Genomic DNA, 113,661 nt, shown 5'->3' with positions numbered 1-113,661 from the left:
GTGCTTTTGGTCTTGCGCTGCAAAGTCATGCGAGCAGGAGCGGCAACCTCGTCACCACCGTGCTGTTTCTTCAAGTGTGCCAGCAGAGTCTGCTTTTCAGACTCGCTAACCATGTCGTCGGCCTTGCTCTTGCTGATACCGGCATCGACAAATTGCTGGAGAAGACGATCAACCGGTGTGTCGATGTCAGTGGCAAGTTGTTTGACTGATACTTCTGCCATTCATTTTCCTCCGTTTGATCTTACTTAAGACTGCTCTTCTCCGAACCAACAGATATTGCGAGCAGCCATAATGAGCTCACCAGCCTTCTCGGCAGTCAGCCCTTCAATACCAGCAAGGTCATCAATGCCTTGCTCAGCCAAATCTTCCAGGGTACCAACACCACGACCGGCCATAGCGTAAGCCAGTTCGCGACTCAGACCGTTCAGATTGAGCAGGTCTTCAGACGGCTCGACGCCATCGAAGGACTCCTCTTTGGCCAGCGCCTTGGTGGTCAGTGCATCTTTGGCACGCTTGCGCAGCTCTTCGACCATGTCTTCATCCAGACCGTCGATAGCCAGCAGTTCATTGACCGGTACGAAGGCGATCTCTTCCAGAGTGGAGAAACCCTCTTCCATCAGCAGGCCGGCGAAATCGTCGTCGATATCCAGAGTGCTGGTGAACAGGTTCATGATGCGGTCGTTTTCGGCCTGGTGCTTGGCACGCATGTCCTCGACGGTCATCACGTTCAGCTCCCAACCGGTCAGCTGGGAAGCCAGACGCACGTTCTGGCCGTTGCGACCGATGGCCTGAGCCAGGTTGGCGGCTTCCACGGCGATATCCATGGTGTGGTTGTCTTCATCAACGATGATGGAGGCCACATCGGCAGGCGCCATGGCATTGATCACATACTGGGCGGGGTTGTCATCGTACAGCACGATGTCGGCACGCTCACCGCTCAACTCGGCGGAGACGGCCTGAACACGGGCACCACGCATACCGATACAGGCACCGATCGGGTCGATACGACGATCGTTGGTCTTCACCGCGATCTTGGCACGGGAACCCGGATCACGGGCCGCGCCCATGATTTCGATCATCTCTTCACCGATTTCCGGTACTTCGATGCGGAACAGCTCTTTCAGGAAGTCAGGGCTGGAGCGGCTGACGAACAGCTGGGAACCACGCGCTTCCGGACGTACTGCATACAGCAGGCCGCGAACGCGGTCACCCGGACGGAAGGTTTCACGCGGCAGCATGTCGTCGCGGAAGATGACGGCCTCGGCATTGCTGCCCAGATCCAGGATCACGTTGTCGCGGTTGCTCTTCTTGACCACACCGCTGATGATGGTGCCTTCTTTGTCCTTGAACTGGTCAACGACTTGTGAACGCTCGGCTTCGCGCACTTTCTGCACGATAACCTGCTTGGCAGTCTGGGTAGTAATACGGTCGAAGGTGACAGAATCGATCTGGTCTTCAACGTACTCACCGATCTGGATCTCCGGCTGCTCGATTTGGGCTGCTTCCAGAGTGATCTCGGCATAAGGGTTCTCCATTGCGGCTTGATCCGCAATCACCACCCAACGGCGATAGGTGTCGTAGTCACCGGTCTTGCGATCGATTTCAACGCGCACTTCAATCTCGCCTTCATATTTCTTCTTGGTCGCAGTCGCCAGCGCAGTCTCCAGAGCCTGGAAGATCTTCTCGCGGGGTACAGCTTTCTCGTTGGATACTGCGTCAACGACCAGCAAAATCTCTTTATTCATATCCGATAGCCTCGTTAACCAAAGTTCGGCACAATGTTCGCTTTTTGGATATTGGTGAAAGCCAACACTTCGTCCTTACCATCTACCGTCAGAGTGATCATGTCGCCCTGCACGGCTTTGATTACGCCTTTGAACTTGCGGCGGTTGTTTGTTGCCATCCGAAGCGTTACCGCCGCCTCTTGGCCAACGTATTTTTCGAACTGGGCAACCTTGAACAGGGGGCGATCCAGACCCGGGGAAGATACCTCGAGGTAATACTCCTCGGTGATAGGATCTTCTACGTCCATAATGGCGCCAACCTGATGGCTGACCTCAGCACAGTTCTCAACGGTCACGCCCTGCTCGCCGTCGATATAGACGCGCAAGGTGGAGTGTTTACCCGCGCGGATAAACTCAATACCCCAAAGTTCAAAACCCAAGGCAACGACCGGAGCCTCGAGCAGATCGGTCAAACGTTGTTCCAACGTAGCCAAAGTCACCCTCCGAAAAACAAAAAAAGGGCATAAAGCCCAGATAGATATCGATTCAGAGTAAATCGCACATAACAAAAAGCCCCGATGTCAAATCGGGGCTTGGCGCTTTACCCTGATTGTCGCCTCGCAGCGACCGCCTTCCTGAGCGTAGGAAATGCGTGAAATTTGGTTGCGGGGGCCGGATTTGAACCGACGACCTTCGGGTTATGAGCCCGACGAGCTACCATGCTGCTCCACCCCGCGTCCGAAATCGTGCGAGATTATAGCCACTTCATTCTTTCTATACAAGACTGACTTGGCTATAACATCCCGGTTACCCGGGTCACTGCTTAATTGGTGCCGTGGGCGGGACTCGAACCCGCACACCCTAGAGCACTACCCCCTCAAGATAGCGTGTCTACCAATTCCACCACCACGGCAAAACTCTTACTCGGGAACGTCAGTATCTTTCTTCACTGGCGCTTTGGTCTGCTCAACCTGTTGGGTTTGTTGCAGATTTTCCCATTCACTGCCCTGTTTTACCTTGTTGCTGGACATAGAGCCAAGCACCAAGCTAATTACAAAAAACAGAGTAGCCAAAATCGCTGTTGTTCGGGTCAGGAAGCTGCCTGAACCACTGGAGCCGAATACTGTGTTCGATGCCCCTGCGCCGAAGGAGGCGCCCATATCAGCCCCTTTACCTTGCTGAATCATCACCAGACCAATCAGAGCCAGTGAAACCAGCAGATAAACGACCAAAAGAATCTCGTACATTTAACTTGCACCCTTTGCCGCTTCAACAATTCCTAAAAACGCATCGCTATCGAGACTCGCTCTACCTATCAAACCGCCATCTACGTCGGGTTGGGCAAACAAATCTCTCGCATTGGTCGGCGTCACGCTCCCACCATAGATGATTCTGATCTTCTCACCTATTACCGGAGTATCCTCCGCCAAGCGACCACGAATAAAGGAATGAACCTCTTGTGCCTGCTCGGGTGTGGCGCATTTACCTGTACCTACAGCCCAAATCGGCTCGTAGGCGATGATAGCATTATCGAAAGCCATCGCGCCATTTTTCTCTATGACGATATCCAGCTCTTCTGCGATCACCTCGAAGGTTCTTCTCGCTTGCCTTGCTGCACCTGACTCACCCAAACAGAGGATGGGAATCAGACCTGCCGCTCTGGCTGCCGCAAACTTCTCTGCGACAATAAAGCTGGTCTCACCAAAGAGACGCCTGCGCTCGGAGTGCCCTACCAATACGTATCGACACCCTGCCTCGACCAGCATCTCACACGACACCTCACCCGTGTAAGCGCCCGTCTCGTGCTGGCTCACATTCTGAGCCCCCAACCTTATCATCTTCTGCTCATTGAGCATTGAAGCGGTAAAGTCGAGATGCACATGGGATGGACATAGAACAACATCTACGTCATCATCAACACCTTTCAGGCACTGACTCGTAAACTGCTCTAACTGCGACCTACTACCGTGCAACTTCCAGTTGGCTGCTACAAACGGCTTGCGATGTCCCATCGGCAACTCCCTTGCGAAAGCGGGGCTGATAATATCCAGAGGATTGTCAGCTGACAAGTGCTATTTTCATTTTTTTGAATCGATTGAACAAGATACAACCAGGGCGGCTAAAAAGCCGCCCTGGACGCTCATTAAAACGCCGATTCGACCTGATCGGCAATGCGCTGAGCCATATCACGCACCTGTTGCTCGTGCTCCCCTTCCACCATGACCCGGATCAGCGGTTCGGTACCTGATTTACGCAACAACACTCGGCCACGACCGCCCAGCTCATGTTCAACCTTGGCGACCTCCTGCTTGACTGCTTCTGCAGCCAGCGGATCCTTGCCTTCGGCAAAGCGAACATTCACCAGTACTTGCGGGAACTTGCTCATGCCGGAGCGCAACTTGGCCAGCGGCATCTCGGCACTGCGCATGGCAGTGAGCACCTGCAGGGCGGCCACAATGCCATCACCCGTGGTGGTCTGATCAAGACAGATGATGTGGCCGGAGTTCTCGCCACCGATACGCCAGCCCTTCTCTTCCATCATCTCCAGCACGTAGCGGTCGCCCACCTTGGCACGGGCAAACGGGATACCCAGGGTTTGCAACGCCAGTTCCAGACCCATGTTGGCCATCAGGGTGCCGACGACACCGCCCTTGAGACGACCGTTGCGCAAGGCGTCCCGTGCGATGATATAGAGGATCTCGTCACCGTCGATCAGATAGCCGGTGTGATCCACCATGATCAGGCGATCACCGTCACCATCGAATGCCACGCCGAGATCCGCCTTGTACTCCAGCACCTTGGCAACCAGTGCCTCGGGCGCAGTCGAGCCAACGCCATCGTTGATATTGAGACCATCCGGAGAGCAGCCCATGGTGATCACTTCGGCCCCCAATTCGCGGAACACAGAAGGCGCGATATGGTAGGTTGCGCCGTGACCACAATCGACCACCATCTTCAATCCGTCCAGATTCATGTTGGAAGGGAAGGTGCTCTTGCAAAACTCGATATAGCGGCCCGCGGCATCATCAATACGCACGGCTTTGCCAAGCTCGGCTGATTCGACGCACTTGAGCTCGTGATCAAGCTCGGCTTCGATAGCCATCTCGACATCATCTGGCAGTTTGGTACCGTCAGCGGAGAAGAATTTGATGCCGTTGTCATAGAAGGGATTGTGCGAGGCGCTGATAACGATGCCGGCCTCGGCACGGAAGGTGCGAGTCAGGTAGGCTACTGCCGGAGTGGGCATTGGGCCCATCAGTATGGCTTTGAGACCGGCGGCAGAGAGCCCCGCTTCCAGCGCTGATTCCAGCATATAGCCAGAAATTCGGGTATCTTTGCCAATCAGCACCTTTTTGGTGCCCTTCTTGGAGAGCACCTTGCCCGCGGCCCAGCCCAGCTTCATTACAAAATCAGGAGTAATGGGATATTCGCCAACTTTGCCGCGCACACCATCTGTGCCGAAATACTTTCTTGCCATAGTCTGTTCTCTTTTTTATCTGGAAATGAAATCTTGTCCCGTCATGGCCTGCCAGCCAACCCGCAACGCATCCATGGTCTCCCGCACATCGTGAACCCTGATAATCCTGGCTCCGTGCTGCATGCCGATAAGGGCACAAGCCAGACTGCCAGCCAGACGTTCACCCACAGGGCGGTTCAGCAGGTTGCCTATCATAGACTTTCGCGACATTCCCACCAAGAGCGGAAGACCATAGTCAAGCAACTCTCGCTGGGCGGCCAGCAGCTGATAGTTGTGTGCCAGCGTCTTGCCAAAACCGTAGCCCGGATCCAGCAGCAGCTGCTCACGGGCTATTCCTGCGGCCAGGCTAGCTGCGATCCGTTCGTCAAAGAAGACTTTCACCTCCCCGACCAGGTCATCATAGTGCGGCTCGACCTGCATGGTTCTCGGCTGCCCCTGCATATGCATCAGGCAAACCGGAACGCGCGCTTCAGCGGCAGCATCAAGCGCTCCCGGCTCCAGCAGCGCCCTCACATCGTTGATCAAATGAGCCCCAGCCTTGCAGCCTTCTCTCATTACTACCGCCTTGGAGGTGTCAAGCGAGAGCATCACATCACATTCGCTCACCAGTCGTTCAACAACCGGGATAACCCTGTCCAGCTCCTCCTGCTCACTCACATCCGGCGCTCCCGGACGGGTTGACTCGCCGCCGATATCGATAAGGGTCGCCCCATCCGCCACCATTTGACGGGCATGGGCCACAGCCCGTTCAATCTGGTTGAAATGGCCGCCATCGGAGAAGGAGTCGGGAGTCACATTGAGGATCCCCATCACATGGGGACGTTCGAGAGAGAGGCTAAGCCCCTTGCTAATCAGCTGCATCTTCACTTCCATTCGCAAAATAAAAACCCCGGGCAAGCCCGGGGTTTTCAACAACAGGATTTATTTAGCCGGGATGTCGTTGGCCTTGTCGATATTGGCATCCGCAGCCGGAGCACTCTCGTCCGCAGCTGCCTGCTTGGGCTCGGCTGCAACAGTTGATCCGCCTTGTGGCGTATCTCCGTGCTCGTCGTGCCAGTTGCTCGGGGCACGAACCTCGCGACGAGCCATCAGATCATCGATCTGCTTGGCATCGATGGTTTCGTACTTCATCAGCGCATCTTTCATGCTGTGCAGTACATCCATGTTATCCAGCAGGATCTGCTTGGCGCGGTCGTAGTTGCGATCAATGACCTGCTTCACTTCGGCATCGATGATACGAGCCGTGTCGTCGGACATGTGCTTGGCCTTGGCCATGCTGCGACCGAGGAACACCTCGCCATCTTCTTCCGCATAAAGCATCGGGCCGAGACGCTCGGACATACCCCACTGGGTCACCATCTTGCGGGCGATGTCGGTAGCTCGCTCGATATCGTTGGACGCACCGGTCGATACCTTCTCGGCACCGTAAATCAGCTCTTCCGCCAGACGACCGCCATACAGGCTGGAGATCATGGACTCCAGATGCTGCTTGGAGTGGCTCCAGCGATCCTGCTCAGGCAGGTACATGGTCACACCCAGCGCACGGCCGCGCGGAATGATGGAAACCTTGTAGACAGGGTCATGATCCGGCACCACGCGACCGATAATGGCGTGACCAGCTTCGTGATAGGCCGTCATCTCCTTCTCGGACTCTTTCATCACCATGGAGCGGCGTTCTGCGCCCATCATGATCTTGTCCTTCGCCTTCTCAAACTCTGCCATGGAGACCACACGGCGGCTCTCGCGAGCAGAGAAGAGCGCAGCTTCGTTGACCAGGTTGGCCAGATCAGCACCGGAGAAGCCGGGAGTACCACGGGCAATCAGCGCCGGGTTGACATCATCAGCCAACGGAACCTTGCGCATGTGCACTTTCAGGATCTGTTCGCGACCACGAACATCTGGCAGACCAACCACAACCTGACGGTCGAAACGGCCCGGACGCAGCAGTGCAGGATCCAGTACGTCAGGACGGTTGGTGGCGGCGATGACGATGATGCCTTCATTGCCTTCAAAGCCATCCATCTCGACCAGCATCTGGTTAAGAGTCTGCTCACGCTCATCGTGACCACCGCCCAGACCGGCGCCACGCTGGCGACCGACGGCGTCGATTTCATCGATGAAGATGATGCAGGGGGAGGATTTCTTGGCCTGCTCGAACATGTCGCGTACCCGGGAGGCACCGACACCCACGAACATCTCCACGAAATCGGAACCCGAGATGGTGAAGAAAGGCACCTTGGCCTCACCCGCAATGGCCTTGGCCAGCAGGGTTTTACCGGTACCGGGAGGGCCTACCAGCAGTACGCCGGTCGGGATCTTGCCACCCAGTTTCTGGAATTTGCTCGGGTCGCGCAGATAGTCGACCAGCTCCTTCACCTCTTCCTTGGCTTCATCGCAACCTGCAACATCGGCAAAGGTAGTCTTGATCTGATCTTCACTCATCAGGCGAGCCTTGCTCTTGCCAAACGACATGGCACCTTTGCCACCGCCGCCCTGCATCTGACGCATGAAGAAGACCCAGACACCGATCAGCAGCAGCATCGGGAACCAGGAGATGAAGATTGAGGTCAGCAAAGACGGCTCTTCCGGCTTCTCGCCCATCACTTTGACGTTGTGATTGAGCATGTCGTTGAGGAGCTGGGGATCCGGCGCCGGAATGATGGTGGTGAAACGCTCACCAGTACGCTTGACGCCATTAATGACCTTACCGTCCATCCGCACTTCACGGATCTGCTCTTGGGTCACCTCTTTAACGAAGCTGGAATAGTCCAGCTGGCGACTTGAGGTATCGCTGGGGCTGAAGCTATTGAACACCGACATCAACACGACGGCGATGACCAGCCACAGGATTAAATTTTTCGCCATGTCACTCAAATCAGTAACCTCGCAGACTGACAGTTAACGATGAAGGTTAGGGTACTACAGTTTAAAACCGGTAGCCACAATGTAGACTTCCCGTGAACGAGCGCGGGACGAGTCTGGTTTACGAATCTTGACAGTGGTAAAAAGTTGACGCATTTCATTGAGATAGGCATCAAACCCCTCTCCCTGAAACACTTTCACCACGAAACTGCCGTCACCGCGCAATACCTGATTGCACATGTCCAGCGCCAGTTCGACCAGATACATGGAACGGGCCTGATCCACCTGCTGGGTACCGCTCATGTTAGGCGCCATGTCGGACATGACGACATCTACCTTGTCCGGGCCGACCCGTTCCAGCAGCGCGCCCAGTACAGCTTCCTCCCGAAAGTCGCCCTGAAGGAAATCGACACCGGCGATGGAATCCATCGGCAGAATATCGCAGGCGATCACCCGCCCCTTGTCACCGACCTGATCGATGGCGAACTGGGACCAGCCACCGGGGGCCGCCCCCAGATCCACCACCGTCATGCCCGGCTTGAGCAGTTTGTCCTTGCCCTGGATCTCGTCGATCTTGAACACGGCACGGGATCTCAGTCCCAACTTCTGGGCTTTTTTGACGTATTGATCGTCAAAATGCTCTTTTAACCAGCGGGTTGAACTGGGGGAATGTTTTTTCTGGGTCATGATAATCGACTTTAAAAAACCACAAGGGTTATTAGTATTAAGGGCTAAGTGGGGGTAGAATACGCCCCTTTCAACCCTGACTTATGAAGAAATTGCGATGATTCTCAACAACAAACAGAAACAGTACCTCAAGGGCCTTGCCCACAGCCTCAAACCTGTCGTCCTGCTGGGTCAGCATGGTCTGACCGAAGGCGTACTGGCCGAGATCGATCTGGCACTGAACCATCACGAGCTGATCAAGGTTAAGGTTGCGTCTGAAGATCGTGAGATGAAACAACTGGTTATGGATGCCATCGTCCGTGAAACCGGTTCAGTCAAAGTACAGAGCATGGGCCATGTGCTGACCATTTATCGTCAGGCTAACGAACCCAAGATCCAGCTGCCCCGCAAATAAAAGGAAAGAGCGCTGCTCTTTCCTTCTTCCACTTCTTCCCGAGTCGCTTGCCAAAGTAGTCGCCAACCCCTTAACCTGCGATGAATACTTCCGGACACGCGCTATGGCTCACCATCAAATTCTAACCGACGATGAGCTGGCCATGCTGCGGGACTTGGGGAGCAATCAGGAGAGTCATCTCCTGAGTGGTCACCTCGACGGCCCCATGCTTGGCTTGCTGCAAAAAGCCGATAACCTCGTACTCGAAGCCCGCTTCGCAGGACACCAGTTACGCTTTCCCCTCACCTTTACCCAAAGAGAAGATGGCTTTATCGAGCCACGTCTATCTGCTCCGGTGATCAGGGAGCTGGGGTTTGCCCGTCCTCGCGCCTGGCGACTCAGCCAGAAAGCGCGGTTGCATACCGAGCAAGGGCACTATCAGGTGCTCAGCCTCTCCCTCAACGGGCTCATCGTCGAGAACATGCCTCTCGGCATGGTGGCGGATACACAGCTCAACGGCGAACTCTGTCTCGATGAGGAAGAACCTCTGCCACTGCAGGGACGATTGGTCAGGTTAATCAAATCCAACCCGGCCAGCACCACCTGGGCGATCAGCTTCCAGATGAGCGAAAGCGACATAGAGCGCCTGCGCCACTGGTTGTTTCAACGTCATCAGGATGCCTTTACCGAGGCCTATCAGGCCGGGTAAAGAGAAACAGGGGAGCACCCGCTCCCCTGTCCCATCAAATACTGCAGCGCTTAGAGATAAGCGACTTCCAGCACTTCGTACTCCACGTCACCAGCCGGAGTCTTGACGATGGCCACATCGTCAACTTCCTTGCCGATCAGGGCACGGGCAATCGGTGAATTGACGGAGATAAGGTTCTGTTTGATGTCGGCCTCATCATCACCCACGATGCGGTAGACAACCTCTTCCTCTGTCTCGCTCTTGAGCAGGGTCACGGTCGCGCCAAAAATGATGCGGCCATTGTTGGTCATCTTGGTGACATCGATCACCTGGGCATTGGAGAGCTTGGCTTCAATCTCCTGAATGCGGCCTTCACAGAACCCCTGCTGCTCGCGGGCAGCATGGTATTCGGCGTTTTCCTTCAAATCACCGTGCTCACGGGCATCGGCAATCGCTTCGATAATCTGGGGACGCAGCTCGGTCTTGAGATATTCGAGCTCTTCGCGCAGCTTCTCAGCACCGCGAACAGTCATCGGAGTATGGTTCATAGTCGAAACCTGGGTTGCTTGAAAATAGAAGCTGCGGCGATCAGCAAGAAAGCCGCAGCAGTCGGTTCGGATGAGGCATCTTAATATGAAGCCGGCACAAAATCCATGTCAGCTCCCTGATGCAGATCTCGCTTTGCGACTCATCATCACTCTGCTTTCGGCACCGAGATGGGTGACGAGACAGTGGGCTTGCCCTGCATGATGGAGATCTCCACGCGCCGGTTCGCCCGCCGGTTCTCCGGGGTATTGTTGGGCAGCAGCGGCTGGGAATCTGCCATCCCCTGCACCACCAGCCGCCCCTGATCAAAACCGGGCACCTTGATCATCTGGTGAGCGACCGCTACCGCACGCTGGGTTGAAAGCTCCCAGTTTGACTGGAACAACTCGTCATGGGTTGCCACGTTATCGGTGTGGCCAGAGATGGTGATCTCCCCCGGCACATCCTTGAGCAACTCGGCAACTTTACGGATAACAGGCCAGAATTGAGGCTGCAGAAAAGCCGATCCGGCAGGAAATGACGCCTTCTCCCGGATCCTGATGATGATCTGCTGACCCAGCGCCTCAATTTCAATCGCCCCATCCTGGATCTGGGACTTCATCTGTTCGGCGAGCGCTTTGGCCAGCTCATTGGATTGTTGCTGCGCCTGGTGCGCATCCTGAGCCGTATCACCACCGGTCTGCTTGCCATCGGTTTTGTCCTGCCCGCCAGCCTGATCCGACTCGCCGGGCAGAAACTCCAGCTCGGTCTGGGTCATGTCGATTGTCTGCTGCATGATGGTATCGATAGGGGTCGGCTCCGGCCGGCCCGGTCGAAACTCCTGGGCAATCACCGAGGTCCCCTTGGGAATATCCTTCACTTCCAGAATATTCTGCACGCCGAATGCCTTCTCCATGGAGCCGGCAATCTGCTTGAACTTCTGTACATCCATCTCGGCAAACGAGAGCAGCAGCACGAAGAAGCACATCAATAGCGACATCAGATCGGCGAAAGTCCCCATGTAACCGGGCAACCCCGGTGGCGGACATTTGCATTTGGACATAAAGCCCCCTACTCCGCGCCGTTATTGCGTTTGGATTGATGCAAATAGTTCTGCAACATGGTCTGGATCACCCGCGGATTCTGTCCATCCTGAATCCCCATGATGGCATCGAGGATCAATGTGCGGCAGAGCCGCTCCTCGCCACTGCGCAGCTCCAGCTTGTCGGCAATGGGAATCGCTATCATGTTGGCCTCGATAGCGCCATACAGGGTCGTGAGCAATGCCACCGCCATGGCCGGGCCGATGGACTTGGGATCGCTCATGTTTGCCAGCATGGCCACCAGCCCCACCAGCGTACCTATCATGCCCATGGCCGGGCCGAGATCCCCCAGAGTACGGAACACCTTGATGGCGATAACATGACGCTCGGAGGTCAGCTCGATATCCTTCTCCAGCACGCCACGCACCACATCGGCATCGTGACCATCCACCAACATATCGATCCCTTTTTTCATAAAGGGATTGGGGATTTCCGCCGCTTCCAGCGCCAGAAAGCCCCCCTTGCGGGATGCATCGGCCAGCTCAACCGCCTTGGTAATGAGATCTTCCAGCTTGTCGCCCTTGTACATAAAAGCTTTGCCGGCCACCTTGAACGCCATCAGGAACTGGCCAAGGTTGAACTTCATCATGGCGATAAAGATGGAGCCCAGAATGGTGATATAGACAGAGGGCATGTCCACATACATGGTGACGGGGCCACCCAGCAGCATGCCGTATATCACCACACCGAAGCCCAGCACTATGCCTATCAGACTACCTAGATCCACGTCCTACTCCTGTCACCTGTGCTGATGCACTATTATACGCCGTTGAATTTTCTGCTATTGCGGCCCCGGCGGCAAGTTTCCATCCGAAGGGGGAGACAGCTCATTATCGACCGATTTGTCGAGAGTTTGCGGCTCTGGCGTTTTCAGCCTCCCCCCGCTGGGCGGTCGATGTTAATATAAGCCGTTTTTTTCAATCCCCGAGGATGGACATGGCCAGTAAAAAAATCGACCGTCTGAGTTTTGATGCCACTCTGGAAGAGCTGGAAACCATCGTTCATCAGCTGGAGCAAGGTTCCCTCCCGCTGGAAGAGGCGCTCAAGCAATTCGAGCAAGGAGTCCATCTGGTGCGTGCCGGCCAGCAGAAGCTGGAACAGGCAGAACAGAAGATCCAGATCCTGCTGAGCAAAGCCGATGGCAGTGACCAGCTTGCCCCCTTCCAGCCAGAACAAGGAGAAGAGTGAGTGGCGCTGGACCATTTTTCCCGTCTGCATCGTCAGCGTATTGACGACTGTCTGTCAGCACAACTTGAATCCTTGCCCGCCATGGCGCCGCGCCTGCGCGATGCCATGAAATATGGCTTGCTGCTGGGCGGCAAGCGGGTTCGTCCTTTTCTGGTCTACGCCGTCGGCGAGATGCTGGGGGTAAAGAGCGAACTGCTCGATGGCCCGGCCGCTGCGGTGGAGTGCATCCACGCCTACTCGCTGCTGCACGACGATCTGCCCGCCATGGATGACGACGATTTGCGTCGCGGCCAGCCGACCGTTCACAAGGCCTTTGATGAAGGCACCGCGATTCTGGCGGGTGATGCCCTGCAGACGCTGGCGTTCTCCATTCTGGCCGATCACCCCATGCCAGAGACACTGCTGACCAACCGGGTGCGCATGCTGAGCACCCTCGCCCGTGCTTCCGGTTATCTCGGTATGTGCGGCGGTCAGGCGCTGGATCTGCAAGCGGAAGGTCGCCGGATCACGCTCGCCGAGCTGGAGCAGGTACACCGCCACAAGACGGGGGCACTCATCGAGTGTGCCGTCACTCTTGGCGCCCTGTGCAAGGAGAATGTGGACGAAGCGACCCTGACGGCGCTGCAAACCTATGCCTCCGCCATCGGCCTCGCCTTCCAGGTGCAGGATGACATCCTCGACATCACAGGAGACACCGCCACCCTGGGCAAACCGCAAGGCTCCGATCTGGCGCTGGAGAAGAGTACCTATCCGGCCCTGCTTGGACTCGAAAACGCCCGTGAGCTGGCTCGCGAACTGCACGGTAAAGCCTTAACAGCCCTGCAATCCTTGCCCTACAATACCGACATTCTGGAAGCGTTCGCCGATTACATCATCGAGCGAACCCACTAAACGCTGGATAACAGTTAAAAAATGAGCGTTGATATTAGCAATTTCCCCAACCTGGCCCTCGCGGACACCCCGATAGAGCTGCGTTCCCTGCCCAAAGAGCGGCTACCGGTGCTGTGCAACGAGCTGCGCGAATATCTGCTGCGCTCTGTCAGCCGCTCCAGCGGACACTTTGCCTCCGGGCTCGGCACGGTCGAACTGACCGTGGCCCTGCACTACGTCTACAACACCCCGTTCGATCGGCTGATCTGGGACGTGGGCCATCAGGCCTATCCCCACAAGATCCTGACCGGACGCCGTGACCAGATCCACACCATCCGACAGAAGGACGGTCTGCACCCCTTCCCCTGGCGTGGCGAGAGCGAGTACGACGTGCTCTCCGTCGGCCACTCCAGCACCTCCATCGGTGCCGCACTCGGTATGGCGGTTGCCGCCGAGAGTGAAGGGCTGGGTCGCAAGGTCGTTGCGGTGATCGGTGATGGCGCCATCACAGCGGGGATGGCTTTTGAAGCGCTCAACCACGCCGGCGATGTCCATAAAGACATGCTGGTGATCCTCAACGACAACGAGATGTCCATCTCAGAGAATGTCGGCGCGCTCAACAACCATCTGGCCCGGGTCATGTCCGGCAAGCTCTACACCACCATCCGCGAAGGCGGCAAGAAGGTGCTGGCCGGTCTGCCACCGGTCAAGGAGCTGGCCAAGCGAGCCGAAGAGCACCTCAAGGGGATGGTGGTGCCCGGCACCCTGTTCGAGGAGTTCGGCTTCAACTACATCGGCCCCATCGACGGTCACGATATCGAGGCTCTGGTCGAGACCCTGCGCAACATGCGCAATCTCAAGGGGCCGCAGCTGCTGCACGTCAAGACCAAGAAGGGCAAGGGCTACGAGCCGGCAGAGAAAGACCCCATTGGTTATCACGCCGTGCCCAAGTTCAATCCGGACGAGTGCGCCCTGCCCAAGGCGAGTGGTGCCAAGCCCACCTTCTCCGCCATCTTCGGCCAGTGGCTGTGTGACATGGCGGCCAAAGACGAAAAGCTGGTCGGCATCACCCCTGCCATGCGCGAAGGCTCCGGGCTGGTGAAATTCAGCCAGCAGTATCCGGATCGCTACTTCGATGTGGCTATTGCTGAACAACATGCGGTCACTTTTGCTGCCGGTCTTGCCATCGCCGACAAGAAACCGGTGGTTGCCATCTATTCGAGCTTCCTGCAACGGGCCTATGATCAGGTGATCCACGACGTAGCGCTGCAGGAACTGCCGGTGCTGTTCGCCATCGACCGGGCCGGTCTGGTGGGCGCCGATGGCCCGACCCATCAGGGCGCGTTCGACATCAGCTTCCTGCGCACCGTGCCCAACATGGTGATCATGACCCCCTCCGACGAGAACGAATGCCGTCAGATGCTCTATACCGGCTATCGCCATCAGGGGCCTGCCGCGGTGCGCTACCCACGTGGCAGCAGCCTGAGCGATACCCCCATCTCGCAGGAGATGCAGGCGCTGGAGATTGGCAAGGGACGCATCATTCGAGAGGGCAAAGGCACCGCCATTCTGGCGTTTGGCACTCTGCTGCAACACGCCAAAGCGGCGGCCGAAGCGCTCGATGCCACCCTGGTGGACATGCGCTTCGTCAAACCGATGGATGAGGCGCTGGTGCTGTCGCTGGCGGCCAGCCACGATCAGTTCGTCACCATCGAAGACAATGCCATCATGGGCGGCGCCGGTTCGGCGGTGAACGAGCTGCTGATGCGCAATAAGCAGTGCAAGCCGGTGCTCAACCTCGGCCTGCCGGATCGCTTCGTGGAACAGGGTACCCAGCAGGAGATCTATGCCCTGCTCGGTCTGGACGATGCTGGCATCCAGCGCAGTATCGAAAGCTGGCTGCAAGCCTGATAACGTTCAAAGCTATCAATAAAAGAAGGGCGCCTCATTGGCGCCCTTTTTATTCTTCATAATCTAGAACCTGTTCAAGGACTGTCGCGAGAAGGCTGTCAACAAGGTAAAGAGCAGCGCAGGAACCGGAGTGTATGTGAATACATGAGGATTCCGAGCAGCACATGAGCCTTGATCACGGCCTCGCAGTAAGTTCTTGCTCAGGTTATCAACCTTTGTAGATCTTGGGGTTAAACACATCCCGCAACCAGTCACCCAGCAGGTTGATGACCAGCACCAGCACCACCAGACAGATACCCGGGAAAGCGGTGATCCACCAGGAGCCGGAGAAGATGTAGTTGAAGCCGACGCTGATAAGCGAACCGAGCGAGGGCTGATCAACCGGCATCCCCAGACCGAGGAAGGAGAGTGCCGCCTCACTCATGATGGCGTTGGCCACCTGCACGGTGGAGATAACCAGAATGGGCGACAGGCAGTTGGGCAAAATGTGGCGGAACATGATGCGCGGAGCGCGGAACCCCATCACCTTGGCCGCCTCCACATACTCCTTCTTCTTCTCCGCCAGCACCGAGGCGCGCACGGTACGGGCGTACTGCGGCCACTCGGCGATCCCGATGATCACCACCAGCATCACGATGGCAAAGCGCGAGTAGAACTCGGAGCCAAAGGTCGCCTGAAAGATGGCGGAGATGATGATCGCCACCATCATGGTGGAGAACGACAGCTGCACGTCGGCAAAGCGCATCAAGAGGTTATCGATACGACCGCCAAAGTAGCCGGCGATCAAACCGATGACGATCCCCAGCACCAGCTGCAGCCCCACCGCAAACAGACCGATGGTGAGGGAGATACGGGCACCATAGAGGATGGTGCTCCAGATATCCCGCCCCTGGTTGTCGGTGCCGAGCCAGAAGCGCTCTTCGCCGCCATCCAGCCATGAAGGAGGCAGTTCGGCATCCATCAGGTCGAAGCTGGTCTGGTCATAGACGTTGTGCGGGGCGATCCAGGGGGCCAGCAAGGCAGCCACCACGAACACCACGAACACCGCAAAGCTGAACATGGCTACCTTGTCCCGCAGGAAGTAGTAGACGATGTCGGAGTTCTTGAAACGTGCCCAACGGCTTGGGCTTGCAGTTACAGCGTTACTCATGCTTACCCCTTGGCAGTCAGGTTAACGGTCGGGTTGATCAACCCGTAGAGCAGGTCGACCAGAGTATTGGTCACCACGAAGATCAAGCCCACGAAGATGACGTAGGCGGTGATCAGCGGGGTATCGACCCGGTGGATCGCCTCGAGGAACAGGAAACCGGTCCCCGGCCACTGGAACACGCTCTCGGTCAGGATGGTGTAGGCCACCATGGTGCCGATCTGCACACCACCGACGGTAATGACCGGCAGCATGGTGTTCTTCAGGGCGTGCTGGTAGTAGACCTTGTTGTTGTCCAACCCCTTGGCACGAGCGAACTTGACGTACTCGGAGGAGAGCTGCTCCAGCATTTCGGAGCGCACCAGCCGGATAAACAGCGGCAGCATGATGGAAGAGAGCGACACCGCCGGCAGGATCAGGTGTTTGATACCGTCCCAGGTGAAGAATCCCGACTCCCAACCCAGCAGGTTGCGGGTCTCGCCGCGACCATAGGCCGGCAGCCAGCCCAGCTGGATGGAGAAGAGATACATCAGCATGATGGCGGTCAGGAACACCGGGATCGAAATGCCGATACTGCTCCCCGCCATGATGATCTTGGTGGGAATGCTGCGCGGCCGGATCGCCGAATAGACACCAAGTGGAATGGAGACCACGACGATGATGAGCGCGGCGGCAAAGACCAGCTCAAGGGTAGCTACCAGCTTGTCGAGGATCACCTCAAGAGCCGGTCGCTTGAAAAAGTAGGAAGTACCCAGATCCCCGTGCACCGCATTTTTCAAAAAGCGGCTGTATTTGACGAGGAAGGGATCGTTGAGGCCCATCTTCTCGCGCAATTCGTGGCGCTGGGCTTCGGAGACGGATTGTCCCACCAGCTCGCGCAACGGATCCCCCAGGTTGTCCTGGATGGAGAAGGCGACCAGGCTGATGACGAACATCACTATCACGGCCTGATAGAACCGTTTCAGCAGGAATGTAAACATGCTTGTCCTTCTACGTGGCCTGTGTCGTGGCACAGGCTTCTGTTAGCAGGCGGAGTGGCCAGCTGACCACTCCGCCCCGTCCTTCCTTGTGACGTTCGCTTACTTGCCGACCACCAGATCGCCGAAGTAAGGGAAGTTCATCACGTTGACCACCGGCTTGATGTCGACGTTCTTCTTGGCGCCATAGGCCAGATCTTCCCAGTGCAGCGGCACATAAGCTGCATCCTCGATCACCATGGCTTCCACCTTCTTCAGCATCTCGGCACGCTTGGCCGGATCTGTCTCGGCGTTGGCCTGCTCGACCAGCTTGTCAGCCTCTGCGTTGGCATAGCCGGCGCAGTTGTACTGACCCATACCGGTCTTGGCATCCTTGGTGAAGGTCAGGAACTCGAAGAAGTTCGCGGTATCTTCAGTGTCGGAGTGCCAGCCAATCATCTGCATGTCGGCGGCGCACTTGTCAAACTCCGGCCAGTACTGGGCCACCGGCATGGTCTTCAGATCCACCTTGATGTTGATCTTGGCCAGCATGGCGGAGACAGCCTGGGCAATCTTGACGTCGTTGACGTAACGGGCAGCCGGGGCGATGAAGGTCATCTTGAAGCCCTTCTCCTGACCGGCTTCTTTCATCAGCTGCTTGGCTTTGGCCAGATCATACTGGGGCACCAGTGCTTCGTTGTGACCGGCATAGCCTTTCGGGCTCAGCTGGCCGGCAGGGGTACCGAAGCCCTTGTTGATCTTCTCGACGATACCCACCTGGTTGATGGCGTAGTTGATCGCCTGGCGCACGCGCTTGTCTTTCAGCGCCGGGTTGGTGTTCTGGTTCAGCTCGATGATGATGGCGCGGGTACCGGACAGGGTGACCAGCTGGGAGTCCTTGCCATTCTTCACCCGCTCCAGATCGTTCGGCGCAACCGGGTAGATCACATCCACGTCACCACCCAGCAGAGCGGCTACGCGGGTCGCGTCTTCCTTGATCGGCACCACGGTCAGGTTCTCGACGTTACCCTTGGAGGCCTTGTCCCAGTAGTTGGGGTTGCGGGCATAATCGAGCTTCACGCCCTGCTCGCGGAACTTGACGGTGAACGGGCCGGTACCGGAGACGTGGGTAGAGGCGTAGGAGTCGCCGTTCTTGACGATCTCGGCCTTGTCTTTGCCCGCTTCGGTCTTGCCGGTATAGAACTTGGAGTCCATCGGGAAGATGTAGGTGACGGTCTGCAGGATCAGCGGGAAGGGCTTCGCGGTGATCAGATCGACGGTGTAGTCATCTACCTTCTTCACTTCGACGATGGGGTCGAAGATCGCCTTGAAGTCGACAGAGGACTTCAGACGGTTGACGGTCCATACCACGTCATCGGCGGTAAAGTCGTTACCGGAGTGGAACTTGACCCCTTTGCGCAGGTGGAAGCGGACGGTCTTGTCGTCAACACGCTCATACTTCTCGGCCAGACGCGGCTCGAATTTCAGATCCTGGGTGTAACGCATCAGGGGATCGAATACCAGGTGCGACATCTCCAGGGTCTGACCGGAGAGCTGCTCCTGCGGATCCAGCGAGGTGGCATCGGAGGCGACACCTACCTTGATATCAGCAGCAGAGACGCTGAAGGCGAAACCGGCGGCAAACAGCGCCAGGGCAATCTTGGAAAATCCTTTCTTCATCTTTTTCTCCATGCTTTTGGCTTTTTTATTAACGAACAACGGGTTTGAGCGACCATCCGGCGCACCGGCGCTCTCCTAGCTTGCGATTTCCAGCCCCTCGCGGGACATTCCCTTGAACTCCGGCATGAGGGAGATCAGCTTGCGGCTGTACTCATGCTCGGCATTGGTAAAGAGTTTCTCGGTCTCGGCCACCTCCACCAGATGACCGTGCTGCATCACCCCGATGCGATCGCACATCTGGCGGATCACCGGCAGATCGTGGCTGATGAACAGCATGGTGAGCTTGAGCTCCTGCTGCAGATCCTTGAGCAAATTGAGGATCTGGGCCTGTACCGACACATCCAGCGCCGAGGTCGGCTCGTCGCAGATGAGGAAACGGGGGCGGGTCGCCAATGCGCGGGCAATAGAGATGCGCTGACGCTGACCACCGGAGAACTCGTGGGGATACTTGACCCCGGCACCGCGGCCAAGACCGACGTGATCCAGCAGATCCCCGACAATCCCCTCGATCTGGCTCTCGCTGCTCGCCAGCTGATGGAAGCGGATCGGCTCGGCGATGATGTCGCGCACCTTCATCCGCGGGTTCATCGACGAATAGGGGTTCTGGAACACCATCTGCATCTGACGACGCAGGGGGCGGCGCTCGCGCTCGCTCTTGAGGGCAGTCAGATCGATCCCCTCAAAGACGATTTTGCCGGTATCAGGCGGATAGAGACCGGTGATGGCGCGGGCAATGGTCGATTTACCTGAGCCCGACTCCCCCACCAGACCGAAGGTTTCACCCTCGAAGATCTCGAAGCTGATGTTGTTGCAGGCACGCACATACTGGCGGCGGCTCGGGAAGATGGAGTCCTTGGTGACAAACTTCAGATCGACGTTCTCCACCCGCAGCAGCGCCCCTTCATAGGCACGCTCGTCCTGACTCTGACCGAGCCAATGGGTCTTTAGGTCGATATTGGCATCCGGCGCACTGGCATCCTCGATATAGGAGACCAGCGGGAAGCGCACCAGCTTCACATCCGAGCGGGGCACCGCCGAGATGAGGCTGCGGGTATAGGGGTGATTGGGGCTGCCCAGCACCTGTTCGGTGCGGCCAAACTCCACCAGATCGCCGCGATACATCACCGCCACCTTGTCGGTGACGTTGGAGACCACGCCCATGTCGTGGGTCACCAGCATGCAGCCCACCTGACGCTCCTTGCAGAGGGTGCGGATAAGCTGGAGGATCTGATCCTGGATGGAGACGTCCAACGCCGTGGTCGGCTCGTCGGCGATGATGAGTTCAGGATCGCCGGAGAGGGCGATGGCAATGACCACCCGCTGGCGCATGCCACCGGAGAACTGGTGCGGATACTGCTTGATGCGCAGCTCCGGGCTCGGGATACCGACCGCCTTCATCAGATCCAGAGCCTTGGCAAAAGCCGCCTCGCGTGACAAATCAGTGTTGGCCAGAATGGTCTCGACCAGCTGATGCTCAACGGTGAACAGCGGGTTGAGGGAGGTCATCGGATCCTGAAAGATAAAGCCGATGCGTGAACCACGGATGGCCCGCATCTCGTTCTGGCTCTTGCCGGAGATAAGCTCGCCATTGAGGTAGATGTCGCCACGGGCGATGCGACCGGGCGGGCTCAGGAGATCGATGACGGCGTTGCCGATGGTGGATTTGCCGGCACCGGACTCACCCACGACGCCGACAATCTCCCCTTTTTCGATGGAGAAAGAGAGATCCTTCACTGCGGCCAGTACCCCGTAGCGGGAGGGATACTCGATCCGCAAGTTCTTTACTTCGAGCAAGGACATGTTTACCTCTGCGGGGGACATCCGTCCCAAATAATTCGTCCATAAATCGGCCGCAGATGCCGGTGCTGCTCAGGGCAATTAATGCTCAATCCGTGTAGCAGTTAAACCAGCGATCCGGGCGGGTTTTTTGCATTTTTTTGGAATAACCCGCGAGTAAATTAGACGGTTTGCCCACGGGTGTAAATGATTGAGTTATACAATTCCGCAATGTTTTGCGCAGATAACCACCATTTCCATAGCGAAAAATGATGACTATAGTCACAAAAACGGCCCGCATATCCATATACCTACCGCTAGCATTACTTTAATTTCAACAAGAACGCAACAAGCAGCATTTATCACTATTCTCCATTCACGGTAAGGCCCCGAATGAGTAGTGAATATTTATGTGAAATGGATGATATACGGCAGCATATGCCGATGAATGAAAATTAGGCAGATATAAATCGGGGAGTGCTGTAACAGTCACTCCCCGGGAGAGGGCAATCAAGCGAGCCAGGCGGCCAGTAATTGCATACAAATGAGGGCGAACAGAGCGGCAATCAGATCGTCCAGCATGATGCCGAGGCCACCGTGGATACGGCGATCAAACCAGGAGATGGGCCAGGGTTTGAGCACATCGAACAGGCGAAACAGCAGAAAGCCCGCCAGTACCCACTCCCAACCGGCCGGCGCCGCTATCATGGTGACGCCAAAGCCGATCACCTCGTCCCAGACGATGGCGCCGTGATCCGGCATGCCGATGGCATCGGTGGCGCTCTGGCAGATGCGGATACCGATCAGGAATCCCACCACCAGCAGGGCGATAAACCAGGAGGTCGGCAAACCGCTCACCAGCAGGTAGAGCGGGATGGCAGCGATCGTCCCCATGGTACCCGGCGCTTTGGGGGAGAGACCGGAGCCAAAGCCCACCGCCAGAAAGTGGAGCGGATTCTTCAGATCCAGTCGTTTCAGCTCGGGCTTTATCATGAACAGACTCATGCGAAGTGATCCCACCCTTTCAGTTGCAGCTCGACCGGCTGCTCGCCACGCAGGTACTCGATGCCCGGTTCACCCGCCACGATGCGGCCGATGCGGGTGAACCTGACCCCGCTGTGGGCCAGCGCGGTATCGAGCGCGCCGTGATGCTCCTGCGGTACGGTGAAGCAGAGCTCGTAGTCATCGCCGCCGGCCAGCGCCAGCTGCCACGCATCCTGCTCGCTCACCGCATCCTGCAGCACCGGCGAGAGCGGCAGCAGATCGAGATCGATCTGGGCTCGCACGCAGGACGCCTTGAGGATATGGCCGAGATCCGATGCCAGCCCGTCAGAGAGATCCAGCGCACTGCCCGCCAGTCCGCGCAGCGCCTGTCCGGCCAGAATACGGGGATGGGGATGGTCGAGGCGCGGCAGCACGGCCGCCAGCTGGTTCTCGTTGAGGGTGCGTTTGCCCAGCAGGTGGGAGAGCGCCAGGGCGGCATCTCCCAGAGTGCCAGTCACATAGATACCGTCACCGGCTTTGGCACCGCTGCGCATCAGGGCGCGACCGGCAGGCACCGATCCCTTGACCGACACCGTGATGGAGAGCGGCCCGCGGGTCATGTCTCCGCCCACCAGCGCCACGTTGTAGTACTCGGCAAGCTCCAGGAACCCTTCGGCAAAGCCGGCGACCCAGCTCTCGTTGATGGCCGGCAGCGTCAGCGCCAGCGAGACCCAGCGCGGTTCGGCCCCCATGGCGGCGAGATCGGAGAGATTGACCGCCAGCGCCTTGTAGCCGAGATCGACCGGATCCATGTCGGGGAAGAAGTGCACGCCGCTGACCAGGGTATCCGTGCTCACCGCCAGCTGGGTGTCGGGGGGCAGGGTCAGCAGGGCGCAGTCATCTCCAGGGCCCATCACCACGTCCTTGCGAGCGTGGGGGACCTTGAAGTACTTATCAATCAGCTCGAATTCACCCATACAGTAAAAAGCCAGCGATAAGCTGGCTCCTCTATTAGATGCTGATGAACGCAGCTATCAGCGCTTGTCCAGCGACTTGATTACCTTGTCCAGTACACCGTTGACAAACTTGTGGCTGTCATCGGCAGCAAAAGCTTTGGCCAGCTCGATCGCTTCGTTGATGACCACACGCGGCGGCACATCATCACGACGGGTCAGCTCATAGGTCGCCAGACGCAGGATCGCCTTGTCCACCATGTCCACTTCTTCCAGCGGACGGGAGAGGAAAGGTGCGAAGACCTTGTCCAGCTCGTTGCAGTGGAGCGATACCCCGAACAGCAGATCGCGGAAGTAGTTCAGGTCTACACCCTTGGTGTCCTGATCGATCTTGAACTGCTCTTCGATGTCACCCACGTTGGCCTTGGTCATCTGCCACTGGTAGATGGCCTGGGTGGCGCAATGACGGGCTTTACGGCGCTCAGACGGTTTCAATGCATTTCTCCTCGTTACACGTCCAGTTCTTTCAGGACGTTGATCATTTCAAGCGCTGCCAGTGCAGCCTCTGCACCCTTGTTACCCGCCTTGGTACCTGCACGCTCGATGGCTTGTTCAATATTTTCGGTAGTCAGCACGCCGAAGGCGACGGGGATTTCATACTCCATCATCACCTGGGCCATGCCTTTGCTGTTCTCGTTTGCCACCAGATCGAAGTGGTAGGTGCCGCCACGGATGACAGTACCGACCGCCACGATGGCGTCATATTTGCCGCTCTTGGCCAGCTTCTTGATAACCAGCGGCATTTCAACTGCGCCCGGTACTTTCACCAGAGTCAGATTGCTGTCCTGCACTTGACCTTGACGCTTCAGGACGTCTACTGCACCACTCACCAAGCTGTCGTTGATGAAGCTGTTGAAACGGGCAACGACAATGGCAACGCGCGCCTCGGGAGCGGCAATGTTTCCTTCGATAACCTTCATTGGAAATCCTGTATCTGTGAAAGCAAAAGGGCCGGAGTCAAAAGTGCGCACATTCTAGCACAACAGACCCACGACAAAAACCATGGCCGCAACGAGCGGCCATGATCGCCAATTCAACGGGCCGGCGTGGTCATGCGCCGGCATACTCCACGGCTTGCCGAGGACGGATAACGGCCTCTGCAAGCCGCAGCTATGGCTGTTATTCGCCTATGTATTCAACTACTTCCAGACCGAAACCGCCGAGGGCATGGTACTTCTTCGGCGAGCTCAGCAGGCGCATCTTGCTTACGCCAAGGGCCTTGAGGATCTGGGAGCCGACGCCCACCCGACGCGAAGTACCCTGCCACTTGGCTCCTTCCGGCGCCAACCCCTTGTCGGCGGCTTCAAAACCCTTGACCCGGGCCAGCAGCTCGGCGCCGTGGGCTTCCGCCCCCAGGATCACCAGCACCCCGCCCTCGTCAGCGATACGGGCCATGGATTTGGGCAGCGGCCAGCTGCGGGCAGCGTGGCGATCGGTCAGCAGCAGATCGCTCAGCACATCGTGCAGATGGACGCGAACCAGCGTCGGCTGATCGGCCTGTACCTCACCCTTTTTCAGGGCAAAGTGCACCTGATTGTCGATGGTGTCGCGGAAGGTGATGAGGTCAAACTCGCCAAACTCGGTGGGCAGCTTGCACTCGGCCACCTTCTCGACCGTGGTCTCGTGCTGGTTGCGGTACTCGATAAGGTCGGCGATGGTGCCGAGCTTGATGCCGTGCTCCTCGGCGAAGATCTCCAGGTCAGGACGGCGCGCCATGGTGCCATCTTCATTGAGGATCTCGACGATGACGGCGGCAGGCTCGAAACCGGCCAGACGGGCCAGATCGCAGCCGGCTTCAGTGTGGCCGGCACGGGTCAGCACGCCGCCATCCTGCGCCATCAGCGGGAAGATGTGGCCCGGCTGCACCAGATCAGCCGCCTTGGCATTGGCCGCCACAGCCGCCTGCACGGTCACTGCGCGATCAGCGGCGGAGATACCAGTGGTCACCCCTTCTGCCGCCTCGATGGAGACGGTGAAGGCGGTGGAGAACTGGGCATTGTTGCGATCCACCATCAGCGGCAGCGCCAATTGCTTGCAGCGATCCCGGGTCAGGGTCAGGCAGATGAGGCCACGGCCGTAGCGGGCCATGAAGTTGATATCCTCCGGACGGACACAGGAGGCGGCCATGATGAGGTCCCCTTCGTTCTCCCTGTCTTCGTCATCCATCAGGATCACCATCTTGCCAGCCTTGATGTCGGCAATGATTTCCTGGGTTGTGCTCAGCGCCATGGGCTACTCCATCTGTCTATTTGGGGATTGAGCCCGCAGGCTCAACGGGAATGCGAGATATGCTGCTCTAGATTGGGGCGCATGGCCCCATTTCAATCGGAGCGGGATCACAGAAAATCGTTTTGGTCGGGGCCAACACCCCGACCATCAGAGAAAACCGGCCTTGGCCAGCTTGTCCAGAGTCAGGGTGGAGGCGCTGCTCTCCTGACTCTTGCCCATCATCAATCGCTCCAGATAACGGGCGATCTGATCGACCTCGAGGTTGACCTTGTGACCCGGCTTCCAGCTGGCGATGGTGGTCTCCTGCGCGGTGTGGGGCACGATCGTCAGGCGGAACAGGTCGCCCTGTACCGCGTTGACGGTGAGGCTGATGCCATCCACCGCAATGGAACCTTTCTCGGCGATGTAGCGGGAGAGCTCGCCCGGCGCCTTGATCCAGTACTCGATGGCGCGGCCGCTGCTGGAGACGCTTTTCACCTCCCCTACCCCGTCCACGTGGCCGGAGACCAGATGGCCGCCGAGACGGGAGGTGGGCATCAGCGCCTTCTCGAGGTTGACCCGATCGCCCACTCTGGCGGCGGCAAAGCCGGTACGGGAGAGGGTTTCCAGCGACACATCGGCGGTATAGCTCTTGTCGCCCAGCGCCACGACGGTGAGGCAGACGCCGTTGGTTGCGATGGAGTCGCCCAGCTTGACGTCGCTAAAATCCAGGCCCGGGGCGTGCACGGTGAGGGCCATGTCCTCCCCCTGACGACGCAGTTCGGCCAGGGTCCCCACCGCTTCGATAATTCCGGTAAACATGCAGATCACCTTGCTGATGACGGGGGCAGCAGCTGCCCCCTTGAACATTGAAAGATCAGGCTATTTTGGCGGTAATGCGAATATCCGGCCCCACCATGCGCACATCCTTGATGGCGAGCTTGGGCGCCTGGAACAGCCGGGTCAGGCCGGGCAGATGGAACAGGCCGCGCCCCTCGTCGCCCATCAGTTTGGGCGCCTGATAGAGCACCAGCTCATCCACCAGCCCTTTTTCCAGCAGAGCGCCGCACAGCCGCGGCCCCGCCTCAACCAGCACCGAGTTGACGTTCTGCTTGGCCAGCAGCATGAAGAGGCTGACCAGATCCAGCTTGCCATCCAGCAGCGGCAGCTCCAGCTGCTGCACCCACGCGGGCCACTCGCCGGACGCCTTGTGACGGGCCAGCAGCACCGGGCTCTCGCTCTGGAACAGCGGCAAGTCGGGAGTGAGGCGGTTTTGCGAATCGACGATGACTCGCAGCGGCTGGCGCAGGGTCTCTTTGGGATAACTCGCCTTGACCGAGGGGGGCAGCTCGTCCCAGCGCACGGTCAGGGAGGCGCCATCGGCCAGCACGGTTTCGGCGCTGGAGAGCACCGCATCGTGGCGGGCCCGCAGTCGCTGCACGTCACGGCGCGCATCCGGGGAGGTGATCCACTGGCTCTCGCCGCTCGCCATGGCGGTGCGGCCATCGAGACTGGCCCCCAGCTTGACGGTCACCCGCGGGAAGGCGGTCCGCATCCGCTTGAAAAAGCCCGGGTTGAGCGCTTCGGCTTCGCTTGCCAGCAGGCCGAAATCGGTCTTGATGCCCGCTTCGGAGAGCATCCGCAGGCCGCGCCCACCCACCTGGGGATTGGGATCGACCATGGCCGCTACCACCCGGGCCACCCCGGCGTTGATCAGCGCCTCGGCGCAGGGGGGAGTACGACCGTGGTGAGAGCAGGGTTCGAGGGTCACATAGGCGGTGGCGCCACGGGCGTTGTCACCGGCGGCGCGCAGGGCGTAGACCTCGGCATGGGGCTCGCCCGCCTTCTGATGCCACCCTTCACCAACCACCACGCCATCTTTCACCAGCACGGCGCCGACGCAGGGGTTGGGGGCCGTAGTGTAACGGCCGCGGCGGGCCAGCTCGAGGGCCCGACTCATCCATTGGTAATCATCTTGACTAAACATCCGGGCTCCTGTTTCCAGCAACGTATCCCGCGTGGTGCAGCAATCTGATGAGTTGCGTTCTTTTATCTCTTGCCGCTCACCAGCTTATCGCCAACAACATCGGGCAGATCGGCCATGGCATTTCCCGCCATGACGGCAGGCGCCGACTCGCAGGTTGCGGTCGCACGCCCTCAAATTTTTTCACCAGCGAAACAATGCTCAGCCTGGATGTTTCACTGGCGTAACAGTCCACTTGCCAGCCGGCAGCCAGCGTGGCGGCACCGGCCGGTCATGCCCCCTCCGATCCGGGAGGGGTTCGCAGCCGTTACTTCTCCAGCTTGGCGATCTCTTCACCAAACTCGCGGATATCTTCAAAGCTGCGATAGACGGAGGCAAAGCGGATATAAGCCACCTTGTCCAATCCCTTGAGCTCGTCCATCACCAGATTGCCCACCAGCTGGGAGGCAACTTCCCGCTCGCCGGTGGCGCGCAGGCGTGACTTGATGTGGTTGACCGCCTTTTCGATGGCCTCCATGCTCACCGGACGCTTCTCCAGCGCCCGCAGGATACCGGCCCGCAGCTTGTCCTCGTTGAACGGCTCGCGCGAGCCGTTGGACTTGATGACGCGGGGCATCACCAGCTCGGCCATCTCGAAAGTAGTGAAACGCTCATGACAGAGCAGGCATTCGCGACGGCGGCGCACCTGATGGCCTTCGGCCACCAGACGGGAATCGATCACCTTGGTATCAACGGCACTACAGAAAGGGCAATGCATCTGACCTCCGGCGTTAACAAAACGGGGCACCCGCCAACAGCTGCGGGTGTTAGGTCGGCCAGTGTAGCACGGCCATCCAACCGCGGTAAAAAGCGCAAAAACGTGATTTTCCCAGTCGTTATCGCCAAGGAGGCGGCTCAGTCGTCATAAGGCAGGCTATCGGGATCACAATCCTGATAATCGGGAGCGGGATCGACCACAAACCGCACCGCATCGATATGGCTGTGGCCCAGCAGCAATGCCTTGCCGATCCTGTGCATGCCATCCATCACCCGACCGGCGCTGTCGAGAATGATCGGATAGGCGAGATCCGCCGCCATGATGAGCTGGCAGTGCTCGACCACGCTGCGCACCGTGGGACTGGCGCTGCCATGGCCATACCAGTGATCGCGATCGAGCTCGGCAATCTCGCTCAATGCCACGGCCTGCAGCGGCAGATCACGGCTCAGTCGTACCAGCCGCCGTACATCCCACGCCAGCAGCCCCTGCTCACTGGCACGGAAGTGATACTGGGCGCGGATTGCCAGCCGAAGCTGCGCCTCCAGCGCCTTGTCCCGCTCTGTGCAGGAGTATGCCTCTTCGCTCTGCATCTTCTCTTCGCGGTTCAATCTCATCCCTCCCCTGTTGCCCAACACCATAAAAAACAATGCCACCCGAGGGTGGCATTGGTCTCAAACCGGATGGTCTGACTTATCAGCCATAGACCGGGAAGCGGCGGCAGATATCCAGCACCTTCTCGCGTACGGTGGCCAGCACGGCATCGTTGTCGTGGTTGTCCAGTACGTCGCAGATCCAGTGGGTCAGCTCGATGGACTCGGCTTCCTTGAAACCGCGGCGGGTGATGGCCGGAGTACCGATCCGCACACCGGAGGTGACGAACGGGGAGCGCGGGTCGTTGGGCACGGAGTTCTTGTTGACGGTGATGTTGGCTTTGCCCAGCGCAGCGTCAGCATCCTTACCGGTCAGCTCGCGGCCGATCAGATCAACCAGCATCAGGTGGTTGTCGGTACCGCCGGAGACGATCTTGTAACCGCGCTCGATGAAGGTGGCAGCCATCGCCTTGGCGTTTTTCACGACCTGAGCCTGATAGGTCTTGAACTCCGGCTCCAGCGCCTCTTTGAAGGCAACGGCTTTGCCGGCGATGACGTGCATCAGCGGGCCACCCTGACCACCCGGGAAGACGGCGGAGTTGAGCTTCTTGTAGAGCTCCTCGTCGTCAGCGGCGGAGAGGATCAGACCACCGCGCGGACCAGCCAGGGTCTTGTGGGTGGTGGAGGTGACCACGTGCGCGTGGGGCACCGGGTTCGGGTAGACGCCAGCCGCGATGAGGCCTGCCACGTGAGCCATGTCAACAAACAGGTAGGCACCGACCTTGTCGGCGATTTCGCGCATGCGGGCCCAGTCAACGATGCCGGAGTAGGCGGAGAAGCCACCGATCATCATCTTCGGCTTGTGCTCGACAGCCTGACGCTCCATGTCGTCGTAGTCGATCTTGCCGGACTCATCGATACCGTAAGGAATGATGTTGTACAGCTTGCCGGAGAAGTTGACCGGAGAGCCGTGGGTCAGGTGACCGCCGTGGGCCAGGTTCATGCCCAGCACGGTGTCACCCGGCTGCAGCAGGGCCATGTAGACGGCGCTGTTGGCCTGGGAGCCGGAGTGCGGCTGCACGTTGGCGTAGGTGGCACCGAACAGCTCTTTGGCGCGCTCGATAGCCAGGGTTTCAACCACATCCACATACTCGCAACCACCGTAGTAACGCTTGGAGGGGTAACCTTCGGCGTACTTGTTGGTCAGCTGGGAGCCCTGGGCTTCCATGACACGGGGGCTGGTGTAGTTCTCGGACGCAATCAGCTCGATATGCTCTTCCTGACGACGGGTTTCGTCTGTGATGGCCTGCCACAATTGCGGATCATAATTGGCGATGGTCATGTCACGTTTCAACATCCGTTTCTCTCCTGAAAATCGTTTGCGCGATAGGTGAAGTGGGCCCGCGCATTGTAACGTGAGCTGGATCAAAGAGACAGTCCAACCACCTAAAAAAATGTTGAATTTATGTTATAAAAATCAGGAGCGCCTGCCCGCTCCGGCCTGCAATCGTGACTCAAAAAGTCTCATTCAACCCTGCTCTTTGACTGGGCAAAACCCGAAGGGGATCACAACGATCCCGTTAGCCTTCCGGTAACATCTTCATTCGAAACAAATTTCATCATGATGGAGCTGATTGCAGCCATGCATCCGAGGGGCTGCACCTAACCGGAGGAATTGAAGATGGACCATCTGCTCACCTTTCTGATCCTGGCGATCTTTTTTGTGTTTTACTGGGTCTACTACACCAGCCAGCGCAAGCATATCCCCACCAGCGCGTGGGAGGAGCTCCCGACCAGGATGGAGTATCTGGCGATCCACCCGGAGGCGGTCGATGGCGACATCATCTTCTGTCACCACTGCGGCCATCACGAATTGATGGAAGTGGGGCTGGTACATCTGGCAGATTATCGCCGCGAATGGGTCTGCGCCAAGTGCAAGCAGGTGCTCTTTCGCGATGACGATCCCCACTCTCTCTGATGTGCCAAATGGCACAAGGAACAGATAATGAAACAGTTACACGCCAGCTGCCTCTGTGGTGCCATCCACCTCACCCTGCCTGACCAGTTCGACTACATGGGCAACTGCCACTGCTCGGAGTGCCGCAAGTTTTCCGGCTCCGACTATGCCTCCGTCGGCGGACTGGATGGCAGCAAGGTCACCGTCACACAGGGCGAGGAGGCGCTGACACGCTACCGCAAATCGGCCGAAACCACCCTCGCCTTCTGCCGTAATTGCGGATCCAGCCTTTTTAGCGAAAAGCAGAGCAGCGGCAAGATCAACCTGCGGCTGGGGATCCTCGACGATGTGCCGACCCAGAGCCCCAACTTCCACATTTTTGTCGGCTCCAAAGCGCCCTGGCATCAGATTGGCGATGATTGTCCGCAGTTCGAGACCCGCCCCTGAACAGAACCGCCAGCCTGCACCCTCTGTGCCCGGCTGGCTGGAGTCACCGAAACCACCCCATGAAGTTTCCTTTATTTTTAAAGTCGTTAGAATCGGGGGCCATCAAGGCTCCCGATTGCCATCCACGGAGGAAAAATGCAGGACTTTATGGCTACCAGCGAACGCCGGGCCGAACTCTACTGGTGGTTCTCCACCCTGTTCGCCGCTGAACTCAGTGATGAGCAGATCGCCGAATATGACACCTATGATGTGCGAAGCTTCCTGAAAAGCCTCTCGACCCTGGATCCGATGCGCGAAGCCGTGGCCGAACTCAATGATGCCATCGCCCGCCTGCTGGTGCGCCCGGCTCGCCAACAGGAACTCGCCGCCGACTTCGCCGGGCTGTTTCTGGTGGATCCCAAGCAGGGTGCCCTGCCCTACGAGTCTCTCTACCGTGGCGAGGCCAAGTTGCTGATGCAAGCCCCGATGGCCGAGATGCAGGCCCGCCTCGATCGCCTCGGCATCAATGTCAGCGACAAATACAAAGTGCCTGCCGACCATCTCGCCATCGAGCTGGATCTGATGGGCAATCTCATCATCCGCGCGGCAGAAGCGAAGAGTGCAGCCGAGCGGGAAAACTGGCTCGACGAACAGGAAGAGCTGCTGCACGGCCACCTGCTGGGCTGGTTCGACAAGTTCGAGAGTGCCTGTCGCGCCGCCGACCAGTTTGGCTTTTACGGCGCCAGTGCCCGTCTGCTGGGGGTCTTCCTCAAGATGGATGCCAACTACCTGACTCTGGTCAAGCCGGCCCAGGCCAGCTAAGCCGATGAAAACAGCCCTGCTTCTCATTGCATGTTGGCTGTTGGCCCTGATCCCGCAGGATCAGGGCATTACCCCTCTCGTGGCCCTGCTGTTCAATCCAGATCGCGAGCTCTACGGTACTGCCCAGCTCACCGGCTTTGCCGGCATCCTGCTGACCCTCTACCTCTCCAACCTCGGCGTCGAAGTGGTGCTGCGCCGCCGCTTCCAGATCGCTGGCATGCTGGCCCTGCAGGCCGCCTGGATTGACTTCATCCAGAGCAGCGGCAGCAGTGCCCACTGGCTGCAACTCTATGCGCTGGCCCTGCCCTTCCACCTGCTAGGCTGGCTGGTGTTTGTGCGCGGCGTTCAGGCCTTTGGCCGCCAGAAGGGATAAACCTTTTTCTTTCAATAACCTGCCTCTATTTCTATCAATCCCCTTGCTCGTTGTATGGCTGTAACTATCTCGCCTGGCTCCCCGTCAGAGAGTTCGTGCCATACTCAAAGACGATCTTAATGACGGATAAGTCAATGCCGGGGCCATCATGGACAGAAAACCTCTCAGCAACGATACCGATGCTCTCATGACACAGCTCTCCGATCACTCGGTACTGGAGCAGCTCATGGGCACTGCACCGCTGGGCATCGGCGTGTTCGATCGGGAGTTTCGCTATCGCAAGGTCAATCAGGTGCTGGCTGACATCAATGGCAAAACCATCGAGGAGCATCAGGGCAAACACCTGCGGGAGGTTGTTCCGAAACTGGCACCGACTCTGGAACCCATGTTTCAGCAGATCATGCGCAGCGGCATTCCCTACGTCGATATCGCCATTACCGGCCAGACTGCAGCTCACGACAGCAACTATCGTCGCTGGCAGGCCACTTACAGCCCGATGCGCGATGAGCAAGGAGAGCTGAGCGGCATTCTCGCCATTGTGCGTGACATCACCGAGCAGTATGAAACCGAGCAGCGGCTGCAACTGGCGATGCGAGCAGCCCAGATAGGAGTGTGGGAGTGGCATGTAGAGGAAGATCGCATGCTGTTCGACGGTCAGATAGAGCCTCTGCTCGGTATTCCGGCCAACCGCTTTCGCGGGGGTTTGCAGACATTTGTCGACTGTTTTGAACCGGAATCTGCGCGCCAGCTCAAGTCGGCCCTGCTGGGGCGGGAGCCCATCCACCTCACTCTGAGTTATCTAACCCCTCTGCAGGAGCGTCACTGGGTCGATATTCATGCCGACCATGTGCCCGCCACCGAGTCGGTCGGTCAGCGAGTAATGGGCGTGATCCACAATGCCACTGCCCGTCGTCGCCAGGAGGAGCGGCTTCATCAGGCCAACGTGGTGTTCGATACCACGGCTGAGGGGATCATCATCCTCGACAGCGAACAGCGTATCATCTCGGTCAACCCGGCCTTTACCATGCTGACCCAGTATGATGCCGAGGAAGTGACGGGACGAACGCCAGACATCATCATGCACCCAAGGCGCTACATGGAGCATGACTATCCCTGGCATAACCTGCGTCCCGGCAACCACGCCTGGCATGGCGAGATGGTCTGCCTGCGCAAGGATGGCAGCTACTTCTCCTCCTGGCAGCAGATCAGCGCCGTCTACGACAGTTTCAACAACACGACGCATTATGTGATTGCCCTCTCCGACATCAGTGCTATCCGCAAGGTAGAGGCCGAACTGAACCACCTTGCCTATCACGATACGCTGACCGAACTTGGCAACCGCCATCTGCTGCAAGAGCGGCTGGCCCTTGAACTCAAAACAGCGCAACTCAATCACACTCGCCTCGGGCTGCTTTTCATCGATCTTGATGGCTTCAAGCTGATAAACGATAGCTTGGGCCATGGGGTCGGCGATCAACTGCTCAAGCGGCTGGCCGAACGGATCAATGGCTGCCTTCAGCAAAACGATCTGGCGACCCGACTGGGGGGTGATGAATTTCTGGTGCTCATTCCCTATCTGGAACATCCCGACGAGCTGTCTGCTCTGGCCAATACGCTGCTCGCCGTGCTGCGCGAGCCGGTAGAGCTGGATCATGAACTGGTCGCCATTTCAGCCAGTATCGGCATTGCCATGTATCCGGATCATGCCGAAACCCCGGAAAATCTGGTCAGCGCGGCAGACAGCGCCATGTATGAAGCCAAAAGCCAGGGGCGCAACGGTTATCAGTTTTACACCCCGAGCATGGCGGCGCGGGCCCGTGAACGGATGCAGATTGAACAGGGGTTGCTCAAAGCGATGGAGCTGGAACAGCTCTGTATCTTCTATCAACCCATGACCGATCTGAACGATGGTCACCTGAGTGGTCTGGAGGCCCTGCTACGCTGGCAACACCCGAATGAAGGGATGATCAACCCGGCCCGTTTTATTCCGGTTGCAGAGGAGTGCGGCCTCATCGAAAAAATTGGCGAGTGGGTGATGCGCCATGCCTGCGAGCAAGGCCAGGCTTGGCTGGCCGCCGGCCTGCCAGTCCCCCGGATGTCGGTCAACGTATCAGTGCGGGAGATGCGCTCTCCCGGCTATGTGGAGCGGGTAGCGGCAATTCTGAGCGAAACGGGATTTCCGCCACAGCGGCTGGAGATCGAGGTAACAGAGAGCATTATCCAGCGGGTCGAACAGAGTCTGGATCTCTTCACCCGCCTGAAAAGCCTCGGCGTGCAGATTGCCATCGACGACTTTGGTACGGGCTTCTCGTCACTGAGTTTGCTGAAAACCCTGCCCATCGATCGCATCAAGATCGACCGGGCTTTCGTACAGGCCTTGCCGGAGGACAAAAATAGCCGGGAACTCTGCCGCACCATCATCAATCTGGCCGACAGCCTGGATATGGAGGTCACCGCCGAGGGGATCGAGACGCGGGCCCAGTATACCTTCCTGCAATCACTCAACTGCGGCGAGGGACAGGGCTATCTGTTCAGCAAACCGCTGCACGTCAACCATATGGGTGATCACCTGCATCAGCGCATGCACTCATAGTGGCAGACAGTCATTATCACCAACCGGGAGGCATCCGCCTCCTGGCTGCCAACCGGATTACCACTCAATCTGCAAGCGGGACTCCCAACCATCATCACGGTCATTGAGCATGCGTGTCAGCGGTGATTCGCCAGCATAACGGGGGGCAGGTTCACTGAAGGTGAGTCTGGTGCCGGGATCTTTGGCCTGCCATGCATGACCAAGCTGATCGGCCACCCGATCCCGCAGCGCAGGTGAAGCCTCCTGATGGGTGATCTCGAACTCTTTCAGTGGTTCGCCAGCAGGAACTGGCGCATCAAACTGCCAGAGGGATGCACAGAGCAACAGGGAAAACATGACGACCTCCAATTAATCAACCAGCCCCTTTTTACCGACGCGTCGATTAATTGTCATCGACTTCCCTGTAACCAAATATTGCCGTCTATCCAAAAGTCTAATTGCCCCCACCCGCCAAAGGTATAAGTTGTTACTTAATCATTAAAAGAATGTATTCAAAGGAGTGAGTGATGAGCGAGAGCAAGGTCTACCCGGTCAAACCCCATATCAGCAACAGTGCCCTGCTCGACAAGGGCGACTACGACGCCATGTATCAGGCCTCCGTCGAGGATCCCGATACCTTCTGGGGTGAACAGGGCAAAATCCTCGACTGGATAAAACCCTACACCAGGGTCAAAAACACCTCCTACGATCCGGGCCATGTCTCCATCAAATGGTTTGAAGATGGCCAGCTCAACGTCTCCGCCAACTGCCTCGATCGCCACTTGGCAGAGCGTGGCGACAAGGTCGCCATCATCTGGGAAGGGGACAATCCGGCCGAAGATCGCAAACTCACCTACCGCGAGCTGCACGCCGAAGTGTGCAAGTTTGCCAACGTCTTGAAAGCCCAAGGGGTCCATCGCGGTGACGTGGTCTGCCTCTATATGCCCATGGTGCCCGAGGCCGCCATCGCCATGCTGGCCTGTACCCGCATCGGCGCGGTACACAGCATCGTCTTTGGCGGCTTCTCGCCGGAAGCGCTGGCCGGCCGCATCATCGACTCCGGCTCCCGCATCGTCATCACCGCTGACGAGGGGCTGCGCGGTGGTCGCGCCGTGCCGCTCAAAAAAAATGTGGACGAAGCGCTTACCAACCCGGATACCCAGGTCAGCAAGGTGATCGTGCTCAAGCGCACCGGTGGCAATGTTGCCTGGCACAACCATCGCGATGTGTGGTGGCACGAAGCGACCGCCGCCGTCAGCAGTGACTGCCCGCCGGAGGCGATGAACGCCGAAGATCCGCTCTTTATCCTCTATACCTCCGGCTCAACCGGCAAACCCAAGGGGGTGCTGCATACCACCGGCGGTTATCTGGTCTATGCCACTCTCACCTTCAAATATGTGTTCGACTATCACGAAGAGGACATCTACTGGTGTACCGCCGATGTGGGCTGGGTCACCGGTCACTCCTATCTGGTCTACGGGCCGCTTGCCAACGGTGCCACCACCATCATGTTCGAAGGGGTGCCCAACTACCCGGCGACCAACCGCATGAGTCAGGTGGTGGACAAACACCAGGTTACCATTCTCTATACTGCCCCGACCGCCATCCGCGCCCTGATGGCCAAAGGCACCGAGGCCGTGACCGGCACCTCGCGCCAGAGCCTGCGCATCATGGGCTCGGTAGGTGAGCCCATCAACCCGGAAGCCTGGGAGTGGTACTACCGCACCATAGGCGATGAGCGCTGCCCCATCGTCGATACCTGGTGGCAGACCGAAACCGGCGGCATCCTGATCACCCCGCTACCCGGTGTGACCGACCTCAAGCCGGGTTCAGCCACCAAGCCATTCTTCGGCGTACAGCCGGCGCTGCTCGACAATATGGGCGAGCCGCTGGAAGGAGCCACCGAGGGCAATCTGGTGATCACCGACTCCTGGCCGGGTCAGATGCGCACCGTGTTCGGTGATCACGAGCGCTTCGAGCAGACCTACTTCTCCACCTTCCCCGGCCGCTACTTCACTGGCGACGGTGCCCGTCGCGATGCCGATGGCTACTACTGGATCACCGGACGGGTGGATGATGTACTGAACGTCTCCGGCCATCGCATGGGTACCGCCGAAATCGAATCGGCGCTGGTTGCCCATCCCAAGATCGCCGAAGCGGCGGTGGTGGGGGTGCCGCACGAGATCAAGGGTCAGGGTATCTATGCCTATGTCACCCTGATTGCCGGCGAGGAGCCGAGCCGCGAGCTGCATAAAGAGGTAAAGGAGTGGGTACGCAAGGAGATCGGCGCCATCGCTACCCCGGACGTGATCCACTGGGCCGAGGGGCTGCCAAAAACCCGTTCCGGCAAGATCATGCGGCGAATCCTGCGCAAGATCGCCACCGGCGAGACCGACAGTCTGGGGGATATCTCCACCTTGGCGGATCCGGGAGTGGTGGACAAGCTGATCCGCGAGAAGTCGGAAGCGGCCTGATCCCTCTGCCAACTCACTTGCAAAGCCGGCCTTGTGCCGGCTTTGTTGTTTTCGGAACTGTGCAAACAGCCTGCATCACCGGAACCTCGCTCCCGGCGCGAGAAAGCTCAATAAATAGGCAGATGTAGAGATTAGACCAGTAAAATGCTGCTAATTTTCACGAAATCAATATAATTGCGAAATCTGTGTGCCAGGGCACACCGATTTGCGCAGAAAATGGCTAGATTTCTGGTAGTCCACAAGATAGCTGATAGATAGCAGCATTATCATCGAGGATGTACTCAATATGTCGCAAAATCACCGCATTCTCCTGCTCAACGGACCGAATCTGAATCTGCTGGGCAAGCGGGAACCGGGTATCTACGGCAGCAAGACGCTTGATGAGATCGTCGCCGATCTGACGCTCAACGCCAGCGAACTCGGTGTAACTCTGGAACATCTGCAATCCAACGCCGAACACGAATTGATCAGCCGCATCCATCAGGCCATGGGCCAGGTGGATTTTATCATCATCAATCCGGCCGCCTTCACCCACACCAGCGTCGCCATCCGCGATGCACTGCTGGGTGTCGCCATCCCCTTTATCGAAGTGCACCTGTCAAACGTCCATGCCAGGGAGCCGTTCCGTCATCACTCCTATCTGTCTGATGTCGCCAAAGGGGTCATTTGTGGTCTGGGGGCCGATGGCTACCAATTCGCTTTAACCGCGGCCGTGCGCCATCTGCGCGCGGCTTGATAATCACTGATCAGATAAAGAAGAAAGAGAATGCTAATGGATATCCGCAAAATCAAGAAGCTGATTGAACTGGTTGAAGAGTCCGGCATCGCCGAACTGGAGATCTCCGAAGGTGAAGAGTCCGTTCGCATCAGCCGCAACTTCGCAGGTCAGGTTACTGCCGCACCGCAGATGATCATGCCGCAGGCTGCTGCTCCGGTTGCCGCCCCTGTTGCTGCTGCTCCGGCTGCCGCTGCACCGGCCGCAGATGCCACCCCGAGCGGTCACCTGATGCGCTCCCCGATGGTCGGCTCCTTCTACCGCTCCTCCAGCCCGGATGCCAAGCCGTTCGCGGAAGTGGGTCAGCAAGTCAATGTCGGCGACACCCTGTGCATCGTCGAAGCCATGAAAATGATGAACCAAATCGAGTCTGACAAGGCCGGTGTGATCAAAGCGATCCTGGTTGAAAATGGTCAGGCCGTCGAATTCGACGAGCCGCTGTTCATCATCGAATAAGGGATATCGCCACCCATGTTGGATAAAGTAGTCATCGCCAACCGCGGTGAAATTGCCCTGCGGATCCTGCGCGCCTGTAAAGAGCTCGGGATCAAGACAGTGGCCGTTCACTCCACCGCCGACCGGGAGCTCATCCATGTGCTGCTGGCCGACGAATCCATCTGTATCGGCAAGCCGGCCAGTACTGACTCCTACCTCAACGTGCCGGCGATCATCGCTGCGGCCGAGGTAACCGGTGCCGTTGCCATCCACCCGGGTTACGGCTTCCTCTCCGAGAACGCCGACTTCGCCGACATGGTCGAGAAGTCCGGTTTCGTCTTCATCGGCCCGCGCGCCGAGACCATTCGCCTGATGGGTGACAAGGTCTCCGCCATCGAGGCGATGAAGAAGGCTGGTGTACCTTGCGTACCGGGCTCTGACGGCCCCGTCGACAACGACGCCAAACGCAATGCAGCCATTGCCAAGCGCATCGGCTATCCGGTGATCATCAAGGCCGCCGGTGGCGGTGGTGGTCGCGGCATGCGCGTAGTACGCAACGAAGCGGAACTGGCGGGCGCCATCGCGCTGACCAAATCCGAAGCGGGCCAGTTCTTCAAAAACGACATGGTCTACATGGAGAAGTACCTGGAGAATCCGCGCCACATCGAGATCCAGGTGCTGGCTGACGGTCAGGGCAATGCCATCTATCTGGGTGAGCGCGACTGCTCCATGCAGCGACGTCACCAGAAAGTGGTGGAAGAGGCACCGGCTCCGGGCATCACCGCCGAGATGCGCAAGTTCATCGGCGAGCGCTGCGTACGCGCCTGTATCGAGATCGGTTACCGCGGTGCGGGCACCTTCGAGTTCCTCTACGAAAACGGCGAGTTCTACTTCATCGAGATGAACACCCGTATCCAGGTGGAGCATCCGGTGACCGAGATGGTCACTGGTGTCGATCTGATCAAGGAGCAGCTGCGCATCGCCGCTGGCCAGCCCCTGTCGATCACCCAGCAGGATATCCGCATCCATGGCCACGCCATCGAGTGCCGGATCAACGCCGAAGACCCGGCTACTTTCATGCCCTCTCCGGGCCTGATCAAGAGTTTCCACGTTCCGGGTGGTCTGGGCGTGCGTTGGGACTCCCACATCTATGCCGGCTACAAGGTTCCGCCCCACTACGATTCGATGATCGGCAAGCTGATCTGCTACGGCGAGAATCGTGACATCGCCATCGCCCGCATGCGCCATGCGCTGGACGAACTGGTGGTCGAGGGCATCAAGACCAACGTGCCGCTGCAAAAAGAGATCATGAAAGACGAAAACTTCCAGCACGGTGGTACCAATATCCACTACCTGCACAAGAAGCTGGGTCTGTAAAATCTCGCAGGCAGAACAATCACTTCCGGCCGGATAGCAGCCCGCTGCTTATCCGCAATCCAGCCGGGAGGCGGCTTCGCAAGAAGCCTCTGCTGAAAAAGGGCCATGGCGACATGGCCCTTTTTTGTTATCCTTGCGCCCCTCAAATTTGTCGGAGGCCAAGGTGAACCGTTTCGCTCTCGCCCGCCGGGAAGCCGCTTTTTGTCTGCTGCTGACCCTGCTCTACTTCTTTGCCTGGTATGGCACCGCCTATTTCATCCCAGTCCATCTGGAGCTGTGGGACATCCCGCTCTGGTTCCTGCTCAGCTGCATGGTGATGCCACTCATCTTCATCATCCTCTGCGCCCTGATGGTCAATCGCCTCTTCGTGGATATCCCGCTCGATACCCACGCCAGCCCGCAGAAGGAGCCCACCCGTGAATCTTGAGTTGATGCTGCCGCTCTTCATCTATCTGGTGCTGGTGCTGGGGGTCGGTTTCTGGGCCAGCCGCCACCGCGCCGGCGGCAACTTCGTGCAGGAGTACTTCATCGGCAACCGCAGCATGGGTGGGCTGGTGCTGGCGATGACCCTGGTGGCGACCTACACCTCGGCTTCCTCGTTCATCGGCGGGCCGGGCGCGGCCTACAAGATTGGCCTGGGCTGGGTGTTGCTGGCGATGATCCAGCTGCCCACCGTCTGGCTGACTCTGGGGGTATTGGGCAAGAAGTTCGCCATCATCGCCCGCCGGGTCAATGCGGTGACCATCAACGACATGCTGTGGGCCCGCTACCAGAGCAAGGCGGTGGTGGTGCTAGGCTCGGTCACCATCATCCTCGCCTTTATCGCCACTATGGTGGTGCAGTTTATCGGTGGCGCCCGTCTGCTGGAGACCGCCACCGGTCTCTCCTACCAGCAGGGGCTGATGCTGTTTGCCAGCTGCGTGCTGCTCTACACCATCATCGGCGGTTTTCGCGCCGTGGTGATGACCGATGCCCTGCAGGGGATCATCATGCTGATCGGCACCGGTGCGCTGCTGGCGGGGATTCTGGTCGCTGGTGATGGTCTGCCAAACCTTATCCACCAGCTCAAGGTGATCGATCCTAAACTGGTGAGCCCACAGGGGGCCGGCGACATGCTGACCCAGCCCTTCATGCTGAGTTTCTGGATCCTGGTCTGTGTCGGAGTGGTAGGGCTGCCCCACTCGGCGCTGCGCTGCTTTGGCTATCGCGACAGCAAGGCGCTCCATCGCGGCATTCTGATCGGTACGGTGGTGAGTGCTCTGCTGATGTTCGGCATGCATCTGGCCGGCGCTCTGGGGCGCGCCATCCTGCCCGGCATGGACAGTCCGGACAAGATCATGCCCTCCCTGATGATGGAAGTGCTGCCTCCCTGGCTGGCCGGGGTCTTTCTGGCGGCGCCGATGGCGGCCATCATGTCCACCATCGACTCCCAACTTATCCAGGCCTCTGCCACTCTGGTCAAGGATCTCTACCTCAACTATCTCAATCCGAAACAGGAGAAGCTGGAGGTGCGCATTCCGCGCCTCTCCCTGCTCTGTACCCTGATCCTCGGCACCCTGGTGCTGCTCGCGGCACTGCAACCGCCCGAGATGATCATCTGGCTCAACCTGCTCGCCTTTGGTGGCTTGCAGGCGGTATTCCTCTGGCCGCTGGTGCTCGGCCTCTACTGGTCGCGGGCCAACGGCCCCGGCGCACTGGCCAGCATGGTCAGCGGCATCGTCAGTTATGGGGTTCTGAGTCAGTGGGAGATCAAGCTGGCCGGCCTGCACGCCATCGTGCCGAGCCTCGCGCTGGCACTGGTGATTTTCGTGGTGGTCAGCCTGTTCACCGCCCCCCCCACGCGGGAAGTAAGAGCCCTTTTCGAGTAGCAATAACAAAAAGATAAATAAAGGGTTCCAAAACTATCCCCAAATGGGTGGTTTCCGGTTAAACTGTGCGCCAAGTCACAAAAGATTGCCGCAGTATGCCCGTTAAAGCCACTCGACAACTGATTACCCACTCCCTGCAGCGGCTCGGTTATGCCTTGCTGCTGCCGGTCTCCATCCTGCCGATGGCGGCCCTCATCTATCGGCTGGGGCAGCCGGATGTACTGGATCTGGCGGTACTCTCCCTCACCGGGCAGGCGATCTTCAGCCAGATGCCGCTTATCTATGCGGTGGCCATCGCCTTTGGTCTGAGCCGGCAAGAGCTGGGCGGACAAACGCTGGCGGGAGCGGTCAACTTTCTGCTGCTCAGCACGGCGTTCAACACGCTGGCGCCCAACCTGCACGCCGATATGATCTGCGGTCTGCTGGCGGGGCTTACCACCGCGATTGTCTACCCCTGGGTGCATCAGCAAAAGCTGCCCGGCTGGCTGCAGATGGCCAGAGGGGAGTTTCCCAGCGTGCTGGCTTCGGCGCTGGTCTGCCTGCTGCTCGCGATTCCCCTCTCGCTACTCTGGCCACCGCTGGAGCGCGGCTTGACCCTACTCACCTCGGATCTGCTCACCACCCCCTTCGGCGCCTTCTGTTTTGGCACCCTCAACCGTCTGCTCATTCCGCTCGGCCTGCATCAGGTGCTGGGCAGCGTGGTAGGCCTTGGCGAGAGCAACCTGCAGGCACTGGCTGCCGCCCAGCCGCTGCACGAGGGGTATATGGCCGGCCTCTACCCCATCATCATGTTCGGCCTGCCGGGCGCCTGCTTCGCCATCTGGCTGCACCGCCAGCGGATGCAACGGCTGCCGCAGGGGGGCTTGCTGCTTACTCTGGCGCTCACCTCGGCACTGGTGGGGATCACCGAGCCCATCGAGTTTCTGTTCGCCTTCACCGCCCCCTGGCTGTTTCTGGCTCACGCCCTGATGACGGGGCTCTCGCTCGCCGTTTGCAGCGCGCTCGGCATCAAGGTGGGCAGCTACTTCTCCGCCGGCCTGCTGGATCTGGTATTGAGCTATCAGGCGGGGGAGCACAGTTTCTGGATCATTCCGGTCGGTATCCTGTTCTTCGTCGCCTACACCCTGCTCTTTTATCAGCTGCTGGAGCGCGCCCCCCTCAGCATGCCGAGCAAGCCCATCGCCAAGGAGCACCCGCGCCTTGCGAGCGTGGTACCCACCGACCCGCAGATGCTGGCGATCCAGTACCTCAAGGTATTGGGCGGCATGGACAACCTGCAGGCGATGAGCGTCTGTCTGACCCGTCTAAGCCTGCGAGTGCGCGACATCAGCCGGGTCGATCAATCCCGCTTGCTGGAGCTGGGCTGCCTCTCCTGGATCGTGCTCAACGACCACCAGCTGGTACTGGTGCTGGGTCCCAGCGCAGGGCTTATCGAGGGGCAGATCCGCATGCTGGCAGAGCGCCAGTCAGTGCCGCTTGGTCTCAAGCCCAATCAGGAGTCGGCCAGCCAGAGCAGCTGGTAACAACTCAGGCAAACGGCAGCCGTTCGGCCACAAAGTCCATCAGGGTTCGCAAGGCGGGAGCAAGATGCTCCCGGCTCGGATAGATGAGATAGAAGGGGTTGGGCGGCACGGCGAGCTCCGGCAGCACCTTCTGCAAACGGCCACTCGCCAGATCCCCCTCGCAGACATGATGGGGCAGCAAGGCAATCCCCCCTTCGTTGATCGCCAACTCCCGCAGCGCCAGCAGGCTGTTGCTGATGCAGGCTCCCTGCGGCCGCCAGCCTCCCTCCTGCAGCGGCCAGAGCGGCAGCGCCGAATGCACCAGACAGGCGTATCGTCCCAGATCGCTCAATTGCTGCGGCATGCCGTGGGCCGCCAGATAGGCGGGTGCCGCCACCAGATGGCGCGGCACCTGACCGATACGCCGGCAGATCAGGCTGGAGTCTTTCAGCGGCGCTGCCCTCAGCGCCAGATCGTAACCCTCGCCCACCAGATCAAGCTGTTCATCGCTCAGGGTCAGCTCCAGTACCACCTCGGGGTAAAGCGCACGAAACTCGGCCAGGATCCGGCCAAGCAGCAGGGTACCGGTCGCCTCGGGGGCGGTGATCCGCACCCGACCTGCCGGGGCCGAGCGCAACCTTGCCATCGCCAGATTGGCGCTGCGAGCCAGCGTCAGCAGCCCCTGACAATGCTCCACATAGACCTCCCCCTGCGGGGTCAGGCTCAACCTGCGGGTGGTGCGCTGCAGCAACCGCACGCCGAGCTGAGCTTCGAGTCGCGAGATCTTCTGGCTTACCGACGATTTCGGCATCCCCATCAGCTCGGCCGCCCGGGTAAAGCTCCCCTGCTCCACCACGGTGGCAAACAGTCCCATCAACTCCAGATCGACATTGTTCATATATTCAAACAGTCTTTACCAATTACCCATCTTAATCAGGATAATTAACCAGACTAGAGTGAGTGGCAATCCCGAACACACCGATTTGAAAGGAACAACCATGAAAGCCATTGCCCTGACTCACTATCTGCCGAGCGACCATCCCGACTGCTTTATCGCCGCCGAGCTGCCCGACCCCACGCCGGGCCCGCGGGATCTGCTGGTGCGGGTCAACGCCACCTCTATCAATCCGGTCGACACCAAGGTGCGCGCCCCCAAAGCCAAGGTCGAAAACAGTCCGCGCGTGCTGGGTTGGGATGCGGTCGGTGAAGTGATCGCCACCGGCAGCGAAGTCACCCTGTTCAAAACGGGCGACCGGGTCTGGTATGCCGGCGACATCAGCCGCCCCGGCAGCAACAGCGCCCTGCAACTGGTGGATGAGCGCATCGCCGCCCTCGCCCCTGCCAGTCTGAGCGACGTGGAGGCAGCCGCTCTGCCGCTGACCGCCATCACCGCCTGGGAGACCCTGTTCGACCGCTTTGGCCTCACCCGCGAGAGCCGTGGCAAGCTGCTGATCATTGGCGGCGCCGGTGGCGTGGGTTCCATCGCCATCCAGCTGGCTCGCCAGCTCACCGGTATGGAGGTGATAGCTACCGCTTCCCGCCCCGAAACCCGTGAGTGGTGCCTCGAGATGGGCGCCCATCAGGTAGTGAACCATCACAAGCTGCAGGAGGAGTTGACCGCCCTTGGCATTACTCAGGTCGATGCCATCTTCTGCACCAATGCCACCGCCGAGCACTGGGCAACCATGGCGGGGTTGATCCGCCCGTTTGGCCATATCTGCACCATCGCCGAGTCCAAAGAGCCCTGGGATCTCTCCCTGCTCAAGAGCAAGAGCGTGACCTTCAGCCAGGAGTTCATGTTCACCCGATCCCTGTTCCAGACCTCGGACATGATCGAACAGCACAAGCTGCTGACACAGGTTGCCACTCTGGTTGATCAGGGCGTACTGCAGAGCACCCTGACCAAAACCCTGCCAGCCCTGACCCCGACCTCACTGGCACAGGCCCATGCCGAGGTAGAGGCAGGCCGCATGGTGGGCAAGCTGGTGATCGACATGAGCGGCTTCTCCCGCTAATCCCTTGTGGGTAATTGCTGCACCATAGTGGTGTGAACTCACCAGTGCCACGCCCCAACAGGGGACGCAGCAACCAGAGAGCCAGACAATCACCACGCAGAACCTCCATAAAAGCCCCATAAAAGAGGGCCATCCCACCGGGATGGCCCTAAATACCTGAACATTGGGGTAACAATCACACACATATCCTTCAGCAGGACATCAGACTTTTGCAGCTGACGTGCCAACTATGCCGGTTGCCTTGCAACTTCCCATCTTTGAGCCAAAAAAATGCCACCTGACGGTGGCAGTGAAAAATGACGGAACTTGAGCAAAGCGTTCGGCGAAAACCGGTCATCTTCGCCGCTACAGAGCAATACAGAAACCGTGCCAATTCGGCAAAGTCTCCTCATGACACCGCCATCGCCCGCTCCGTACGGGCAAACCACGACAGCACACGCCCATGATGATAGAATCGCGCGGTTTCACATTTATGAAGAGTCGACGCCATGCCCTGGATACAAATTCGAATCAACGCCACTGCCAAGACCGCAGACAAGATGAGCAACATGCTGCTGGGGCGTGGTGCCCAGGCGGTGACCTTTATGGATGCCAAGGATGTGCCCGTCTATGAACCCATGCCCGGTGAAACCCCGCTCTGGGGCGAGACCGAAGTAATGGGTCTGTTCGATGCCGAAACCGATCCGGCCCCCACCATCGCCTTCTTCCAGCAGATCTTCGGCGAAAACGTCGGCTACAAGGTCGAGCAGCTGGAAGACAAGGATTGGGTGCGCGAGTGGATGGATCACTTCCACCCCATGCAGTTTGGCGAGCGCCTCTGGATCTGCCCGAGCTGGCGCGATGTACCGAACCCCGATGCGGTCAACGTGATGCTGGATCCGGGTCTGGCCTTCGGTACCGGTACCCACCCCACCACAGCGCTCTGCCTGCAGTGGCTGGACGGGCTGGATCTGGCCGGTAAAACCGTGGTCGACTTTGGCTGCGGCTCCGGCATCCTCGGCATCGCCGCCCTGAAACTGGGTGCTGCCCGCGTTATCGGTATCGATATCGACCCGCAGGCGATTCAGGCCAGCCGCGACAACGCCGCGCGCAACGGCGTTGCCGACCAGATCGAACTCTATCTCCCGGCCGACCAGCCGCAAGATGTCGAAGCGGACGTGGTAGTCGCCAACATTCTGGCCGGCCCGCTGCGCGAACTGGCGCCGCTGATCGCCGGCCACGGCAAAGCGGGCAGCCTGATGGCCCTCTCCGGCGTGCTGGAAAGCCAGGCTCCAGAGCTGGAAACCATCTACGGCCAGTGGTTCGAGATGGACCCGACCGCCGTCAAGGAGGAGTGGTGCCGCCTCTCCGGCCGCAAGCACGGCTAAGCGTCAGCTTTGGCGACAACCTCATACCATCAGGGCTCCCGTTCGGGGGCCCTGATTCTTTCCGGCAAACCATTCTCACCAGGTCCCCACTCTGGGAAGCTCTTCACGCTTCATTGCTCCACAACGCTTTACCATCTCCTATCCAACCGTAAGGAGGCTCCATGAACGAATATCAGAAGATGATCAGCAGCCAGCCCTATAACTGCATCGACCCAGAATTGATAGCGATACGGCGCGAGGCGGCGGCACGCTACCGCCGTTTCAATCGGGCAGAGGAAGAGGATGCACAGCGGGCACTGTTGCAGGAGCTGGTCGGCGAGCTGGCAGAGGGAGCCTTTATCTGTCCGCCCCTCTACTGCACCTATGGCCGCCACATCCACCTTGGCAAAAACAGCTACATCAACATGGGCGCCACCCTGCTGGACAACGCCCCCATCCGTATCGGGGCCGACGTGATGATCGGGCCAAACGTGCAGATCTATACCGCGGCCCACTCACTGGAGGCCGATGAACGGGTACAAGGGGTCGAGACGGCGCTGCCCATCACCATAGAAGACCGGGTCTGGATCGGTGGTGGGGCCATCCTGCTACCCGGGGTCACCATAGGACGGGAGGCAATTGTCGGTGCAGGAGCCGTGGTCACCAAAGATGTGCCGGCAGGCGCCAGAGTGGCGGGCAATCCAGCCAGGATCCTGCCAGCCAAGAGAGTGGAACGAGCCAGTTGATGCATCACTGCAACCATGCTCTGCCCGTGTCAGCGGGCTCATAACCCCATAAAAAATAAAGCCCAATGTCACGAAGACGTTGGGCTGTTTAAAAAGGTGCTACGGAATTGCGACTCTCATCGCAGAAAAATTAGAAGGAGTGCCCTTCTAAACTGGCAAGAGGGATATTAATAGACGCGAAAACGTTTTACATAGCGAAATACACCAGGATTGAGAGGTGTATCTCACTATTTAAATAATTACCTGCTACGCTTCGCCGACCCCCTTGGAGCCGTTTATTTTCTCCCACCACTCTGGTTACTATTCACGGTTAAACAAAAAGCCCCTACACTGAGGGGCTTTCTCTTTTTGACTATTTACCGAGCAACCTAGAAGTGGCGGACAAACTGCTCGATAGGCAGTTCACGCAGCTTGCGCGCTTCCAGCATGGGGGTGCCGAGGTAGAGGAAGCCCACCAGCTGATCTTCCGCCGCCAGTCCCAGCCCCTTGTTGATCTGCTCGTCGAAGATGAACCAGCCGGAGCGCCAGATGCCGTTGAAACCCTGCGCCTGTGCCGCCATCTGCATCGCCATCACGGCGCAACCGGCAGAAAGCTCCTGCTCCAGCTTCGGCACTTTGGGGTGCTCCTGATAACGGGTTGCCACCGCGATGACCAGCGGTGCCCGCAGCGGCGCCTCGCTGCACTTCTTGATGCTCTCTTCATCCTCGCCACGGGCACGGGCCGCCTCGGCCAGCAGCTTGCCCAGCCGCTCGCGGCCTTCCCCTTCAAACAGAATGAACTGCCAGGGAGTCAGGGTGCCGTGATCCGGCGCGCGCAGCCCCGCCTTCAAAATATTGTCGAGTACCTCGCCAGCAGGAGCGGGATCGGCGAGACGGCCACAGGAGTGGCGGTTGAGCAGCAGGGTGAGGGCATCCATGGGCAATTCCTTCTTGGGCAATGATGGCGCTACCTTAGCACAGCGCCGAATGAAGAAAACCCCTGAGGCTCAGGGGTTTATCTCATTCATGATGGCGGGGAGAGATTAGATGACCGCCGCCAGTTCGGCGCCCTGTCGGATCGCCCGCTTGGCATCCAGCTCGGCAGCCACGTCGGCACCGCCGATGATATGCACTGGCTTGCCAGCGGCCTGCAGACCGGCCTGCAGCTCCTTGAGGGGCTCTTGTCCGGCGCAGATGATCACCTGATCCACCGGCAGACACTGCTGCTTGTCACCCACCTGGATATGAAGCCCGTCGTCATCGATGCGCAGGTACTGCACGCCGGAGAGCATCTGCACCTTGCGGTTCTTGAGCACGGTACGGTGGATCCAGCCGGTGGTCTTGCCAAGGCCGTCGCCGACCTTGCTCTCCTTGCGCTGGAGCAGCCAGATCTGGCGCTCTGGCGCATCGATTTCAGGGGTGGTGAGGCCACCGCGCTCGCCGAGATGCTTGTCGATGCCCCACTCCTTGAGCCAGTGATCACGGTGCCCCTCGGCATCCATCTCCACCTTCTTCTCGACCAGATACTCAGCTACATCGAAACCGATGCCGCCAGCGCCGATCACCGCCACCTTCTGGCCGACCGGTTTGTGATCCCGCAATACATCGAGGTAGTTCAATACCTTGGGATGCTCGATCCCCGGAATATTGGGGGTGCGCGGACGAATACCGGTAGCGAGGATTACCTCGTCAAAACCGCCGCCGAGCAGGCTCTCGGCACTCTGGCGCTGGCCCAGATATAGCTCGACGCCGCACTTCTCCAGCCGCTTGGCGAAATAGCGCAGGGTTTCGTGAAACTCCTCCTTGCCCGGGATCTGCTTGGCGAAGTTGAACTGGCCGCCAATCTCGCTCGCCTGATCGAACAGGCTCACCTGATGACCTCGCTCGGCAGCGTAGCAGGCAAAGGCCAGCCCGGCGGGGCCAGCCCCCACCACCGCCAGCTTCTTGGGCTGTGGCACGCGGCCAAACGTCAATTCGGTCTCGAAACAGGCACGAGGATTGACCAGACAGGAGGCGCGCTTCTGCTTGAAGACGTGGTCGAGGCAGGCCTGATTGCAGGCGATGCAGGTGTTGATCTCGTCCGCCCGGTCCTCGGCGGCCTTGATGACAAATTCAGGATCAGCCAGGAAGGGGCGCGCCATGGAGACCATGTCCGCCTCGCCGCCAGCCAGAATCCGCTCTGCCACCTCCGGGGTGTTAATCCGGTTGGTAGTGATAAGCGGCACCTTGAGATGCTTTTTCAGCTCGGCGGTCACCCAGCTGAAGGCGCCACGCGGCACGCTGGTGGCGATGGTGGGAATACGCGCCTCGTGCCAGCCGATACCGGTGTTGATGAGGGTCACCCCCACCGCTTCCAGCGCTTTGCCAAGGGCAATCACCTCTTCCAGAGTCGACCCCTGCTCCACCAGATCCAGCATGGAGAGGCGGAAGATAATGATGAAGTCAGTGCCGACCCGCTCGCGGATAGCGCGGACAATTTCCACCGGGAAGCGCATCCGCTTCTCGAAGCTGCCACCCCAGCCATCGCTGCGCTGGTTGGTGCGCTCGCAGATGAACTGGTTGATGAGATAGCCTTCCGAACCCATCACCTCGACCCCGTCATAACCGGCCGCCTTGGCCAGCGCTGCGGTGGCAGCGAAGTCGCGGATGGTGCCGCGGATCTGCCGCTCGCTCATGGCGCGCGGCTTGAAGGGGGAGATGGGCGCCTTGAGGGAGCTTGGCGCCAGACTGAACGGATGGTAGGCGTAACGACCGGCATGGAGGATCTGCAGCGCTATCTTGCCCCCCTCCCGATGCACGGCACTGGTCACCTTCTTGTGCTTGCTTACCTGCCAGGGAAAGCTCAGCTGGGAGCCGTGAGGCACCAGCCGTCCACGCAGGTTGGGGGCAATGCCGCCGGTGACGATAAGACCGACGCCACCGCGGGCGCGCTCGGCATAGAAGGCGGCCAGCTTGTCAAAACCGCCTTTCTCCTCTTCTAGGCCAGTGTGCATGGAGCCCATCAAGACGCGGTTGCGCAGCTGGGTGAAGCCGAGATCGAGCGGGGTCAGCAGGGTTGGGTAACGACTCACGACGCCTCCAGTTAATTTTTTGTTATCAAACTGCAACTAGAGTAAAGAATCGAAAATGCTTTTTCAAACAATTGTTTGGATGATTTTTCAGCGAACAGCCGTGCCCTGAACGAAGTTAAGCGGTAACTCTTTGCAGGAAATGGCAATTGGGGGGCCAACTGGTTAATAATGAGCCCTCTTTAACCCATTAACAGGGCGATAACTCGACTATGTCTATCTTCAAAGGTCTGGGTTGGCTGTTCCGCACGCTGTGGCGCCTGCTCAATTTCACCCGGCTGATGCTGGTCAATCTGCTGTTTCTCGCACTGGTGCTGGTCATCGTCTACAGCGTTGGCCGGAAAGAGGCACCGGAGACGCCCATCGAAGGCGCTCTGACCCTCAACCTCAACGGTGTGCTGGTGGAACAGCGCAGCACGACCGATCCCACCTCGCAACTGCTGCGCCAGATGGACAACAGCGACGAGCAGCCGAGCGAGATCCTCCTCTCCGACCTGCTGTGGGCCATTCGCAGCGCCAAGGATGACGATCGTATCAAGGCGCTGGTGATCAAGCCGCAAGGGTTGCAGGGCACCAGCTTCTCCAAGCTGCAGGAGGTGACTGCCGCCATCGACGAGTTCAAGGAGAGCGGCAAACCGGTTATCGCCATGGCCGACTTCTACAGCCAGGGCCAATACCTGCTGGCCGCTCATGCCGATCACGTGCTGCTCAACCAGAGCGGCGCCGTGGTGATCGAGGGGCTCGGCGTCTACCAGACCTACTTCAAGTCGGCGCTGGAGAAGCTCAACATCACCCCGCATGTGTTCAAGGTCGGCACCTACAAATCCTTCGTCGAGCCCTATACCCGCGACGAGATGTCCCCCGAGAGCAAGGAGGCGAACCAGCGCTGGCTGGATCAGCTGTGGCAATCCTATGTGGCCGATGTAGCCGAACAGCGGGAGATCGAACCGGATGCCGTGGCACCGGGCAAGGATCGCTTCCTCGAGCTGCTGCGCAAGGCCGGTGGTAACGCCGCCAACTACGCCCTCGACAACGGGCTGGTGGATCAGCTGGCGACCCGCGACGAGATGACCCAGGCGGTCATCAAGGAAGTGGGCGAGAGCGACGACCATGGCTGGAAAGGGGTTGGCCTGAAAGAGTATCTGGCCGCCATCCCGGATCAGTATCCCCAGAGCGGCAAGGATGAAGTGGGTCTGGTGGTCGCCAGCGGCGCCATCATGGATGGCGTCCAGCCTGCCGGCACCATCGGCGGCGATACCCTCTCCGACCTGCTGGCCGATGCTCGCCGCGATGACAAGGTGAAAGCCGTGGTACTGCGGGTCGACAGCCCGGGCGGCAGCGCCTTCGCCGCCGAGCAGATCCGCGCCGAGCTGCTGGCCCTGAAACAGGCTGGCAAGCCGGTGGTGGTCTCCATGGGCAGCTACGCCGCCTCCGGTGGCTACTGGATCTCTGCCGATGCGGACAAGATCTTCGCCTCCCCGACCACCCTCACCGGCTCCATCGGGGTGTTCGGCATGTTCGCCACCATCGACAAGGCGCTCTCCCAGTACGGCGTGCACACTGACGGCGTCGGCACCACCGATTATGTCGGCGTCGGCCTGACCCGCGCCTTGCCGGAACACGTCGGTCAGGCGATCCAGCTGAACGTCGAGGATACCTACCAGCGCTTCGTCGCTCTGGTGAGCAAGGGCCGCGGCCTGAGCCCGGAAGAGGCGGAGAAAGCGGCTGAAGGTCGGGTCTGGACTGGCGAGGATGCCAAGGAGCTCGGTCTGGTGGATGAGTTCGGCAACCTCAATGACGCCATCAAGGCGGCGGCCGAGCTGGCCAACCTCAAGGAGTGGCAGGTCACCCCCATCGAGCAGGAGGAGTCCACCAAGGACAAATTCCTGCGCCAGCTGTTTGACAGCAGCGACCGCGTGCTCGCCCCGCAGCTGCAGAGCTGGCTGCCGGCCGGCTTTGGCAAGGCGCTGAGCGAGGTGAACCGCTCTCTCGACCCGCTCACCCGCTTCAACGACCCGCAAGGCACTTACGCCTTCTGCCCGGTCTGCATGCCATAAGATGCAGCAAACCAAGCAATAAAAAACGGCGACCATCTGGTCGCCGTTTTCGTTGCCTGCCTTGCCAGTGCGCTTGGCGCTGGCTGCATGCTCAATCAGGGATTGAGACGGGTCGGCAGGCCGGTACGCTGCTCCAGCACCTGCTTGACCACGTTGGAGTCAGACTCGGCGTGGGCGATGAAGCGGGTGATGGCCGGGGTCATCGGGAGCGGCACGGAGGCGGTGGAGTTGAACTCCTCCTCGTTGCGCGACAGCGGCTCGTGCACTTCCATGTAGCGACCGCCATCCGGCTCGACCGAGGTCTTGACCGGCTGGTTGACGAACTGGACGCGGGTGCCGACCGGCACGTTGTCGAACAGATACTTGATGTCGTCGGCGCGCAGACGCACGCAACCGCTACTCACCCGCAGACCGATGCCGAAGCTGGCGTTGGTACCGTGGATAGCATAGAGGTTGCCGATGTAGAGAGCGTGCAGACCCATGGGGTTATCCGGGCCAGCCGGCCATACCGCCGGCAGGGTCACGCCTTGGGCGGCATAACGGCGACGGATGTTCTCGGTCGGGGTCCAGGTCGGGTTGGCGCGTTTGCGCTCTACCTTGGTGATCCAGTTCTCCGGGGTGTTGACCCCCAGCTGGCCGATGCCGATGGGCAGCACTTCCACCACGTTCTTGCCTTTCGGGTAGTAGTAGAGGCGCATCTCGGCGACGTTGATGACGATCCCTTCGCGGGGGGCGTTGGGCAGGATCAGCTGGTGGGGGATGATCAGGGTGCTACCCGCCTTCGGCAGATAGGGATCAACGCCCGGGTTGGCTTCCATGATGTTGGTGAGACCCAGCTGGAAGTCAGCGGCGATCTGCTCCAGCGGACGATTGTCCGCGGGCACCACGTATTCCTGGTTCTCGCCGATCAGGCGGCTGTTGGCCGCAGGCAGAGTGTATTCAACGGCAGCGGCCTGCTGGCTGACCAGGGCAAGTGTGCAAAAAAGCGCCGAAGCGGCAGTGCGAAGGGGATTCATAAAATTCCTGTGTGGTTTCCTGTACCAAATGGGCCGGAGGCCGTCTCATCCTCGGTCTGCCGGTGGCGGGTAAACCTGCACCACGGCGCCAATAACCGAGCGCGCATTCTTTCCCGAGTCGGCCAAAATTTCAACTTCCATATGTTGCTTTTCTTGTTAAAAGTGGCCGTTTTCAGTGTGACACTTATCAACAGGGCAAAAGCTACACTAGCAAGTTGCAGCTGAGAGAGATGGATAGCACCGCCCCCTGTCAGCAGACTACCCTCGCCCCCGTCAACCAAGATGCTGCGCCACCTTGTGTCACGGTTACAGCAGTGGCCAAAACGTTTTTCACATCCGGGGGAGATAGACCAATGTTGACGGAGGCTCTTTATTTGCATGAAAAGGAATAAAACTGTACTTGGACCACCAGCCAGTGCTGGCTACAGCCATAAAAAAACCGCTCCAAAGAGCGGTTAATGGCGCCACCAGGCAACCATAAAAGGGACTACAGGTAGTTGTCATTGGAATTACTGGACGGCCGCCTCCCCCACGCCACTCTGCTCCTTGAGGAAGCTGATCCAGGGGGATGCCCGCCCGCTGACGTTGCCATTCTGAGCCGCTTGGGTGAAGGCGTTGAGGGCCTCCTTGGGCTTTTGTTGCTCAAAATAGGCGACTCCGGTCAGGAACTTCAGATCCGCACGCTGTTCACCATTGGCATTGGCCGCAGGCTTTGCGGCCAGCTCTACCAGATCCTGATAGCGCTTGCTCTGGATCATCATTCGCGCCATTTTCAGCTGCAATTCGGCATTCGGGACCAGCTGATAGGATTTGGCCAGGGTGTCGATGGCCGGATCCAGCTCCTTGGCCTGATGCCAATAGTTGGCCAGGGTCTTGTAGTTGCTTGCGCTCTGCTCAATCACCCCATCCTTCATCCCTTTCTCCATCACCCGCGCTGCGCGATGGGGAATGCCGCTGAAGGCGAGATAGTTGGCCAGACGCTGCAATTCGGCCGGTTCGGTCAGCATGCCAAGGCTATAGGCTGCCTCCAGTGCCGCCAGCGCCTTGCTATCGTTGCCTGCCTGCATATGCATGGCCGAGAGCTGGGTCCAGTACTTCTTCTGCTGCGGGTGCATGTCGACCAGGATGGTCAGCACCTCGGTCGCCTGCTTGTACTGTTTCAGTTCGTAGTGGGCCGCCATCTTCAGCAGATACCAGGACTCCGGCGCTTTGCCCGCCGAAAGCTTGATCGCCTGATCCACCGCCGGAATGGCCTCACGGTACTGCTTGAGCTGCACGTGGGCGTTGGCCAGGGTGATATAGGCGTGGGAGTTGGGCTTGTCATCTTTGCCCTGGTTGGCAAACCACTCCCTCATGGTCTTTATCGACCCCTGGAAGTTGCCCTCCGCCATATAAAGCTGGGCCAGGTTGTAGCGCACCTGCTGGGCCACCGGTGGTGGCAGACCGCCTGTCGCGATGGCATCGGCAAAGTACTTGGTTGCCTGGCCATATTTCTCCTGCTGGGCGGCCACGAAACCGAGAGTCTGCAATATGACCCCCTTGTCGTAGACCCTATCGCCCACGCTGGATAGCGCCTCCTGCAATCGGGCATTAGCCAGACCGTATTGTTTGTCAGCGATCAGCTCCTGCGCCTTGTTGACCGCCCGATAAGCCCGATCCGACAGGGCCGGCTGCTCGGCGGCCCAGCTGGCGGTGCTAAGCAGCACCGCCATGGCGACCGGGGCGAGGATCATCTTGTGTAACTTGTTCATCGCCACCTTCCTTAGTTGACCGCGAACTCGATCTCTTGCTGCATGCGGCTTTCTTGCGGTTTACCATCTGCCATAGCGGGCTTGAACGTCCACTTGGCGATGGTTTTGCGCGCCTCTTTGCCAAGGTCATAGCTGCGTGGCTCTTCCTTGACGATCCGTACGTTGCTGACGGTGCCGCGCTCGGTGACGGTAAACTCCACCAGCACCTTGCCGGAGGCCAGCCCCGCCAGAGCCGCCTTACGGGGCATCATGGGCTCGAAGGTTGCCAGCGGAATGGCACCGTTGTTGCCACCGATCCCGCCACCGCCGCCACCGGTGCTGTAGGCACCGAGGGCGTTGCCGCCACCGATGTTGACCGGAATGTCGAGCTTGGGCATATCCATGGGAGAGCTCTCCATCTGCGGCCGATCCGTGCTGGCCACCTCCATCTCGGGAGGGGGCGGTGGACGGTTCGGCGGCGGCGGTTTCGGCAGCTCCCGTTGCTTCTCTTGCAGGGTCTCCTGGGGCTTGATGCGAATAAAATCGGTCATGGCGACGTCATCCTTCTCCACCAGCTCCCGGTGATCCGGTGTGATCAGCTTGTTCATTCCCAGAAACAGAAAGAACACCACCACACAGGAGACCGCTAACGATATCAGGTATCTCATAGGTCTCTCTCCAGCATCAGCTGCTCTTGCTGGCAGCGATGGAGATGTTCTGGACACCGGCCATACGGATCTGATCCATGACCTGCACCACCAGACCGGAACGGGATTCGGTATCGGCCTGGATCACCACGGCGCTCTCCGGGTTTTCGGCACGCAGCCGCTCGATGTTGGCACGTACCGCCCCCACTTCGACGATGCGCTTGTCGACCCAGACTTGACCGTTTTCGCGTACCGCGACCATGATATTGCCCTTCTTCACCGTCTCGGCCGTGCTGGCACTGGGACGGTTGATCTCGACACCGGACTCCTTGACGAAGGAGGTGGTGACGATGAAGAAGATCAGCATGATGAACACTATGTCCAGCATGGGGGTCAAATCGATAGCCGCCTCGTCGGCACCGCTGTCGCTGTAACGTTTTCTCATAGCAGAAACTCCTTGCTTGTTCTGTGCCCCCGGCAGGCCATGCCTCACCGGGGGTATGCATCCTGCATCAGCCGTGTTTCAGGTTGTCTTCCAGCTTTTGCACCGCCAGTTTGGCCTTGTGATCGAGCTGGTTGACAAAAAACAGGCCAGAAAGGGCGGCAATCATGCCCGCCATGGTCGGTACCGTTGCCTTGGAGATCCCTGATGCCATCGCCCGCGGCGAACCGGTGCCGGTGATGGCCAGGGTGTCAAACACCTGCACCATCCCCACCACGGTGCCGAGCAGCCCCATCAACGGGCAGAGAGCGATCAGCACCTTGATGACCGGCATCCCCTTGTCTACCGCCATGGCGACCCGTGAGACCAGCTCGCGCCGGATCTGCTTGGCAGACCAGGAGAGATGATCGGTGCGGGCCAGCCAAGTGGCCTTGGTCTGCCTCACCTGTCTGGGGTAGACCGCCATGAAGTAGAACCAGCGCTCCAGCAACAGGGCCCACATCATCAGGGTCAGGAAGAACAGGGCGACCAGTACATCGCCCCCCAATCCCAAAAACCGGCGGACCGACTCGACTTCTTCAATCAACCAGAACCACATGGGTGACTCCTTACGCTGCGGCTTTGGAGGCGTGCAGACGTTCCTGATAACGGGCGACGAAACCGGCGCTCTGCTCTTCCAGCACCTGGATCAGACGACGGCTCTGGGTCTGCACAATGGTGTAGAGGAACAGCATGGGTACCGCGACGACCAGACCCTGCATGGTGGTCACCAGCGCCTCGGAGATACCACCTGCCATCAGCTTGGGATCGCCGGTACCGAACAGGGTGATGGCCTGGAAGGTGGCAATCATCCCCACCACGGTACCGAGCAGACCCAGCAGCGGTGCGACCGAGGCGATCAGCTTGATGATGCTGATGCCCTTCTCGAACTTGGGCACGTTGCGCAGGATGATCTCGTCGAGCTTGGACTCAAGATCCTCGATGTTGTCACCGCGATGGCTCTGGTAGGCCCCCAGCATGTCGCCAATGGGGTTGCCCTTGATAATCTGATCGGATTTCAGCTGCTTGCGCATGGAGGTGCCGATCAGCGACAGGCGGATACCGCAGAAGATGGCCAACAGGGTACCGAGTACGCCGAGCACCATGATGACGTAGCCCACTTCACCACCCTGATCGATCCGCTCCTTGAGAGTCGGTGACTGCACCAGCAAAGAGAGGATCACGCCGCGAGACGGGTCGATGAAGATGGGTTTGACCCCGTCACCACCCTGTTCAAACTCGGCGATAGGTTCCAGCACCCCCTTGTCAGGTTGACGAGAGAGCTGCTCGAACTTGCCGGTCTCCGGCACGAAGGTGAGGTACTTGCCTTCGGAGACGGTGTTGAACTCACCGATCTGGGTGACGGTCTTCTCGGCCTGGTTGCCCTCGCCATAAACCACGGTCGCCGGGATCTGGCTCACCTTGCCACCATCAACCATGCGGCTGAGGGTGGTAGTCCAGAACGCTTCCAGATCGTCGCTGGAGGGGAGCTCTTTACTCTCGGCCAGACGGGTCAGCAAGGCAGATTGCTCCGGATGCTCGACCCGACGGGCGGAGGCGTTGAAGATCCCCTTGAACTCACCGGCAAACTGACGCAGCACCCCGAACATCTCACCCATGTTGCCAGAACGCTGGCGAAGGGTTTCAGTCAGCTCGGTCAGCTGCTTGTCATTGGCATCGAAGGCTGCCTTGAGCTGCTCGCCCTTGGCGGTTTCGGCAGCCAGCTCGGCCTTGGCCTTGGCCAGCAGCGCCCCCTGCTCGTTCTTGTCAGCCAGGAAGCGGGCTTCCCGCTCCTTGTTGAGTTGGGATTCGCTCAGGCTGGATGTCTTGACCTGGTTCAGCAGCGCATTGAGATCCACCAGTTTTTCGGCGGCAGTCACCGGCAGGGTGACCAGGGTTGCTCCCGCAATCAGGGAGGCAATAGCAAGTCTGATTCCTTTCATGATGCTTTCTCCGCTGTTTGAACCGGCAGCTTGATCAGCGCGGGAGGCGCCTGCTTCTTGGCGATGCGAAGGCCCTGTTCAACCGCACTGCGATACTCCTGGGGCAACTCTTCCCACTGGCGAGTCTTCTTGTTCCACATGCCGGTCTCATTGCCATCCGGGGACTGATAAAGCAGCGCAATGCGGCCAACGCGCAGGAACTCGTAGGTCTTCTCGCTGCCATCCTTGTCCAGGCTCGCCTTGTAGGACTCGATGGTGCGGCTGAAGCCCTCCTCGATCTGGTAAGCCTCCAGGATCTTGCGGTACTTCTCAGAGATGGTGACATCGGCCCGATTCATCAGGTCGGTCAGAGCCGCTACGCGGTCCTCCCGATCGACCTTCTGAAACGGCAGATCCAGTGACACAAACTGTTCGAGGGAGTCGATCATCTTGAGCATCAGCGGCACCACTTCGGTGCTGGTCTGATCAATCTGGGCGATCTGCTTTTGCATCGAGGCCAGCTCGGCGCTCTGGGATTCGACCATCTTGCCCACCTGCTCGTTGTAGGTGCGCAGACTGTCGACCTGACGCAGGGCGGCCTTGTACTGGGCCAGTGCAGACTCGGCAGATTCGGCATAACTGTCGATTTTCTGCTGGGAAACTTTGGCTGCATTATTGGTGGCGACTTGAGCGTCCACGGCCTGACCGACAGTGGCGGCACTCAGACTGAAGCTGGTCAACAAGGCGGCCGAAACCAGGCTGCCAAGGAGCGCTTTCTTCATTGTAATGGTCCTTGTCTTCATAGGATTACCCTATCTCCGTAACTTCCTTGGACGTTGGGCACAGCCGGCCCGACCGGGCCGGCTGAGGTTGTATATCAACGGGGTTGATTAGAACTTCTGGGTGTAGTCGATGTAGTAGACGCGACCGTCGATGCTGTAGAGGTCTTCTTCATAGGTGAAGCCATCGCTCGACAGGGAAGGTCCGCGGTTGAACATGTTCTTCACGCCGGTCTGGATCTTGGCATTCCAGCTGGTATCGACGGCTACGTTCAGGTTCCAGACGGTGTTGGAGGCGATATGACCCTCTTCCTTGCCATCTACATAATCCTGGCTCTGTGAGTCGATATAGTTGGTGCTCAGGTAGGTATCCAGATTCCACAACTGCGGGAAGTTGGCACCGATCCCGGAGTTGAAGCGGAAGTCGGGTTTACCATTCCAGCCCTTCTTGTCGACCATTGGGCCGCCAGCAAACAGACCTTCTTCATACTTCAGGATGTAGCTGCTGCCAAAGTCGTAACGCAGGGTGAAGGAGTTGAAGTCGTACTTGTAGTCCGCCTTGAAGTCGATGCCACTGGTCTTCAGTTGCCCCAGGTTGACCATGCCCGCATAGACCATCTCGACATCACCGTTGGCGTCACGGATGACGTTCGGGTTGCTGCCGGTGTTGAGCTCCTGATAGAACTGGGTCTGGGTGGTGGCCAGCTGGATCACGTCATCAATCTTGATGTAGTAGTAATCAAGCGACAGGTTCAGGTTGTCCAGAGGGTTGTAGGCAGTACCGATAGTGAAGGTATTGGCTGTCTCTTCCTTCAGGTTCTTGTTGGATTGACGAGTGGTCATATACTGCTCTTCAGAGCAGTTGGCCACACCATTTGCCTGGCAATAGACATAGTCCTTGGCAAAGTCAGCTGACTCGGCATCCGCCGCGTAAAGATCGTTCAGACCCGGCGCACGGAACGACTGGGACCAGGAGGTTCGGAACATCAGCTGGTCGAGCGGCTGATAACGCAGGCTCGCTTTGGGCGAGAAGGCGCTGCCAAAATCGCTGTACTTGTCGTAACGCCCCGCCAGGTTCAGCTCGATCTGTTCGGTGATGGGGATCAGACTCTCGATATAGGTGGCAAACACATCGCGCACACCACCACCGGAGTTACCGGATGAACCCAGTACGTTACCCGCTTCGGACTGGCTGTCATAGGTATCGGAGTAAACCCAGTCGTTATACTCGGCGCCCAAGTACCAGCTGACGGGGCCAGCAGGCAATGCGCCCATCTCCCAGCCCAGACCGCCATACCACTGGAAGAAGTCCATCTTGGAGTTGCGGCTGGTGGTATAGGAGAGATCCTTGGTGGCGTCAGCGGAGAAGCTGCCATTGACAAACTTGCCGCTGTTGACCTGGGTCTGGACAGCCGGTTCCAGAACATAGCCATTACCAATGCTCTGGTTGTCGGTCTTGGAGTACATGTAACCGGCGTTCCACTCCACATCCCCTACTGTTTCGGTCGGAACGGTGCCCTCAAAACCGAGATTCAGGGTACCGGTCAAGTCGGTTACATCGTTGTCACGGGGCCCGACGTTGCTGAAACGGTAGTAAACGGTAGCGGCTTTGGCGGTGCTGAAGTTGTTGGCTGAGAGGACAGCGGCACTTTCGGGGGTGGAACCATCCACGGTGAAGGCACCGGCAGCAGGCGCGAATCGACCAAAACTGGTGACGCGAGAACCAATCATCTGCGGCACAAAATCCACACTGTCATTGATATGGTAACGACCGTTCACATAGACTGTATCACGGGTGCGTGAAGCGGTTTTGGCTGCGACCTTGGCAAAGTCGAAACGGCAAGCCGTGCCCTTGGTGACGAAACCGGGACCAGTGCCTTCACAGTCAACCCCATTCAGAGTACGGGTGACCGTCTTGCCAGTTGTCGCGTCTACCCCCTTGATATTGCGACCATACAGGCTAGGGGACTCAGCCCCCTGCTTGGCCAGATAGTCACGATCCTTGTAGTAGATCTCGTCTTTGACATCGTGCTCGTAGACCATCATCAAGGCGCCCTTCTCACCCGAAACGCCACTGACGATGGAACCGCTCTTCTCATCCCCACCTTCTTCGCTTGGGGAACCGACACGCCCCTGGAATGACAAGCCTTCAAAACCCTCTTTGAGGATCACGTTGATAACGCCACCGATGGCATCAGAACCGTAGAGCGCGGAGCCGCCATCCAGGTTCACTTCCACTCGCTCAACCGCCGCCATTGGGATGGTGTTGAGGTTGATGGCAGTGCCTCCCATGGTAGGAGAGCCAGCAATTCGCTTGCCATTGAGCAGCACTAGGGTGCGATCTTCCCCAAGGCCACGCAAACCAACGGTAGCTTGTGACTGGGCAGAACTGCCGGATGAAGGGGAGAAACCGCCGAAGGAGTTGTAAGAGGCCTGTTTCAGATAATCCGCCACAGTCTGCTGACCAGACTGTTCGATCTGCACCTTGCTGACAGCAACAACAGGAGTTGCGCCCTCGACATCGACACGGGAGATACGGGAGCCAGTAACCTTGATTTTCTGCAGTTTTTCGACGTTCTGCCCTTCTTCGGCAGATACAGATGGGGCTGCCGCAAGGCTCGCCAAGGCGAACGCAATCGCAGCAGAGATTCTGCTCTTCCTAAGCATCGCTTATATCCTTCCTGGTTGTTTATTGTTTGCTTCCTGATACCGCCCTCTTTGGAGCGATGCGTAAGGCTTATCAATCTTTGACTAGCGGCGTCAATGGAGCATGGGTGTGGTGAGGTCAGACGTTAGAATAAGCGGAGTGTATTAATTTCGACCGATATAATTAGTGAATAATTCTGCCAAATACGACCAAACCAATGTAAAGGCATTGTTAAATGCAGTGAATGGCGCTGAATTAAAAATTGATGAACTTATTAGTTAACGTGCTGTCTATTTATATCTTATTTCGACTTACCGGCCTTAATAAGAATAAAACACTAACTTCATGAGGGTTGAACCTGACCTGTTTCATAGGGATAACAGATATAGCCATCGAGATGATATCGTTTTCACTCAATTTCACCAACCCCAATAAATATCACTCAAATCAAATACTTACACTTGTTAAAAGTTAAAATAAACAGCTGTTTATATTTTTTAAAATAATGTTGAGCCGTAGCATTTTGTTTTTATTTTCGCTTTTCAGATAAAAAACATCATTTCTCGGTAATTTGGGTCTCAGCGGGTCATTTTCCCCAGTTTTCCATTTCCTTGTACTTGATTTTTGTTGCAGAGCTTTTACAGTGGCCAAGCGGATTGTCTGCTGTTTGGCAACCAATCCAGCGCGTAATTCCAGGAAGGACAGGCCCGTCACCGGATTTGACTGGTCGCAAAAAGAACAACAAGGACGAGGTTCCACCATGCTGTCGTATTTCCTACGCCGGATGCTTTTGATCATCCCGACGTTTCTCGGTATCACCCTGCTCGTCTTCACCATCACCCGTTTCGTGCCGGGCGGACCGGTCGAACGCATGCTGCTGCAAGCCCAGGTTTCCCAGAATGAATCTGGCCGCGCCAGTGGCAGCAAGGGGGCGCAGGCCCTCTCCGATGAACAGATCGAGGAGCTCAAGGCCTTCTATGGTCTCGACAAGCCAATGCTGATCGCCTACTGGGAGTGGCTGCAAAAGCTGGCGGTACTCGATCTGGGCGAATCAACCCGTTATTACGAGCCGGTATGGGATCTCATCAAGGATCGGCTCCCCGTCACCGCCTTCTTCGGACTGGCGACCTTTCTGCTAAGCTATGCGGTCTCCATCCCGCTCGGGGTGGCCAAGGCGCTCAGGCACAACAGCCGCTTCGACTCGTTAAGCTCCATGCTCATCTACATGGCCTATGCCCTGCCTGCCTACGTTGTGGGGATCTTTCTCATCACCGTCTTTGCGTTTCATCTGGAGTGGCTGCCGATGGGCGGTTTTCCGGGGGACGAGTACGACTCGATGACCAGCAGCTGGGATCAGATCCGCACTGTCTTTGCCCACGCGTTGCTGCCGCTTATCGCCTACGCCATCGGGGATTTCGCCATCCTCACCATGACCATGAAAAACAGTCTAATGGAGAACCTGTCGGCAGATTATGTGCGCACCGCCGTGGCCAAGGGGTTGCCGTTTCGCAAGGCGGTCACCGACCATGCCATGCGCAACAGCCTCATCCCCATCGCCAGTCACCTGGGGTCTGTGCTTACCGTTTTCTTTGGCGGATCTTTTCTCATCGAGACCATCTTCAACATCGACGGCATCGGCCTGCTCGGTTATGAATCGATCGTCGAGCGGGACTACCCCACCGTGATGGGCATTCTGGCCATCACCTCCATGCTGATGCTGATGGGCAATATCGTCTCCGATATCTGCGTTGCCCTTGTTGATCCGCGCGTGCGGTTTGGAGACTGATCATGAAGCTCAATCCGGTTACCTTGAAAAAACTCAAGCGCTTCAAGTCGATCAAGCGCGGTTACTACTCCTTCATCATCTTCACTGCGCTGGTACTACTCTCCCTGCTGGCGGAGCTGCTGGTCAACAGCCGGGCGCTGATGGTGAGCTATCAGGGCCAACTGCACTTCCCCACCTATGGCGATGTGATCCCCGGTCAGCAGTTCGGGCTCGATTATGAGTACGAAACCAACTACCGCCAGCTCAAGGCCAAGTTTACAGCAGAGGGTCAGGGTGACTGGGTGCTGTTGCCACCGGTACCCTGGAACCCCTACGAGCAGGATTTCAAGGAGGATGCCTACCCGCCCTATGCTCCGAGCATGGCTGAGCGCCACTTCCTCGGCACCGACGCCAGCGGTCGCGACGTGCTGGCACGGCTGGTATACGGCTTTCGCATCGCCATCGGCTTTGCCTTTATAGCGCTGGCGGCCAGTTACGCCATCGGGGTCACCATCGGCTGTCTGATGGGGTTTCTTGGCGGCCGCTTTGATCTCATCCTGCAACGCTTTATCGAGATCTGGTCCCAGGTGCCGTTTCTCTACGTCATCATGATTCTGGTGTCGCTAGCCAAACCCAACTTCGGCCTGTTTGTAGCCATCAACGTGTTGTTCGGCTGGATGGGGATCACCTGGTATATGCGCACCCTCACCTACAAGGAGCGGGCGCGGGACTATGTGATGGCAGCGCGGGCGCAAGGGGCAAGCACCGGACGCATCATCTTCCACCACATCCTGCCCAACACCCTAATGATGATCGTCACCCTGGCGCCGTTCGCCGTGGTGGGCAATATCTCCACCCTGACGGCGCTCGACTATCTGGGCTTCGGGCTGGCACCACCAACCCCGAGCTGGGGGGAGCTGCTCTCGCAGGGGATCAACAATCTCGACGCCATCTGGATCGTCAGCTCGGTGGTGGCAGCGGTGAGTCTGGTGCTGATCATGGTCTCCTTCATCGGCGAGGCGATCCGCGAGGCATTCGATCCGCGCAAATTTACCCGTTACCAGTAAGCCAGCCGCTACCAACGCGCATCGGCAGGCGCCGGGTAACAAACAGTCATTAATGCAGGACGGACCACCCCCACCGGCGGTCCCGGGGCAAGGGATAATCCCGTTATCAATCAAGACCCCCAGTGCAGGGGTCAGACCTGGAAGTCAAACATGAAAAATAAAATCAAATGGATAGGTGCTCTCTTTGTGCTGGTTAACGGATCCTGGGTCTGGGCGGCCAGCCTGCCCGCGGATCTCAAATGGGAGACCAACGACACGGATCCTGTGTTCGCCTCCCCCAAGGCGCTGCCGGGCGGCAGCCTCAATATGTTTGTGGACAGCTTTCCGCTGACGTTTCGCACCGTGGGACCTGACTCCAACGGCTCGTTCCGTTCCTTCATCATGGATAACCAACTGCGGCTCATCAGCTTTCACCCCAATACCGGCAACCCCATTCCGTCGCTCGCGACCCACTGGGCCATCGCGCCAGACAGCCAAACCGTCTACTTCAAGCTGGATCCACGCGCCAAATGGTCGGATGGCAAGCCGGTCAATGCCGATGACTACACCTTCGGCTACGAGATGATGCGCTCCAAACACATCAAGGGGCCCTGGTTCAACAACTACTACACCACTGAAGTGGTCGCGGTAGAGAAGATCGATGATCACACCATTATGGTCAAAGCGGGCAACCGCAAGGCCAAGATGGACCTGCTCAACACCACCGAGCTGTGGCCCCAGCCCAAGCACTACTACAAGCTGACCCCTAACTGGGTGAAGCAGTACAACTGGGCCGTGGTGCCCACCACAGGTCCCTACGTGATCAGCGACGTCAAGAAGGGCAAGTCGGTCACCTTCAGCAAGCAGAAGGATTGGTGGGCAAAAGACGATCGCTATAACCAGCACAGATTCAACATCGACACCATCAAGATACAGGTGATCCGCGACCACAACATCGCCTTCCGCCACTTCCTGAAAGGGGAGATCGATACCTTCGAGATGATCCTGCCCAACTGGTGGCATGAAAAAGCGGTCACCCCGGAGTACAAGAAGGGGTACGTGCAGAAGGTGATGGCCATGACCGACACCAAACAGGGCGGTCAGGGGGTGCACCTCAATGTGGCCAACCCCAAGCTGGCGGACGTAAACGTGCGCCTCGGCATCCAGCACGCCTTCAACATCGACAAGATGATCGAGACCGTGCTGCGCGGCGACTATGACAGAGCCACCACCTTTGACTCGGGCTTTGGCGAGTTCACTGACATCACGCTGCCGGAGCGGGCTTATGACATTGGCAAGGCGCGGGAGTACTTTGCCAAGGGTGGCTATAACAAGCCGGGGCCGGACGGCATCCTGCAAAATGAGAAGGGTGAGCGGCTGACGCTGGCGCTCACCTACACCAGTCAGGAGCACTCCAAGCGACTGACCGTGCTGAAAGAAGAGGCCAAGAAAGCGGGTCTGGATCTGGAGCTCAATCTGGTGGATGGCGCCACCGGCTTCAAGGTGATGCTGGAGAAGAAACACGAGGCGGCCTGGCTCGGTTGGGGCGGCGGCGGTCTCTATCCGCAATATTGGGAGTTTTTCCACTCCGCCAACGCCAACAAACCGCAGACCAACAACCTGTTCAACGTGGCTGACAAGGAGCTCGACGCGCTGATCGATGCCTACAACGTCGAATTCGACATGGCCAAGCGGGCCAAGCTCTCCCAGCAGATCCAGCAGCGCATCTATGACCTCGCCATCTTCGTGCCCGGGGTGCAGCTCAACTATGTGCGGGCCAGCAGCTGGCGTTATGTGATGCTGCCGGAAGTGCCTGCCACCAAGAACACGCCGGATCTGCTCTACTGGCCGATGGACGGTTATCCTCACAGTAGTGGCGGTCTGCTCTGGCTCGATCCCAAGGTGAAGGAAGAGACCCGCAACGCCAAGGAGGCAGGGGAGGCGCTGGCGCCCATCAACCTGCTCGACAAGACCTATGCACGTCATTGATATTCAGGCCATTGCGAAGGGAGCAGCAGTTATGCCCAACACCCAGGCCCCCATTCTTGACGTACCGGATAACGGGGGTGAGTTCGCCGTTGATCACGGCCAGCACCAAGCCTCGATTCTTGAGGTAAGCAATCTCGAGGTGGAGTTCGCCGTCGATGACGGCAAGATCAAGGTGCTCGACGGGGTCAGCTTCAAGGTGGCCCCGGGTCAGACGCTGGGGATCGTCGGCGAGTCTGGCTGTGGCAAAAGTGTCACTTCACTCGCCATCATGGGGCTCTTGCCCAAGCCCCACGGTCAGGTGGTGGCCGGTTCCATCCGCTTTCAGGGGGAGGAGCTGCTGTCGCTTGCGCCGGATCAGATGTACAAGGTGCGCGGCAACCGCATCTCGATGATCTTTCAGGAGCCGATGACGGCCCTCAACCCGGTGCAGACGGTGGGGGAGCAACTGATGGAGGTGTTTCGCCTCCATCGCCCCGAGTATGACAAGGCCCAGCGCAAAGCTGCGGCCATCGCCATGCTGCAGAAGGTGGGGATCCCGGAACCGGCCCAGCGCTTTGCGGTCTATCCCCACAACCTCTCCGGCGGCATGCGCCAGCGAGTGATGATCGCCATGGCGCTCTCCTGCGAGCCAGACCTGCTTATCTGTGACGAGCCGACCACGGCGCTGGATGTCACCATTCAGGCCCAGATCCTCGAATTGATGAAAGAGCTGCAGGCCCAGACCGGGATGGCCATCATCTTTATTACCCACGATCTGGGGGTAGTGGCGGAGCTGTGCGACGAGGTGGTGGTGATGTACGCCGGGCGGGCGGTAGAGCAGGCCGACGTGTTCGAACTGTTTGACCACCCCCGTCACCCCTATACCCACGGCTTGATAAGCTCAATCCCGCGCCTTGAGGATGAGCCCAAGAGCCTGCTCAAGACCATCAAGGGACAGGTGCCAGCCCTGCACGAGATGCCCGCTGGCTGCCGCTTCTCCAACCGCTGCCCCCATGCAACCGATCTCTGCATCAGCGCCATTCCGGCGGTGGAGCAGTTAAATCTGCGCCACCATGTCGCCTGTCACTACTGGAAGGAGTTGACCGTATGAGCACTCTGTTATCGGTCAGGGATCTGAAACAGCACTTCCGGCTGGGAGGCGGGTTCCTGCGCAAGCAATATACGGTTCACGCGGTGGATGGCATCAGCTTCGACCTGAAACAGGGGGAGACGCTGGGGCTGGTGGGTGAATCGGGCTGCGGCAAGTCCACCCTCGGGCGCAGCCTGCTCAAGCTGTTCGAGCCGACCGCGGGCACCATCACCTTCGAGGGGCGCGACATCACCGCCCTCAGCCCGAAGGAGATGCGATCCCTGCGTCAGGAGATGCAGATGGTGTTTCAGGACCCTGCAGAATCCCTCAACAGCCGCCACACCGTGGGCCAGATTTTGGAGGAGCCCTTTATCATCCACGGTAAAGGCAACACTGAACAGCGGCGCGGCTGGGTGCAGGAGCTGCTGGCAAAAGTGGGCCTGCCGGGCAGCGCGGTGGATCGCTACCCCCACGAGTTCTCCGGCGGTCAGCGCCAGCGGATCGGCATCGCTCGCGCCATCGCCCTCAAGCCCAAGCTGCTGGTGTGCGACGAGGCAGTCTCGGCCCTCGATGTCTCGGTGCAGTCGCAGATCGTCAACCTGCTGCTCAGCCTGCAGCGGGAGATGCAGCTCGCCATCATCTTCATCGCCCACGATCTGTCGGTGGTGAAACATATCTCGGATCGCATTGCGGTGATGTATCTGGGACGGATCGTCGAACTGGCGGATGCCCAGTCGCTCTATCTGGCGCCGCGCCACCCCTATACCCAAGCGCTCATCTCCGCCATTCCGGTGCCGGACCCGCGCAGGCGCAACCAGCGCATCCTGCTGACCGGCGATGTGCCCTCCCCCATCTCGCCACCAAGCGGCTGCCACTTCCACCAACGCTGCCCCCATGCGACCGAGCTGTGCAAGAGCAAGGCGCCCAGGCTGGAGGTGTGCGATGAGGCCCATCATCAGGTGGCCTGTCACACCCCGCTCACCGTCGGTAGTCACGCCATCAGCGGCAGTTCCATCAGCAGCAACGCTACGAGCGGCGACAGCAGGCTGGAACAGGCAAGCTAGGCGCAGCGAACAAACGCCAGGCTAGAAACAGACGAGGCGGCCATCTGGCCGCCTCGTGCTATCGGGTCAATCTGCCAACCGTCAGGCGATCTGGTAGCGGCCCGGCTTGTGGTTAAGTGTCAACACCAGATTACAGATAACCGCCGCCACGATGGAGAGAGCCAGAATCCAGGGCTGTACCACGAAGAACGAGGCGATGACGATGGCGCAATCGAGCCCCATCTGCAGCTTGCCCGCCCTAATGCCAAAGCGATCCTGAATAAAGAGCGCCAGAATATTGAAGCCCCCCAGACTCGACTTGTGGCGAAACATGATAAGCAGCCCCATACCGATCAGGGTGCCGCCGATTAGCGCCGCATAGAGGGGCTCTATCTTGCCGATCTGCAACACGCCGTTGAGGTGATCGGTCATGTAGGAGACCGCCGCCACCGAGACGAAGGTATTGAGAGTAAAGCGCGGCCCCATTCTGAGCCAGGCGAGCGCGTAGAAGGGCAGATTGATACCGAAGAAGAGCAGGCCAAAGCTGATCCCCGTCACCTGTTGCAGCAGCAGCGCCAGCCCGGCCGTGCCGCCGGTGAGCAGGCCCACCTGATGAAACAGGAAGATGCCGAGGGAGACGAAGCCTGCCGCGGTCAGCAGGGCCAGCACATCCTCATAGACGGGATGGGCAGTACGAGTCGAGGTGTTGTCCATAACCTGTATCCAAGCGAAGTAAAGAGAGAGTGTCTGACGCCTGCCCTATTCGGCAGGCTGCGAGCCCTGTCGGCAGGGCTTCGTTATGAGGTCCAGTCTATTTTTTGTGAAAATGATCACAACAAGGGGGCTGCACGCCCCAATCTGGTGCCTGTCATCCGGCATTGACACTCGCTGCACCAAGATGCAGCATGCCGGCCTCTGATACCCCGCATCCCATCCGCAGCAAGAGGCGTTTTCCATGAAGGTCACCATTTTTGGCACAGGCTATGTCGGGCTGGTTCAGGCCGCCGTTCTGGCCGAGGTGGGCCATCAGATCTGCTGCATTGATGTGGATGAGGGGCGGATCGCCGCGCTTCGGCAGGGCCAAATCCCCTTCTACGAGCCGGGGCTGGCTCCGCTGGTCGAGAGCCATCTGGCCAGTGGTCGTCTGCACTTCTCTGCCGATCCGGCAGTCGGAGTCGAACACGCAGACCTGCAGCTCATCGCCGTAGGCACACCCGCAGATGAGGATGGCTCTGCCGATCTGCAACATGTGCTGACGGTGGCCGACACCATAGGCCGGCTGATGAGCCGCCCCAAGCTGGTGGTGACCAAGAGCACCGTGCCGGTCGGCACGGCGCAGCAGGTGCGGCAACATATTCAGGCGCAGCTGGCCGAGCGTGGTGTAGCTCTTGAGTGCGACGTGGCCGCCAATCCAGAGTTTCTCAAGGAGGGGGCTGCTGTCAGCGACTGCATGCGGCCGGATCGCATCATCATCGGCTGTGACAGCGAGACGGCGCTGGAGCAGTTGCGCGTCCTCTACGCCCCCTTCAACCGCAATCACGACCGGATCGTGGTGATGGATTTGCGTAGTGCCGAGCTAACCAAGTACGCCGCCAACGCCATGCTGGCCACCCGCATCTCCTTTATGAACGAGATGGCGGCACTCGCCGAGGAGCTGGGGGCCGATATCGAGGCGGTGCGCCAGGGGATGGGGGCCGATCCCCGCATCGGTTACCACTTTCTCTACCCGGGCTGCGGCTATGGCGGCTCCTGCTTCCCCAAGGATATCCAGTCCCTGCTGCACACAGCCCGCTGCGTCGACTGCGACGCCCCGTTGCTCGCCGCGGTCGAACAGGTCAACCAGCGCCAGCAGCAGAAGATGGCCAAGCGGCTGCTGAGTCACTTCGGCCCGGATCTGCACGGCCGCACGTTTGCCCTGTGGGGACTGGCGTTCAAGCCCGGCACCGACGACATGCGCGAAGCACCGAGCCGCCCGCTGCTGGCCGCCATCTGGGCCGCTGGCGGCAGGGTACAGGCGTTTGATCCCAAGGCGATGGCTCGCGCTCGCGAACTTTACGGCGAGCGACCAGATCTTCTGCTCTGCCCGACTCAGGAATCTGCACTGGAGGGGGCCGATGCCCTGCTCATCTGCACCGAGTGGCAATCCTTCCGCGTCCCCGACTTTGCCCGGATGAAGAGCCTGCTCGCCAGCCCCGTCATCATCGACGGGCGCAACCTCTACGATCCGGTTCGCCTGCACCAGCAGGGCTTTTGCTACTACGCCATCGGGCGCCCTCACCTTCCTCTCGCACAGGTGCAATCATGAGCTGGCTGGTGACCGGGGCCGCCGGTTTTATCGGTTTTCACGTGGCCAGCCGGCTCTGCGCGGCAGGTCATCGGGTGGTGGGCATCGACAATCTCAACGACTACTACGAGGTGAGTCTGAAAGAGGCGCGACTGGCGCAGTTGGCTGGCTTCCCCCATTTCCACTTCGAACGGGTCGATCTGGCGGATCGCGAAGCGATGGCGGCTCTCTTTGCCCGTCATGGCTTCGAGCGGGTGATCCATCTGGGGGCGCAGGCGGGGGTACGCTACTCGCTGGAAAACCCGTTTGCCTACGCCGACAGCAACCTCACCGGCATGCTGACAGTGCTGGAGGGGTGCCGCCAGCACGGCATCCAGCATCTGCTCTACGCCTCCTCCAGCTCGGTTTATGGTCTGACCGACCAGATGCCCTTCACCACCGAGCAGCCGGTGGATCACCCGGTCTCCCTCTACGCCGCCACCAAGAAGAGTGGCGAGCTGATGGCTCACGCCTATTCCACGCTCTATGACCTGCCCACCACAGGGTTGCGCTTTTTCACCGTCTACGGCCCCTGGGGTCGGCCCGACATGGCCATCATCAAGTTCACCCGCGCCATCCTCGCGGGCGAGCCTGTCGACGTCTATAACCACGGCGATCTCAGCCGCGACTTCACCTTTATCGACGACATCGTCGAAGGGATCCTCGCCGTCGCCGACCTGCCGCCCCGTCCCAATCCCGATTGGCACGCCAGCGAGCAGACTCCTGCCGAGAGCGCCGCGCCCTACCGCATCCTCAACATCGGTCATGGTCAGCCGGTGCGGCTGCTCGACTTTATCGAGGCGCTGGAAGAGGCCCTCGGCAAACCCGCCATCAAGCGAATGCTGCCGATGCAGGCGGGTGACATGCACGCCACCTGGGCCGATAGCGAGCCCCTCCATACCCTCACCGGCCTGCGCCCCGCCACCTCCATCAAGGAGGGGGTCGCCGCGTTCGTCCGCTGGTATCTCGACTACTACCAACCCGGCGCGTGAAATTGTCGGGCTGCAGCCCTTGGTCGCCGATGAGTTAATCCGGTACCACTGGCTTGCCACGCGTTTTAGGATGGCTGAACGCACTGTCTGCGCACCATAGCGAGGATTTGAGATGCAACAGCAGGAACAGGGTCTGATCGATGGACTGTTCGACCGCCTCAAGCAAGCGCAAGCCAGGGATAGCAAGCGAGACCAACAAGCGGATCAGCTGATCCGCCAGCATCTGGCCCAGCAGCCCGATGCCCCCTACTACATGACCCAGGCGCTGCTGATCCAGCAGGCTGCCCTTACTCGCCTCAACGAGCGAGTTAAGGAGCTGGAGGCAAGCCAAAGCAGTTCGAGCGGCGGCAGTTTTCTCTCCGGCCTGTTTGGTGGCGAGAACACTCCGCCCCCGCGCTTCACGCCGCCACCGGCAACGGCGCCTGCCCAACCCGCTTCCCGTACCAGCTCCTTTCTCGGTGGCGCCCTGCAAACCGCAGCCGGGGTTGCCGGCGGAGTCATGCTGGCCGACATGATCGGCGGACTGTTTCACAGCAACCGGCCCGAGGAGATCATCGACATCATAGAGCCAGCGCCCATTACCAATTCGGTCGATGCGGAACCGGTACGCTGGGACGGCTGGGATTCACCTCCCGATGATGGCGGCAGTTTTCTCGACGACGATAGCCAGAGTGGCGGCTGGACCGACAGTGACGATAACAACGGCGGTTTCTTCTAACCGTCAAACCATTACTGGCCCCGCATCTGGCGGGGCCCAACTCGATACGAAACCCATGACTATGGAAAGTGTGATGACACCACGGACCGGCAGCGGCATGACGCGATATACTCACTTCGCTTCGTGCCACCCGGGAGATACTCCCGACCCCAGGCGCTCTGTCCGTGGCCACGCAACACCCCCATGACGACAAGGAGCCACCTCATGATCCGAACCCTTCTCCTGATTGGCGCCGCCATCGCGGCCTATGCCCTGACCCAGAATCACACCCTGCTTCCCCTTATCAGCATGTTGATCCTGCTTTCGCTCTGGGTTGTCAGCGAAATTGGCAGCTTCTATCGCGCGCTTCCTCCCGCCGACCTGGATGAGCATGAGTATCACCACGACTTCTAACCCGATGAAAAATGGTATGAAACTCTCGCAATGCCGTTAGTTCCATACCATTTTGCTCTCTGAAATCCCCCCGCTATAACAACAGGATCCACTGCTTTCATGGCGATGGCAGCCATGTTCCTCTATATCTTCTCTACTCAAGCAGGAGATAAACGATGGGGAAGATCAGCGAAAACGGACTGTTTTTGCTGCTTTTTTTGTCGTCGCTACTGGCGGGCATTCCGCAGACGGCACAGAGCAGGGATTTCAGACAAGCCCCCAGGGCAATGACGGCACTCAGGCAGGGGCAGGCAGCCCAGCACAGCGGCAATCTGCAAAAGGCGATAGCCCTCTACTGCGTAGCCGCCAGCACCGGTAATCCCGAAGGTTACTTCCGGATCGGCCGTCTGCTCGCCACCGGCCCCGCCTCGGTGCGCAGCGCGAAAATGGCCAACAGCTATCTCGCCATGGCGATGCGCCTTGGCAACCAGCAGGCCAGCCGCTACTACAACCCGCGGGTCGGCAATGCCCCCATGGACGATCAGTGCGGTGTCGGCATGCGCGGCGGACAAGGGAGTTATTTCGCCCTGCCCAGCACACCGTTCAATGTCGAAGCCTATCTGGCACGCCAGTCACCAGGCAAACAGAAGCTGGCCACCATGCTGCGCCACGCAGCCAAGCGCCATCAGGTCGATGTGCGGCTGGTGCTGGCCATCGCCATTGCCGAATCCAACCTTGAAAGCCGCGCCGTCTCCGCCAAGAATGCGCAGGGGGTGATGCAGCTGATCCCCGAAACCCAGCAGCGTTTTGGTGTCACTCAACCCTTTGATCCGGCACAGAACATCAAGGGTGGCGTCAGTTATCTCAAGTGGCTGGATCGCCGCTTCGATGGCGACTGGGTACTGATCTCGGCAGCCTACAACGCAGGTGAGAAGGCAGTTGAGCGCTATGGCGGTATACCGCCCTATGACGAGACCCGGGAGTATGTCAAACGGGTGCTCTACTTCGCTGGTCACAAGCAGCCCTGAGCGAACACTCAGTTGCCAGTCCGCTCGGAAGGCGGCTCCAGATTGCGACAACTATGGTTATGACCACTACCGGCCGAATAGTGGAAGCCATAGTGGCGGTAGTAGCCCACCAGATTGCTGACCAGAAACAGCCCCTCCATCAGTGCGGCGACCGGTGAGCCCACCAGCAGGTTGTTGACCAGCCAGCAGAGGGTACCGAGCAGCATCCAGCGCCGCAGCTGGCGATCATCCGGGCAAAACGCGGCCCGGGTTTGCAGCAGGCTCGCCAGCAGCCCGATCAATGAGAGTACGCCCTGATAGGTCGCCAGCGCTGCCGCACAGGCCAACCCCATGAAAAACCACATCAAGATGCGGCGAACCAGCCAGATACTCACCAGAAAGCGTACGCTGGCCAGCAGCAACAGGCAGGCGGCCGACCACTGCCCGAGCAGGGCAAAGTGACCGGCATTGAGCGCGCAGGAGAGTGCCAGGCAGGCCAGGATCCTGCGACGATCCCGCAACTGAAACGACAACAGATCGAGCTGCAAGGCCAGGCTCACCACCAGTTGCGACCACAGAAACAGCGACATCATCCACCCCTCGTCCGTCATTTGGATGGCGCAGCATGAAGTGGCAACCGGCAGGTGGCATTAACCCGTGTTAATGCGCCTGCGGATCCGTGACAGGGTGACCGGGCTGATGCCGATGTAGTTGGCGAGCTGTACTTGGGTCAGTCGTGCCGGCCAGTGGGGGAAGGTGTGGCAGAGCTCCCGATAACGCTCTTCGGGGGAGTGGAGCAGCAAAAACGCCTCCTTGCGCTCCTTGTAACCGAGCTGCTGACGCAGCAGGGACATGCAGACCGGCTGCCAGATGGGCTCATCCAGCAGGGCGATTGGCACCCGCACCACCTGCAGCTCCGTCAGCGCCTCCAGCTGGTAGCGGGCGAGCGACCCCGTGAGCCAGCTGTCATAGAGCAGGCAAAGCTCCCCTTCGAAGTAGAACTCCTTGCAGCGCTCCTGTCCGTCCCGGGTGTAGTGGCAGGCGCGAGCGATGCCCGCTTCGATATAGAAGGCAGCCTCCTGTTCGGCCCCTTGCGCTAACAGCACCTGACCGGCTCGCAGCGTCTGCCGTGGCAAACGCTGACAGAGGGCTTCGCTCAGGGCGGCGTCCAATCCCATGGCACACAAAAAGGTGGCAAGCAGGGGGGCTTGAGGAGATGGGTTCATGAGGGCTCCGGAACAAAACGGCAGCCCACATCATGCCCAAATTGCACGACTGATGCAGCAAGGCGTGACCCTGTTGGCAAAGGGGGGACATAGCCGGGTGCCGCCTTTGCCCCCCCTCGTCCGTTGGTTTACAATCGACGGGTTTTTTGGAACCCGGTTGACCTGTGTCGACCTGGCCCCACCACGACATCAGTCTGTTAATGCCAAGACATTAACCTGCTGAAAAGGAAGAGAATTAGCCAATGGCTCAATTTATTTACACCATGAACCGGGTCGGCAAGGTAGTGCCGCCCAAGCGTCATATTCTCAAGAACATCTCCTTGAGCTTCTTCCCGGGCGCCAAGATCGGCGTACTGGGTCTGAACGGCGCCGGTAAATCGACCCTGCTGCGCATCATGGCGGGCATCGACACCGAGATCGAAGGGGAAGCCCGTCCGCAGCCCGGTATCAAGATCGGCTACCTGCCGCAGGAGCCGAAGCTGGAGCCGGAGCAGACCGTACGCGAAGCGGTCGAAGAGGCCGTTGGCGAGGTGAAGCGCGCCATGGCCCGTCTGGACGAGGTCTATGCGGCCTACGCCGACCCGGATGCCGACTTTGACAAGCTGGCCCGCGAACAGGGCGAGCTGGAAGCCATCATCCAGGCTCAGGGTGGCCACAACATGGAAAACCAGCTGGAGCGTGCGGCCGATGCCCTGCGCCTGCCGGCTTGGGATGCCAAGATCAAGCACCTCTCCGGTGGTGAGCGCCGCCGTGTGGCACTCTGCCGTCTGCTGCTGGAAAAGCCGGACATGCTGCTGCTGGACGAACCGACCAACCACCTGGATGCGGAATCCGTGGCCTGGCTGGAGCGCTTCCTGCACGACTACGAAGGCACTGTAGTGGCCATCACCCACGACCGTTACTTCCTCGACAACGTGGCAGGCTGGATCCTGGAGCTGGACCGCGGCGAAGGTATCCCGTGGGAAGGCAACTACTCCTCCTGGCTGGAGCAGAAAGACGCCCGTCTGGCGCAGGAAGCAAGTTCCGAAGCGGCCCGTCGCAAGTCCATCGAGAAAGAGCTGGAGTGGGTTCGTCAAAACCCGAAAGGGCGTCAGGCCAAGTCCAAGGCCCGTATGGCTCGCTTCGAAGAGCTCAACACCAACGACTACCAGAAGCGCAACGAGACCAACGAGCTGTTCATTCCGCCCGGACCGCGCCTCGGCGACAAGGTGGTGGAAGTGGCCAACCTGCGCAAATCCTATGGTGATCGGGTGTTGATCGACGATCTGTCGTTTGCCATTCCGAAGGGTGCCATCGTCGGCATCATCGGTCCGAACGGTGCCGGTAAGTCGACCCTGTTCCGCATGATGTCGGGTCAGGAGCAGCCGGATTCCGGTGCCATCACGTTAGGTGAAACCGTGGTGCTGGCCTCTGTCGATCAGTTCCGCGACAGCATGGATGACAAGAAGACGGTATTCGAGGAAGTCGCTGACGGTCAGGATATCCTGCGCATCGGCAACTACGAGTTCCCGAGCCGCGCCTATATCGGCCGCTTCAACTTCAAGGGTTCCGACCAGCAGAAGCGGGTTGGCGAACTCTCCGGTGGTGAGCGCGGTCGTCTGCACCTGGCCAAGCTGCTGCAGACCGGCGGCAACGTGCTGCTGCTGGATGAACCGACCAACGATCTGGATATCGAAACCCTGCGCGCCCTCGAGAACGCCCTGCTGGAGTTCCCGGGTTGTGCCATGGTCATCTCCCACGACCGCTGGTTCCTCGACCGTATCGCCACTCACATCCTCGACTATCAGGATGAGGGCAAGATCGAGTTCTTCGAAGGTAACTTTACCGAATACGAAGAGTGGAAGAAGAAGACCTACGGCGCCGAGGCCATCCAGCCGCACCGCGCCAAGTACAAGCGTATCGCCAAGTAAGCGGTCGGTCGGCGCAAGCCGTACCATCGCAGCTGCGACCAGCGTCACAAGGGGAGCTCCGGCTCCCCTTTCTGTTGCCTTTTGGCTTACAATCCAAGACGGATAACATTGCATGGATGTACTGAAATGACCAAAAAACTGACCATCCAGATCCGGGTTGAACCCGGCTGTCTCGGGCCGGATGGCAAGGAACACATCGAAACCTTCTGCGTTGCCGCCGCCAAAATCTTCGAAGCGGTCGAGCCGGAGCTGGTGAGCTGGGTGCTGATCCCTCGCTATGACAAGAAGCTGCCGGAGCAGGAGTTTTTTCTCAACGATCTCAAGCTGAGCGAGGAGCAGGCCAGCCTCTTTCTGCGCCGCTTCGGCCGCGAGCTGGGGGAAGTGCAGGATCAGCTCGATTCGGTGCTGGCCCAGCTGGTGGAGCGCTACTTCAAAACTCTCTGATCTCTGCCCTCTCCGCGCCAAAAAGGTTCTCCGACGAGAACCTTTTTTGTTGGCGAAAAAGCAAACGTTTGATCTTTTGCTCCATTCATTGATCCGCTTCGCAGATCCGGGGTTTGTAAACGGCGTCGCCTGTGTAAAAATGTGCGCGCTGTCACGGTATCAGGACGAGTCTGGTTACTTCTCCACCAGAAACAGGGCCATCACTCCCCCATGAATGGGAGCCCGCTCGCCTGCTGCTTATTTCACGTCACCTATTGGAATCCAACATGAATCAACCACAACAGGCCCCCACACAGGCTGCCGGGCAAGGATTGCTTGAGCGTCTGTTTGCCCTGAAGGGCCATGGCACCAACGCCCGCACCGAACTGATCGCCGGCATCACTACCTTCCTGACTATGGTCTATATCGTGTTCGTCAACCCGCAGATCCTCTCTGCGGCCGGCATGGACACCCAGGCAGTCTTTGTCACCACCTGCCTCATCGCCGGTATCGGCAGCATCCTGATGGGTCTGCTCGCCAACCTGCCCATCGCGCTGGCACCCGCCATGGGCCTCAACGCCTTCTTCGCCTTCGTGGTCGTGGCCGGGATGGGCTACTCCTGGCAAGTGGGTATGGGCACCATCTTCTGGGGCGCCATGGGACTGCTGATCCTCACCCTGCTGCGGGTGCGCTACTGGCTGATCGGCAATATTCCGCTCACCCTGCGGGTCGGCATCACCGCCGGTATCGGTCTGCTGATCGCCCTGCTCGGCCTGCACAACGCCGGGATCGTCGTGGCCAGCCCCGCGACTATGGTGACCGTGGGCAACCTCACCTCCCTGCCCTGCCTGCTGGGTCTGCTCGGCTTCTTCCTGATCTGCATCTTCTCCGCCCGCGGCGTTCATTCCGCCGTGCTGATCGCCATCGTGGTCACCACGGCGCTGGGCTGGCTGTTTGGCGATGTTACCTTCAAGGGTTTTGTCTCCATGCCCCCCAGCATCGAGCCGGTGTTCGGCCAGCTGGATCTGATGGGCTCGCTCGATATCAGCCTCGCCGGGATCATCTTCTCCTTTATGCTGGTTAACCTGTTCGACTCCTCCGGCACCCTGATCGGCGTCACCAACCGCGCCAAGCTGGCCGATGACAAGGGCCACTTCCCGCGCATGAAGCAGGCACTGCTGGTCGATAGCGTGAGCTCGGTCGGCGGCGCTTTCATGGGCACCTCCTCGGTCACCGCCTTTATCGAGAGCAGCTCCGGCGTTGCCGTCGGCGGCCGTACCGGTCTGACCGCCATCGTGGTCGGCATCCTGTTCCTGCTGGCAATCTTCTTCTCCCCGGTCGCTGCCATGGTGCCGGCCTATGCCGCCGCTGGTGCTCTCATCTATGTGGGCGTGCTGATGTGCTCCGAGCTGACCCGGGTTAAGTGGGAAGACCTGACCGAAGCGGTACCGGCCTTCATGACTGCGGTGATGATGCCGTTCAGCTTCTCCATCACCGAGGGGATCGCCGTGGGCTTCATCTCCTACTGCGTGATGAAGGCGGGCACCGGTCGCTGGCGCGAAATCAACCCCTGCGTGCTGGTGGTAGCCCTGCTGTTCGTCCTCAAGTTCTTCTGGGTAGACGGCCACTAAGTCAGGCTTTCGCCAACAAAAATGCCAGTCAGCTGACTGGCATTTTTTATCCCAAACTATTCTCGGCCTGTGCGATGGCCATAAAAAAATCCGAAACCAGTGGTTTCGGATTTTTTCTACTCAGCATGTGGCAGAGCAGGGTTATCCCCTCGCCTGCCACATCGGCAGCACTTACTCGGCAGCCATGCGGGCTTCGATGTAAGCCAGCGCACGGTCGATACGAGCAAGTACACGCTCTTTGCCCACCAGCGCCATCACGGCATCGATGGCCGGGGACTGACCCAGACCGGTGACGGCCACACGCAGCGGCATACCAACCTTGCCCATGCCCTGACCCAGCTCGGCAGCGGTCGCTTCAATCAGCTCGTGCAGCGCTTCGGTAGTCCAGCTATCCAGTGCAGCCAGCTTGGTCTTGGCCAGAGCCAGCGGCTCGGCAGCCACGCCGCGCAGGTGCTTCTTGGCAGCCGCTTCGTCGATCGCTTCATACTCTTCGAACAGGTAGCGGCTCTGGGCGGCCATCTCGACCAGGGTGTTGCAGCGCTCGGCCAGCAGGGTGACCACGTCGGCCAGCGCCGGGCCATTGCTGGTGTCGATCTTCTGGTTTTCCATGTGCCATGCCAGATGCTTGGCAACATAAGCCGGATCCAGGCTGCGCATATAGTGGTTGTTCAGCCACAGCAGCTTGTCGGTGTTGAAGGCAGAGGCAGACTTGGAGATGGCATCCAGGCTGAACAGCTTGATCATCTCTTCCAGGCTGAAGATCTCCTGATCGCCGTGGGACCAGCCCAGACGCACCAGATAGTTCAGCAGCGCTTCCGGCAGGTAGCCGTCGTCGCGGTACTGCATCACGGAGACTGCACCGTGGCGCTTGGAGAGCTTGGCACCGTCGTCACCCAGGATCATGGAGACGTGGGCAAACTCAGGTACCGGCGCGTTCAGCGCCTTGTAGATGTTGATCTGGCGCGGGGTGTTGTTGATGTGGTCTTCGCCACGCACCACGTGGGTGATCTCCATATCCCAGTCATCGACCACAACGCAGAAGTTGTAGGTCGGCGCGCCGTCGGTACGGCGAATGATCAGATCGTCCAGCTCGGTGTTGGCGAACTCGATGCGGCCACGGACGTGGTCATCGAACACCACGGAGCCTTCGGTCGGGTTGCGAAAGCGAATTACGTGCGGCGCATCGGCCGGGTGATCATGGGCGTGGTCGCGGCACTTGCCGTCATAACGGGGCTTCTCGCCGTTGGCCATCTGGCCTTCACGCAGCGCTTCCAGACGCTCTTTGGAGCAGTAGCACTTGTAGGCGCGGCCGTCAGCCAGCATCTCGTCGATCAGCGCGTTGTAACGGTCGAAGCGCTTGGTCTGGTAGTAGGGGCCCTCATCCCAGTTCAGCTCCAGCCATTCCATGCCCTCAATGATGGCGTCGATGGCCTCCTGAGTGGAACGTTCCAGATCGGTATCCTCGATACGCAGCACAAACTCACCGCCCTGGTTCTTTGCAAACAACCAGGAATAGAGTGCGGTACGGGCACCGCCGACATGCAAAAAGCCGGTCGGGCTGGGAGCAAAACGGGTTTTGACTTTCATCTTTAAGCCTTGTGTAGAGGGCCTTGGGCCAATTCGTTAAAAAAACCGTCGCATTTTAGCACCGACAATCACGGATGGGAAAACCATGAAGCCGCAAAGGGCAAAGTAGCGGGTTTAATTTGCGCAACTCCCCCCTGCCCCCCCTGATCTTTGAAGGGGATCGCAGAACAAAATCCCCATTTCCGATTTGCTATGCATAGCGCTGGAGAGCTGCCTCCTCCTGCCGATATCCAGACAACTCTCAACGCCCCACGCAACAAGAACAAGGAAGAGACGATGCAGTTCCGTTCAATCCAGACCCGAATACTGGTCATGGCCGGGATCGCCATGACGACAGCCCTGGTCATCCTGATCCTGCTCAACCAGTACTCCGGTCAACAGACCCAGAAGCTGACCATCAGCTCCAGCCGCGCCGCCCTGCAGCAGGAGGCATGGCAGAAGGTCAGTGCCAACGCCCGCGCCGAAGCAGCCACCATCACCCAGCTGTTGCAAAAGGGGCTCTCCTACACCCAGCAGATGGCCAGCGTCTTCGCCCAGCAACAGCAGGGCAAGCTGCCGCTCGATCGTCAGCAGGCCACCGACCTGCTCAAGGCCCAGCTCGCCCTTGAGCCCCAGCTCTACGGCGCCTTCGCCGGTTTCGAACCAAACGGCTTCGACAGTCAGGATGCCAGCTTTGCTGGCCAGACCGCCCTCGGTAGCGACAGCAAGGGGCGTTTTGTCCCCTACTTCTATCGCGACAAGGACAAGGTCGGTACCGACCTGCTGCTCTCCATCGAGAAGAGCGAGACCGACAGCTTCGGCAACCCGGCCAACGACTACTACGCCTGCCCGAAACGGGAGGGGCGCTCCTGCCTCATCGATCCCTTCAAGGTGGATATCAACGGTCAGCAGGTGCTGGTGAGCACCATCACCACCCCCATCATGGTAGATGGCCAGTTCCGGGGGATTGCCGCGCTCGATCTGGCGGTGGACTCCATCAGCCGTCAGGCCCAGTCCCTCAACAGCAACATCTATGACGGCAAGGGAGAAACCCTGATCGTTAGCGCCGCCGGCGTCATCACCGGCACCAGCGGCGATGCCAGCCTGCTTGGCAGCAGCGCCGAGAAGGTGCTGGGCAGCCAGTGGCAGCAGTATCTGAAGCCGGAACTGCAGCGTCAGGAGCTGAACAACTCGTTTCGCATCTCGGTCCCCATCATGGTGCCGGGAATGAGCCGCAACTGGGCCATCATCGTCACCCTGCCCTATCAGGTGGTGCTGGCGGGGGCCGATCAGCTGGAGAACCAGCTGGGCGAGATGAACCGCACCGCCGTGACCCAACAGCTGGTCGGCGCCTTTATCGTGCTGGTGCTGGCGCTGGTCACCATGTTGATGATCGCCCGCAGCATCACCGGCCCCATCCGCCAGATGGTCAGCCTGGTGGATGATATCGCCGATGGCGAGGGGGATCTCACCAAGCGCCTCAACACCCGCTCGGTGGACGAGCTGGGGGATCTGGCCAAGGGGATCAACCGCTTTATCGACAAACTGCAGGGGCTGCTCGGGGATGTGCTCAAGACTGCCAGCGAAGTGAACCGCCATGCCGGCGATACCGACCGCATCGCCGGCCAGACCGACACCAACCTGCAGCATCATCAGGCCGAGATGGAGCAGATGCTGACCGCGGTGCAAGAGATGTCCTACGTCAGTCAGGAGGTCGCCACCCACGCCAACAACACCGCCGACTCGGCCAAACAGGCGCAAAGCGCCGCCGATCAGGGCAAGGAGCGCTTCCAGCAGGTGATCCAGTCGATGCACAAGGTCGCGGCAGAAGCCGGTAAAGGGGCCGAAGTGGTGGAAGGGCTGGCCCACGACAGCGAGCAGATCACCAGCATCCTCACCGTCATTCAGGGGATTGCCGATCAGACCAACCTGCTGGCCCTCAACGCCGCCATCGAGGCTGCACGGGCCGGTGAGCAGGGGCGCGGTTTCGCGGTGGTCGCCGACGAGGTGCGCAAACTGGCGGGCAACACCCAGCAGGCGGTACAGAATACTCAGGAGCTGATCGAGAAGATCCGCCACAGCTCGACCAACGCGGTCAACGCCATCAACCAGAGCCAGCAGCTGACCCATCAGGCGGTGGGGGAAGCGGACCTGGCGGAGGAGGCGCTTGGCAGCATCTACAAGGCCATCTCCACCATCAACGACATGACCTACCAGATAGCCTCAGCCGCCGAAGAGCAGAGCTCGGTCTCCGAGACCGTCTCCGGCAACCTGTCAAAAACCAACGCACTGGCCAACGACATCGCTCAGGATGCGACCGAAACGGCCAAAGCCAGCCAGGCCCTGCGCCAGGCAGCCGACAAATTGCAGCAATTATTGGGACAATTTCGTCTCAGCTGATAATTTTCCACCTCAGGACTCTCCCCCTCGGGGGCGAGTCCGTTTACCATAGGCGGCGAAATTTGCCTGATGGCAGGCAATGCAGTGAGAGGTAAATGCCGTGCCCACCCCGGACCGTCGCCCACGTGGCCATAACAGACGAGCCCAGCAGCGTCGCAAAGACGAATCACAAGTATCCCTGCTCCATCGTATCAATGCAGCAACAGAGTCCTTGCGCCAACGATTTGGCAAAAAAGAGCAGCAGCCCGCCCCGCGCAGCCAGAGTGCCAGCACCGGCAAATTCAAGCTGAGCAGCCCGCTGCCGCGCAAGAACACCATAGGTCTGCTGATCCTGATCCCGCTCTGGCTGCTGGTGCTGGCTTGGGAGCCCGCCCCGAGCGTGCCCAAAGCGCCGCCGTCCGGTTCGCTGGAAGTACCGCTGGCGGTACCGGCGCAAGCCATGACAGTAGGCAATGGCACCACGGGCAGTGCGCCTGCCGCCGCCAAACCGGTCGAAGAGAAGGTCAATGGCACCTGGCTGCAACACGATGTGCAGGCCGGTGAGACTCTCTTCTCCATCTTCCGCAAGTTCGAGCTGCCGGGCGCCGAGCTCAGTCGCCTGATCGCCATCGAGGGGCCGGATCGGCCGCTGACCCGCCTGCAATCGGGCCGCTCCGTCTTCATTCTGGTTGATGACAGCCGCCGCATTCAGCGGGTCGAGATCCGCTCCTACGGTCAGGCCATCTATCGCTATGACCGGCAGGGTGAAGGGTTCGTCCTCAAGGAGTAAAACAAAACGGGAGGCTGCGGCCTCCCGTTTTACATCCCGATCCCTGCCAAATAAGCTACTGACTTCACAATATTTTTAGCTTGTTCAAAAAACGACAGGGGTCAAATTGACAAGGATCGGCGCTAACGTACAATCGATTGTGCTTTAGACAGGGATTGTTCTGCGTGCTACTGGGACAAAGAGACGTGGTCAGTCATGAGCCAACCCCTGCTGCAAGGCAAATGCAGCCCCACAGGGCTTAGTTTCATTTTGTTATTGATAGGATTTTGCACATGTCTGACATTCGCACCGGCCAGGTAAAATGGTTCAACGAAACCAAGGGTTTTGGCTTCATCGAGCAATCCCAGGGTCCGGACGTATTCGTTCACTTCTCCTCCATCCAGAGCGCAGGTTTCAAAACCCTGGCTGAAGGTCAGAAAGTCCAGTTCACTGTGACCCAGGGCAAGAAAGGCCCGCAGGCCGAGAACGTCACCGTTATCTAAGGCCACGCCAGTGAACATGTAGGAGGTGCCATCGGCCCTCCTATTTTTTTGCCCGCTTTTTTTGCCCGCAATGTCCCCTCCCCGATCGGCAGAGCTCTTGCCGGGCTTGCCATCCCCGCCTGCAAGCCGTTTATGGCTGCAACCGGCCGCTATAAATCAAATTTATGGGTTTTGGTTAAATGCCCCGGTTTTAACTTATACCGAGCCAATGTCTGTCATTCAGGCCCTGCCAAGCCTGCGATCCGCCGGCAGAGACCCTTGCCCGATCTCAGGAACCTTGTTAGCGAGTGATAGCACAGCGATCCCAAGACCGAAGAGGTACGGGGAAGAAGTGAGAAACCGGGCAAACGCCGGATACGACAAATCATCGCAGCGCGATGTGATGGGCAATTCAAAGGGATTATGAGGACTTCGAAGAGAGATTGGAGCGGGAAACGAGACTCGAACTCGCGACCCCAGCCTTGGCAAGCACGGATCATGCTCTACCAACTGAATGTGGTAATGAGAGTGCTGAGATATTGGATTGATGAACTTCAAGGAGAGATATTGGAGCGGGAAACGAGACTCGAACTCGCGACCCCGACCTTGGCAAGGTCGTGCTCTACCAACTGAGCTATTCCCGCAACAGGATGTCATTTACAAGTGATTGGAGCGGGAAACGAGACTCGAACTCGCGACCCCGACCTTGGCAAGGTCGTGCTCTACCAACTGAGCTATTCCCGCAACGGAATGTCACTTACAAATGTTTGGAGCGGGAAACGAGACTCGAACTCGCGACCCCGACCTTGGCAAGGTCGTGCTCTACCAACTGAGCTATTCCCGCAACAGAATGTCATCTGCAAGTGATTGGAGCGGGAAACGAGACTCGAACTCGCGACCCCGACCTTGGCAAGGTCGTGCTCTACCAACTGAGCTATTCCCGCATCGGAATATCACTTACAAATTTTTTGGAGCGGGAAACGAGACTCGAACTCGCGACCCCGACCTTGGCAAGGTCGTGCTCTACCAACTGAGCTATTCCCGCAACAATTTGGTTGTCTTGAGGCTGGCTGATGATTGGAGCGGGAAACGAGACTCGAACTCGCGACCCCGACCTTGGCAAGGTCGTGCTCTACCAACTGAGCTATTCCCGCATCGGGCTGGTTTGCACCAGTGTCATCATCAGATTTTTGGAGCGGGAAACGAGACTCGAACTCGCGACCCCGACCTTGGCAAGGTCGTGCTCTACCAACTGAGCTATTCCCGCAACTACCTTAAAACAGGCCGTACAGCATTTGGTTGCTTGCGCTACTGTACGGGAGCCGAATTATAAGAGCAGTCCTTCCAATTGCAAGGGCTTTTTTGTCTGGTTGCGCGCGTTCGCTCAAAAGCTGGCCGAACTGTCGATTTTAGCAGCCAGCGCATGACAAACCCTTGCCGGGGAATCAGATCTTGAAGACGTGGCTGCGATAGAACTGCAGCTCGGCGATGGATTCGCGGATGTCGTCCAGCGCCTGATGGGTGCCGCTCTTCTTGAACTGATCCAGCAATTCCGGCTGCCAGCGGCGCACCAGCTCCTTGATGGTGCTGACGTCTACGTTGCGGTAGTGGAAGAAGGCTTCCAGATCGCTCATGTGCTTGACCATGAAGCGGCGATCCTGACCGATGCTGTTGCCGCACAACGGGCTGGTGCGCTCCGGCACCCACTGGCGAATGAACGCGAGGGTCTCGGCAACGGCTTTCGCCTCGTCATGCTGGCTCGCCTTGACCCGGGCCACCAGACCGCTCTTGGTGTGGGTGTTGACGTTCCACTCGTCCATCTTGGCCAGCTCTTCGTCGCTCTGGTGGATGGCGATCACCGGCCCTTCGGCCAGCACGTTCAGGTCCTTGTCGGTGACGATGGTGGCAATCTCCAGTACCACGTTCTCTTCGGGGTCGAGACCCGTCATCTCCATGTCGATCCATACCAGGTTCTGCGCGCTGACTGTCATGATTACTCTCTCTGTTGGGAGGAATGGCGGAATTTTGCCAATTTGCATGTATCATACTGGCTTTGGATCTGTTCATAAACTGGCGAATCGAGTGGCAAAGAAAGCAAAACTCAATCTGGGTCAACAAAGACGCGTCCAGGCCAACCGCGAGCGTCGGCTGCAAAAAGAGCACACCACAGAGGTGGATGACACCCTGTTTGGCCCGGCCATCGAAGGGGTGGTGATCAGCCGTTTCGGTCAGCACGCGGACGTGGAAGCGAGCGATGGCACCATCCACCGCAGCAATCTGCGGCGCAGCAGCATCAGCAGTCTGGTGTGCGGCGACAAGGTGGTATGGCGTCCCGGCCTCAATGCCGCAACAGCGGGCGTCATCGAAGCGGTGCATCCGCGCCACTCGGTACTGACCCGGCCGGACTTCTACGACGGGGTCAAACCCATCGCCGCCAATATCGACCAGATCATCATCGTCTCGGCGGTGATGCCCGAGTTCTCCACCAACATTGTCGACCGCTATCTGGTGGCCGCCGAGGATGTGGAGATCCGCCCTCTCATCGTGCTGAACAAGGTCGATATGCTCGATGATGCCGCCCGCCCGCGCATCGAGAGCCAGCTCGAAACCTACCGCAAACTCAATTACGAGGTGCTGCTGGTGAGCTGCGAGAGCGGTGAAGGGCTCGATGAGCTGAAAGCCGCACTGACCGACAAAATCAGCATCTTCGTCGGCCAGTCTGGGGTGGGCAAGTCGTCGCTCACCAACGCCCTGATGCCGGGGCTGGATGTATTGACCGGCGAGATCTCCGAAAACTCGGGGCTCGGCCAGCACACCACTACCACGGCGCGGCTCTACCACTTCCCGAGCGGTGGCGATCTCATCGACTCCCCCGGGATCCGCGAGTTCGCCCTCTGGCATCTGGAGGCCGACCGCATCACCTGGTGCTTCGTCGAGTTTCGCGACTATCTGGGTGGCTGCAAGTTCCGCGACTGTACCCACAAGGACGATCCCGGCTGTGCCCTGCGCGCCGCGGTCGACGCGGGTGCTATCAGCGCCGATCGCTTCCACAACTATCACCGCATCCTGGAAACCATGCAGGAAGCCCGTCACGGTCGCCAACAGGCGCGCCTGTGACCCTGTTTAACCTACGTTGATGATGAACATGAGCATTACTGACAACCTGAAAATTGCCGGTCAATACTGTCTGCCCAAGCACGCCCTCTCCCGTCTGATCGGCAAGTTTGCCGCCGCCGAAGCGGGCAACATCACCACTAGGGTGATCGAGGCTTTTATCAAGCAGTACAAGGTCGACATGAGCGAGGCGCTACACGAGAGCCCGGCCCACTACAAGAGCTTCAACGAGTTCTTCACCCGCGAGCTCAAGCCCGGCATCCGCCCCGTGGTAGAAGATGCCATGACTCTGGCGCTGCCGGTGGATGGTACCGTCAGCCAGCTCGGCCCGATCCAGCAGGGTCGCATCATCCAGGCCAAGGGCCACGACTACAGTGCTCGCGAGCTGCTGGGCGGCTATGAGGATCTGGTGGCGCCGTTCAAGGATGGCGACTTCGCCACCATCTATCTGGCGCCCAAGGATTACCACCGCATCCACATGCCGCTGGACGGCGTGCTGGAGAGCATGGTGTTCGTGCCGGGGGATCTCTTCTCCGTCAACCCGCTCACCGCCGAGAACGTGCCGAATCTGTTTGCCCGCAACGAGCGGGTGGTCGCCACCTTCCGCACCCCGCACGGCCCCATGGCGCTGGTGCTGGTCGGTGCCACTATCGTGGCCAGCATCGAGACCATCTGGGCTGGCAACATTGCACCGACCAAAGAGAAAAAGGTGGTGCGCTGGGACTACACCGGCGACGAGGGCATTACCCTGCAGAAAGGTGCCGAGATGGGGCTGTTCAAACTGGGTAGTACCGTCGTCTGCCTGTTTGGCCCGGGCATGCTGGCCGGTTTCGAACCTCACTTGGCCAACGGGGTTACCACCCGCATGGGTCAGCCCTTTGCCAAGCTGGCGGAGCAGGCATGAGCGAGCAACCGAACGCCTCGCAGAAGAACAACCCGCTGCACGGGCTGACGCTGGAAGCCATCGTCACCGCGCTGGTCGAATACTACGGTTGGGAAGAGCTGGGACAGCAGATCAATATCCGCTGCTTCACCCATGAGCCCAGCGTCAAATCCAGCCTGAAGTTCTTGCGCAAGACCCCATGGGCCCGGGAGAAGGTAGAGAGCCTCTACCTCTACGTGCAGCGCAAGCAAGCCAAATCAAAGGAATAACTCCATGGCGTTCAAGATTACCTACACCTACAAGAAGCAGGCCAAAACGATCGGCTATGCCAACGACAAGTTCAACAGCATCTATGATGCGGTTGCCGCTGCCGAAGGGATCGATCTCGCCAGCTTCCACGCCATGGAGGCTCAGCTGGCTCAGGTGTGCCGGCGCGACAAGAAGAGCGTGAAGGATTACCGGGAGAACTACTTCAAAGAGCTGGGGTTCTCCAATATCGTCATTGAACGGGACAACCTCGAAGAGGATCAGGTGTAACCATGCGAACCTTGACTCTGATGGCCGCCTCTCTGCTGCTGGCGGCATGCAGTACACCGGAACAACATCTGGTTGGCAACGATCGCGACAGCCACGGCTGCATCGGCAGTGCGGGCTATCAGTGGTCAGCGCTGATCGGCAAATGCGTGCGCCTGTTCGAGCAGGGCATCCGGCTCAATCCGATCGATGCCAGCCAGACCAGCAGCGCGTTCGTGCTGTTCAACACCGATCAGAGCAAGGCCGAACTGACCCTGCCCACTGGCGAGCAGCACGAGCTTGCCCGTCAGGGCATGGAAGGCAACTGGTCGTGGCAGGGCAGCGGTTACACCCTATTCCCCTGGAAGGGCTATGTGCTCAAATCCGGTGACAAGGTGCTCTATCAGGGGGAGTAACCCGAGCGCCTGATATCTTCCCGATATCCGCCAAATAAAATGCCGACCCAAGGGGTCGGCATTTTTGTATGTGAAACAGACAGTTATCAGGCGCGGCTAAGGTAATCGGCCTGCCCCACCCACTTGTAGCTGGTGAGCTCGGTCAGCCCCATGGGGCCGCGAGCATGCAGCATCTGGGTCGAGACCGCCACCTCGGCCCCCAGCCCAAACTGGCCGCCATCGGTGAAGCGAGTCGAGGCGTTGACGTAGACCGCCGCCGAACCGGCTCCGTTGACGAAACGCTCGGCGTTGGCCAGATCGTTGGTCAGGATGGCATCGGAGTGGCCGGCGTTATGCTCGCGCATATGGGTCAGCGCCTCGTTCACATCCGCCACCAGCTTGACCCCCAGGGTCAGTCCCAGCCACTCGGTATCGAAATCCTCCGGTCCCGCCTCGCACAGGTTGTCGGCCCCCGCCAGCAGCGCCATGGCATTGGCCGCTGCCACCAGTGTCACCTTGCGCTCGTTCATCAGCGTCACCAGCTGCGGCAGGAAAGTTGAAGCGACTTTCTCGTGTACCAAAAGGGTATCGAGGGCGTTGCAGGCGGAGGGGCGCTGCACCTTGGCGTTGTCGATAACCGCCAGAGAGCGCACCAGATCGGCACTCTCGTCGACGAAGATGTGGCTGATGCCGAAACCACCGATGATGACCGGAATGGAGCTGTTCTCCTTGCACATCTTGTGCAAGCCGGCACCACCGCGGGGAATGATCATGTCCACAAAGCGGTCGAGGCGCAGCAGCTCGGCCACCAGCGCCCGATCCGGGTTGTCGATGTACTGCACTGCAGCCTCGGGCAGGCCGGAGGCCGCCAGCGCATGCTGGATCACCCGCACCAACTCCAGATTGGAGTGGAAGGTCTCGCGCCCGCCGCGCAGTATGCTGGCGTTACCGGTCTTGAGGCAGAGGCTGGCGATGTCGATAGTGACGTTGGGGCGCGCCTCGTAGATAACGCCGATAACCCCGATGGGTACCCGACGACGGGAGAGGCGCAGGCCATTTTCCAGCACCCGGCTATCCATTTCGGCGCCGACCGGATCATCCAGCGTGATCACCTTGCGCACATCTGCCACGATACCGGCCAGCCGGGCCGGATTGAGCAGCAGGCGATCCAGCATCGCCTCTGACAAGCCCGCCTCACGGCCAGCGGCGATATCCTTGTCGTTGGCAGCGAGGATCTGCTCACTGCGCGCCTCCAGCTCGTCGGCGATGGCGGCCAGCGCCCGGTTCTTCTGCGCCGTGCTGACGGTAGCCAGCTGATAGGCGGCTTCTCGAGCCGCCAGCCCCATTTTCTCCAGACTCATCTCATTTCCCTTTGTTCATGCCGTGCCGCCCTGATTAGAGCAGCACCATGTCGTCTCGATGGATAGCCACAGAGCCGTAGCCATAGCCCAATACCTGTTCAATCTGATCAGAGTGGACGCCGCGCAGCTTATCCAGCTCCAGATGGTCGTAACGGCAGATGCCGCGGGCCAGCTCTGCGCCTTTGGGATCAAGAATTCGCACCACATCACCTCGAATAAAGTCGCCCTTGACCGCAACGATCCCCTTGGGCAGCAGGCTGGAGCCTTTATCCTTCATGGCGGCGACAGCCCCCTGATCAACATGGACTTCGCCGTGAGGAGGCGGGCCTGCCAGGATCCAGCTCTTGCGCCCTTCCAGCGGGGAGGCCAGCGCCGGGAAGAGGGTACCGATACGCTCGCCCTTGGCGAGACGGCCGATCACCTCCGGCATCTGGCCGGTCGCAATCACCACGTTGACGCCGGCGCGACGTGCCACATCGGCCGCCTGCAGCTTGGTGGCCATGCCGCCGGTACCGAGGCCGCTGACACTGTCACCTGCCAGCGAGCGCAGGGTATCGTCAATGGTCTGCACCTCTTCGATGAGCTGGGCATCGGGATTGGTACGCGGATCGGCGGTAAACAGCCCCTTCTGGTCGGTGAGCAGGATCAGCAGATCGGCATCCGCCAGGATGGCGGCGCGGGCGGAGAGGTTGTCGTTATCACCGACCTTGATCTCGGCGGTCGCTACCGCGTCGTTTTCGTTGATGACAGGAATAATGCGGTGATCGAGCAGGGTGCGCATGGTATCGCGGGCATTGAGATAGCGCTCCCGATCTTCCAGATCGGCGCGAGTCAGCAGCATCTGGCCGATATGCAAGCCATAGAGGTTGAACAGATCCTGCCACACCCGAATGAGTTGGGTCTGACCGACCGCCGCCAGCATCTGCTTGTTGGGCAAGGTTGGCGCCAGTGGCGGATGGCCCAGATGCTCACGCCCGGCGGCGATAGCCCCCGAGGTGACCACCACGACCCGATGGCCGTGACGGTGCAAGGCCGCACACTGTCTGACCAGCTCGACCATATGGGCACGATTGAGCTGGGAAGACCCCCCTGTGAGCACGCTGGTGCCCAACTTGACGACTATGGTTCTGTTTTCCATGGGAGCATAAAGGCTAAAAAAGTAAGGAATATCTTTATACCCACGGCCATGGAGCCCTGCAAGGCAATTCATGGTGCGGTGGAAGAGTAGAAAAAACGGGAGGAGAGAGAACTGAAGCCCTGCGAGTGACAGATGCAACTCGCAGGGCTTCAGGGGATCAGGCTGCCGTTACGGTCAACTCGTTGGTGACCTGCTCGGCAGGAGACAGGTGACACTCAAGCGCGGCCAGCTTGTCGCTGATGAGCTTGTAGAAGCGGTTGAGGGTGCGTTCCACCTCCACCTGATGCTTCTTGGGGATCGGCTTGTCGAGCCACTCGCCATCGGCATTGTAAAAACCGAACTGATAGTGATAGCGGAACTGGTGATCATCCTGCTCCAGCACCAGCCACCAGCCCCAGAACTCCCGCTTGTCCGGCGCCGGTTTGGCGCTGACGCAGACAGACAAACAGTCGAAGCGGTAACGCCCCTCTTCACAGAGATCTTCGCGCAGATAGGGGCCAATGGCAGCAAACTGCCGCAGCAGCCGCTTGTAGGTCACTCTTTCAGACATGTTAACCTCCCTGTTAAACAAGCCGCGCCACCTGGTGATGGCGTCAGATTTTTAGCGCAATATCAGGCACACAGGTGCCGTTTCAACCACTCGACAATCTCATCCAGCGCCTGGTCATAGACCTCCAGCAAGGGCTGTTTGTCAAACACGATGGCCTTGCCATTGCGGCTGGCCGACGCCAACGCCCGGACATCCTGCTCGGGACAGATGAAATCTCTCTTGTGTCCGATACTTAATATCGGCACCGATGTGCGAGTCCCGAGCAATCCTTGCGTTTTCAGTGAAAATACCTGGCACTTGGTGCGCATGGTATCCCACTGTGCCGCATCGGCCCCCAACCGGTTGGCCAGACTGTCCCGCATCATGCGCGGGCATCGGGCAAACAACTCCTGATTGGTAAACACCTGATTGACCCCGGCCCCGACGCAGACCACGGTTTTGAGCTTGAACGGCTCGATAAAGGCCAGCCGCGCCGCCACATTGCCCGCCAGTCGAAAACCGACCATGGCAATACGCTGGTGATCGACCCAGGCCACCTCGGAGAGGTAGTGCAGCACCGCCTGATGGAGACGACTGGTATCCTGCACCAGCGGCCAGTGCTCGGCATAGCCGATACCCGGCATATCCAGCGACAACATGCCGATGCCGTTGGGTTCGAGCCGTTTGAGGTAGAAGTTGAGAAAATCGAGCTGCAGGGAGTCGATCCCCCCGCTGATGATCACCAGCGGCACCGGCTTGTCGGTAGCCGGCAGGTGGAGATAGCCCTGGATATTCTTGCCGCGAAATGGCACCTGGATCTCTTTGAGCGGCACCTTGAACAGCCGGCCCGCTTCGCGATAGGCCATGTTGCCGAGCAGTTGGGCCTGATCCGCCAGTTCGTCATCTTTCAGATGGGGGTAGCTGGCGATGGAGTAGTAGCGCACCGCCTTGAGCAGTTGCTTGAGCGCCCCTTCCTTATCGCCCTGCTCGCACAGTTCGCGGCCCTGCTTGAAATAGGTGCCAGCCACCTGGCTCCACTCGTAGATCCAGTTGCCGGGCACATAGCCCTTGATGGTATCGAGATAGCAGTCGTGGGTGCGCTCGCCGGTCGCCATGGCGATGCGGGCCAGAGTCTGCTCCACCTCGACCGGATCTGCCCCCTGCCAAGCCCAGGATGGGCGGCGCAGTAAGCGATACCAGCTCTTTGACATGGAGCCGTCAATAAACATCTCGTCTGACTCGGCCTCGGCCAGTTCGGCAGGGCTGGAGTTGGAGATCTCGGAAGTTTCCAATACCTTCTTGACCCGGGTGAACAGTTTTTCGGTCAGATTAAGGTCGTCGTTCAAGTCCAAGATAATGTCTCTTTCAATCAGGCAATGGTTCATCTTAACCACTTTTACTGCCCGTCAGCCACCCCGCAACAGATTGATACACAAAAAAACAGGGCTCCTTCAAGGAGCCCTGTGAAACCATTACTCTTCGTCGCAGATTGGCGTGACAAACTCCAGCGCCATATCCCACGGTTGCTCGATCCAGGTGTCCTGCGGGATGGCAACTTCGAAATCATCCAGCAGCGGCTCACCCATCGGCTTGGCAAAAATGGCGATGAACTTGGCTTTTGGGTAGAGATCGCGAATGGCCTTGGCGGTTGTGCCGGTGTCCACCAGATCTTCCACTACCAGCCAACCTTCGCCGTCACCGGCAGTGGTCGCACCCTTCACAACCACCAGCTCGCGCTGGTTGTCATGGTCATAGCTGGAGATGCAGAGGGTCTCTACGTTGCGGATGCCGAGTTCACGGGCCATCAGGGCTGCGGGTACCAGACCGCCGCGGCTGACCGCGATGATCCCTTTCCACTGGTTGGCAGGCAGTTGACGACGAGCCAGACGGCGAGCTTCACGTTGCAGGTTGTCCCACGACACATAAAACTTTTTCGGCATATTATCGATCTCGAATAGTTGTACAAAAACAATCACTTAAAATAATGGCATCCGAAAGTATCCTCTCGAATGCCAATAAATGGCGGCTCTTGTCCGGCTGAATTCAGATTGCACTTGGTCTGCCTGAGAGATGACCTCGGCAGCAAATCTGATAACAGTGGAAGCAAGATGGACATATCCGGCGCTTGGGTCGATAAGAGTGCCAAAACCGCGGACAGGCTGTTGGGCCGATATGATAGCACCCTTTGCAGAGAAAATGCCTGGCAAACGTATGCCAAATTCAGGAAAAATTGGCCTCTTCATCTTCAAATGACCCAACCAGAGAGTCGAACGGCCAATCTTGTTCCCCTTTCGTCAGCGACAATTGACGCTCTTCGGCAAACGACAGATAAAAAAATAGCAGGGGGAGGATTTACCTCGCGCACCTGCTGCTTTGTCGTCTGCACCCAATCGGGTGACTTGCCCCTCAGGACAAGCTCGTCTTAGCGACGGCTGACGAAGGGGTTAGGGTAGCTGAAACCCTGGGTATAGAGAGATGGGGCGAACCAATAGGTAGAGTTGCTGCCTGGCATCTTGAATCTCCTGATTGCTTAACAAGTTACGTACCTTTATGCGGGCTCAAATCCTTGAACGAACACTCGGTTCCATGGAGGCGCACTTGCTTTGCTTCGGTTCCCTGGAGGCTTTCATCGTCATCCTGACGGGTGGCGAACCACGGGAGCTAATTTACCAGCCGGCACCGTAAATTCAATCTTTTTGTGAAGCCCGTCACATAAATTTCGTTTCTGCCAAACAGTGTCACCCGAGCCTGACAATTGCACTGCCCCGGTGGCCACCGACAGCACAACCGCCCTGCGATTTGCGCTAACCGCTCACATTTTTCTGCGATTGACTGTATTATCGTTATCCACTTTCCAGGCCCACTGACGGGGCCTCTCTCATTCCGTGCTGGTAAGGAGTCCTGACGTGGCACAACTAAGTTCCTTGTCCCCCCAACTGATTTGGCATTTCTTCGAACAGATCTGCTCCATCCCCCACCCTTCCAAGCATGAAGCCAAGCTGAGCGCCTGGATCGTCCAATGGGCGCAAGGGGAAGGTCTGGCGGTCAAACAGGATAACGTCGGCAACATCATCATCAAGAAACCGGCTACCCCGGGGATGGAAAACCGCAAAGGTGTGGTGCTGCAGGCCCACATCGACATGGTGCCGCAGGCCAACGCCGACACCAAACACGACTTCGCGACCGATCCCATCGATGCTTATGTCGATGGCGAGTGGGTCACTGCCCGTGGCACCACCCTGGGTGCCGACAACGGCATCGGTATGGCCGGTTGCCTGGCCGTGCTGGCGGACAAGACCATCAAGCACGGCCCGCTGGAAGTGCTGCTGACCACTGACGAAGAGACCGGCATGACCGGCGCCTTCGGTCTGGAAGCGGGTTGGCTGGAAGGCGAGATCCTGCTCAACACCGACTCCGAAGAGGATGGCGAGGTCTATATGGGCTGCGCCGGTGGGGTGGATGCCAATATCCGTTTCCCGCTCGAGCTGGCTGATGCTGCGGAAGGCGAAGCCCTCGAGCTGGCCGTCAAAGGGCTGCGTGGCGGTCACTCCGGTTGCGACATCCACCGCGGTCGTGGCAACGCCAACAAGCTGCTGGTGCGCCTGCTCAAAGCAGCCGAGCCGCTCGGTATCCGTCTGGCCGAGATCCACGGCGGCACCCTGCGCAACGCCATCCCGCGCGAAGCCCGTGCCACCCTGCTGGTACCCGCTGCCAGCGTAAACGAGTTCAAGGCCCTGGTTGACCGCTATACCGGGATCTACCAGACCGAGCTGGCCGCCACCGAGCCGAACCTGACTCTGCTGGTCAACAGCGCCGCCAAACCGGCCAAGCTGATGAGCGTCTCCCTGCAGCAGCGCCTGCTGGATGCCCTGATGGCCTGCCCGAATGGCGTGATGCGCATGAGCGATGCCATGCCCGGCGTGACCGAAACCTCTACCAACCTGGGGGTCATCAAGACTCAGGATGGCGAAGTGTACGTCCAGTGCCTGATCCGCTCCCTGATCGATTCCGGTCGCGAGAGCATCGAGCAGATGACCCGCTCCCTGTTCACCCTGGCGGGTGCCAGCTGCGAATTCACCGGTGCCTATCCGGGTTGGGCGCCGAACGTGGACTCCCCCGTCATGGCGCTGGTGCGCAACAGCTACCAGACCCTGTTCGGCACCATGCCCAACGTGATGGTGATCCACGCCGGTCTCGAGTGCGGTCTGTTCAAGAGCGCCTATCCGGAGTGGGACATGGTCTCCTTCGGCCCGACCATCCGCGGTGCCCACTCCCCTGATGAGAAGGTACACATCCCGGCAGTCGAGCGTTTCTGGCAACTGCTGGTACACGTACTGGAAGCCATTCCGGCCAAATAACCCGGCCTACGCCACACAGCAAAGCAAAGCCCCGCACTGCTGCGGGGCTTTTTATTGTCTGTTCCAACCTGACGTTGGCGCTTACCGGATGCCGCGGGCCTCGCGGATCCACTCCCAGGCTTGCTGGATCTCCTGGGTCTTCTCCTTGGCCATCTCCATCATCTCCGGCGGCAATCCCTTGGCGGCCAGCTTGTCTGGGTGATGCTTGCTCATCTCCTTGCGGTAGGCACGCTTGATATCCTGATCGCTGTCGCTCTCGCTCACCCCCAGCAGCTGGTAGGCATTCTTGAGGCGATCCGCCGAGGGAGGCGCCTGCCGATACTGCTGGCCACCCGCACCGCTCCCCTGATACTGGCCATGGGCCTGATTGAAGAAGTTCATCTGCGCCTCGGCCATCGCCAGAATGCGGGCCAGCTCGATACGGCTGAAGCCCAGCTCGTCAGCAATGGTGTGCAGGATGGCGCGTTCACCATCCTCTACCCGACCATCGGCAAAGGCGGCCTGCAGCTGCACTTCCAGAAAGAAGCGCAGGATATCGCGCTGGCCCTGGCTGGCACGACGAAACTCGGCCAGGGTCTCGCGCAGCGGGAAACCGGCCTCCTTGCCCTGCCGGAACGAATCCTGCGCGCGGCTGCGCAGCTCGCCGGAGAGACGCATCCGATCCATCAGATTGGAGGCGACCCGGATCTCCTGCTCGGTCACCTGACCGCTCGATTTGGCGATATGGCCCATCACCGAGAAGGTGGCATGGAAGAAGACAGCCTGTTGCTCCTGAGTCGGAGTACGGCGAAACGCCCCTTGTAGCCCCATGCCACGATCGAAACGGTGGCCAATCCAGAGACCAATCAGGGCACCAACAATGTTGCCGAGCAGAAAACCGAAGAAGGCGCCCAGCACCTTACCCCAAATACGCATGGTTCAAGACCTCTTGATGTTATTGAGCTCGGCGCTGAAGCTGTTCGTCCAGCTCGCGCAGACGGTCGACAGTGCCGATATCGCGCCACTCGCCAGCGAGCAGGCTGCCACCTACCCGCCCCTGCGCCATCCACTCCCGCAGCAGGGGAGCCAGTTTGCGGGCACCTGCAGGCAGACCGGCAAAGGCTGCGGGCCTATAAAGACCGACGCCACTGAAAGTAAAGGCGGGGGTGTCTACGACCTTGCCATCTTGCAGGGCGAAGTCCCCAGCCGGATGCTGGGGCGGATTGGGCACCAGCCAGAGGTGGGCCAGATTCTCACCCTGGGGCTGCTCAATCAGAGAGCGATAGTCGAGATCGAGCCAGGTATCGCCGTTGATCACCAGAAACGGCTCATCCCCCAACAGTGGCAGCGCCTGGATGATGCCGCCGGCCGTCTCCAGTGCACTCTCCTCGGCCGACCAATGAATGGTCACGCCAAGCGCACTGCCATCCCCCAGGGTTTCGACGAGCTTGTGGCCGAGCCAGGCGTGGTTGATCACCAGCTCGGTGACTCCGGCTGCTTTGAGCTTTTCGATATGGTGGACAATGAGCGGCTTGCCCCCGACAGCCAACAACGGCTTGGGCAGCAGGTCAGTCAGCGGGCGCATCCGCTCGCCACGGCCAGCGGCCAGGATCATCGCCTTCATGGTTTCACCCCGGCGTTGGCGATCCCCAGCAACACCACCTGCTCGAGCCACTGGCCAAAACGGCCCAGCACCGGATAAGCGCTATCGTGGCTGCGACAGACATCCACCACGTAGCCGAGAGTACGGGGAATGTCCTTGAGATAGCCGGACTTGCCGTCGCGATGATAGAGGCGGGTGAAAATCCCTGCCGCTTTCAGATGGCGCTGCATGCCGGTCAGGTCGGCATCGCGGCGGAAACTGGCGTAGTCGCGCTCGCCAAGCAGACCCGCCTGCTGCAGAGTGGCAAAGCCATGCTGCATCCCCTGCTCGATCACCGCGTCCGGCCAGCGCACATAGCAATCTTTCAGCAGGGAAACCAGGTCATAGGTGAGCGGCCCGATGACCATATCCTGAAAATCGATGATGGCGAGTTCGCTGCTATCAGGAGTGTCTCCACCGCACACCATCAGGTTGCGACTGTGGAAGTCACGGTGCATCACCCCTTGTGGCTGAGACAGATTACAGGCGGTGAGACAGGCAAAAGTCTCATCGAGCAACTGCTGCTCTTCATCGCTCAGGGTCAGTTGCAGATGATGGCCAAGCAGCCACTCGGGGAAAATGCTGTTCTCCCGCGCCATAAAGGCGGCATCGAAGGGCTCAAGCGCCAGCTCCACCGACCCCAGTGTTGGCAACAGATCGATCGCCTTGCCATACCAGGCCAGCACATTTTGCTCGTTCAGGCAGCTGATCAGCTGGGTATCGCCCAGATCGCTGACCGCCAGCAAACCTTGTTCATAATCAACGGCCTTGACCTCTGGCGCCAGGAGCTGACGCGCATGCAAGGCTACTGCATTACGAACAAACTCATGATTTTTTTCGGTTTTAGGATTGGCATCTACCCATACCAGCCCGGCGCCACGGTAGTAGCGGCGGAAACTGGCATCACCGGAAATGAGGGTCAACTGAAGGGTGGCATCGCCTGAAATCTGGCGTGCCCACTGCAATAGCAGGGAATCGCGATCGTGCATAAGTAGGGGACCAAGGTGGAAAGCAGCACTTGGCTGTTAGCCCTGGCCGCAATAATGCTTTATCATTGCCGGCTAACATAAAGCAATGACATGCAATGTCAACTCGATGAAACCTGTCGTAAAATGCATGCCTTGGATCAACCGTATCTATCACGGATTGCACGAGTCTTTCACATGACAAAATGGACACTGGGATACCGTTATCCCATCGCCCTGACTATCAGCCTGGCACCGGCCCTGACATCCATGATGGTTCAGGCTGCCCCTTTTGAGACGCCGCCAGCCACAGGGATCCTCGACAGCCTCTGTTACGACTATGTCCCCAAGGTCGAAAAACCAGCCTCTGCCGAGGAGGCCAATGCGCTGCCGGTCGAGGTGGATGCTGACCGCCTCGAAGCCAAGCAGGGCGGCACCGCCGTCTATGAAGGGGACGTCAAGGTTCGTCAGGGGGTTCGCAAGTTCGACTCCGACTATGCCCAGCTCGACCAGAAGAGCCGGGATGTCATCGCCATCGGCAACATCTATTACAACGACGGTCAGGTGACCGTCACCAGCGACAAGACCCTCAAGTCGAATTTGGATACCAAGAACTCCGAACTGGAAGAGGGCAAATATCAGGTTCATGGCTCACCGGTGCGCGGCTTTGCCAAGCGGGTCACCATGACCAACAACAACCAGAACATCACCATGGAGGGGGCCCAGTACACCACCTGCCCCCCCGGTCAGGAGGTGTGGACACTCAAGGCTGGCAGCATCGACATCGACCAGAAAGAGGTGTTCGGCGAGGCGTGGAACGCCAGCCTCTGGCTCTACGACTATCCGGTGTTCTACTTCCCCTATATCAACTTCCCCATCAAGGATGAGCGGAAGACAGGCTTGCTCTACCCCGGTTATACCCAGAGTTCCAGCAACGGCATGGATATCACCCAGCCCTTCTACTGGAACATAGCCCCCAACTACGATGCCACCATCACCTCCCGTTTTATGGACAAACGTGGCCTGATGGAGCAGGTGGAGTTCCGCTATATGCCGGACCCCGCCCACGCAGGCATCCTCTACTTTGAAAACCTGGCGGACGACAAGCAGTATGATGCCGGCAACCCCAGCTTCATCAACACGTCGACCGGCACCCCTTACCTGTCCGATGGCCACCGCTATCTGATGAACGTGCGTCACGGCTCAAGCCTGATGGATGGTTCCCTGCGCTTTGGTGTCGATTACACTCAGGTGCGCGACAAGGATTACAACTACTTCAACGACTTCAGCCCGCCGGTGGGCACCCAGGTCGACAGCCAGTTGCAGCAATCCTTTACTGCCGGTTACTACCAGCAGAACTGGAACCTAACCTCAGAAGTGCGCCGCTATCAGATCCTGAGCCCCTACGCGCTGCTGCCTCACGAGATGCTGCCGCGTATCGACTACAACTACTACCAGCAGGGCAAGTGGTTCGATCTGGCCTGGAACAGCGAACTGACCAAATTTGGTTATGACAGCGGCAGCGCCAGTGCCCAGCAGGCCGGTGAGCGTTACACCACCACCCGTCTGCACCTGGCTCCGACCCTGACCGTGCCTCTCATCGATGCCCCTGGCTACTACCTCACCAGCCAGTACAAGCTGATGTTTACCTCCTACAACCAGGAGGTGCCCAAGGATCTGGTCTACACGGATCGCTCGCGTTTTACTGACTCCAGCACTGGCCAGCTCACCCTGAAGGATGGCACTGTCAATCGCACCCTCCCCTCCTTCCGCCTCAAGGGGGGGCTCAACTTCGATCGCCCGGTTGACTGGTATGATGGCAAGGGCACCCAGACTCTGGAACCCGAGTTCCAGTATCTCTACGTCCCCTATCGGGATCAGGACGATATCGGGATCTATGACTCCACCACCACCCGTCAGGATTACTACAGCCTGTTCAGCGATCGTCGGTATGCCGGTCTCGACCGCATCAGCGACGCCAACCGGGTCACTGCCGGTCTCACCAGCCGGATCTACGACAACGTAGGTGACGAGCGGCTGCGTTTGGCAGTAGCCCAGGCCTTCGAGATCACGCCACCCAAGGTTCGCCTCTATCCTTCGGATCCCGAGAGCACCAACTCTCGCTCCCTGCTCTCCTTTGAGGGGGATGCCCGGGTCACGGAGCAGTGGTTTGCTCACGCTGGCACTCAATACGACACCGAGAAAAGTCAGTTCAGTGCGGCAAATGGCGCTGTGGAATACCGCAACGAGAAGTTCATCAGCCAGGTCAACTACCGCTTTATCAAGGATGGCAACAAGAGCTACTACAACAGTGCTGTAGCCGAAGACTTGAGCCAGGCAGGTCTGGTGATGATGGCGCCGATCGCCGATCAGTGGCAGATGTATGGTGGCTACTACCGTGACATCCAGCAAAACGTCAATATTGACCGCAAAATAGGTGTCAAATATGACTCCTGCTGCTGGAGCATCAACCTGAGTCTGGAGTGGCATAACCAGCCAGACAACATCACTCTGAAGCCCACCTCCGAGAAATCGATCGGTCTTCAATTCGAGATGAAGGGACTTGGCAGTGTCGGTACCGGTGGCCGCAGCGTCACGCTGGATACCGAGCTGTTGCCCTATGTTCGCCCGTTTAATCTGAAAGACCAGCAATGATGCTGGTCCAGCCTTGAGAGATGGATATGAAAAAGACCCTGATTGCCCTGCTGACCGCGGGTATGTTTGGCGCCATGAGTCAGGCCGCACTGGCGGCCCCCGAGCTGATGGACAAGGTGCTGGCCGTGGTCAACAAGGACGTGGTGCTTGCCAGTCAACAGGATGCACTGGTCAACAAGGTAAAACTCTCCGCCCAGGAGAGTGGCCAGTCCCTGCCCGATGACGCCACCCTGCGCAAGCAGGCACTGGATCGCCTGATCCAGGAGAGTCTGCAGCTGCAACTGGCTGATCGCCAGGGCCTCAAGATCAGCGATACCCAGCTGGAGCAAGCTATCCAGGGGATCGCCGCCGACAACAAGATGACCATGGATCAGCTGCGTGCCCAGCTCGCCCGCGAAGGGATGAGCTATGCCCAGTATCGGGAAGAGGTGCGCCGCGAGATCCTGATGAACGAGGTACGCCGCAATCAGGTACGTCGTCGCATCAACATCTCCGATCAGGAGGTGAAGCAGGTGGTCGATATCCTGAAAAAACAGGGTCAGCAACAGGACGAATACCACGTCGGTCATATCCAGATCTCCCTGCCGGATAACCCCACCGCTGCCCAGCTGGATGCCGCCAAGAGCAAGATCGAGCGTATCCTGACTGCCCTCAAGCAGGGTGCCGACTTCCGCAAACTGGCCATTGCCGAGAGTAATGGGCCCAAGGCGCTGGAAGGTGGTGACTGGGGCTGGATGAGCCCGCAAGAGATGCCGACCCTGATGGCGGAAGCGGTACAGGGCGCCAAGAAGGGCGACATCGTCGGCCCGCTGCGCTCCGGTGCCGGTCTACACATCATCAAGGTGTTCGATACCAAGGGGCAGCAGCAGGTGATGCTGACCGAGGTGAAGGCTCGCCACATCCTGATCAAGCCCTCCATCATCCTGAGCGAAGAGAAGGCCAAGGGGATGCTGGACGGCATTCTGCACGACATCAAGAGCGGCAAGGCAAGCTTCGCCAGCATGGCTGAGAAGTACTCCGAAGATCCGGGCTCTGCAGTACAGGGCGGCGAACTGGGCTGGTCTGATCCCAACGTCTATGTGCCCGAGTTCCGCGACATGGTCAACCGCCTGCAGCCGGGCCAAATCAGTGCCCCGTTCCGTACCAGCCATGGCTGGCACATCGTGCAGGTGGAAGATCGCCGTAGCCAGGACGCCACCGACAAGGCACAGGAGCAGCGCGCCTACCAGCTCATTTACAACCGTCGCTTCGTGGAAGAGTCCCAGGCGTGGCTGGACGAGCTGCGTGACGAGGCCTACATCCGCATCGAAGGCGCCGGTAGCTGATGAACTGTCGTCGTCTTGCCGTCACCCCGGGCGAACCGGCCGGGATTGGGCCTGATCTGGTGCTGCAGATTGCCCAGCAGGATTGGCCGCACCAGTTGGTGGTCATTGCCGATCCGGTATTGCTGCGCGAGCGGGCGGCCCTGCTTGGGCTGCCCATCGAGCTTGAGCCCTATGATGCCAGTCAACCTGCTCAACCGCAGCGAGCCGGTACCCTGACGGTGTGTTCTGTCTCTCTCGGTACCTCTGTGGTACCGGGCGAGCTGAACGAAGGCAACGGCGCCTATGTGCTGGCGACCCTGCAACGCGCCTGCGATGGCAACATGAGCGGCGAATTTGCCGCCGTGGTGACCGGGCCGGTGCACAAGGGGATCATCAACCAGGCCGGAGTCTCGTTTAGCGGTCATACCGAATTCTTCGCCCAGCAGTCGGGCACCGCCGACGTGGTGATGATGCTGGCAACCGAGGGACTGCGGGTTGCGCTGGCGACCACCCATATCCCCCTTGCCTATGTGGCGATGGCGATCACGGAAGATCGCCTCGGCAAGGTGATCCGCATCCTCAATGCGGATCTCGCTACCAAGTTTGGCATCGCCAAACCCCGAATTTACGTCTGCGGCCTCAATCCCCATGCAGGGGAAGGCGGCCACCTCGGACGTGAAGAGATTGACGTGATCGAACCCGCTCTGGCGACTCTGCGTCAGGAGGGGATCGATCTGGTCGGCCCGTTGCCGGCCGACACCCTGTTCCAGGAGAAATACCTCAAGGATGCGGATGCGGTACTCGCCATGTACCACGACCAGGGGCTGCCCGTGCTCAAATACAAGGGCTTTGGCAGTTCGGTCAATATCACTCTGGGGCTTCCCTTCATCCGCACTTCGGTGGATCACGGCACCGCGCTGGATCTGGCAGGCAAGGGCCTGGCTGATTCGGGTAGCCTTGTCACCGCGATTAACCACGCCATCAAGATGGTAGAGAAAAAAAGATATGAGCAGTAAGGTGCACATGGGCCACACGGCCCGTAAGCGTTTCGGTCAGAACTTCTTGCACGATCGCTACGTGATCGACCAGATCGTGGCCGCCATCAATCCGCAGCCGGGCCAAAACCTGGTGGAGATCGGCCCGGGTCTGGCCGCGCTGACCGAGCCGGTTGCCGCCCAGATGGACAAGATGACCGTGGTCGAGCTGGACCGGGATCTGGCGGCGCGCCTGCGCGAGCACCCGACCCTGAAGGAGAAGCTCACCGTCATCGAAGCCGATGCCATGCGCTTCGACTTCAGCACCCTGATGGGTGAAGGCAAGGGGCCGCTGCGTATCTTCGGCAACCTGCCCTACAACATCTCCACCCCGCTCATCTTCCACCTGTGCGAGTTCGCCGATCGGGTCGAAGACATGCACTTCATGCTGCAAAAGGAAGTGGTATTGCGTCTGGCCGCCGGCCCCGGCAGCAAGGCTTATGGCCGTCTGAGCGTGATGACCCAGTACTACTGCCAGGTGATCCCGGTACTGGAAGTGGGCCCGGGCGCCTTCAAGCCAGCACCGAAGGTAGACTCTGCCGTGGTTCGTCTGGTGCCGCACAAGAACCCGACCATAGTCGCCAAAGACATCCGTTGTCTGAATCGCGTCTGCACTGAGGGCTTCGGCCAGCGTCGCAAGACCATCCGCAACAGCTTCTCCAACTTCATCACCGACGCCCAGCTGACCGAGCTTGGTATCGATGGCAATCTGCGCCCGGAGAACCTCTCCCTCGAGCAGTTTGTCATGATCGCCAACTGGCTGGCGGATCAGCCAAAGGCCTGATCCGGTGTCGCTCCCGCACATCGTTGTCCGCCCATACCCCTCGTATGTGGCGGATAGCAAAGACCCCTACCAGTTTCACTATCTTATCGAGATTGAGAATCTGGGGCCCGGCCCGGCGCAGCTGCTGCATCGGCGCTGGCTCATCACCGATGCCAATGGCAAGATGCAGGAAGTCTCGGGCCTCGGCGTGGTCGGGGAGCAACCCCTTATTGCCGAGGGAGAGACCTACCGCTACCAGAGCGGCGTGCCGCTGGCGACACCGCTCGGAGTGATGGAGGGGAGTTACACCCTGCAAGATGGCTCTGGCCAGCAGTTTGAGGCGCCCGTCGCCCCCTTCACGCTGGCCATCCCCAACATTATCAACTGAGGTTTCATGGCGAACTGTTTTGTCGGTGACATCCAGGGCTGTTACGACGACTTGCGCCGTCTGCTGGATCTTGCCAAGTTCGATCCCGAAAATGACGTGCTCTGGCTCTGCGGCGATCTGGTCGCCCGCGGCCCGGACTCGCTCAACACATTGCGATTCGTCAAGGATCTGGGCAACCGTGCCATTACCGTGCTCGGTAACCACGACCTGCACCTGTTGGCGGTGGCCAATGGCGTTGCACCGCTCAAGAAGAAAGACAAGCTGCAGAGCCTGATGGATGCGCCGGATCGGGACGAACTGCTGGAGTGGCTGCGCCACCGCCCGCTGCTGGCCGAACACCCCGACCTGCCCATCATGATGGTGCATGCCGGTATCTCTCCGGCGTGGGATGCCCGCACCGCCCGCAACTGCGCCCGCGAGGTAGAGAGCCTGCTGCGTGGCGATCAGTACCTGTGGCTACTGCACAACATGTATGGCGATCAGCCGGATGGCTGGAAAGATGATCTGGTCGGGATCGACCGCTACCGCTACATCATCAACACCTTCACCCGGATGCGCTTCTGCTACTTCGATGGTCGGCTCGACTTCAAATGCAAGAAGGGCCCCAAAGAGTCGACCCCGGGGCTGCGCCCCTGGTTCGAGCAGCGCGAGCATCACGTGGATGACCCCATTCTGGTGTTCGGCCACTGGGCGGCCCTGATGGGCAACACCGGCAAGAGCGATATAAAGGCGCTCGATACCGGCTGTGTCTGGGGCAACAGCCTCACTCTGTGGCGCTATGAGGATGATGCCCTCTTTGCCACCCCCTGCCCCACTCACGCCAGCTAGGGCAGTGATTGCAAAGACCTGAACCAAAAAGAGAGCCCGGCAACTTGCCGGGCTCTCTTTTTCCACAACAGCTCTGGTTACAACTTGCGCCCCAACCGTTTCTCGATCTGGCGTCGCTCCCACTCCGGGCCAAACAGTTTGAAAGGCTCGAATATCCGAATGGCATGGGACGCCAACCCCAATCCCCACCCCAATGCCGGCCACCAGGCCCAGATATACCCGGGGTTGCTCAGGTAGTTGATGGCAAACAACCCGCCAATCACCAGCAGATAGCTGGCGACATGGTGATAGAAGCCCTTGAGCCCCTCCACATACTTCATGGCGGCCCGCTCCTCAGCCGAGACCTGCAATCCATCCTGTTCCATCGTGTCACTCCCTCTCATCTCATGCTCCTGTTGCCGTGTGCCGTCCAGTTGCGCCACATCGAGCTCAAAGACGGCGGCCAGGGCCTTGAGGGATTCCAGTCCGGGTTGCTGACCCTGCTCGATCCGCTGAATGGTGCGAACGCTCAGGCCGGTAAAGGCTGCCAACTGCTCCTGTGACCAGCCCCGCTGCAATCTCAACTTCCTGACGATCATCTCGAACTCCTTGTGGTTGCTTGACGGAACCAGAATAGGGGCTGGAGGGTGGCACGCGACACGACAGCAGCCTGACACCAACCTGACTTTCCTTTTAATTCAGTACATTAGATAAAGGCTTGATATCCGGGATCCGGTTCCCCAACAGCCCCCTTGCGAAAATCTGACAGCGGGGCGACACCAGACTCTCTCTGCAAGATAGCGCCTTTGTATGCGGGGAGGCGAGCTTATAGATCCCGCATCAACCCGGCTGCGATCTCGAAAGAGCGCAAGCGAGCCTGATGATCGACGATGGGACCGTTGAACATCAGCTCATCGGCTCGGGTTTCCGCCAGCAACGCTTTGAGGCCATGGCGGATCTGCTCCGGATCGCCCACCAGAGAGCGGGCAAGGGTCTGCTCCATCGCCATCAGCTCGCGCGGCGACCATTGCTCGCCCAACTCGGCAACCGGTGCTGGCAGCTTGCCCGCATCGCCACGATGGAGGCGCAGGAACTGCTGCTGCAATGTAGTGAACTGGAAGCGCGCCTCCCGCTCGCTGTCGGCGGCGATCATGTTGATGCAGACCACCGCATGGGGCTTGGGCCAGCGAGCAGAAGGGCGATACTGGTTGCGATAGAGCTCAAGTGCTTGCAGCAACATGGCTGGCGCAAAATGGGAGGCAAAACCGAACGGCAAGCCCATCGCCGCAGCCAGTTGGGCACTGTAGAGGCTGGAGCCCAGCAGCCAGATGGGCAGATGCAGTCCCTGCCCGGGCACCGCCTGCACCGCGCCAATCTCGTCGCCAAAGTAGCTCATCAGCTCGCGGACATCGGCCGGGAACTCATCCACCTCACCACTGCGTTGGCGTCTGAGGGCCCGCATGGTGCGCTGATCGGTACCGGGGGCGCGACCAAGGCCGAGATCGATGCGGTCGGGATAGAGAGAAGCCAGGGTGCCAAACTGCTCGGCAATGACCAACGGCGAGTGGTTCGGCAGCATGATGCCACCCGCCCCGATCCGCAGGGTGCTGGTTGCCCCGGCAAGATGGCCGATCAACACAGATGTCGCTGCACTGGCAATACCCGGCATGTTGTGGTGTTCGGCCAGCCAGTAGCGATGGTAACCCCAACGCTCGGCATGTTGTGCCAGATCGCGCGAATGGTGGAACGATTCGGCAGGATGGGAACCCTCGGCAACCGGCACCAGATCGAGAAGGGAATAGGGAATGGCAGACATAAATACACTCCGTTGCATCACAATTTGCTAACAGAGGGGCACTCTACCATGAGATGTTCGAACGGAACACTTTCTGCCGTGGCAAACGCCAGATAGCAAAAGGCCACTCCATAGGGAGTGGCCTTAAGGCTATGGCAGTCTGTATCAGAACAGCAGATGAGCCATACCGGCAATTACCGGCAGGGTCACCAGAGTGCGCATCAGGAAGATAATAAAGAGCTCCCACAACTTGACCGGAATTTTGCTGCCCAGCAACAGCGCGCCCACTTCAGACATATAGATAAGCTGGGTCACCGACATGGCCGCGATGACGAAGCGGGTCATCTCGCTCTCGATGCTGGATGCCAGCACAGCCGGGATAAACATGTCGGCAAACCCGACCATGATGGTCTTGGCGGCCGCTTCGGCCTCCGGCAGTTGCAGCAGTTCGAGCAAGGGAACGAACGGCGCACCCAGCCAGTTGAAGACGGGGGTATGTTCAGCCAGCATCAGGGCACAAGTACCGATCGCCATCACCACTGGCAGCACGCCAAACACCATGTCCAGCGCGTTCTTCACCCCTTCCCGCACCACAGCGCCGAGATCGGTCATCTTCTCCGCCTTGGTCAGGGCACGCTCAAGACCATAGCTCAGCACACTGTGTTGATGCGGTACAGACTCCTGCTTGCGGCACAAGGGGGTGCCATCGATATAGACATCCCTCTTCCAGCAGAGCGGGGGCAGGCGTGGTACCACGATGGCCGCAACCACACCGGCCAAACAGACGGTCAGATAGAAGGGCACAAACATGTGCTCCAGCTTCACCTGAGAGATCACCACCAGACAGAAGGTGATGGAGACGGCAGAGAAGGTGGTACCAATGACGGCAGCTTCCCGCTGGGTATAAAACTTCCCTTCGTACTGCTTGCTGGTGAGCAGAATGCCGACGCTACCATCCCCCAGCCAGGAGGCAAAACAGTCCACGGCGGAGCGACCCGGCAGACGGAACACCGGGCGCATGATGCGGGTCATCATGGTGCCGACGAACTCCAGCAGCCCGAAATCGAGCAACAACGGCAGCAGCAGGCCGGCAAAAATGAAGACCGAGAAGAGCACTGGTAGCAGATCGTTGAGCACCAGCCCGCCGGTTGCGCCGGAGTGTAGCACTTCAGGCCCGGTCTGGAAGAAGGTCAGCAGTACGAAGATCCCGCCCAGCACCCGCACACAGGCCCAGAAGGGAGAGACGTTAAACAGGCTGTTGAGGAAAGGACGGTGCACCAGGATCGCCGGTTTGAACAACCAGGCGATGACGGTCATCAGCATGGTAGTAGTGATCACCGCGCTGACCATGGCGACCAGATAGTCGGCAAACACCCGCTGAACCAGCTTGGCCAGCACGGCTACCGGAATGGTGACATTCCCGTCATAAAGTACCGGAGTCATGAACAACAGGATCCCGATCAGCGAGGGGATCAAGAACATCAACAGATTGCGGCGGGTATTGACCGCAGGCGCTTCCAGACTCTTTTCCAACATAATCTACTGCCCTGACATAGCTAAAACTTATGCCGGATAATGCGCATATTCATGCACATCCAGCCAAACGGGGCGCAAGAATATCCCAATAGAATGGATTAAAAAAGCAATTTCAGATTAATTAACGAATAAATACCCAAATAAAACCGGCGTGAACGGGTAAACAGGCAGCTGACAGAATATTAATTCACTAAACACTCGGCCCGCCCCAAGCTAATCAGGTAGAGACAACAGAGACCAGGCGCCAGCCATAAAAAAACCGGAGCCTCTGCAGGCTCCGGTTTTTGGCAAAGAACAACGAAATCAATCGCGGACGTAGATCACTTCCACGCCATCATCATCTTCGTCATCCCAGTCATCATCATCGAGGCTCTCGTCGAAGGCCATGGAGGCGGCAAGCGCTTCCGCTTCGGCCTTGGCCAGCTGGTTCTTGTGGTAGTCATCCCACTTGAACTCCACTTTCTCGATCGCCTCTTTGGCATCCTGCTCCAGTTGACGGGGCATGGTATCCAGCAGATCCAGAATGTCGTAGCAGACCTTCTTGGTCCCTTCCTTGCTGATGGCAGTGATGGCGTAGACCGGCCCTTCATGGTTGAGGGCGGCTTTCACGCGGTCCATCACCTCCTGAGCCTCTTCTTCCAGAATCAGGTCCATCTTGTTGAACACCAGCCAGCGCGGCTTGCCAGCCAGCTCGGGGCTGTACTTCTCCAGCTCGCGCACGATGGTCACGGCATTTTCGGCCGGATCGGAACCATCAACCGGGCAGATATCCACCAGATGGATCAATACGCGGCAGCGCTCGAGGTGTTTCAGGAAGCGGATCCCGAGGCCCGCACCTTCGGCGGCCCCCTCGATCAGACCCGGGATATCGGCGATCACGAAGGAGCGTGAGTTCTCGCCACGTACTACGCCCAGGTTCGGCACCAGGGTAGTAAAGGGATAGTCAGCCACTTTCGGACGAGCGGCTGATACGGCGCGGATGAAGGTGGACTTGCCGGCATTCGGCAGACCCAGCATACCGACGTCAGCCAGCAGCAGCAGCTCCAGCTTCAGGGTACGCACTTCACCCGGAGTACCGTTGCTCTTCTGGCGCGGCGCCCGGTTGACCGAGCTCTTGAAGCGGGTATTGCCAAGACCGTGGAAGCCGCCCTTGGCGACCAGCAGCTTCTGCTCGTGGTGAGTCAGGTCACCCAGCAGCTCGCCGGTATCTTCGTCGGTCGCACGGGTACCGACCGGCACGCGCAGGATTTTGTCCTTGCCACGGCGACCGGTACAGTTGGCGCTCTGGCCATTCTCGCCACGTTCAGCGGCATGGAAGCGCTCAAAACGGTAGTCGATCAGGGTGTTGAGGTTCTCGTCGGCAACCAGATACACGTCGCCACCGTCACCACCATCGCCACCATCCGGACCACCGTTGGGAATATATTTTTCACGGCGAAAGCTTACACAACCGTTACCACCGTCACCGGCATCGACTCGAATCTGGACTTCATCAACAAACTTCATAGGTAACCGTCACCTTAATTCGAAAAACCGATACGCAATTATAGTGGTACAGACCCCTGCGGGCGATACGCATCTTGCCTCACCGAGCCATCTCTGCGCCCGGGTCATCTGCGTTCCGTTTTTTCGTCATCATTTCGGAAAAACAAAAGCCCCGCCTGTTGGCGGGGCTTCGGATCCTTGCGGTCCGTAATTACTCAGCAACGATGCTAACGTACTTACGGTTCAGCGGACCTTTAACTTCGAACTGCACCTTGCCGTTCGCGGTAGCGAACAGGGTGTGGTCCTTGCCCAGACCAACGTTCTCACCTGCGTGGAACTTGGTGCCGCGCTGACGAACGATGATGCTGCCAGCCAGAACTGTTTCGCCGCCGAAGCGCTTCACGCCCAGGCGTTTGGCTTCAGAATCGCGACCGTTGCGGGATGAACCGCCAGCTTTTTTGTGTGCCATCTATCGGACTCCTCTAATTAAGCGCTGATGCCAGTGATTTTGACTTCAGTGAACCACTGACGGTGGCCCGCTTGCTTACGGTGGTGCTTACGACGACGGAACTTGACGATAGTCACTTTCTCGCCACGGCCGTGAGCCACAACTTCAGCTACAACCTTGCCACCTTCAACGAAAGGAGCTCCTACTTTAAAAGTGTCGCCTGCAGCAACCATCAGAACTTCGTTGAAGTCGATGGTAGCGCCAGTCTCAACGTTCAGCTTTTCCAGACGAACGATTTGACCTTCGGCCACACGGTGTTGTTTTCCGCCGCTTTGGAATACCGCGTACATTTGATTAACTCCGTAAAGGCATGTCTTTTGCTCAAGGCAGACATGCACAAAAACCTATAACAATGGGCGGGCATTCTACGCAAATCGATCTGCTCAGGCAAGGCCATTTTCGCAAAAAGTTTATTTTGTGCGCATATCTGCCGCCGTGGATAAACGCTTAACTGTAACCCATTGTGAAATCGTGTAGAATCCCCAGCATTACTAAAAATCGCAGTTATTGCTGCTGTCACGTTACGAGACTTATGGACCAACAGACTATCCGTGCGCTCTGTGCCGCCGACATGACGGCGGTCAATGAACTGATCCTGGCCCGACTCCAGTCCGACGTTAGTCTGATCAATCAGCTGGGTTTCTATATTGTCAGTGCTGGCGGCAAGCGGATGCGCCCCATGCTGACTGTGATGGCTGCTCGCGCCTTGGGCTACGAAGGTGAGGATCACCTGAAACTGGCCGCCATTATTGAATTTATCCACACCTCTACCCTGCTGCATGACGACGTGGTCGATGAATCCGACCTGCGCCGTGGCCGCGAAACGGCCAACGCTCTGTTCGGCAATGCGGCAAGCGTTCTGGTGGGTGACTACCTCTACAGCCGCTCCTTCCAGATGATGGCCGAGCTCTCCAACCTGCGGGTGATGGAGATCCTCTCCGATGCCACCAACACCATCGCCGAAGGGGAAGTGTTGCAGCTGATGAACTGCAACGATCCGGATACCACCGAACAGAGCTATATGACGGTCATCTACTGCAAGACCGCCAAGCTGTTTGAAGCCGCGACCCGCCTCGCCGCAGTGCTGACTCATCAGCCCGCGCCCGTCGAGCAGGCGATGACCGATTACGGCAAGTATCTGGGCACCGCCTTCCAGATCATCGACGACGTGATGGACTACTGCTCTCAAAGCGAAGAGATGGGCAAGAATGTCGGCGACGATCTGGCCGAAGGCAAACCGACCCTACCGCTGCTGCGTGCCATGGAAGTGGGTTCGCCCGAGGAACGTCAGCTGGTACGCGATGCCATCGAGCACCGCAACGGCATGGAACACCTCGACCAGATCCTGGCCATTCTCGATCGTACCGGTGCGCTGGAATACTCCCGCATGCGGGCTCGCGAAGAGGCTGACAAGGCCATTGCCGCCCTCGCCATTCTGCCTGACTCCCAGCACAAGCTGGCTCTGGAAACACTGGCTCACATGGCCGTGCAGCGCAGCGCCTGATATCGTCACTGTTTTCATAAACAACAAGAGGCCATATGGGCCTCTTGTTGTTTATGCGTTTGCTACCAGCGGCTCACCATCCAGAGGATCACTGTGCCTGCAACAACCAGCGAACCGCCGATACGGCGCAGCTGCTCCGCCGGCTGATCGCTCAGCAGTCGCAGCATCTGCTGCCACCCTTTTGGCATCAGCAATGGCCCGAGCCCTTCAAACAACAGCAACAGGCCAATCCCTGTCAGTATGGATGTCATCATTGTGCCCTTCTCCCGTCAAAAACCACCTTATCCGATGGTTTGGCAGACAAATAAAAGGGCCTGACAATGCAGGCCCTTGGCAAGACAAACTCCGGCGATTACTGCTTGGTACCGTGAGGAGACTTGAGATAGCGGAAGAATTCGCTGTCCGGCTTGAGCACCATCAGCTCGTTGCCGCCGGTGAAGCTCTTGCGATAGGCCTCCATGCTGCGCACGAAGCTGAAAAACTCGGGGTCTTTCTTGTAGCTTTCGGCATAGATCTTGGCCGCTTCCGCATCACCTTCACCACGCAACTGACGCGCATTACTCTCGGCATCCGCCAGCATGACGGTTACCTTACGGTCGATATCGGCGCGCAGGATCTCGGCCTTCTCGCGACCCTGTGAACGATGCTCACGGGCCACCGCAGTACGCTCGGCACGCATCCGCTGATAGATGGAGTTGGAGACTTCCACCGGCAGGTTGATCTGCTTGATCCGCACATCCACCACCTTGATGCCGAGCTCGGAGGAGCGCGCCATCT

The 113,661-nt window shown here is 59.0% G+C and carries 110 protein-coding genes and 9 tRNA genes (2 of these 119 running past the window's edge); 50 read left to right on the top strand and 69 right to left on the bottom strand.

Annotated features, from left to right (window positions below):
* From infB to rlmE, 11 genes are all read right to left on the bottom strand, one after another.
* On the bottom strand, positions 1-221 hold the 5' portion of the coding sequence (infB, locus tag I6L40_RS07150; protein WP_041207983.1) for a translation initiation factor IF-2. Its footprint begins 2,482 nt before the window's first position; the window shows 221 of its 2,703 coding nt (coding positions 1-221); its start codon is at positions 219-221; its stop codon lies beyond the left edge, outside the window.
* A 24-nt stretch (positions 222-245) separates the two neighbouring features.
* Entirely contained in the window at positions 246-1,745 is a 1,500-nt protein-coding gene (gene nusA, locus I6L40_RS07145; RefSeq protein ID WP_041207982.1) for a transcription termination factor NusA, read from the bottom strand.
* Positions 1,746-1,759: 14 nt separating this feature from the next.
* The gene (gene rimP / locus I6L40_RS07140) at positions 1,760-2,218 is read right to left on the bottom strand and encodes a ribosome maturation factor RimP (RefSeq protein ID WP_005343544.1); all 459 of its coding nucleotides are present in this window, start codon (positions 2,216-2,218) and stop codon (positions 1,760-1,762) included.
* A 166-nt stretch (positions 2,219-2,384) separates the two neighbouring features.
* A tRNA-Met gene (locus I6L40_RS07135) sits at positions 2,385-2,461 on the bottom strand.
* Positions 2,462-2,552: 91 nt separating this feature from the next.
* Positions 2,553-2,637: transfer RNA gene (locus I6L40_RS07130), tRNA-Leu, on the bottom strand.
* A 7-nt stretch (positions 2,638-2,644) separates the two neighbouring features.
* Positions 2,645-2,971, bottom strand: a complete 327-nt coding sequence (secG, locus tag I6L40_RS07125) for a preprotein translocase subunit SecG (RefSeq protein WP_005343541.1) — start codon at positions 2,969-2,971, stop codon at positions 2,645-2,647.
* A complete protein-coding gene (gene tpiA, locus I6L40_RS07120; protein WP_071912362.1) occupies positions 2,972-3,736 on the bottom strand; it encodes a triose-phosphate isomerase in 765 nt (254 codons plus the stop codon).
* Positions 3,737-3,867: 131 nt separating this feature from the next.
* Positions 3,868-5,202: a phosphoglucosamine mutase gene (gene glmM, locus I6L40_RS07115; RefSeq protein ID WP_071912363.1), complete on the bottom strand. Its 1,335-nt coding sequence runs from the start codon at positions 5,200-5,202 to the stop codon at positions 3,868-3,870.
* A 15-nt stretch (positions 5,203-5,217) separates the two neighbouring features.
* The gene (gene folP, locus I6L40_RS07110) at positions 5,218-6,063 is read right to left on the bottom strand and encodes a dihydropteroate synthase (protein ID WP_071912365.1); all 846 of its coding nucleotides are present in this window, start codon (positions 6,061-6,063) and stop codon (positions 5,218-5,220) included.
* Between the two features lie 60 nt (positions 6,064-6,123).
* A complete protein-coding gene (gene ftsH, locus I6L40_RS07105) occupies positions 6,124-8,076 on the bottom strand; it encodes an ATP-dependent zinc metalloprotease FtsH (RefSeq protein WP_071912367.1) in 1,953 nt (650 codons plus the stop codon).
* Between the two features lie 45 nt (positions 8,077-8,121).
* The gene (rlmE, locus tag I6L40_RS07100) at positions 8,122-8,751 is read right to left on the bottom strand and encodes a 23S rRNA (uridine(2552)-2'-O)-methyltransferase RlmE (RefSeq protein ID WP_071912369.1); all 630 of its coding nucleotides are present in this window, start codon (positions 8,749-8,751) and stop codon (positions 8,122-8,124) included.
* Positions 8,752-8,848: 97 nt separating this feature from the next.
* Between rlmE and yhbY the strand changes: the two genes are divergently transcribed.
* Positions 8,849-9,145 (top strand): ribosome assembly RNA-binding protein YhbY, encoded by a 297-nt coding sequence (gene yhbY / locus I6L40_RS07095; protein WP_033114153.1) that lies wholly within the window; start codon positions 8,849-8,851, stop codon positions 9,143-9,145.
* 103 nt (positions 9,146-9,248) lie between these two features.
* Positions 9,249-9,833: a PilZ domain-containing protein gene (locus I6L40_RS07090; protein WP_071912370.1), complete on the top strand. Its 585-nt coding sequence runs from the start codon at positions 9,249-9,251 to the stop codon at positions 9,831-9,833.
* Positions 9,834-9,883: 50 nt separating this feature from the next.
* On the opposite strand, the gene greA is transcribed toward I6L40_RS07090, so the two are convergent.
* From greA to pomA, 3 genes are all read right to left on the bottom strand, one after another.
* Positions 9,884-10,360 (bottom strand): transcription elongation factor GreA, encoded by a 477-nt coding sequence (gene greA / locus I6L40_RS07085; protein WP_041207974.1) that lies wholly within the window; start codon positions 10,358-10,360, stop codon positions 9,884-9,886.
* A 146-nt stretch (positions 10,361-10,506) separates the two neighbouring features.
* Positions 10,507-11,400 carry a flagellar motor protein MotB gene (locus tag I6L40_RS07080; protein ID WP_071912372.1) on the bottom strand — a complete coding sequence of 298 codons (894 nt, stop codon included), beginning with the start codon at positions 11,398-11,400 and terminating at the stop codon, positions 10,507-10,509.
* Between the two features lie 8 nt (positions 11,401-11,408).
* Entirely contained in the window at positions 11,409-12,167 is a 759-nt protein-coding gene (pomA, locus tag I6L40_RS07075; protein ID WP_041207971.1) for a flagellar motor protein PomA, read from the bottom strand.
* A 209-nt stretch (positions 12,168-12,376) separates the two neighbouring features.
* Here pomA and xseB point away from each other — a divergent pair, with 209 nt between their 5' ends.
* From xseB to dxs, 3 genes are read left to right on the top strand one after another with little or no spacing between them, the layout of a single operon-like run.
* The gene (gene xseB, locus I6L40_RS07070) at positions 12,377-12,628 is read left to right on the top strand and encodes an exodeoxyribonuclease VII small subunit (RefSeq protein ID WP_041207970.1); all 252 of its coding nucleotides are present in this window, start codon (positions 12,377-12,379) and stop codon (positions 12,626-12,628) included.
* Positions 12,629-13,519, top strand: a complete 891-nt coding sequence (ispA, locus tag I6L40_RS07065; RefSeq protein WP_041207969.1) for a (2E,6E)-farnesyl diphosphate synthase — start codon at positions 12,629-12,631, stop codon at positions 13,517-13,519.
* Positions 13,520-13,540: 21 nt separating this feature from the next.
* Positions 13,541-15,409, top strand: a complete 1,869-nt coding sequence (dxs, locus tag I6L40_RS07060) for a 1-deoxy-D-xylulose-5-phosphate synthase (RefSeq protein WP_071912373.1) — start codon at positions 13,541-13,543, stop codon at positions 15,407-15,409.
* A gap of 208 nt (positions 15,410-15,617) precedes the next feature.
* Here dxs and I6L40_RS07055 read toward each other — a convergent pair whose 3' ends face one another.
* From I6L40_RS07055 to glyA, 14 genes are all read right to left on the bottom strand, one after another.
* Positions 15,618-16,559: an ABC transporter permease gene (locus I6L40_RS07055; RefSeq protein ID WP_033114145.1), complete on the bottom strand. Its 942-nt coding sequence runs from the start codon at positions 16,557-16,559 to the stop codon at positions 15,618-15,620.
* A 2-nt stretch (positions 16,560-16,561) separates the two neighbouring features.
* Positions 16,562-17,536 (bottom strand): ABC transporter permease, encoded by a 975-nt coding sequence (locus I6L40_RS07050; protein WP_041207966.1) that lies wholly within the window; start codon positions 17,534-17,536, stop codon positions 16,562-16,564.
* Between the two features lie 99 nt (positions 17,537-17,635).
* Positions 17,636-19,192, bottom strand: a complete 1,557-nt coding sequence (locus I6L40_RS07045) for an ABC transporter substrate-binding protein (RefSeq protein WP_042032165.1) — start codon at positions 19,190-19,192, stop codon at positions 17,636-17,638.
* Positions 19,193-19,267: 75 nt separating this feature from the next.
* Positions 19,268-20,992: an ABC transporter ATP-binding protein gene (locus tag I6L40_RS07040; protein WP_216995189.1), complete on the bottom strand. Its 1,725-nt coding sequence runs from the start codon at positions 20,990-20,992 to the stop codon at positions 19,268-19,270.
* Positions 20,993-21,478: 486 nt separating this feature from the next.
* Positions 21,479-21,973, bottom strand: a complete 495-nt coding sequence (locus tag I6L40_RS07035; RefSeq protein ID WP_104015577.1) for a phosphatidylglycerophosphatase A — start codon at positions 21,971-21,973, stop codon at positions 21,479-21,481.
* Positions 21,970-22,929: a thiamine-phosphate kinase gene (gene thiL, locus I6L40_RS07030; protein WP_216995188.1), complete on the bottom strand. Its 960-nt coding sequence runs from the start codon at positions 22,927-22,929 to the stop codon at positions 21,970-21,972. The genes I6L40_RS07035 and thiL overlap by 4 nt, the downstream gene beginning before the upstream one ends.
* Positions 22,930-22,986: 57 nt before the next feature.
* Positions 22,987-23,400, bottom strand: a complete 414-nt coding sequence (nusB, locus tag I6L40_RS07025) for a transcription antitermination factor NusB (protein ID WP_033114140.1) — start codon at positions 23,398-23,400, stop codon at positions 22,987-22,989.
* A 14-nt stretch (positions 23,401-23,414) separates the two neighbouring features.
* On the bottom strand, positions 23,415-23,885 hold the full coding sequence (ribE, locus tag I6L40_RS07020) for a 6,7-dimethyl-8-ribityllumazine synthase (RefSeq protein WP_033114139.1): 471 nt from the start codon (positions 23,883-23,885) through the stop codon (positions 23,415-23,417).
* 199 nt (positions 23,886-24,084) lie between these two features.
* Positions 24,085-25,194 (bottom strand): bifunctional 3,4-dihydroxy-2-butanone-4-phosphate synthase/GTP cyclohydrolase II, encoded by a 1,110-nt coding sequence (gene ribBA, locus I6L40_RS07015; protein ID WP_043850107.1) that lies wholly within the window; start codon positions 25,192-25,194, stop codon positions 24,085-24,087.
* Positions 25,195-25,341: 147 nt separating this feature from the next.
* A complete protein-coding gene (locus tag I6L40_RS07010; RefSeq protein ID WP_033114137.1) occupies positions 25,342-25,995 on the bottom strand; it encodes a riboflavin synthase in 654 nt (217 codons plus the stop codon).
* Positions 25,996-26,050: 55 nt separating this feature from the next.
* The gene (ribD, locus tag I6L40_RS07005; RefSeq protein WP_033114136.1) at positions 26,051-27,160 is read right to left on the bottom strand and encodes a bifunctional diaminohydroxyphosphoribosylaminopyrimidine deaminase/5-amino-6-(5-phosphoribosylamino)uracil reductase RibD; all 1,110 of its coding nucleotides are present in this window, start codon (positions 27,158-27,160) and stop codon (positions 26,051-26,053) included.
* A 304-nt stretch (positions 27,161-27,464) separates the two neighbouring features.
* Positions 27,465-27,914 (bottom strand): transcriptional regulator NrdR, encoded by a 450-nt coding sequence (gene nrdR / locus I6L40_RS07000; protein WP_033114135.1) that lies wholly within the window; start codon positions 27,912-27,914, stop codon positions 27,465-27,467.
* A 137-nt stretch (positions 27,915-28,051) separates the two neighbouring features.
* The gene (locus I6L40_RS06995) at positions 28,052-28,504 is read right to left on the bottom strand and encodes a hypothetical protein (protein WP_216995413.1); all 453 of its coding nucleotides are present in this window, start codon (positions 28,502-28,504) and stop codon (positions 28,052-28,054) included.
* Between the two features lie 103 nt (positions 28,505-28,607).
* A complete protein-coding gene (gene glyA, locus I6L40_RS06990; protein ID WP_040068624.1) occupies positions 28,608-29,861 on the bottom strand; it encodes a serine hydroxymethyltransferase in 1,254 nt (417 codons plus the stop codon).
* Between the two features lie 324 nt (positions 29,862-30,185).
* Here glyA and I6L40_RS06985 point away from each other — a divergent pair, with 324 nt between their 5' ends.
* The 5 genes from I6L40_RS06985 (at position 30,186) to I6L40_RS06965 (ending at position 34,675) form a co-directional block, all read left to right on the top strand.
* On the top strand, positions 30,186-30,482 hold the full coding sequence (locus I6L40_RS06985; protein WP_071912380.1) for a hypothetical protein: 297 nt from the start codon (positions 30,186-30,188) through the stop codon (positions 30,480-30,482).
* Between the two features lie 27 nt (positions 30,483-30,509).
* Positions 30,510-30,908: a GFA family protein gene (locus I6L40_RS06980; RefSeq protein ID WP_033114131.1), complete on the top strand. Its 399-nt coding sequence runs from the start codon at positions 30,510-30,512 to the stop codon at positions 30,906-30,908.
* A 135-nt stretch (positions 30,909-31,043) separates the two neighbouring features.
* A complete protein-coding gene (torD, locus tag I6L40_RS06975) occupies positions 31,044-31,709 on the top strand; it encodes a molecular chaperone TorD (protein WP_071912381.1) in 666 nt (221 codons plus the stop codon).
* Positions 31,710-31,713: 4 nt separating this feature from the next.
* Positions 31,714-32,082, top strand: coding sequence for a hypothetical protein (locus tag I6L40_RS06970; protein WP_071912383.1), 369 nt, complete (start codon positions 31,714-31,716; stop codon positions 32,080-32,082).
* A 148-nt stretch (positions 32,083-32,230) separates the two neighbouring features.
* Positions 32,231-34,675, top strand: a complete 2,445-nt coding sequence (locus tag I6L40_RS06965) for an EAL domain-containing protein (protein ID WP_071912386.1) — start codon at positions 32,231-32,233, stop codon at positions 34,673-34,675.
* Between the two features lie 57 nt (positions 34,676-34,732).
* Here I6L40_RS06965 and I6L40_RS06960 read toward each other — a convergent pair whose 3' ends face one another.
* A complete protein-coding gene (locus I6L40_RS06960; RefSeq protein ID WP_043850100.1) occupies positions 34,733-35,011 on the bottom strand; it encodes a hypothetical protein in 279 nt (92 codons plus the stop codon).
* 170 nt (positions 35,012-35,181) lie between these two features.
* Between I6L40_RS06960 and acs the strand changes: the two genes are divergently transcribed.
* From acs to I6L40_RS06925, 7 genes are all read left to right on the top strand, one after another.
* Positions 35,182-37,128: an acetate--CoA ligase gene (gene acs / locus I6L40_RS06955; protein WP_216995187.1), complete on the top strand. Its 1,947-nt coding sequence runs from the start codon at positions 35,182-35,184 to the stop codon at positions 37,126-37,128.
* Positions 37,129-37,414: 286 nt separating this feature from the next.
* The gene (aroQ, locus tag I6L40_RS06950) at positions 37,415-37,864 is read left to right on the top strand and encodes a type II 3-dehydroquinate dehydratase (protein WP_041207949.1); all 450 of its coding nucleotides are present in this window, start codon (positions 37,415-37,417) and stop codon (positions 37,862-37,864) included.
* Between the two features lie 36 nt (positions 37,865-37,900).
* Entirely contained in the window at positions 37,901-38,359 is a 459-nt protein-coding gene (gene accB / locus I6L40_RS06945; protein WP_033114124.1) for an acetyl-CoA carboxylase biotin carboxyl carrier protein, read from the top strand.
* A 15-nt stretch (positions 38,360-38,374) separates the two neighbouring features.
* Complete coding sequence (gene accC, locus I6L40_RS06940) at positions 38,375-39,715, top strand: acetyl-CoA carboxylase biotin carboxylase subunit (protein ID WP_033114123.1); 1,341 nt, start codon at positions 38,375-38,377, stop codon at positions 39,713-39,715.
* Between the two features lie 163 nt (positions 39,716-39,878).
* Positions 39,879-40,142, top strand: a complete 264-nt coding sequence (locus I6L40_RS06935) for a YhdT family protein (RefSeq protein ID WP_043850098.1) — start codon at positions 39,879-39,881, stop codon at positions 40,140-40,142.
* On the top strand, positions 40,132-41,583 hold the full coding sequence (panF, locus tag I6L40_RS06930; RefSeq protein WP_216995186.1) for a sodium/pantothenate symporter: 1,452 nt from the start codon (positions 40,132-40,134) through the stop codon (positions 41,581-41,583). The genes I6L40_RS06935 and panF overlap by 11 nt, the downstream gene beginning before the upstream one ends.
* A 95-nt stretch (positions 41,584-41,678) precedes the next feature.
* Positions 41,679-43,106, top strand: coding sequence for a PTS transporter subunit EIIC (locus I6L40_RS06925; RefSeq protein ID WP_216995185.1), 1,428 nt, complete (start codon positions 41,679-41,681; stop codon positions 43,104-43,106).
* Positions 43,107-43,110: 4 nt separating this feature from the next.
* Here I6L40_RS06925 and I6L40_RS06920 read toward each other — a convergent pair whose 3' ends face one another.
* Positions 43,111-43,983 carry a LysR family transcriptional regulator gene (locus I6L40_RS06920; RefSeq protein WP_033114119.1) on the bottom strand — a complete coding sequence of 291 codons (873 nt, stop codon included), beginning with the start codon at positions 43,981-43,983 and terminating at the stop codon, positions 43,111-43,113.
* Positions 43,984-44,083: 100 nt separating this feature from the next.
* Here I6L40_RS06920 and I6L40_RS06915 point away from each other — a divergent pair, with 100 nt between their 5' ends.
* From I6L40_RS06915 to I6L40_RS06905, 3 genes are all read left to right on the top strand, one after another.
* Positions 44,084-45,100 (top strand): zinc-binding alcohol dehydrogenase family protein, encoded by a 1,017-nt coding sequence (locus I6L40_RS06915; protein ID WP_216995184.1) that lies wholly within the window; start codon positions 44,084-44,086, stop codon positions 45,098-45,100.
* A 488-nt stretch (positions 45,101-45,588) separates the two neighbouring features.
* On the top strand, positions 45,589-46,467 hold the full coding sequence (gene prmA, locus I6L40_RS06910; protein ID WP_216995183.1) for a 50S ribosomal protein L11 methyltransferase: 879 nt from the start codon (positions 45,589-45,591) through the stop codon (positions 46,465-46,467).
* Positions 46,468-46,628: 161 nt separating this feature from the next.
* On the top strand, positions 46,629-47,192 hold the full coding sequence (locus tag I6L40_RS06905; protein WP_201966972.1) for a sugar O-acetyltransferase: 564 nt from the start codon (positions 46,629-46,631) through the stop codon (positions 47,190-47,192).
* Positions 47,193-47,560: 368 nt separating this feature from the next.
* On the opposite strand, the gene I6L40_RS06900 is transcribed toward I6L40_RS06905, so the two are convergent.
* Positions 47,561-48,109, bottom strand: coding sequence for an NAD(P)H nitroreductase (locus I6L40_RS06900; RefSeq protein WP_033114114.1), 549 nt, complete (start codon positions 48,107-48,109; stop codon positions 47,561-47,563).
* A 105-nt stretch (positions 48,110-48,214) separates the two neighbouring features.
* Positions 48,215-50,242 carry an FAD-dependent oxidoreductase gene (locus I6L40_RS06895; protein ID WP_216995182.1) on the bottom strand — a complete coding sequence of 676 codons (2,028 nt, stop codon included), beginning with the start codon at positions 50,240-50,242 and terminating at the stop codon, positions 48,215-48,217.
* A gap of 209 nt (positions 50,243-50,451) precedes the next feature.
* Between I6L40_RS06895 and sppA the strand changes: the two genes are divergently transcribed.
* Complete coding sequence (sppA, locus tag I6L40_RS06890; protein WP_216995181.1) at positions 50,452-52,296, top strand: signal peptide peptidase SppA; 1,845 nt, start codon at positions 50,452-50,454, stop codon at positions 52,294-52,296.
* Positions 52,297-52,391: 95 nt separating this feature from the next.
* On the opposite strand, the gene I6L40_RS06885 is transcribed toward sppA, so the two are convergent.
* From I6L40_RS06885 to I6L40_RS06845, 9 genes are all read right to left on the bottom strand, one after another.
* Positions 52,392-53,312 (bottom strand): L,D-transpeptidase family protein, encoded by a 921-nt coding sequence (locus tag I6L40_RS06885; protein WP_042031678.1) that lies wholly within the window; start codon positions 53,310-53,312, stop codon positions 52,392-52,394.
* Between the two features lie 509 nt (positions 53,313-53,821).
* Complete coding sequence (locus tag I6L40_RS06880) at positions 53,822-55,063, bottom strand: lipopolysaccharide assembly protein LapB (protein WP_071912400.1); 1,242 nt, start codon at positions 55,061-55,063, stop codon at positions 53,822-53,824.
* Positions 55,064-55,074: 11 nt separating this feature from the next.
* Entirely contained in the window at positions 55,075-55,710 is a 636-nt protein-coding gene (locus tag I6L40_RS06875) for an energy transducer TonB (RefSeq protein ID WP_042031680.1), read from the bottom strand.
* Between the two features lie 16 nt (positions 55,711-55,726).
* A complete protein-coding gene (locus I6L40_RS06870) occupies positions 55,727-56,134 on the bottom strand; it encodes a biopolymer transporter ExbD (protein WP_033137735.1) in 408 nt (135 codons plus the stop codon).
* A 67-nt stretch (positions 56,135-56,201) separates the two neighbouring features.
* Entirely contained in the window at positions 56,202-56,729 is a 528-nt protein-coding gene (locus tag I6L40_RS06865) for a MotA/TolQ/ExbB proton channel family protein (protein ID WP_043850090.1), read from the bottom strand.
* A gap of 10 nt (positions 56,730-56,739) precedes the next feature.
* On the bottom strand, positions 56,740-58,113 hold the full coding sequence (locus tag I6L40_RS06860) for a MotA/TolQ/ExbB proton channel family protein (RefSeq protein ID WP_071912402.1): 1,374 nt from the start codon (positions 58,111-58,113) through the stop codon (positions 56,740-56,742).
* Entirely contained in the window at positions 58,110-58,874 is a 765-nt protein-coding gene (locus I6L40_RS06855; protein ID WP_216995180.1) for a DUF3450 domain-containing protein, read from the bottom strand. Before I6L40_RS06855 ends, I6L40_RS06860 begins: the two co-directional genes overlap by 4 nt.
* Positions 58,875-58,982: 108 nt before the next feature.
* The gene (locus I6L40_RS06850; RefSeq protein WP_071912407.1) at positions 58,983-61,538 is read right to left on the bottom strand and encodes a TonB-dependent receptor; all 2,556 of its coding nucleotides are present in this window, start codon (positions 61,536-61,538) and stop codon (positions 58,983-58,985) included.
* Between the two features lie 451 nt (positions 61,539-61,989).
* The gene (locus I6L40_RS06845; protein ID WP_216995461.1) at positions 61,990-62,316 is read right to left on the bottom strand and encodes a hypothetical protein; all 327 of its coding nucleotides are present in this window, start codon (positions 62,314-62,316) and stop codon (positions 61,990-61,992) included.
* Here I6L40_RS06845 and I6L40_RS06840 point away from each other — a divergent pair.
* From I6L40_RS06840 to I6L40_RS06820, 5 genes are all read left to right on the top strand, one after another.
* Positions 62,279-63,304, top strand: a complete 1,026-nt coding sequence (locus I6L40_RS06840) for an ABC transporter permease subunit (protein WP_071912409.1) — start codon at positions 62,279-62,281, stop codon at positions 63,302-63,304. The genes I6L40_RS06845 and I6L40_RS06840 overlap by 38 nt on opposite strands.
* Positions 63,305-63,306: 2 nt before the next feature.
* Positions 63,307-64,350: an ABC transporter permease gene (locus I6L40_RS06835; RefSeq protein ID WP_071912411.1), complete on the top strand. Its 1,044-nt coding sequence runs from the start codon at positions 63,307-63,309 to the stop codon at positions 64,348-64,350.
* 150 nt (positions 64,351-64,500) lie between these two features.
* Positions 64,501-66,318 carry an extracellular solute-binding protein gene (locus I6L40_RS06830; protein ID WP_216995179.1) on the top strand — a complete coding sequence of 606 codons (1,818 nt, stop codon included), beginning with the start codon at positions 64,501-64,503 and terminating at the stop codon, positions 66,316-66,318.
* Between the two features lie 31 nt (positions 66,319-66,349).
* Positions 66,350-67,408 carry an ABC transporter ATP-binding protein gene (locus I6L40_RS06825; RefSeq protein ID WP_071912415.1) on the top strand — a complete coding sequence of 353 codons (1,059 nt, stop codon included), beginning with the start codon at positions 66,350-66,352 and terminating at the stop codon, positions 67,406-67,408.
* Positions 67,405-68,451 carry an ABC transporter ATP-binding protein gene (locus tag I6L40_RS06820; RefSeq protein WP_071912417.1) on the top strand — a complete coding sequence of 349 codons (1,047 nt, stop codon included), beginning with the start codon at positions 67,405-67,407 and terminating at the stop codon, positions 68,449-68,451. Before I6L40_RS06825 ends, I6L40_RS06820 begins: the two co-directional genes overlap by 4 nt.
* Before the next feature lie 81 nt (positions 68,452-68,532).
* Here I6L40_RS06820 and I6L40_RS06815 read toward each other — a convergent pair whose 3' ends face one another.
* The gene (locus I6L40_RS06815) at positions 68,533-69,144 is read right to left on the bottom strand and encodes a YitT family protein (RefSeq protein ID WP_042031690.1); all 612 of its coding nucleotides are present in this window, start codon (positions 69,142-69,144) and stop codon (positions 68,533-68,535) included.
* A 241-nt stretch (positions 69,145-69,385) separates the two neighbouring features.
* Here I6L40_RS06815 and I6L40_RS06810 point away from each other — a divergent pair, with 241 nt between their 5' ends.
* From I6L40_RS06810 to I6L40_RS06790, 5 genes are all read left to right on the top strand, one after another.
* Positions 69,386-70,735 carry a UDP-glucose/GDP-mannose dehydrogenase family protein gene (locus I6L40_RS06810; RefSeq protein WP_071912419.1) on the top strand — a complete coding sequence of 450 codons (1,350 nt, stop codon included), beginning with the start codon at positions 69,386-69,388 and terminating at the stop codon, positions 70,733-70,735.
* Positions 70,732-71,745, top strand: coding sequence for an NAD-dependent epimerase (locus I6L40_RS06805; protein WP_071912421.1), 1,014 nt, complete (start codon positions 70,732-70,734; stop codon positions 71,743-71,745). Before I6L40_RS06810 ends, I6L40_RS06805 begins: the two co-directional genes overlap by 4 nt.
* Before the next feature lie 112 nt (positions 71,746-71,857).
* Entirely contained in the window at positions 71,858-72,463 is a 606-nt protein-coding gene (locus I6L40_RS06800; protein ID WP_071912423.1) for a DUF2076 domain-containing protein, read from the top strand.
* 204 nt (positions 72,464-72,667) lie between these two features.
* A complete protein-coding gene (locus tag I6L40_RS06795; protein WP_033114101.1) occupies positions 72,668-72,856 on the top strand; it encodes a hypothetical protein in 189 nt (62 codons plus the stop codon).
* Positions 72,857-73,011: 155 nt separating this feature from the next.
* Entirely contained in the window at positions 73,012-73,863 is an 852-nt protein-coding gene (locus tag I6L40_RS06790; RefSeq protein ID WP_071912425.1) for a lytic transglycosylase domain-containing protein, read from the top strand.
* An 8-nt stretch (positions 73,864-73,871) separates the two neighbouring features.
* On the opposite strand, the gene I6L40_RS06785 is transcribed toward I6L40_RS06790, so the two are convergent.
* On the bottom strand, positions 73,872-74,435 hold the full coding sequence (locus tag I6L40_RS06785) for a YgjV family protein (RefSeq protein WP_239693818.1): 564 nt from the start codon (positions 74,433-74,435) through the stop codon (positions 73,872-73,874).
* A 57-nt stretch (positions 74,436-74,492) separates the two neighbouring features.
* Positions 74,493-75,068 carry a Crp/Fnr family transcriptional regulator gene (locus tag I6L40_RS06780; protein ID WP_071912427.1) on the bottom strand — a complete coding sequence of 192 codons (576 nt, stop codon included), beginning with the start codon at positions 75,066-75,068 and terminating at the stop codon, positions 74,493-74,495.
* Between the two features lie 242 nt (positions 75,069-75,310).
* Here I6L40_RS06780 and ettA point away from each other — a divergent pair, with 242 nt between their 5' ends.
* From ettA to I6L40_RS06765, 3 genes are all read left to right on the top strand, one after another.
* The gene (gene ettA / locus I6L40_RS06775) at positions 75,311-76,978 is read left to right on the top strand and encodes an energy-dependent translational throttle protein EttA (protein ID WP_005338959.1); all 1,668 of its coding nucleotides are present in this window, start codon (positions 75,311-75,313) and stop codon (positions 76,976-76,978) included.
* Between the two features lie 126 nt (positions 76,979-77,104).
* Complete coding sequence (locus I6L40_RS06770) at positions 77,105-77,422, top strand: hypothetical protein (RefSeq protein WP_005349395.1); 318 nt, start codon at positions 77,105-77,107, stop codon at positions 77,420-77,422.
* A gap of 266 nt (positions 77,423-77,688) precedes the next feature.
* A complete protein-coding gene (locus I6L40_RS06765) occupies positions 77,689-79,032 on the top strand; it encodes an NCS2 family permease (RefSeq protein WP_033114095.1) in 1,344 nt (447 codons plus the stop codon).
* A gap of 171 nt (positions 79,033-79,203) precedes the next feature.
* On the opposite strand, the gene gltX is transcribed toward I6L40_RS06765, so the two are convergent.
* Positions 79,204-80,619 carry a glutamate--tRNA ligase gene (gene gltX / locus I6L40_RS06760; RefSeq protein ID WP_058057262.1) on the bottom strand — a complete coding sequence of 472 codons (1,416 nt, stop codon included), beginning with the start codon at positions 80,617-80,619 and terminating at the stop codon, positions 79,204-79,206.
* Positions 80,620-80,895: 276 nt separating this feature from the next.
* On the opposite strand from gltX, the gene I6L40_RS06755 reads away from it, so the two are divergent.
* From I6L40_RS06755 to I6L40_RS06745, 3 genes are all read left to right on the top strand, one after another.
* Positions 80,896-82,998 (top strand): methyl-accepting chemotaxis protein, encoded by a 2,103-nt coding sequence (locus I6L40_RS06755; RefSeq protein ID WP_033114093.1) that lies wholly within the window; start codon positions 80,896-80,898, stop codon positions 82,996-82,998.
* A 100-nt stretch (positions 82,999-83,098) separates the two neighbouring features.
* Entirely contained in the window at positions 83,099-83,767 is a 669-nt protein-coding gene (locus I6L40_RS06750; RefSeq protein WP_042031703.1) for a LysM-like peptidoglycan-binding domain-containing protein, read from the top strand.
* Positions 83,768-84,039: 272 nt separating this feature from the next.
* A complete protein-coding gene (locus I6L40_RS06745; RefSeq protein ID WP_005297820.1) occupies positions 84,040-84,249 on the top strand; it encodes a cold-shock protein in 210 nt (69 codons plus the stop codon).
* A 547-nt stretch (positions 84,250-84,796) separates the two neighbouring features.
* Here I6L40_RS06745 and I6L40_RS06740 read toward each other — a convergent pair.
* The 8 genes from I6L40_RS06740 to orn all read right to left on the bottom strand — a co-directional run bounded on the left by I6L40_RS06740 (position 84,797) and on the right by orn (position 86,219).
* A tRNA-Gly gene (locus I6L40_RS06740) sits at positions 84,797-84,872 on the bottom strand.
* A gap of 24 nt (positions 84,873-84,896) precedes the next feature.
* Positions 84,897-84,972: transfer RNA gene (locus I6L40_RS06735), tRNA-Gly, on the bottom strand.
* Between the two features lie 24 nt (positions 84,973-84,996).
* A tRNA-Gly gene (locus tag I6L40_RS06730) sits at positions 84,997-85,072 on the bottom strand.
* A 24-nt stretch (positions 85,073-85,096) separates the two neighbouring features.
* Positions 85,097-85,172 (bottom strand) — tRNA-Gly (locus I6L40_RS06725).
* A gap of 25 nt (positions 85,173-85,197) precedes the next feature.
* Positions 85,198-85,273, bottom strand: a tRNA-Gly gene (locus I6L40_RS06720).
* 33 nt (positions 85,274-85,306) lie between these two features.
* A tRNA-Gly gene (locus tag I6L40_RS06715) sits at positions 85,307-85,382 on the bottom strand.
* A 37-nt stretch (positions 85,383-85,419) separates the two neighbouring features.
* Positions 85,420-85,495, bottom strand: a tRNA-Gly gene (locus I6L40_RS06710).
* A 178-nt stretch (positions 85,496-85,673) separates the two neighbouring features.
* Positions 85,674-86,219, bottom strand: a complete 546-nt coding sequence (gene orn, locus I6L40_RS06705; RefSeq protein WP_124241374.1) for an oligoribonuclease — start codon at positions 86,217-86,219, stop codon at positions 85,674-85,676.
* Positions 86,220-86,310: 91 nt separating this feature from the next.
* Here orn and rsgA point away from each other — a divergent pair, with 91 nt between their 5' ends.
* The 5 genes from rsgA to I6L40_RS06680 are packed head-to-tail and all read left to right on the top strand — an operon-like array spanning position 86,311 to position 89,154.
* Positions 86,311-87,345: a small ribosomal subunit biogenesis GTPase RsgA gene (gene rsgA / locus I6L40_RS06700; protein WP_216995178.1), complete on the top strand. Its 1,035-nt coding sequence runs from the start codon at positions 86,311-86,313 to the stop codon at positions 87,343-87,345.
* 28 nt (positions 87,346-87,373) lie between these two features.
* Positions 87,374-88,246, top strand: a complete 873-nt coding sequence (gene asd / locus I6L40_RS06695; protein WP_216995177.1) for an archaetidylserine decarboxylase — start codon at positions 87,374-87,376, stop codon at positions 88,244-88,246.
* Positions 88,243-88,494, top strand: a complete 252-nt coding sequence (locus I6L40_RS06690; protein WP_104015615.1) for a VF530 family DNA-binding protein — start codon at positions 88,243-88,245, stop codon at positions 88,492-88,494. Before asd ends, I6L40_RS06690 begins: the two co-directional genes overlap by 4 nt.
* 4 nt (positions 88,495-88,498) lie before the next feature.
* Positions 88,499-88,762, top strand: coding sequence for a DUF2960 domain-containing protein (locus tag I6L40_RS06685; protein WP_216995176.1), 264 nt, complete (start codon positions 88,499-88,501; stop codon positions 88,760-88,762).
* 2 nt (positions 88,763-88,764) lie between these two features.
* Positions 88,765-89,154: a hypothetical protein gene (locus I6L40_RS06680; protein WP_216995175.1), complete on the top strand. Its 390-nt coding sequence runs from the start codon at positions 88,765-88,767 to the stop codon at positions 89,152-89,154.
* A gap of 86 nt (positions 89,155-89,240) precedes the next feature.
* On the opposite strand, the gene I6L40_RS06675 is transcribed toward I6L40_RS06680, so the two are convergent.
* From I6L40_RS06675 to gpt, 5 genes are all read right to left on the bottom strand, one after another.
* Positions 89,241-90,494 (bottom strand): glutamate-5-semialdehyde dehydrogenase, encoded by a 1,254-nt coding sequence (locus I6L40_RS06675; protein WP_216995174.1) that lies wholly within the window; start codon positions 90,492-90,494, stop codon positions 89,241-89,243.
* A 34-nt stretch (positions 90,495-90,528) separates the two neighbouring features.
* The gene (proB, locus tag I6L40_RS06670; RefSeq protein WP_005338991.1) at positions 90,529-91,632 is read right to left on the bottom strand and encodes a glutamate 5-kinase; all 1,104 of its coding nucleotides are present in this window, start codon (positions 91,630-91,632) and stop codon (positions 90,529-90,531) included.
* Positions 91,633-91,789: 157 nt separating this feature from the next.
* Positions 91,790-92,182 (bottom strand): sigma factor-binding protein Crl, encoded by a 393-nt coding sequence (crl, locus tag I6L40_RS06665; protein ID WP_042031710.1) that lies wholly within the window; start codon positions 92,180-92,182, stop codon positions 91,790-91,792.
* Between the two features lie 62 nt (positions 92,183-92,244).
* Positions 92,245-93,513, bottom strand: coding sequence for an esterase FrsA (frsA, locus tag I6L40_RS06660; RefSeq protein WP_041210452.1), 1,269 nt, complete (start codon positions 93,511-93,513; stop codon positions 92,245-92,247).
* 120 nt (positions 93,514-93,633) lie between these two features.
* Positions 93,634-94,101 carry a xanthine phosphoribosyltransferase gene (gpt, locus tag I6L40_RS06655; RefSeq protein WP_033114875.1) on the bottom strand — a complete coding sequence of 156 codons (468 nt, stop codon included), beginning with the start codon at positions 94,099-94,101 and terminating at the stop codon, positions 93,634-93,636.
* A 966-nt stretch (positions 94,102-95,067) separates the two neighbouring features.
* Here gpt and I6L40_RS06650 point away from each other — a divergent pair.
* The gene (locus tag I6L40_RS06650; protein WP_071914473.1) at positions 95,068-96,519 is read left to right on the top strand and encodes an aminoacyl-histidine dipeptidase; all 1,452 of its coding nucleotides are present in this window, start codon (positions 95,068-95,070) and stop codon (positions 96,517-96,519) included.
* A gap of 81 nt (positions 96,520-96,600) precedes the next feature.
* On the opposite strand, the gene djlA is transcribed toward I6L40_RS06650, so the two are convergent.
* Genes djlA through I6L40_RS06635 form a run of 3 tightly spaced genes read right to left on the bottom strand, consistent with a single transcriptional unit; the run spans position 96,601 to position 99,129 of the window.
* The gene (gene djlA, locus I6L40_RS06645; protein WP_124241380.1) at positions 96,601-97,434 is read right to left on the bottom strand and encodes a co-chaperone DjlA; all 834 of its coding nucleotides are present in this window, start codon (positions 97,432-97,434) and stop codon (positions 96,601-96,603) included.
* Positions 97,435-97,453: 19 nt separating this feature from the next.
* Positions 97,454-98,122, bottom strand: coding sequence for an N-acetylmuramate alpha-1-phosphate uridylyltransferase MurU (murU, locus tag I6L40_RS06640; RefSeq protein WP_216995173.1), 669 nt, complete (start codon positions 98,120-98,122; stop codon positions 97,454-97,456).
* Positions 98,119-99,129, bottom strand: a complete 1,011-nt coding sequence (locus I6L40_RS06635; RefSeq protein ID WP_216995172.1) for an aminoglycoside phosphotransferase family protein — start codon at positions 99,127-99,129, stop codon at positions 98,119-98,121. The genes murU and I6L40_RS06635 overlap by 4 nt, the downstream gene beginning before the upstream one ends.
* A gap of 174 nt (positions 99,130-99,303) precedes the next feature.
* Between I6L40_RS06635 and lptD the strand changes: the two genes are divergently transcribed.
* Genes lptD through I6L40_RS06605 form a run of 6 tightly spaced genes read left to right on the top strand, consistent with a single transcriptional unit; the run spans position 99,304 to position 106,077 of the window.
* Positions 99,304-101,760 carry an LPS assembly protein LptD gene (lptD, locus tag I6L40_RS06630; RefSeq protein ID WP_216995171.1) on the top strand — a complete coding sequence of 819 codons (2,457 nt, stop codon included), beginning with the start codon at positions 99,304-99,306 and terminating at the stop codon, positions 101,758-101,760.
* A 26-nt stretch (positions 101,761-101,786) separates the two neighbouring features.
* Positions 101,787-103,085 carry a peptidylprolyl isomerase SurA gene (gene surA, locus I6L40_RS06625; protein WP_216995170.1) on the top strand — a complete coding sequence of 433 codons (1,299 nt, stop codon included), beginning with the start codon at positions 101,787-101,789 and terminating at the stop codon, positions 103,083-103,085.
* Positions 103,085-104,080: a 4-hydroxythreonine-4-phosphate dehydrogenase PdxA gene (gene pdxA, locus I6L40_RS06620; protein ID WP_124241384.1), complete on the top strand. Its 996-nt coding sequence runs from the start codon at positions 103,085-103,087 to the stop codon at positions 104,078-104,080. Before surA ends, pdxA begins: the two co-directional genes overlap by 1 nt.
* Positions 104,070-104,882, top strand: a complete 813-nt coding sequence (rsmA, locus tag I6L40_RS06615) for a 16S rRNA (adenine(1518)-N(6)/adenine(1519)-N(6))-dimethyltransferase RsmA (RefSeq protein ID WP_041210436.1) — start codon at positions 104,070-104,072, stop codon at positions 104,880-104,882. Before pdxA ends, rsmA begins: the two co-directional genes overlap by 11 nt.
* 4 nt (positions 104,883-104,886) lie before the next feature.
* Positions 104,887-105,249: a Co2+/Mg2+ efflux protein ApaG gene (apaG, locus tag I6L40_RS06610; RefSeq protein ID WP_216995169.1), complete on the top strand. Its 363-nt coding sequence runs from the start codon at positions 104,887-104,889 to the stop codon at positions 105,247-105,249.
* A gap of 6 nt (positions 105,250-105,255) precedes the next feature.
* Positions 105,256-106,077, top strand: coding sequence for a symmetrical bis(5'-nucleosyl)-tetraphosphatase (locus tag I6L40_RS06605; protein ID WP_043851782.1), 822 nt, complete (start codon positions 105,256-105,258; stop codon positions 106,075-106,077).
* A 77-nt stretch (positions 106,078-106,154) separates the two neighbouring features.
* Here I6L40_RS06605 and I6L40_RS06600 read toward each other — a convergent pair whose 3' ends face one another.
* The 6 genes from I6L40_RS06600 to rplU form a co-directional block, all read right to left on the bottom strand.
* Positions 106,155-106,655, bottom strand: a complete 501-nt coding sequence (locus tag I6L40_RS06600) for a 2TM domain-containing protein (RefSeq protein ID WP_043851783.1) — start codon at positions 106,653-106,655, stop codon at positions 106,155-106,157.
* A gap of 227 nt (positions 106,656-106,882) precedes the next feature.
* Entirely contained in the window at positions 106,883-107,872 is a 990-nt protein-coding gene (locus I6L40_RS06595) for a luciferase-like monooxygenase (protein WP_071914461.1), read from the bottom strand.
* A gap of 144 nt (positions 107,873-108,016) precedes the next feature.
* Positions 108,017-109,387 carry a YjiH family protein gene (locus tag I6L40_RS06590; protein ID WP_071914460.1) on the bottom strand — a complete coding sequence of 457 codons (1,371 nt, stop codon included), beginning with the start codon at positions 109,385-109,387 and terminating at the stop codon, positions 108,017-108,019.
* 303 nt (positions 109,388-109,690) lie between these two features.
* A complete protein-coding gene (gene cgtA / locus I6L40_RS06585) occupies positions 109,691-110,893 on the bottom strand; it encodes an Obg family GTPase CgtA (RefSeq protein ID WP_041210430.1) in 1,203 nt (400 codons plus the stop codon).
* Positions 110,894-111,083: 190 nt separating this feature from the next.
* On the bottom strand, positions 111,084-111,341 hold the full coding sequence (gene rpmA, locus I6L40_RS06580) for a 50S ribosomal protein L27 (protein ID WP_005304202.1): 258 nt from the start codon (positions 111,339-111,341) through the stop codon (positions 111,084-111,086).
* 17 nt (positions 111,342-111,358) lie between these two features.
* Positions 111,359-111,670 (bottom strand): 50S ribosomal protein L21, encoded by a 312-nt coding sequence (gene rplU, locus I6L40_RS06575; RefSeq protein WP_005304210.1) that lies wholly within the window; start codon positions 111,668-111,670, stop codon positions 111,359-111,361.
* 242 nt (positions 111,671-111,912) lie between these two features.
* Here rplU and ispB point away from each other — a divergent pair, with 242 nt between their 5' ends.
* The gene (gene ispB, locus I6L40_RS06570; protein ID WP_071914459.1) at positions 111,913-112,884 is read left to right on the top strand and encodes an octaprenyl diphosphate synthase; all 972 of its coding nucleotides are present in this window, start codon (positions 111,913-111,915) and stop codon (positions 112,882-112,884) included.
* A 62-nt stretch (positions 112,885-112,946) separates the two neighbouring features.
* On the opposite strand, the gene I6L40_RS06565 is transcribed toward ispB, so the two are convergent.
* Positions 112,947-113,138 carry a DUF2065 family protein gene (locus I6L40_RS06565; RefSeq protein WP_071914458.1) on the bottom strand — a complete coding sequence of 64 codons (192 nt, stop codon included), beginning with the start codon at positions 113,136-113,138 and terminating at the stop codon, positions 112,947-112,949.
* Between the two features lie 98 nt (positions 113,139-113,236).
* A protein-coding gene (gene hflC, locus I6L40_RS06560) for a protease modulator HflC (protein ID WP_041210428.1) crosses the window boundary here: on the bottom strand, positions 113,237-113,661 show its end. It continues 460 nt past the right edge of the window; only the last 425 of its 885 coding nucleotides appear in the window; its start codon lies beyond the right edge, outside the window; its stop codon occupies positions 113,237-113,239.

The sequence above is a fragment of the Aeromonas sp. FDAARGOS 1410 genome (assembly GCF_019048745.1).
Classification (GTDB): domain Bacteria; phylum Pseudomonadota; class Gammaproteobacteria; order Enterobacterales; family Aeromonadaceae; genus Aeromonas; species Aeromonas jandaei.
This window is presented reverse-complemented; position numbering and strand designations above follow the sequence as displayed.

What these genes read in the sequence shown, in the direction of transcription:
- I6L40_RS06600 (WP_043851783.1), bottom strand. Translation starts at nt 106,655, where the DNA reads ATGATCGTCAGGAAGTTGAGATTGCAGCGGGGCTGGTCACAGGAGCAG.
- I6L40_RS06825 (WP_071912415.1), top strand. Translation starts at nt 66,350, where the DNA reads ATGCCCAACACCCAGGCCCCCATTCTTGACGTACCGGATAACGGGGGT.
- djlA (WP_124241380.1), bottom strand. Translation starts at nt 97,434, where the DNA reads ATGCGTATTTGGGGTAAGGTGCTGGGCGCCTTCTTCGGTTTTCTGCTC.
- I6L40_RS06805 (WP_071912421.1), top strand. Translation starts at nt 70,732, where the DNA reads ATGAGCTGGCTGGTGACCGGGGCCGCCGGTTTTATCGGTTTTCACGTG.
- gpt (WP_033114875.1), bottom strand. Translation starts at nt 94,101, where the DNA reads ATGCCGAAAAAGTTTTATGTGTCGTGGGACAACCTGCAACGTGAAGCT.
- I6L40_RS07010 (WP_033114137.1), bottom strand. Translation starts at nt 25,995, where the DNA reads ATGTTTACCGGAATTATCGAAGCGGTGGGGACCCTGGCCGAACTGCGT.
- I6L40_RS06675 (WP_216995174.1), bottom strand. Translation starts at nt 90,494, where the DNA reads ATGAGTCTGGAGAAAATGGGGCTGGCGGCTCGAGAAGCCGCCTATCAG.
- glyA (WP_040068624.1), bottom strand. Translation starts at nt 29,861, where the DNA reads ATGTTGAAACGTGACATGACCATCGCCAATTATGATCCGCAATTGTGG.
- I6L40_RS06840 (WP_071912409.1), top strand. Translation starts at nt 62,279, where the DNA reads ATGCTGTCGTATTTCCTACGCCGGATGCTTTTGATCATCCCGACGTTT.
- I6L40_RS06875 (WP_042031680.1), bottom strand. Translation starts at nt 55,710, where the DNA reads ATGAGATACCTGATATCGTTAGCGGTCTCCTGTGTGGTGGTGTTCTTT.
- greA (WP_041207974.1), bottom strand. Translation starts at nt 10,360, where the DNA reads ATGAACCATACTCCGATGACTGTTCGCGGTGCTGAGAAGCTGCGCGAA.
- ribD (WP_033114136.1), bottom strand. Translation starts at nt 27,160, where the DNA reads ATGTTTAGTCAAGATGATTACCAATGGATGAGTCGGGCCCTCGAGCTG.
- rsmA (WP_041210436.1), top strand. Translation starts at nt 104,070, where the DNA reads ATGAGCAGTAAGGTGCACATGGGCCACACGGCCCGTAAGCGTTTCGGT.
- ribE (WP_033114139.1), bottom strand. Translation starts at nt 23,885, where the DNA reads ATGAAGGTTATCGAAGGAAACATTGCCGCTCCCGAGGCGCGCGTTGCC.
- proB (WP_005338991.1), bottom strand. Translation starts at nt 91,632, where the DNA reads ATGGAAAACAGAACCATAGTCGTCAAGTTGGGCACCAGCGTGCTCACA.
- I6L40_RS06815 (WP_042031690.1), bottom strand. Translation starts at nt 69,144, where the DNA reads ATGGACAACACCTCGACTCGTACTGCCCATCCCGTCTATGAGGATGTG.
- I6L40_RS06830 (WP_216995179.1), top strand. Translation starts at nt 64,501, where the DNA reads ATGAAAAATAAAATCAAATGGATAGGTGCTCTCTTTGTGCTGGTTAAC.
- I6L40_RS06960 (WP_043850100.1), bottom strand. Translation starts at nt 35,011, where the DNA reads ATGTTTTCCCTGTTGCTCTGTGCATCCCTCTGGCAGTTTGATGCGCCA.
- ettA (WP_005338959.1), top strand. Translation starts at nt 75,311, where the DNA reads ATGGCTCAATTTATTTACACCATGAACCGGGTCGGCAAGGTAGTGCCG.
- I6L40_RS06965 (WP_071912386.1), top strand. Translation starts at nt 32,231, where the DNA reads ATGGACAGAAAACCTCTCAGCAACGATACCGATGCTCTCATGACACAG.
- thiL (WP_216995188.1), bottom strand. Translation starts at nt 22,929, where the DNA reads ATGGGTGAATTCGAGCTGATTGATAAGTACTTCAAGGTCCCCCACGCT.
- ribBA (WP_043850107.1), bottom strand. Translation starts at nt 25,194, where the DNA reads ATGGCGCTGAGCACAACCCAGGAAATCATTGCCGACATCAAGGCTGGC.
- I6L40_RS06885 (WP_042031678.1), bottom strand. Translation starts at nt 53,312, where the DNA reads ATGAATCCCCTTCGCACTGCCGCTTCGGCGCTTTTTTGCACACTTGCC.
- accB (WP_033114124.1), top strand. Translation starts at nt 37,901, where the DNA reads ATGGATATCCGCAAAATCAAGAAGCTGATTGAACTGGTTGAAGAGTCC.
- I6L40_RS07050 (WP_041207966.1), bottom strand. Translation starts at nt 17,536, where the DNA reads ATGTTTACATTCCTGCTGAAACGGTTCTATCAGGCCGTGATAGTGATG.
- I6L40_RS06795 (WP_033114101.1), top strand. Translation starts at nt 72,668, where the DNA reads ATGATCCGAACCCTTCTCCTGATTGGCGCCGCCATCGCGGCCTATGCC.
- I6L40_RS06680 (WP_216995175.1), top strand. Translation starts at nt 88,765, where the DNA reads ATGCGAACCTTGACTCTGATGGCCGCCTCTCTGCTGCTGGCGGCATGC.
- I6L40_RS06690 (WP_104015615.1), top strand. Translation starts at nt 88,243, where the DNA reads ATGAGCGAGCAACCGAACGCCTCGCAGAAGAACAACCCGCTGCACGGG.
- torD (WP_071912381.1), top strand. Translation starts at nt 31,044, where the DNA reads ATGCAGGACTTTATGGCTACCAGCGAACGCCGGGCCGAACTCTACTGG.
- I6L40_RS06850 (WP_071912407.1), bottom strand. Translation starts at nt 61,538, where the DNA reads ATGCTTAGGAAGAGCAGAATCTCTGCTGCGATTGCGTTCGCCTTGGCG.
- I6L40_RS06995 (WP_216995413.1), bottom strand. Translation starts at nt 28,504, where the DNA reads ATGCAGAGCGAAGAGGCATACTCCTGCACAGAGCGGGACAAGGCGCTG.
- I6L40_RS06920 (WP_033114119.1), bottom strand. Translation starts at nt 43,983, where the DNA reads ATGAACAATGTCGATCTGGAGTTGATGGGACTGTTTGCCACCGTGGTG.
- I6L40_RS06925 (WP_216995185.1), top strand. Translation starts at nt 41,679, where the DNA reads ATGCCCGTTAAAGCCACTCGACAACTGATTACCCACTCCCTGCAGCGG.
- acs (WP_216995187.1), top strand. Translation starts at nt 35,182, where the DNA reads ATGAGCGAGAGCAAGGTCTACCCGGTCAAACCCCATATCAGCAACAGT.
- nusA (WP_041207982.1), bottom strand. Translation starts at nt 1,745, where the DNA reads ATGAATAAAGAGATTTTGCTGGTCGTTGACGCAGTATCCAACGAGAAA.
- I6L40_RS06905 (WP_201966972.1), top strand. Translation starts at nt 46,629, where the DNA reads ATGAACGAATATCAGAAGATGATCAGCAGCCAGCCCTATAACTGCATC.
- I6L40_RS06915 (WP_216995184.1), top strand. Translation starts at nt 44,084, where the DNA reads ATGAAAGCCATTGCCCTGACTCACTATCTGCCGAGCGACCATCCCGAC.
- lptD (WP_216995171.1), top strand. Translation starts at nt 99,304, where the DNA reads ATGACAAAATGGACACTGGGATACCGTTATCCCATCGCCCTGACTATC.
- I6L40_RS06860 (WP_071912402.1), bottom strand. Translation starts at nt 58,113, where the DNA reads ATGAAAGGAATCAGACTTGCTATTGCCTCCCTGATTGCGGGAGCAACC.
- I6L40_RS06565 (WP_071914458.1), bottom strand. Translation starts at nt 113,138, where the DNA reads ATGATGACATCCATACTGACAGGGATTGGCCTGTTGCTGTTGTTTGAA.
- I6L40_RS06635 (WP_216995172.1), bottom strand. Translation starts at nt 99,129, where the DNA reads ATGCACGATCGCGATTCCCTGCTATTGCAGTGGGCACGCCAGATTTCA.
- I6L40_RS07035 (WP_104015577.1), bottom strand. Translation starts at nt 21,973, where the DNA reads ATGAGTCTGTTCATGATAAAGCCCGAGCTGAAACGACTGGATCTGAAG.
- I6L40_RS06855 (WP_216995180.1), bottom strand. Translation starts at nt 58,874, where the DNA reads ATGAAGAAAGCGCTCCTTGGCAGCCTGGTTTCGGCCGCCTTGTTGACC.
- I6L40_RS06880 (WP_071912400.1), bottom strand. Translation starts at nt 55,063, where the DNA reads ATGAACAAGTTACACAAGATGATCCTCGCCCCGGTCGCCATGGCGGTG.
- I6L40_RS06985 (WP_071912380.1), top strand. Translation starts at nt 30,186, where the DNA reads ATGGACCATCTGCTCACCTTTCTGATCCTGGCGATCTTTTTTGTGTTT.
- I6L40_RS06865 (WP_043850090.1), bottom strand. Translation starts at nt 56,729, where the DNA reads ATGTGGTTCTGGTTGATTGAAGAAGTCGAGTCGGTCCGCCGGTTTTTG.
- I6L40_RS07090 (WP_071912370.1), top strand. Translation starts at nt 9,249, where the DNA reads ATGGCTCACCATCAAATTCTAACCGACGATGAGCTGGCCATGCTGCGG.
- rlmE (WP_071912369.1), bottom strand. Translation starts at nt 8,751, where the DNA reads ATGACCCAGAAAAAACATTCCCCCAGTTCAACCCGCTGGTTAAAAGAG.
- I6L40_RS06845 (WP_216995461.1), bottom strand. Translation starts at nt 62,316, where the DNA reads ATGATCAAAAGCATCCGGCGTAGGAAATACGACAGCATGGTGGAACCT.
- rplU (WP_005304210.1), bottom strand. Translation starts at nt 111,670, where the DNA reads ATGTACGCGGTATTCCAAAGCGGCGGAAAACAACACCGTGTGGCCGAA.
- sppA (WP_216995181.1), top strand. Translation starts at nt 50,452, where the DNA reads ATGTCTATCTTCAAAGGTCTGGGTTGGCTGTTCCGCACGCTGTGGCGC.
- I6L40_RS06790 (WP_071912425.1), top strand. Translation starts at nt 73,012, where the DNA reads ATGGGGAAGATCAGCGAAAACGGACTGTTTTTGCTGCTTTTTTTGTCG.
- I6L40_RS07045 (WP_042032165.1), bottom strand. Translation starts at nt 19,192, where the DNA reads ATGAAGAAAGGATTTTCCAAGATTGCCCTGGCGCTGTTTGCCGCCGGT.
- aroQ (WP_041207949.1), top strand. Translation starts at nt 37,415, where the DNA reads ATGTCGCAAAATCACCGCATTCTCCTGCTCAACGGACCGAATCTGAAT.
- murU (WP_216995173.1), bottom strand. Translation starts at nt 98,122, where the DNA reads ATGAAGGCGATGATCCTGGCCGCTGGCCGTGGCGAGCGGATGCGCCCG.
- I6L40_RS06810 (WP_071912419.1), top strand. Translation starts at nt 69,386, where the DNA reads ATGAAGGTCACCATTTTTGGCACAGGCTATGTCGGGCTGGTTCAGGCC.
- rpmA (WP_005304202.1), bottom strand. Translation starts at nt 111,341, where the DNA reads ATGGCACACAAAAAAGCTGGCGGTTCATCCCGCAACGGTCGCGATTCT.
- I6L40_RS06980 (WP_033114131.1), top strand. Translation starts at nt 30,510, where the DNA reads ATGAAACAGTTACACGCCAGCTGCCTCTGTGGTGCCATCCACCTCACC.
- I6L40_RS06590 (WP_071914460.1), bottom strand. Translation starts at nt 109,387, where the DNA reads ATGTTGGAAAAGAGTCTGGAAGCGCCTGCGGTCAATACCCGCCGCAAT.
- pdxA (WP_124241384.1), top strand. Translation starts at nt 103,085, where the DNA reads ATGAACTGTCGTCGTCTTGCCGTCACCCCGGGCGAACCGGCCGGGATT.
- I6L40_RS06755 (WP_033114093.1), top strand. Translation starts at nt 80,896, where the DNA reads ATGCAGTTCCGTTCAATCCAGACCCGAATACTGGTCATGGCCGGGATC.
- cgtA (WP_041210430.1), bottom strand. Translation starts at nt 110,893, where the DNA reads ATGAAGTTTGTTGATGAAGTCCAGATTCGAGTCGATGCCGGTGACGGT.
- folP (WP_071912365.1), bottom strand. Translation starts at nt 6,063, where the DNA reads ATGCAGCTGATTAGCAAGGGGCTTAGCCTCTCTCTCGAACGTCCCCAT.
- I6L40_RS06605 (WP_043851782.1), top strand. Translation starts at nt 105,256, where the DNA reads ATGGCGAACTGTTTTGTCGGTGACATCCAGGGCTGTTACGACGACTTG.
- I6L40_RS06685 (WP_216995176.1), top strand. Translation starts at nt 88,499, where the DNA reads ATGGCGTTCAAGATTACCTACACCTACAAGAAGCAGGCCAAAACGATC.
- prmA (WP_216995183.1), top strand. Translation starts at nt 45,589, where the DNA reads ATGCCCTGGATACAAATTCGAATCAACGCCACTGCCAAGACCGCAGAC.
- glmM (WP_071912363.1), bottom strand. Translation starts at nt 5,202, where the DNA reads ATGGCAAGAAAGTATTTCGGCACAGATGGTGTGCGCGGCAAAGTTGGC.
- secG (WP_005343541.1), bottom strand. Translation starts at nt 2,971, where the DNA reads ATGTACGAGATTCTTTTGGTCGTTTATCTGCTGGTTTCACTGGCTCTG.
- accC (WP_033114123.1), top strand. Translation starts at nt 38,375, where the DNA reads ATGTTGGATAAAGTAGTCATCGCCAACCGCGGTGAAATTGCCCTGCGG.
- I6L40_RS06785 (WP_239693818.1), bottom strand. Translation starts at nt 74,435, where the DNA reads ATGATGTCGCTGTTTCTGTGGTCGCAACTGGTGGTGAGCCTGGCCTTG.
- asd (WP_216995177.1), top strand. Translation starts at nt 87,374, where the DNA reads ATGAGCATTACTGACAACCTGAAAATTGCCGGTCAATACTGTCTGCCC.
- ispB (WP_071914459.1), top strand. Translation starts at nt 111,913, where the DNA reads ATGGACCAACAGACTATCCGTGCGCTCTGTGCCGCCGACATGACGGCG.
- I6L40_RS06835 (WP_071912411.1), top strand. Translation starts at nt 63,307, where the DNA reads ATGAAGCTCAATCCGGTTACCTTGAAAAAACTCAAGCGCTTCAAGTCG.
- I6L40_RS06820 (WP_071912417.1), top strand. Translation starts at nt 67,405, where the DNA reads ATGAGCACTCTGTTATCGGTCAGGGATCTGAAACAGCACTTCCGGCTG.
- I6L40_RS06900 (WP_033114114.1), bottom strand. Translation starts at nt 48,109, where the DNA reads ATGGATGCCCTCACCCTGCTGCTCAACCGCCACTCCTGTGGCCGTCTC.
- I6L40_RS06745 (WP_005297820.1), top strand. Translation starts at nt 84,040, where the DNA reads ATGTCTGACATTCGCACCGGCCAGGTAAAATGGTTCAACGAAACCAAG.
- I6L40_RS07055 (WP_033114145.1), bottom strand. Translation starts at nt 16,559, where the DNA reads ATGAGTAACGCTGTAACTGCAAGCCCAAGCCGTTGGGCACGTTTCAAG.
- nrdR (WP_033114135.1), bottom strand. Translation starts at nt 27,914, where the DNA reads ATGCATTGCCCTTTCTGTAGTGCCGTTGATACCAAGGTGATCGATTCC.
- I6L40_RS06770 (WP_005349395.1), top strand. Translation starts at nt 77,105, where the DNA reads ATGACCAAAAAACTGACCATCCAGATCCGGGTTGAACCCGGCTGTCTC.
- crl (WP_042031710.1), bottom strand. Translation starts at nt 92,182, where the DNA reads ATGTCTGAAAGAGTGACCTACAAGCGGCTGCTGCGGCAGTTTGCTGCC.
- I6L40_RS07080 (WP_071912372.1), bottom strand. Translation starts at nt 11,400, where the DNA reads ATGTCCAAATGCAAATGTCCGCCACCGGGGTTGCCCGGTTACATGGGG.
- I6L40_RS06765 (WP_033114095.1), top strand. Translation starts at nt 77,689, where the DNA reads ATGAATCAACCACAACAGGCCCCCACACAGGCTGCCGGGCAAGGATTG.
- yhbY (WP_033114153.1), top strand. Translation starts at nt 8,849, where the DNA reads ATGATTCTCAACAACAAACAGAAACAGTACCTCAAGGGCCTTGCCCAC.
- I6L40_RS07040 (WP_216995189.1), bottom strand. Translation starts at nt 20,992, where the DNA reads ATGTCCTTGCTCGAAGTAAAGAACTTGCGGATCGAGTATCCCTCCCGC.
- I6L40_RS06870 (WP_033137735.1), bottom strand. Translation starts at nt 56,134, where the DNA reads ATGAGAAAACGTTACAGCGACAGCGGTGCCGACGAGGCGGCTATCGAT.
- orn (WP_124241374.1), bottom strand. Translation starts at nt 86,219, where the DNA reads ATGACAGTCAGCGCGCAGAACCTGGTATGGATCGACATGGAGATGACG.
- gltX (WP_058057262.1), bottom strand. Translation starts at nt 80,619, where the DNA reads ATGAAAGTCAAAACCCGTTTTGCTCCCAGCCCGACCGGCTTTTTGCAT.
- I6L40_RS06595 (WP_071914461.1), bottom strand. Translation starts at nt 107,872, where the DNA reads ATGTCTGCCATTCCCTATTCCCTTCTCGATCTGGTGCCGGTTGCCGAG.
- I6L40_RS06800 (WP_071912423.1), top strand. Translation starts at nt 71,858, where the DNA reads ATGCAACAGCAGGAACAGGGTCTGATCGATGGACTGTTCGACCGCCTC.
- surA (WP_216995170.1), top strand. Translation starts at nt 101,787, where the DNA reads ATGAAAAAGACCCTGATTGCCCTGCTGACCGCGGGTATGTTTGGCGCC.
- dxs (WP_071912373.1), top strand. Translation starts at nt 13,541, where the DNA reads ATGAGCGTTGATATTAGCAATTTCCCCAACCTGGCCCTCGCGGACACC.
- I6L40_RS06970 (WP_071912383.1), top strand. Translation starts at nt 31,714, where the DNA reads ATGAAAACAGCCCTGCTTCTCATTGCATGTTGGCTGTTGGCCCTGATC.
- tpiA (WP_071912362.1), bottom strand. Translation starts at nt 3,736, where the DNA reads ATGGGACATCGCAAGCCGTTTGTAGCAGCCAACTGGAAGTTGCACGGT.
- I6L40_RS06780 (WP_071912427.1), bottom strand. Translation starts at nt 75,068, where the DNA reads ATGAACCCATCTCCTCAAGCCCCCCTGCTTGCCACCTTTTTGTGTGCC.
- xseB (WP_041207970.1), top strand. Translation starts at nt 12,377, where the DNA reads ATGGCCAGTAAAAAAATCGACCGTCTGAGTTTTGATGCCACTCTGGAA.